Source organism: Ottowia oryzae (assembly GCF_003008535.1).
GTDB lineage: Bacteria > Pseudomonadota > Gammaproteobacteria > Burkholderiales > Burkholderiaceae_C > Ottowia > Ottowia oryzae.
This window is the reverse complement of the sequence record NZ_CP027666.1, coordinates 113,680-229,022: the sequence shown is the minus strand read 5'-3', so window position 1 is coordinate 229,022 and position 115,343 is coordinate 113,680. Positions and strand designations below refer to the sequence as shown.

The window sequence follows — 115,343 nt, the reverse complement described above, 5'->3', positions numbered from 1 at the left end:
GCGCACTTTCCGCCCGTTACCGATTTCGCGGCCCTGCTGCCCCGCGTGGGGCTGAGCCCCGCGCTGGCGCAGGCGGCGGTGGCGCGCTGCTCCACCGGCGAGCGCCAGCGCCTGGCGCTGCTGCGCGCGCTGCAGCCGGGCAACCGCGTGCTGCTGCTGGACGAGCCCACCTCGGGCCTGGACGACGCGGCCCGCGCGCTGGTCGAGCAGCTGCTGCAAAGCCGGCTGGCGGCGGGCGTGGCGGTGCTCATGGTCACGCACGACGCGGCGCAGGCGCAGCGGCTGGCGCACCGGCACTTCGAGCTGGTGGGTGGCCAGCTGCAACCAGCGCGCCACGGCGCAGCGCTGTCGCCCGGGGGCGCGCGATGAGCGCCGCCGTCGTCAGCACCGTGGATTTGGCCGTGGCGGCCGGCCTGCTGCTGTGCAGCGCGGGGCTCACGCTGGCGCTGGGCCTGGGGCAGGCGCGATCGCTGGTGGTGGCCGGCGTGCGGGCGGTGGTGCAGCTGCTGCTGGTCGGCATGGTGCTGAAGCTGGTGTTTGCCCTGCAGTCGCCCTGGCTGGTGGCGGCCGTGGCGTTGTTCATGCTGGGCGCGGCCGCGCGGGAGATTTTTGCGCGGCAGGACCGGCGCCTGTCCGGCTGGTGGGGCTGGGGCATGGGCGCGGCCACCAGCACGCTGGCCACCGTGGTGGTGGCGGGCGCCGGGCTGGCGCTGTTGGCGCACCACCCGTGGTGGTCGCCGCAGGCGGTGATACCGGTGGTGGGCATCGTGCTGGGCACGGTGATGAATGGCGTGAGCATCACGCTGAACGCCTTTACGCGCGGGGTGGAGCGCGAACGCCCCGCCATCGAGGCGCGCCTGGCCCTGGGCGCCACGCGGCGGCAGGCGCTGGGCGACTTGCAGCGCGCGGCCTTGCGGCAGGGGCTGATTCCGGTCATCAACCAGATGTCGGCCGCCGGCATCATCACCTTGCCCGGCATGATGACGGGCCAGATCCTGGCCGGCATGGCGCCGCTGGAGGCGGCCAAGTACCAGATCCTGCTGCTGATGCTGCTGGCCGTGGCCGCCACGCTGGGCGCCGTGGGCGTGAGCTTCTGGGCGCTGTCGCGCGTGAGCGATGCGCGCGACCGGCTGCGGCTGGACCGGCTGGCCCCGCCCAGCCGCTGAACCGCTGTGCCAGCCGCTGGCCGGCCGGTGCGCCGGTGCGGCGCCAGCCCCCGCGCATTTCAGCCGCTGGCTGACACCGCGGCAGCGCCCGGCGTGCGATGCTGCCGGCTGGCTTGTCCCGGGCTTGCTCGCGCCCAAATCAAGGCGCCACGCCCCCGCGCGTTGCAAACTTTGGGTTCGCCGCCACCTGCCCGTTTGATCACCTCGTATCGCCTGCATTGAATCCCGCATGAAGGAATCGCCCCCGCCGCCGCGCGCCATCCCCAGCCCCGAGAAAGTGGCGTTTCGCCGCCGCATGGCCGTGCTGGCCTGGCGCGCGCTGGCCCTGGTTTTTTTGGGGCTGGGCCTGATCGGCATTGCCTTGCCCGTCATGCCCACGGTGCCGTTTTTGATCGCGTCCGCCTGGGCCGCCAGCCGGGGCTGGCCCGCGTTTGAGGCCTGGCTCTTGGCGCACCGCATCTTTGGCCCGCCCATCGTGCAGTGGCGTCAGCACGGCGCCATTCCGCGGCGCATCAAATGGCTGAGCTGCAGCATGATGGCCTGCAGCGCGCTGGGCATGCAGTTCTTCCCGGCCATCCCGCTGTGGCTGCGCATCGCCGTGCCGGTGGTGATGCTGGCCGTGGGCATCTGGCTCTGGCGGAGGCCCGACGCTTGAATAACCGGCCGGCGCGTACCGTTGCGCTCCCACGCAGGCGCGCGGTGCCGGCGCTTGGTTTGGAGGTGTTTTAGGCCTCTGGCGCAGGTGGATTGAGCGCTGGCAGCTATCAATAAGATAGTTGATGGTGCTCGCCGACCAGGCGCCTCGCGCGCCCACGGGCGGGCGCGCCGAGCAGATCAGACGATCTTCAGGCCCTTGAGCGCCGGGTCGGGCGGCGGATAGCGCAGCTTGAGGCTTTGGAGCTTGTCGCGCACCAGCGTGGCGATCATCACGTTGCGGTGCGTCTTGCTGTCGGCGGGCACCACCACCCAGGGCGCGTACTCGGTGGACGTGGCGCACAGCAGGTCGTTGTAGGCGCGCTGATAGGCGTCCCACTGCTTGCGCACGGCGATGTCGCCTTCGCTGAACTTCCAGTTCTTGGTCGGGTCGTCGATGCGCGCCTGCAGGCGCTCGCGCTGCTCGTCAGAGCCGATATGCAGCATGAACTTCAGCACCACGGTGCCGGTCTCGCTCAGCATGCGCTCGAAATCGTTGATCTGGCGGTAGCGCTGCGCCGTGGTCTTGGCGCTGATGTATTCGTCCACCACGGGCACCAGCACGTCTTCGTAGTGGCTGCGGTTGTGGATCATCATCTCGCCCGAGGCGGGCAACTGCTGCTGGATGCGCCACAGGAAGTTGTGGCGCCGCTCCAGCTCGGTCGGCGCCTTCCAGGCGTGGGTGCGCACGCCCAGCGGGCTGGTTTCCTTGAATACGGCCCGGATGGTGCCGTCCTTGCCCGCCGTGTCCATGCCCTGCAGCAGCACCAGCAGCTTGAAGCGCTGGTCGGCCCAGAAGATGTCCTGCAGCGCGTCCACCTCTTTGGCCAGATCGGCCAGCAGGGCTTTGTCCTTGTCCTTGTCGCCGGTGGAAAACGGCTTGGCGTTGGTGGGCACGCGCGCCAGCGAAAAGCCCTTGCCGCCCACCGGCACGTTCCACGGCGCGGCGCCCGTGTCCGCCTTGCTGTCGTTCTTCTTTGCCATTCACTGCTTTCGTTCAGGTTGGATATCGGCTGCGGCGGGGCGCCGTGGCGCACGCACTCGCTGTGCGGCATTTTCCGGGCAAACGGGGGTTGGGGGCGTCAGCCGACGCCGCGCGGCGCGGTCCGCCGGGCGACAGCGACGCGCCGGGTGTGCGCCCAGCGGCCAGCCCCAGCCGCGAGGGGTGTGGCCGTGAAAATACGCATCTTTGATTACATTCCGGCTAACATTCGCCCTGTGATGAGTGCGGTGTGACACCTTAGTACTAAAGAAAAGAAGAATCATGAGCATGGTGAAGGACGAGGCAGGGAAGAAAGCACTGTGTGACCGCCTGGCGCGGGTGGAGGGGCAGTTGCGAGGCCTGCAGAAACTGATTCAGGCCGAGGCCGAATCCGAAAAAGTGGCGCAGCAGATGACCGCGGCGCGCAAGGCGCTGGACAAGGCTTTCTTCGCGCTGGTCGCCACGCTGATCGCCGAAGGCCAGGTCGATTCGGACGAAGTGGCGGCCCTGCTGCTGCGCTTTGCCTGATCAGGCTGCGGGGGCTTTGGGCCCCCAGCCGCCGCCGGGGCGCGGGGGCGCGACGCGCAGGCGGCACGTGCGGGCGCTTGCGCCTAAACTGCGCGCATGAACCAGACCCAGCTTTTCGACCCGGCTTCGCATTCGTACACCTACATCCTGTTCGATGAGGCCACGCGCGAAGCGCTGATCCTCGACCCGGTGGCCGAGCAGCTCCAGCGCGACCTGGACACCGTCGCGCGCCTGAACCTGAAGCTGAAATGGGCGGTGGAAACGCACGCCCACGCCGACCACATCACCAGCGCCGCCAAGCTGGCCGAGATGACCGGCGCGCGCCTGGCCGCCCCGGCCGGCTGCGGCGTGGCCACGGCCGCCGTGCAGCTGGGCGATGGCGACGTGCTCAGCTTCGGGCGCGAATCGCTGCGCGTGCTGCACACGCCCGGCCACACGGCGGGCAGCGTGTGCTTTTACTGGGAACGCAAGTCGGTCGAAGAGGAAGAAATCCCCACCGAGCTGACGGCGCTGCCGCTGGGCCACGAAATGCGGCCCGACCTGCGCCAGGACGAGCGCCATGTCTTCACCGGCGACACCCTGCTGATCGGCGGCTGCGGGCGCACCGACTTCCAAAGCGGCTCGGCCGAGCAGCTGTACGACAGCATCACGCAGGTGCTGTTCGCGCTGCCCAACGACACCATCGTCTGGCCCGGCCACGACTACAACGAGCGCACCCAGTCCACCATCGGGCTGGAAAAAGCCACCAACCCGCGCATAGCCGGCAAGTCGCGCGCCGAATTCGTGGCGCTGATGGCGCAGCTGGACTTGCCCAAGCCCCAGCGTATCGACGAAGCCGTGCCGGCCAACCAGCGCTCGGGCCTGGGCGCGCCCGCGCCCGCAGGCGCGCAGGATGACAGCCCCACGCCCGCCGACGGTTACGCCGGTGACATCAGCCCGCAGGCCGCCTACCGGTGGATGACCGGCGGCCAGGCCGTGCTGGTGGACGTGCGCACCGATGCCGAGCGCGAATGGGTGGGCTTTGTGCCCGGCGCCCGGGTGGCCGCCTGGAAGCAGTGGCCCGGCATGGCGCTGAACCCCGACTTCGACGCGCAGCTGCGTGAAGCCGCCGCCGAAGGCCAGCCCGTCATGCTGCTGTGCCGCAGCGGCGTGCGCTCGGTGCCCGCCGCCCAGCGCGCGACCGAGCTGGGCCTGACGGCCTACAACATCCTCGGCGGCTTTGAAGGCGCGCCCGACGCCAACGCCCAGCGCAACCACCAGAACGGCTGGCGCCACGCCGGCCTGCCCTGGCGGCAGAACTGACGCGCCTGGGGCGCCAGCGGCTTGGGCGGTGGCGCTGGACGATCAAAGTGCAACTGGGCGGCGGCGACTGCGAGTGCGAGTGCGGTGAGGCAGCGGTGCCGAGCAACCACCGGCGCCCAGGTTGATCTAAAGTAAAAAGCCGCTCCAGCGCAGGCGCCACCAGCGCTGGCAGCTATGAATTTGTGAGTATTTCGCAGCGCCGTGCCACGCGGCGCTTCAGCGTGCCGGTGGCGCGCGGCCCGCATCCGCATCCGGTGCAGCCGCTGCTACTCCGTTCGCCGAATCGCGCACCAGCGGCAGCCGCGCCAGCCAATCGCCAATCGCCCCTTCGTACGCCGCCGCCAGCGCCAGCACACCCGCGTCGTCCTGCGGGCGGCCGATCAGTTGCATGCCCATCGGCAGGCCGTCGGCATTGAAGCCCACCGGCACGCTGATGCAGGGCAGCCCGGCGAAGGTGGCATAGATCACCACTTCCATCCAGCGGTGGTAGGTGTCCATGGTGCGGCCGGCCACCTCGCGCGGCCAGCGCTCGGCGACGTCGAAGGGCCACACCTGCGCGGTGGGCAGCGCCAGAAAATCGTACCGCCCGAACAGCGCCAGCATGCTTTGGTAGAACTGCGTGCGCGCCACGCTGGCGGAGAGGAATTCCGCCGCGCTGCAGCCTTGCGCCTGGTCGTGCTCCCACAGCGCCTCGGGCTTGATAAGCGCGCGGTTGCTGGCCTTCAGCAAAAACGGGGCGATGCGCGATGCCACCAGCACGCGCCGCCACACCAGCCACGCTTGCCAGACGCGCTCGGGCGCCATGCCCAGCGCGGCGGGCGCCACGGCGCAGCCCAGCCCTTCAAGGCGGCCCAGCCCCTGTTCGCACGCGGCCAGAATGCCGGGCGCCATGGGCAGGTAGCCGTTCAAGTCGCCCAGCCAGCCGATGCGCGCTGTTGTAGGGTTGAAAGCGGTGCCAGCGCCCGCCCCATTTGCGCCAGCAGCTATGGATAACGGAGCATCCGGCGAGTAGCCCGCCTGCGTGTGCAGCAGCCGCGCCACGTCGCGCACGGTGCGGCCCATCGGCCCTTCGGTGCCCAGCTGGCTGACCCACACGTCGTGCGCGGGCACCATCGGCACGCGGCCCTGGCTGGGGCGCATGCCAAAAATATTGGCCCAGCCCGCCGGGTTGCGCAGGCTGCCCATGAAGTCCGACCCATCGGCCACCGGCAGCAGCCGCAGGGCCAGCGCCGCGCCCGCGCCGCCGCTGCTGCCGCCCGCCGATTTGGTGGCGTCGTATGCGTTGCCGGTGGCGCCAAACACCTCGTTGAAGGTGTGCGAGCCCAGGCCAAACTCGGGCGTGTTCGTCTTGCCGATCACGATGCAGCCCGCGCCCTTCATGCGCGCGGCCATCAGCCCGTCTTCGTGCGCCACGAAGTGCTTCATCAGCGGCGAGCCCAGCGTGGTCGGCAAGCCCGCCGCGTTGGAGAGATCCTTGATGGCCTGCGGCATGCCGTGCATCCACCCGCGCGAGGCGCCGCGCGCCAGCTCGGCATCGCACGCATCCGCCTCGGCCAGCAAGGCGTCATCCGGGCGCAGCGACACGAGCGCGTTGTACGTGGGGTTCACGCGGTGGATGCGCGCCAGGTAGGCGGCCATCACCTCGCGGCAGCTCAGGCGCCGGGCGTGGATGGCTTCGGACAGCGCCGTGGCGTCCAGCGCGGTGATCGGGTCGGGGGCGGCGAGGGCGTTGGCGTGGGTGGTGTCGGGCATGGCGGCACTCTACGCGGGGCAGCGCGGCGAATCGAGTGCGTGCGCGACAGGGGCGCTGGCGCCAAGGCGGGCCAACAAAAAAGCACCCCGAAGGGTGCTTTTCATCAGTGAAATTGGCCTTTGGCGCTGGTGTGGCCAGCGCCAGTAGCTATCAAAATCAGAGTGCCGGAATGCGCAGTTTCTGGCCCGGGTAGATTTTGTTCGGGTCGCTCAGCATCGGCTTGTTGGCTTCAAAGATGGCGTTGTACTTGTTGGCGTCGCCATAGTATTTCTTGGCGATGGCCGACAGGGTGTCGCCGCTGACCACGTCGTGGTACTGCGAAGCGGTGCCTGCGGGGTATTGCAGGTTGTTGTCCACGCCGCTCACGCTGGCCACGTTGCCGGCGGCCAGGCCAGCTTTTTCAGCGGCTTCCTCGCTGGGCGCGCTGCCTGCCAGGGTGACTTTGCCGGTGGCGCCGTCGAAGGTCACGGCCAGGTCGGACAGGCCCAGATTCTGCTTGTCGATGTAGGTCTTGATGGCGTCGCCGGCCTTGGCGTTCAGGTCGGCCAGGTTGGGCGCGCTGGAGGCGGCAGCCTGTTCGACTTCCTTGCCGCCGAAGAGCTTCTCACCGGCTTCCTTGATGAAACTGAACAATCCCATGTGCATTCTCCTGAGTGGATATAGAGCGGAAAGTCGCAATGTACCCCGCGCCTGTGCGCGTCCGCGTGTCAGGCCCTGACAGCCCCTGTAGGACAAACTCGCTAATAATGGCGCCCCATGACATTTTTGGCGATCGACGTTGGCAATACGCGACTGAAATGGACGCTGTACGACCGTGCCGAACCCGGCGCTGGCGTGCTGGCGCACGGCGCTGAGTTCCTGGAGCAAATCGACCGCCTGGGCGAACGTGCATGGGCGTCGCTGCCCGAGCCGCACGCCATGCTGGGCTGCATCGTGGCGGGGCAGGCGGTCAAGCACCGCGTGCAGGAGCAGATGGAAGGCTGGAGCATTGAGCCCAGCTGGGTCGTGGCCTCCGAAGCCGAAGCGGGCCTGACCAACGGCTACGACTACCCCTCGCGCCTGGGCGCCGACCGCTGGGTGGCGATGATCGGCGCGCGCCACCACATGCTGCGCCGCGGCCCCTCGCGGCCCATCCTGCTGGTGATGGTGGGCACGGCCGTGACGGTGGAGGCCATCGACCAGCACGGGCGCTACCTGGGCGGGCTGATCCTGCCCGGGCACGGCATCATGCTGCGCGCGCTGGAATCGGGCACCGCCGGCCTGCACGTGCCGACGGGCGACGTCTGCGAATTTCCCACCAACACCAGCGACGGCCTAACCAGCGGCGGCACCTTCGCCATCGCCGGCGCGTGCGAGCGCATGTTCCAGCACCTGTTCAAGCACTGCGCGGCCGAGCCGCTGTGCCTGATGACCGGCGGCGCGGGCTGGAAGATGCTGCCCGCGATGACCCGCCCGTTTGAGCTGATCGAGACGATGATTTTTGACGGCCTGCTGGTGGTGGCCAAAGAGCGTGGCGAGCGGGTTCGCCGGCTCTGATTGGATCGCAATCCGCCGTGCCGATGGCGCACGCGGGAGGGTCGGCCAGATAGCCGCTGTTCAGTGAAGTTTCACGCTATCGACAGGATTTCGTGATAGTCGAAGATCTAGTGCGAATGGCCTAGTGCATTCACGCCATGCAGCCTTTAGACTCATTGGTATCTCAATGGATTTAAAAGGACGGCGTGATGAGACAAGGAAGTTGGATCGGCTGGATAGGTGCGGCGGCCTTGGGCGCGTCGATGCTGGTGGGTGCGCAGACGGCCTCTGCGCAGACTTTTCAGGTTCAGAGCATCGATGCGCTGGGCTGCAACAGTGGCGATTTCCGCATGACGGTCGTGCGCGCGGGCCTGGACGGTGGCAGCTACGTGGTGCGCACCGTGGTGCAGGGTGGCGGGCTGGTCTATATGAACGAGAGCGCATCCATCACCACCGATAGCAGCGACAGCTGGGGTTTGTTCGACCTTTTCAACTATGGTTCCGTGCCCAATCCAGGCACTTGGCCCATTCCGCAGAACACGCCGCTGCAGATTGATTTCACCCTGGAACGCCCGGTTGGCACGGTGCTGGATGCCTGGACGCTGAATGTGTCTGGCTGCAACACCGGCGCCATCACCTACAACGGCCCCACCCCTGCCGTGGCCGCCGTACCCGCCACGTCATTGCCCGGGCTGATCGCGTTGTCGGGCGCGTTGGCCGGGCTGGGCGTGATGGCGCGCCGCCGGCGCCGGGGCTGAAGCGACCGGCATCAAGCCGTCCATCGATCATCGGCGCTGGCGCTCAACCCGTCCACCGCCTCAAACAGCGCCTGACGCGCCTGGCTGATGATCTGGCCCTTCCACGCGTCCGTGTCGGTGTAGAACGCCGCCAGCACCTGCGCCTTGATCTGCGCGGCCAGCTCGGGCGGCGCCTCGGGGTGCAGCGCCAGCCACTGGTCGGCGCGCAGGGCCTGCAGCACGTCCATCACCGGCTGCGTGCCGTATTCCATGGCGATGCCGGTGTATTCGGCCTGCGGGGCGGCGTCGTAGATGGCGGTCCACATCAGGCCCGTCAGCAGGGCGCTGGTGGACGTGCCGTCGTAGATGGAGGTGACCTGCTGGCCCCACCAGCGGCGCGCGCGTGCCACGGCCGCGTCGTCGCGCGCGCCAGCGTGGATGCGCTCGCCCACGCCGCTTGCGCCCGGGCTCGAGCCGACACCGCGTCTTGGCCACAGTCCTGCTGTTGCACCTCGCACCTGACTCCGCCGCGCTATTTCGGGGCAACACTGGGGTAATTACCTAGAATCGCAGGTTTGACTGCGCCTTTCCTGCACGTCGCGGTTCCTTGCGAACTGGCCACCCTCCAGCTTTGCCTGCGCCGATCCCCATATCCCGGGCGATCCCAGAACCCGTCGATTGCGCTCAAAACTGCGCCGCATTGCGCTGTCTTCATCCAGAGGACACATGACTTCGCAAACCCTTCCCCAAGGCGCCACCCCATCGGCGGCGCCCCGCGCATTGACGCGCGGTGACTACAAGACCCTCGGCCTTTCTGCCCTGGGCGGCACCCTCGAGTTCTACGACTTCGTGGTGTTCGTGTTTTTTGCCAACGTGATCGGCTCGTTGTTCTTCCCGGCCACGATGCCCGATTGGCTGCGCCAGCTGCAGACGCTGGGCATCTTTGCCGCGGGCTATCTTGCGCGCCCGCTGGGCGGCATTCTGATCGCGCACTATGGCGACATCCTGGGCCGCAAGAAGATGTTCACCTTGTCCATCTTTTTGATGGCGGTGCCCACACTGGTGATCGGCCTGCTGCCCACCTATGCCTCCATTGGTATCGCGGCACCCTTGTTGCTGCTGTTGATGCGCGTGCTGCAGGGCGCGGCCATTGGCGGTGAAATGCCAGGCGCCTGGGTGTTCGTTGCCGAGCATGCGCCCGCGCGTCACTACGGCTTTGCCATTGGCGCACTGACTTCGGGCATCACCGGCGGCATCTTCCTGGGCTCCATCATCGGCGTGTGGCTCAACAGCACCTACAGCACCGCCGAAATCCACGATTGGGCCTGGCGCATTCCCTTCATCCTGGGCGGCGCCTTTGGCCTAGTGTCGGTTTACCTGCGCCGCTTTTTACATGAGACGCCCGTGTTCAAGGAACTGCAGGCCCGCAAGCAGGCTGGGCGCGAGTTGCCGCTGAAGACCATTTTGCGTGAGCACCGCGCAGCGTGTGTGCTGGTGGCGCTGATGACCTGGGTGCTGTCCACGGCAGTGGTGGTGGTGGTTTTGTTTACGCCCACCTATCTGCAGAAGGTGTTCCACATTGCCCCAACTGCGGCGCTGCGGGCCAATGCGCTTGCCACCATCACGCTGACGATAGGTTGCGTATTCTGGGGCTGGCTATCGGACCGCATGGGCACTCGTTTTGCCATGGTGCTGGGCTGGCTGGGCATGAGTGTCACTTCGTATGTTTTCTACCTCAGCCTGCCGGGCACCGATGCCTCGCTGCTGTGGTCGTATGCGCTGGTGGGCTTCTTCGTGGGCAGCATCTCCCTGCTGCCGGTGGTGGGTGTGCGCGCCTTTCCCGCTGCGGTGCGCTTTACCGGCCTGTCTTTTGCCTACAACATGGCCTACGCGGTGTTTGGCGGGCTGACGCCAATGCTGGTGTCGGTCTGGCAGCAGACGGACATCATGGCGCCTGCCCACTATGTGGCCGCCATGGGTATCTTGGGCGCGGCATTGGGCTTTTGGCCGCTGGCCAGCAGGGGCTGGCAGCCTAGGGGCGCTCTGCACAATCCAATTTGAGTGCGCTACGGGAATCTTTGGGATGGAGCCCTTGCTCATGAAGTTTCTGCTGGTCAGTTGGATCCTTCACCATGGAAGCCATCGATACTTTTCTTTGGCGAAGCAGTGACAAGCTCCTCGGGCGCGGCCCTCAGCGAATCAGCTCACTCAAGATTCCCACTAGAAGCCCGCCGCAGCGCTGGCGCCACCGCGCGACAAGCTATCCATTTGATAGTTGATTCGCTGCAAAGCGCCGGGTACGAGGCCAGCGGGCCTGCGCTCTCTGCCAAGCCCGCTCTATATCAAAAACGATAGCTGCCAGCGCAAGCAGCACCTGCGCCAGATCAGTATCCGACCAGTAAACCAAGTCGCGAGGCAGGAGGGCGACGCACGACCCATCCCGCCGCCCGCGGCAGGCTCAAGCGGCGCCAGCCCGCCCGCTCAACCCATCCACCGCCTCAAACATCGCCTGACGCGCCTGGCTGATGATCTGGCCCTTCCACGCGTCCGTGTCGGTGTAGAACGCCGCCAGCACCTGCGCCTTGATCTGCGCGGCCAGCTCGGGTGGCGCCTCGGGGTGCAGCGCCAGCCACTGGTCGGCGCGCAGGGCCTGCAGCACGTCCATCACCGGCTGCGTGCCGTATTCCATGGCGATGCCGGTGTATTCGGCCTGCGGGGCAGCGTCGTAGATGGCGGTCCACATCAGGCCCGTCAGCAGGGCGCTGGTGGACGTGCCGTCGTAGATGGAGGTGACCTGCTGGCCCCACCAGCGGCGCGCGCGTGCCACGGCCGCGTCGTCCTGCGCGCCGGCGTAGATGCGCTCGCCCACGCCGTTCGGGCCCAGACCGGTGTGCAGGTCGATCCAGGCGACGTGGCTGGCGTGCCCGGCGTACTCGCGCAGGATGGCGCGCACGGTCTGGTTGCTCCAGGTGGGCGCGGTGCCGCCGTAGAACAGGCCGTCGGGGTACTCGTACTGCCCGCCCGTGATGGCCGCCTGCCAGGCGGCCAGGCCGTGGCGGGCGACGAAGTCCTGGATGGCCGCCTGGTTGGCCGCGTCCGGCGGCCAGGTGGGCGGAAACAGCAGCGGGTGCACGCGCCGGTAGCCTTCGTTGACGGGCATGGGCGCGCTGAAATCGTGAAAGTTGCGGTTCAGATCCACGTTTTCCTGCGTGACGCGGCGCACGTGGGAGAAGCCGTACGGGTTCAGCGCATGGATGTACAGCACGGCCACGCCGGCGTCGCGGGCCTTGGCGCGCCACTCGGCGTCGTGCAGCGCGAACACCTGCACGCCGCTGCCGCAAAAGCCTTCCACGCCGTGGCAGGCGCTGCTGACGATGAGCAGGCGCGGGCTGGCCGGGTCGCCTTCCAGTGCCACGTCGGTGGCCAGCTGTTCGCCGTCGCGCCCCGGCAGTGGGTGCTTGAACGACGCCAGCTGCAGGCCGGCGATGGCGCCCGCCTCCAGAAACTTCACGCGCGCCTTGGCGTAGCTGGTCGAAAACGCTTCGGGGATGGCGATCAAGGGGCGGGCTCCGGCGGGGTGGTGGAGGGTTGTGCGGTGGGCGGCAGCTCGGCAAAGAAGGTCAGCCGGTTGCCGCTGGGGTCGGTGATGGCCATTTCGCGCGTGCCCCAGGGCGTGTCCTGCAGCCCCGGCTTGGCGTGGCGGTAGTCGGCGGCCAGCAGGCGCTGCTGAAAGGCCTGCAGCGTGGCCACGTCGGCCACCGGAATGCGCACGGCGCCGCCGGGGCAGCAGTCGCCGTGATGGCCGGTCAGGTGCAGCACGCAGCGGCCCAGCGACACCTGCTGGTACAGCGGAAAGTTCTCGCCAAAGCGGTGCTGCCAGTCGACGGTGAAGCCTAAGAAATCGACGTAGAAGGCGCGCGCCTGTGCCTCGTCAAACTGCCGCAGCAGCGGCGTGGCCGGGCCGAAAGCCGCGGCCGGTAAGTTGGACACGGCGCCGGGCGGCACAGCGCGCGCTTACTTGCCCGCGCCTTGCGGCATGGGCCGGTCGGCGGGCGGCTGGTGGGCCAGCCACTGCTCGGCCAGGCGCACCCAGTAGGTGGCGCCCAGCGGGATCAGGTCGTCGTTGAAGTCGTAATGCGGGTTGTGCAGCGTGCACGGGCCCGCGTCGTGCCCGCCGCCTTCGTACTGGCCGCGGTGCGCGCCAAAGCCGTTGGCGATGAAGCAGTAGGCGCCCGGCTTTTCCTGCAGCATGAAGGAGAAGTCTTCGGCGCCCATGGTGGGTTCTTGCGCAATGGCGTTGTCGGGCCCCACGATGTCGGCCATCACGCGGCGGCAGAAATCGGCCTCGTACGGCGTGTTGATGGTGGGCGGGTAGTTGCGCTCGAACTCGAACGCGCAGGTGGCGCCAAACGCAGCGCTGACGCCCTCGGCGATTTCCCGCATGCGCCGCTCGATCAGATCCAGCGTTTCAAAGGTGAAGGTGCGCACCGTTCCCTGAATTTCGCAGCTGTCGGGGATGACGTTGGTGGCCTCGCCCGCGTGGATCATCGTCACCGAGATCACGCCCGCTTCCACCGGCTTTTTGTTGCGCGTCAGGATGGTCTGAAAGCCCTGCACGATCTGGCAGGCGACCGGCACCGGGTCGGTGCCCATGTGGGGCATGGCCGCGTGGCCGCCCTTACCGGTGATCACGATCTTGAATTCGTTGCTGGACGCCATCACCGGGCCCGCGCTGACGGCGAACTTGCCCACGTCCATGCCGGGCCAGTTGTGCATGCCGAACACGGCTTCCATGTCGAACTGCGTGAACAGCCCGTCCTTGATCATCTCGCGCGCGCCGCCGCCGCCCTCTTCGGCGGGCTGGAAGATCAGGTACACGGTGCCGTCGAAGTTGCGGTGCTGCGCCAGGTGCTGGGCGGCGGCCAGCAGCATGGCGGTGTGGCCGTCGTGGCCGCAGGCGTGCATCTTGCCGGGGTGCGTGCTGGCGTGGGCGAAGGTGTTGAACTCGGTCATCGGCAGCGCGTCGATGTCGGCGCGCAGGCCAATGGCGCGGCCGCTTTGCCCGCCGTCGCGCCCGTGCACGATGCCCACCACGCCGGTGGTGCCCAGCCCGCGGTGCACCGGAATGCCCCATTCGGTCAGCTTGGCCGCCACCAGATCGGCGGTGCGCACCTCTTCAAAGCACAGCTCGGGGTGCGCGTGGATGTCGCGCCGCACGGCGGCAATGCCGGCGGCCTGGGTGAGGATGGAGTCGATCAGCTTCATACAAATCAGTCTAGCGCGCGCCGGTGCAAAGCGTGCAGACCCGCCGACTGGGCCCGGCACGCATTCCGTTGGTGGCCGCTATCAAAAAAGAAGCTACCAGCGCATACCCCATGCGCGCCAGAGGCCCATTCGGCTTGTATTCAGACGCGCACGCGGCCGTCGCCCGTCAGCATCGACAGCTCGACAAAGCGCGAGGCGACGTGGTTGTTGGACGCGAAGCCCACGCGGTAGCCGCCGAAATCGTCGTTGATGGATTCCAGCGCCGTGACCAGGCTGTCGCGCGTGGGGCGCCCGCCCGCGCGGCGCAGGCCCTCGGCGAACACCTTGGCCGCCAGATAGCCTTCCATGCTGGAGTAATTGGGGTTCACCTTGCCGCTTTGCCGCGCGGCGGCGACGAATTCGCGCGTGATGGGCCGCACCGCGCTATACGGCGAGGGCATGACCTGCGACACCATCACGCCCGCGCCGTCTTTGCCCAGCTCGTCCGCCAGGGCCTGCGTGCCCACGAAGGACACGTTGTAGAAGGTACCGCCAAAACCCGCCTTGCGCGCCGCGCGGATGAACGCGGCGCAGGCCTTGTACGAGCCCACCTGCACGATGGCCTGCGCGCCCGAAGGCGCCAGCTTGGCCACGGCGGCGGCCACGTCCACGCTGTTGCGTTCGACCGTCGCCTCGGCCACCGGCTTGAGCTTGCGCGCGGCCAGCGCCTTGGTCACGCCCGCCAGGCCGGCCTTGCCGTAAGCATCGTTCTGAAAAAACACGCCTATGCGGTCCTGGTGCAGGTTGACCAGCTGTTTGACGATCAGCTCGGTCTCATCGTCGTAGGACGCGCGCAGGTGAAAGGCCTCGCGCTTGAAGGGCTCGCGCAGGGTCATGGCGCCGGTGAAGGGCGCAAAAAACGGCACGCGCGCCGCGCTGGCCAGGGGCAGCGCCGCCACGCTGGTGGGCGTACCCACGTAGCCGAAGAGGGCGAACACGTCGTCGCGGATCAGCTTTTCGGTGTTTTGCGCGCAGCGGTCGGGCTCATAGCCGTCGTCCAGCTGGCGAATCTCCACAGTGCGGCCGTTCACGCCGCCCTGTGCAGCCTGCTGCTGAAAAAAGAGCTGCGCGCCGGCATGGAACTGCGTGCCCAACTGCATGGAAGGCCCCGAAAACGCCGCCGACTGGCCGAGCACGATGCGCGAGTCCTGCGCGCGCACCAGCCCCGCGCCAGCGACCGCGCTGGCCCCCAGCATTCGAGCAAACTGACGCCGATTGAATGAGAATGACTGCTTCATGGCTGGCCCCGTTGCTCAAAGTCAGAAGTAGCCAAAAGTTTACACGGTCTCGCCAGAATCTTTCATACTGCTACAGGTATTTCATCTTGATTTTTCCATCTCGTTGTATTTGGCGGACTGATCACCATGGCTGAGGTGGTGGGCGCCTGTCCGCACGACTGCCCGGACACCTGCAGCCTGATCACCACGGTGCAGGACGGTCGCGCGGTGCGCGTGCGCGGCAACCCGGCGCACCCGCCCACCGACGGCGTGCTGTGCGCCAAGGTGTCGCGCTACGCCGAACGTACCCACCACCCGCAGCGCGTGCTGACGCCACTCAAGCGGGTCGGCGCCAAGGGCGAGGGGCGCTTTGAGCCCATCGGCTGGGACGCCGCGCTGGACGAAATCGCCCAGCGCCTAGGCGCCATCGCCGCGCGCGACCCGCAGGCCATCCTGCCCTACAGCTACGCGGGCACCATGGGGCTGGTGCAGGGCGAATCGATGGATCGGCGGTTTTTCCTCCGCCTGGGCGCCAGCCTGCTGGACCGCACCATCTGCTCCACCGCCGGCGGCGAGGCCCTGACGCACACGCTGGGCGGCAAGGTGGGCATGAAGGTCGAGTTCTTCGCCGAAAGCCGGCTGATTCTGATCTGGGGCAGCAACTCCATCACCAGCAACCTGCATTTCTGGCGCCTGGCGCAACAGGCGCGGCGCGCGGGCGCGCGGCTGGTCTGCATCGACCCGCGCCGCACCGAAACGGCCGACAAGTGCGACGAGCACATCGCCCTGCTGCCCGGCACCGACGGCGCGCTGGCGCTGGGCCTGATGCACCAGCTGATCGTGAACGACTGGCTGGACCACGACTACATCGAGCGCCATACGCTCGGCTGGCCCGCGCTGAAAGAGCGCGCCCTGCTATGGAATCCGCAGCGCGTGGCGCAGGTGTGTGGTGTGCCAGAGGCGCAAATCATCGAGCTGGCACGTGCCTATGGCACCACAAAACCGGCGGCGATCCGCGTCAACTACGGCCTGCAGCGCTGCGCGGGCGGCGGCAACGCCATGCGCGCCGTCGCCTGCCTGCCCGCGCTGACGGGTGCGTGGCGGCACCGCGCGGGCGGGCTGCTGCTGTCTACCTCGGGCCACTACCCGGTCGACCGCGCCGCGCTGCAGCGGCCCGATCTGCTGGCCGGGCGCACGCCGCGCACCATCAACATGTCGACCATCGGCGCCGATCTGCTGCGCCCCGCGTCGCCCGAATTCGGCCCGGCGGTGCAGGCGCTGGTGGTCTACAACAGCAACCCGGTGGCCGTGGCGCCCGAATCGCGCCAGGTGGCGGCGGGCTTCGCGCGCGAAGACCTCTTCACCGTGGTGCTGGAGCAGTTCTTGACCGACACGGCCGACCACGCCGACATCGTGCTGCCCGCCACCACGCAGCTGGAGCACTGGGACGTGCACCTGTCCTACGGCCACACCGACGTGCTGCTCAACCGTCCGGCCATCGCGCCGCTGGGGCAGGCGCGCTCCAACGCGCAGATCTTCCGCGACCTGGCCGCCCGCATGGGTTTTGACGAGCCGTGCTTTGCCGACAGCGACGAAGCGCTGTGCCGCCAGGCGTACGGCGACAAGGTCGATTTCGACGTGCTGCTGCAAGGCGGCTTCGCCCGCCTGGCCGTACCCGACGCGCCCTTTGCCGACGGCGGCTTTCCCACGCCCTCGGGCCGCTGCGAATTCTTCAGCGCCGCACTGGCGCAAAGCGGCGAAGCCGGTGCGGTGGGCGACGGCCTGCCCAACCACGTGCCCAACCGCGAAGTGGCCGGCGCCCACCCGGCGTACCCGCTGGCCATGATCTCGCCGCCCGCGCGCAACTTTCTCAACAGCAGCTTCGTCAACGTGCAAACCCTGCGCGACATGGAAGGCGAGCCGCTGCTCGAAATCCACCCCGACGACGCCGCCGCGCGCGGCATCGCCAGCGAGCAGCTGGTGCGCGTGTTCAACGACCGGGGCGAATACCGCGTGAAGGCGCACATCAGCACGCGCGCGCGCCCCGGCGTCGTCAACGGCCTGGGCATCTGGTGGCGCAAGCTGGGCGTGGCGGGCACCAACGTCAACGAAGTCACCAGCCAGCAGCTGACCGACATCGGCCGCGGGCCGACGTTTTACGACTGCGCCGTGCAGGTGGCGGCGCTCGCCCATGTCTGAAGCCGGCCGCGATCCGGCGGCTTTCTACGACGACCTGGCGGCGCGCTACCACCTGCTGTACGCGGATTGGGCGCAGGCGGTGGCCGACCAGGGCGGTGCGCTGCAAAGCCTGCTGGCGTCGCACGGCGTGCTGCCGGGCGCGGCGGTGCTGGACGCCGCCTGCGGCATCGGCACGCAGACCCTGGGCTTGGTGCAAGGCGGCTACGCCGTGACAGCGTGCGATGTGTCGCCGCAGGCGGTGCAGCGCTTGCGTGACGAGCTGGCGGCACGCGGTCTGTCTGCCCAGGTGCGCGTGGACGACCTGCGCACCCTGAGCGCGCCCGACGCCGCTTACGCCGCCGTGCTGGCCTGCGACAACGCGCTGCCGCACCTGCTGACCGACGCCGAGCTGCTGCAGGCGCTGCGCCAGTGCCACCGCTGCCTGGCGCCGGGCGGCGTGGCGGTCTTCTCGGTGCGCGACTACGCGGCCACGCCGCGCATCAGCCCCGATGTGCGCCCCTATGGTTTTCGCCGGCTGCCCGATGCCAACTTCCTGGCCGTGCAGGTCTGGGAGTGGGACGGCGATCACTATGACCTGCGCATGTACCTCACCACCGAGCACGACGACGGCCGCTGCGACACGCGCGTCACCGTCACCCGCTATTACGCGGTGACGGTGGCGCACCTGATGGCGCTGATGGCGCAGGCCGGTTTTGTGGCCGTGACGCGGCGCGACGGCGTGCTGTTTCAGCCCGTGTTGCTGGGACGGAAGGCGGCGTGAGAACCGCCGGCGCCTTCATCGCCTGCGCGGCATTGGCCGCGGGCATGCTCAGCGGCTGCACCACCGCCAGCTACTACGCCCAATCCATCGAAGGCCATTTGGCGCTGATGGGCGCGGCCAAGCCGGTCGAGCAATTGCTGGCCGACCCGGCCACGCCGCCGGACTTGAAGGCGCGGCTGGCGCTGGCGCAGCGCATCCGCGCCTTTGCCGTGACCGATCTGGCGCTGCCCGACAACGCCAGCTACCACCGCTACGCCGATCTGAAGCGCCGCGCCGCCGTGTGGAACGTGGCCGCTGCGCCGGCGGATTCGCTCACGCTCAAGCGCTGGTGCTTTCCGTTCGTGGGCTGCGTGGGCTACCGCGGCTACTACGACGAGGCGGCCGCCAAGGCGCTGGCCGATCGGCTGCAGCGTGAAGAGGGGCTGGAGGTGCGCGTGTACGGCATCCCAGCCTATTCCACGCTGGGCTGGCTGAATTGGATGGGCGGCGATCCGCTGCTGTCCACCTTCATCCGCTACCCCGAGGGCGAGCTGGCGCGCATGGTCTTTCACGAGCTGGCGCACCAGGTGGTCTACGTAGACGACGACACCATGTTCAACGAGTCGTACGCCACCGCCGTGGAACGCCTGGGCGGCCAGCAGTGGCTGGCCACGCACGCCAGCCAGGCCGCGCGCCAGGAATACGCCGCCTACGACCAACGCCGCCGGGACTTCCGCGATTTGAGCCGCGCCACGCGCGATGACCTGAGCGCCGTCTACAAGCAAAAAGAGGCGCTGGCGCACGACCCACAAGCGCTGCCAGCTATGAAATCAGAAGCAATGGCGCGCTTTCGCCAACGCTACGCCGAGCTGAAAGCCCGCTGGGCCGCCGCCGGAACGCCGTACGACGGCTACGACCGCTGGGTGGCCGACGCCAACAACGCCTTCTTTGGCGTGCAGGCCGCGTACGACGAACTGGTGCCCGCGTTTGAAGCCTTGTTCGCCCGCGAAGGCGGCAACTGGCCACGCTTTCACGCCGCCGTGGCGCAATTGGCCAAGCTGCCCAAGCCAGAGCGGTTGGCGAAGCTGCGGGCGCTGGAAGAACAAGCTGAGCAAACCGCGCAGAGCGATTCGGTTGAGCCGAAGGCCCGATGAGCGGCCCTTGCGAATGGAGTGGATCGCGCCTGAGTACGGTGCCGGTCTGAAGTGGCGAGCGAGCCGTTCGCTATAGAAAATCTAGCTGCTTGCGCAAGCGGGCAGGGCGCTGGCGGCCAATTTGTTCAAGCGGGCAGGGCGGTGCGCCACGCCGTGGTGGCTCTTTCATTGCAGCGGCCCGCACGCACCGCAACGCGATGGGCCGCCGATCCAGCCAACGCCGTTCCATCAACCCGCGACGGGAACCGGCGTCGTCTTGCGCAAGGCTGCCAAGGCGCAGCGCCCGGCGGGCTTAGCCCTTCAGCTCGTCAATCAAGTCGATGTACTGCTGCATCGCCTCATCGGCGCTGGTGTCTTCCAGCTTTTTCCAGGCATCCCACTTGGCGCGCGCCACGATGTCGGTCATGCCCGGCTTGGCCTCTTCGTTGTTGCCCTCGGTGGCCTGCTTGTACAGCGAATAGATCTTCAGCAGCGTCGGGTTGTCGGGCCGCTCGCTCAGGGCCTTGGAATCGGCAACGGCGGCTTCAAAGCGCGCTTTGAGATCGGACATGGGGAAGTCTCCTGGGTTCAGTGGCAAAAAATGTGGCCGCGGCGCAGGCTTTCTTGGGCGATGCGATTGGCGCGGTGAAGCCTTGAAGCGACCGTGCCGGTGCGGCCTGTGGGCTCGGGCATGTTAGCGCCGTGCTGGCACGGAGGCCGTGGCGAAGGCTGTAGCGAAGGCCGTGGCCGCGCCGCGAATGCCAACTACAGCGTCAGGCTGGTGCGTGCTAGCTCTACCCACAGGCGCTCCACCGCGTCGCGGGGCGTGGCGTGGGCGGCCGCTTCCTGCAGGCGGTTGGCTTCTTCTAGGCGGGCGCTGCCGTCCATCAGCAGCAGGGCGCCCGCGCATTCGTGCAGCACGGCGGGCGAATCGGGGGCCAGGCGCTGCGCCTGCTGCAGGTGGTTCAGCGCGGATTCGGCCGTCACGCCGTAGGTGATGGCGCCCACCAGCGGGCCCAGCTTGTCGATGACCGCCGCTTCAAACGCGCCCAACGCCACGTGCGCGTACGCGTGGTTCGCGTCCAGCGCCAAGGTGGTGCGCAAGGCCAGCCCCACCTGCGCGCCCAGGCCCTGCGCCAACGCGCGCGCCACGTGAATGCCTTGCGCATAGCGCGCCAGCGCGTAGCCCTGCCAGTACCACGCGTTGGCCAGCTGCGGGCGTTGCAGCGTCAGCGCGCTGGCCTGTAGGTGCACGCGCTTGAACAGGTCGAGTCGGACGTTTTCATTCGGCTCTACCAGCCCGGCCTGGGCCGCTGTGGCGCGGTTGGACAGCGACCAGCCGTCCACGCCCAGCGCCAGGCCGGTTTCGGCCGCCTCGTGAAAGCGGCCGGAGTGGAACAGCGCCCAGCCTTGCATCAGGGCGTCGCTGCCCGGCAGCGGCTCGGCATCGACGGCGTGCAGCTGGGGCCACATCGCGTGCACGCGTTCGGCGTCGAAGGGGTAGTCGGCCACGTACGGGCAGGGGGTCCAGGCGCTCATCGGGCAGGCGGGCAGGGTTTTCAGGTCAGGGCAGGCTCGTAGGCCTGGGTCAGCGCCTGCAGGTGGGCACGCCTTGGCGTATCCAGGTGCGGCGCCAGCAGGCTGAGGACATGGTACGCGCCCCGCAGCAGCGCGTCCTGGGCGTTTTCGGGCTCCATGGCGGTGCGCGGCTGAAGCACGTATTCGTAGCTCAGCCAATAGGTCAGCAGCACGACCATGCTGGCGGCGATGGCGTCGCGCGAGGCGGTTTCCTCGGGCGTGCGGGGCTCGCCGCCCATCAGGTGATCCAGCACGGTGCGCAGCGCGACTTTCTTGCGCATCAGGATGGCGGGGAAGTGCGTTTCCAGCCGGCGGTTGCGCGACAGCAGGTGGTTCAGGTCGCGGTAGAGGAAGCGGTAGGCCCAGATCAGCTCGAACAGCGTGTGCAGGAAGAACCAGGCGTCTTCCACGTCGCGCACGTCGTCGCTGGCCGCCAGCAGCACGACCATGCGCGCCTCGTACTGGTCGAACAAGGTGTTGACCAGCTCATCCTTTGACGGAAAGTGGTAGTACAGGTTGCCGGGGCTGATGTTCAGCTCGGCCGAGATGACGGTGGTGGAGACGTTGGGCTCGCCAAAGCGGTTGAACAGCTCCAGCGTGGCGGCCAGAATGCGCTCGGCGGTGCGGCGGGGCGCTTTCTTGGCCATGGCGTCGGGTGCCTCGGGCGGGCGTCACCGCGCCGCGGGCGCGTCGGGGGCTGAAGCGCCCGGCGCGGGGCCGTGGCTGCGCGCGGCCTGGTCCAGCTGGTCCAGCGCGACGCGCGCCGTGTTGGTAAAGGAGGTCAAGGCGCCCGGCGGCGTGACGCTGATCTGAACCGGGCGGTACGCCAGCTGGGGCACCAGCCAGACTTCGACCTTGTCGTCGCGGTCGCTTTCGGGGTAGTGCAGCAGCCGCAGCGTGGTGACGTCCAGGCCGCTCAGCGAGCGGATCAGCTCTTCGCCCACGATGACGAAGCGCCAGACCTTCGGCTTGCCGTCCAGATCGATCGTGACGCTGACGGCGTTGCCCGGCACGAACAGCGCCGGGTCGGCGCCGATGTCGCGGCTGAGGCGATCCAGCATCTGAAAGCGCTCGGGCGTGGTGGGCAGCATCCGCAGCGGGTCTTGCCCCTCGGGCAGCGGCGATGCAGCGGCTGCGTCGGAGGCGGCGGGAGTGGCTGCCGTGGCCACGGCGGCGCTCTGGTCGTCGTTGCGCGCGGGGCGTGGCGTGGGCTGGGTGCGGTCGGTAGGGTCTTTGGGGCGCGTAGGCGCTTCGGCCTTGGGGGTAGAGCGTTGGTCGGCCGTCGGGTCCTGGCGTGCAAGCCCGGGGCTGGGCACAGTGGGTGCGTCGATCCAGCGCGTGACCACCGGGGCGGTTTGGTCGATGCCCAGCTTTATGCGCGAAGGCATTGCCAGCGCCGCCAGCACGATGGCGTGCAGCACCAGCGCGGCAGAAACGGCGGTGATCAAGCGCTTGCGTTGGACGCGCAAGGCGCCTTCATCCAGCGTGCCTTGCGGAAACGTCGAAGCCATGGAACCCAATTTCACTTACCTGCGGTGCGGGCTTTTGCACGCGCGACGGGGGCGGGTGCCGCGCCGCTGCGGTTTTCCAGTTCGGCCAGGCGCGCTTCCAGTGATTGGATGCGCTCGGCCATCGCGGCCAGCAATTCGGGCGAAGGCACGCCCAGGCGCTGCAGCGCTTGCTGCACGCGGCCTTCAAAGATGCCGCCCAGGCGATCCCAGGGGTTGGCGCCGCCCATGGTCATGGCGCCCAGGCGCTCGGCGGCCTTGGTCATCTCGGCTTCGGCGGCTTCGCGCGCTTTGGCTTGCTGCGCCAGCCCTTCGCGCACCAGCGCGTCAAACGCCTTGGTGCCTTGTGCCTGGGCCTGAGCCAGCGCGCCCAGGCCAGCCAGCCAGACGTTGTCGCCCGCGCCAGCGCCGCCGCTGCCGCCGGCATCGGAGGATTGGGCCGCTGGGGCGTCGTCGGCTGCAGCGCGTTTGCGGGTGGTGGCCATGGTGGGGAGCGGAGGGCTGTTCGGACGCGCCCATTGTGCAACAAGGGCCTTACGCGGGCAGGGCGTGGGCCCGCGCCATGACGAAGATGAAATAATCCCCCGCCAAGGCGCCCGCAACCCCTCTGGCGCGGCTAGGAAAGACAGCAAAAACCATGATCCTCGTAACCGGCGGCGCCGGCTTCATCGGCAGCAACTTCGTGCTGGACTGGCTGGCGCAGGGCGACGAGCCCGTCGTCAACCTGGACAAACTGACCTACGCGGGCAACCTGGCGAACCTGGCGTCCGTTCAGGGCGACACACGCCACACCTTCGTGCAGGGCGACATTGGCGACACCGCGCTGGTCGAGCGCCTGTTGGCCGAGCACCGCCCGCGCGCCATCGTCAACTTTGCGGCCGAAAGCCACGTGGACCGGTCCATCCAAGGCGCCGAGGATTTCATCGTCACCAACATCGTGGGCACCTTCCGCCTGCTGGAGGCCGCGCGGGCGTACTGGGCGGGCCTGCCCGAGGCGGAGCGCGGCGCGTTCCGCTTCCTGCACGTTTCCACCGACGAGGTGTACGGCAGCCTGGCGCCCGACGCGCCAGCGTTCACCGAATCGCACGTGTACGAGCCCAACAGCCCCTACAGCGCCAGCAAGGCCGCCAGCGACCACCTGGTGCGCGCGTGGCACCACACGCACGGCCTGCCCGTGCTGACGACCAATTGCTCCAACAACTACGGGCCGTTTCACTTCCCTGAGAAGCTCATCCCGCTGATGATCGTCAACGCCCTGGCGGGCAAGCCGCTGCCGGTGTACGGCGACGGCCAGCAGGTGCGCGACTGGCTGTACGTGAAAGACCACTGCTCGGCCATTCGCCGCGTGCTGGAGGCCGGCACGCTGGGCGAAACGTACAACGTCGGCGGCTGGAACGAGAAAGCCAACCTGAACATCGTGCACACCGTGTGCGACCTGCTGGACGAGATGGCCCCGCGCGCGCAAGGCGGCAGCTACCGCGAGCAGATCACCCACGTGAAGGACCGCCCCGGCCACGACCGCCGCTACGCCATCGACGCCCGCAAGATCGAGCGCGATTTGGGCTGGAAGCCGGCCGAAACCTTCGATACCGGCATCCGCAAGACCATCGCCTGGTACCTGGCCAACGAAGCCTGGGTGCGCGATGTGCAGTCGGGCGGCTACCGCGACTGGGTGGCCGCGCAATATGGCGCGCAGGGCGGCAACGCCACCACGGCGCAACCGGCGGCTTGAACGCATGGCGGCCGGCGTCACGCTGTTGCTGGGCAAGAACGGCCAGGTCGGCTGGGAGCTGCAGCGCGCGCTGGCGCCGCTGGGCCCGCTGGTGGCGCTGGACCGTCACGGCCAAGATGGGCTGGGCGGCGATCTGAACGACCCCGCCGCGCTGGCCGCCACCGTGCGCGCGCTGCGCCCGGCCGTGATCGTCAACGCCGCGGCGCACACGGCGGTGGACAAAGCCGAGAGCGAGCCTGAACTGGCCCAGCGCCTGAACGCCGAGGCGCCCGCCGCGCTGGCGCAGGCGGCCGCCGAGGTGGGCGCCTGGCTGGTGCACTACAGCACCGACTACGTGTTTGACGGCACCGGCGAGCGCCCCTGGCGCGAAGACGACGCCACCGGCCCGCTGGGCGTGTACGGCGCCACCAAGCTGGCGGGCGAGCAGGCGATTCGCGCCAGCGGCTGCCGGCACCTGATCTTGCGCACCAGCTGGGTGTACGCGGCGCGCGGCGGCAACTTCGCGCGGACCATGCTGCGCCTGGGCGCCGAGCGCGAACGCCTGTCGGTCGTCAACGACCAATGGGGCGCGCCGACGGGGGCCGAGCTGATTGCCGACGTCACCGCGCACGCGCTGCGCCAGTGCCTTGCGCGGCCGCAGGATGGCGGCACGTACCACCTGGCGGCGGGCGGCTTTACCACCTGGTTTGCATACGCCAATCACGTGTTTGCGCAGTACCGGCTTGCGCAAGCAGCTCCTGAATTGATAGTAAAAGATGTGCAGCCCGTGGCCAGCGATGCGTTTCCCACGCCCGCGCGGCGGCCGCACAATTCGCGCCTGGACACCACCCGCTTGCAGCAGGTGTTCGGCCTGACGCTGCCGCCCTGGCAACAGGGGGTGGACCGCATGTTGAAGGAAATCGTTTGAGCGCCGCATCACCCTCCGCACCCCGCGCCCGCAAGGGCATCATCCTGGCTGGCGGCTCTGGCACCCGGCTGCACCCGGCCACGCTGGCGGTCAGCAAGCAGCTTTTGCCGGTGTACGACAAGCCGATGGTGTACTACCCGCTCAGCACGCTGATGCTGGCCGGTATCCGCGACATCCTCGTCATCAGCACGCCGCAGGACACGCCGCGCTTTCAGCAGCTGCTGGGCGACGGCAGCCAGTGGGGCGTGAACCTGCAGTACGCGGTGCAGCCCAGCCCGGACGGCCTGGCGCAGGCGTTCGTGATCGGTGAGTCTTTTCTGGACGGCGCCCCCAGCGCGCTGGTGCTGGGCGACAACATCTACTACGGGCACGACTTCCATGAGCTGCTGGAAAGCGCCGATGGGCGCGACAGCGGTGCTTCGGTCTTCGCCTACCACGTGCACGACCCCGAGCGCTACGGCGTGGCCGAGTTCGACGCCTCGGGCAAGGTGCTGTCGCTGGAAGAAAAGCCAGCCAAGCCCAAGAGCAACTACGCCGTCACCGGCCTGTATTTCTACGACACGCAGGTGGTGGACATGGCCAAGGGCCTGAAGCCGTCGCCGCGCGGCGAGCTCGAAATCACCGACCTGAACCGCCTGTATCTTGAACAGGGCCAGCTCAAAGTCGAGATCATGGGCCGCGGCTACGCCTGGCTGGACACGGGCACGCACCAGAGCCTGCTGGAGGCCAGCCAGTTCATCGCCACGCTGGAAAACCGCCAGGGCCTGAAAATCGCCTGCCCCGAGGAAGTTGCCTGGCGCCACCGCTGGATCGACGATGCGCAGCTGGACCGCCTGGCGCAGCCGCTGGTCAAGAGCGGCTACGGCCAGTACCTGCTGGGGCTGCTCAACAAACGCGTCTATTGACCATGCAAGTCACCCCGCTCGCCATTGCCGATGTGCTGCTGATCGAACCCAAGGTGTTCGGCGACGCGCGTGGCTTCTTCTTTGAAAGCTTCAACCAGGAAGCCTTCACCCGCGCCACCGGGGTCAGCCTGCCCTTCGTGCAGGACAATCACAGCCGCAGCCGGCGCGGCGTGCTGCGCGGGCTGCACTACCAGCTGGCGCCCAAGGCCCAGGGCAAGCTGGTGCGCGTGACCAGCGGGGCGGTTTTCGACGTGGCGGTGGACATCCGGCGCGATTCGCCCACCTTCGGGCGCTGGGCGGGCAGCGTGTTGAGTGCAGACAACCACCATCAGCTGTGGATACCGCCCGGGCTGGCGCACGGTTTTGTGGTGCTGACCGACACGGCCGACTTCCTCTACAAAACCACCGACTACTACAGCCCGGCGCACGAGCGCGCCATCCGCTGGGACGACCCCGCCATCGGCATCGAATGGCCGCTGGCCGCCCACGGTATTGCCCAGCCGGTGCTGTCGGACAAGGATCAGACCGGCGCCCGCCTGCTGGCCGAGGCCGATATTTGAGCGCGCCCCGCGCCACCGGAGGGGGCGCACCATCATCTGCCGCTGAAGGGGGCGCACCACCCGCCGCAACGCCCATGCGCATCGCCATCCTGGGCACGCGCGGCATTCCGGCGCGGTACGGCGGCTTCGAGACCTTTGCCGAACGCCTGGCCGTGGGCCTGGTGCAGCGCGGCCACCAGGTCACGGTGTACGCCGAATCCGAGGGCGCGCCCGGCGCCGACCAATGGCACGAAGGCGTGCGCGTGCGCCCGCGCCGCCGCCCCGCCTGGGGCCCCGCGTCCACGCTGGCGTACGACAGCGCCTGCCTGTGGGACGCGCGCCGTGGCTACGACCTGGTCTACATGCTGGGCTACGGCGCGGCCTGGGCCTGCTGGTGGCCGCGCGTGGGCGGCACGCCGGTGTGGATCAACGTCGACGGGCTGGAATGGGCGCGCAGCAAATGGGGGCGCGGCGCGCGCACCTACCTGCGCGCCATGGAAGCCGTAGCGCCCCGCACCGCCACCCGCCTGATCGCCGACGCCGAGGCCATCGCCCAGCGCTTTCGTCAACACTACCCCGGTGGCGCCCCGTGCGACTTCATTGCCTACGGGGCCGAGCCGGTATCGCCCGAAGATGCTGATGTGCAGCAGCTGGCGCGCTGGGGCCTTGAGCCTGGGCATTACCACGTGGTGGTGGCGCGGCCCGAGCCCGAAAACCACCTGCTGGAAATCATCGAAGGCCACCGCCTGTACCTGCAGCAGCAGGGCGGCGGCTGGCCGCTGGTGATCGTGGGCGACGTGACCGGCGCCACGCCCTACCAGCAGCGCCTGCTGGCGCAGGCCAGCGATCAGGTGCGTTTTACCGGCGGCGTGTACGTGCCCGCGCAGCTGAACGCACTGCGTGTCTTCGCCGGCACGTACCTGCACGGCCATTCGGTGGGCGGCACCAACCCGTCGCTGCTGGAGGCGCTGGCCTGCGGCAACTGGGTGATCGCGCACGACAACCCCTACAACCGCGAGGTGGCGCGCGACGCCGCCGACTATTTCGCCAACCCGGCCGAGCTGGCCGATCGGCTGAGCCAGCGCGCCGCCCAGCCGCCCGGCGCCGTGGCCGCCCGCAGCCAGCGCGCGCGCCAGATCGTGGCCGACCACTACACCTGGCCCGCCATCGTCGATGCGTACGAGGCCCTGATGCGCGCCGAGCTGGCGGCCAAGGCGCGGCGATGACCCAGCCGGCACCGGTCGACATCCTGCTGGCCACCTACAACGGGGCGCGCTACCTGGCGCCGCAGCTCGATTCGCTGCTGGCGCAGACGCACAGCCACTTTCGCCTGCTGGTCAGCGACGACGGTTCCAGCGACGGCACGCTGTCCATCCTGCGCCGCTACGAAGCCGCCTTCGGCGGGCGCATGCTGCTGCTGCCCACCGACGTGCGCAGCGGCGGCGTGGCCCGCAATTTCGAGCGCCTGATGCGCGCCAGCGCCGAACATGGCCAGGCCCGCTGGATGGCCTTTTGCGACCAGGACGACGTGTGGCTGCCCGAAAAAACCGCGCGCCTGCTGGCCGCCGTGCAGGCGCTGGAAGCCGCCCACGGCGCCCGCACGCCTTGCCTGGCCCACAGTGACCTCACGGTGGTCGACCAGGACCTGCAGGTGCTCAGCCCCTCGTTCGCCGCCTACCAGCGCATCGCGCCGGCCGACATCAACCCGCGCACGCTGCTCAGCGTCAACCAGGTCACCGGCTGCGCCATGCTGATCAACCGCGCGTTGCTGGAGCTGGCCCTGCCCATGCCCGCGGATGTGGTCATGCACGACTGGTGGCTGGCGCAGCTCAGCGGCAGCGGCGCCCGCCAGTACCTGCCCGAGCCGCTCATCCTGTACCGCCAGCACGGGCGCAACCAGCTGGGCGCGCGCGACCGCGGCCTGGCCAGCCGGCTCAAACGATTGGCCAGCGACGGCGGTGGGGTGGTGCGGCGGGTGCGGCAGCTGGGGCGCGGCACGCGGGCCCAGGCCGAGGCTTTACAGCAGCGCTTGCAGCAGCGCGGGCTGAGCGCGGGGTACGTGGCCGAGTACCTGGCCTGGCGCCAGCGCAGCCTGCCGCAGCGTGCGCTGACCTATAAAACGTATTATGTCGGGCCTGCGCTGGACTGCCTGAGCCGCCTTCTGCTGTGGCATTGAGTGCAATTAGCTATTATTTAGATAGCTGATGGCGCTTATCCAGTGGGCGCTGAAACCAGATTTCATATAAATTTACGCAGACTGTCCCGCCGCGCGCCAGCGATGTGAGGACAATCCTGCCCATGGCCATCGCAATGGACACTGTCGCCGAACCCGCCGTCATCCCCGATCTGCCGCAGCTTGAAGCCCGCCTCGGCGAGCGCCTGCTGGCCGACCGCAAGCTGTCGCCGCCTGATCTGGATCGCGCCCAGGGCGTCCAGCAGACCATGGGCGGGCGCCTGAGCCAGCTGCTGGTGGACCTGGGCCTGGTGTCTGAGGTGGACGTGGCGCAGGCGCTGGCCCAGTTGGCCGGCGTGCCGCTGGTGCGCAAGCCCGACTTCCCGGCCGAAAAGCCCGACACCGTGCGGCTGAACACCAGCTTCCTGCTGGCCAACCGGCTGCTGCCGCTGGGCAATGCCGATGGCGATACCCCGCCCGACTTTGCCGCCACCGACCCCGGCAGCCAGCGCTTGCGCGACGCGCTGCGCCTGGTCTATGGACAAGAGCCGCGCATCGTGCTGGGCCTGGGCAGCGAAATCGCCGAGCAGCTGGACGACTGGTTCGTGCGCGACAGCGAGGGCGAGGCGGGCACGGACGGCGGCTACGAGGCCACCGAGTTCATCGAGCACCTGCGCGACATGGCGTCCGAGGCGCCGATCATCCAGCGCGTGAACCAGATCATGTCGCAGGCCGTCAGCGCGCAGGCGTCAGACATCCACATCGAGAGCTACGAGGACAAATCCATCGTCCGCATCCGGGTGGACGGGCAGATTTTCCCCATCGACGAGATCGACAACAAAGACGCGCCGGCGGTTGTCTCGCGCATCAAGATCCTGTCGCAGCTCGACATTGCCGAGCGCCGCCTGCCGCAAGACGGCCGCACCCGCCTGCGCGTGCACGGCAAAGAGCTGGACGTGCGCGTTTCCACCGTGCCGACCATGTTCGGCGAATCGGTGGTGATGCGCCTGCTGGAGAAAAACCTCGATCTGCTGTCGCTCGACCGGCTGCACTTCACCCCGCCCACGCTGGCCGCCATGCGCGAGCTGCTGAACGTGCCGCACGGCGTGCTGCTGGTCACCGGGCCCACGGGCTCGGGTAAATCGACCACGCTGTACGCGTCGCTGCTGTCGCTGGAAGGCAAGGCGCTGAAGATCCTGACGGTGGAAGACCCGGTGGAATACCGCCTGCAGTGGCTCAACCAGGTGCAGGTGCAACCTCAGATCGGCCTGACGTTTGCGCACGTGCTGCGCTCTTTCCTGCGCCAGGACCCGGACGTCATCATGATCGGCGAGATGCGCGATGGCGAAACCGCCAATATCGCCGTGCAGGCCGCGCTGACAGGGCACCTCGTGCTATCAACTTTGCACACCAACAGCGCCCTGGGCGCCATCGTGCGTCTGATCAACATGGGGGTGGAGCCGTACCTGATCACCGCCGCCGTCGTCGGTGTGCTGGCCCAGCGCCTGGTGCGCAAGCTGTGCGACGACTGCAAGGCGCCCATGGCGCCCGAGCAGGCCCGGCTGGCGGCGCAGTCGCTGGGGCTGCAGCTGGACGAGGGCCGCACGCTGTACCACGCCGTGGGCTGCCCCGCCTGCCGCAACACCGGCTACCGCGGCCGCCTGGCCATTCACGAGCTGCTGCTGCTGACGGACGACGTCAAGCGCATGGTGCTCGAACGCGGCTCGGCCCTTTCGCGCGAACAGGCCCGCTACGTGGGCGGGAACTTGCTGCAAGACGGCGCCACCAAGGTGCTTGAAGGACTGACGACGGCCGAAGAGGTGCTGCGCGTCGCACGCCAGGATGATTGACTACCAGTACGCCGGCACCGCCACCGACGGCAAGCCTTGCCAGGGCAGCATTCGTGCGCCCAGCGTCGAGGCGGCCCGCCTGCGCCTGATCGGCCAGGGCATCACGCCGATCAGCCTGCGCGGCGGCGACGGTGAGGCGGCCGCGCAACTGGCCGCCGCCAACGAAGAAGTGCGCCTGAAGCGCGCCGACGTGCTGATGTTCACGCGCGAGCTGTCGCACCTGAAAAGCGCCAACATGCCGCTGGACCGCGCCTTGGTCATGCTGCAGGAAATCGCCAACAACGACCGGCTGAAGGCCTTCGTGATCCGCGTGACCGAAGGCGTGCGCAGTGGCAAGTCGCTCTACATCTCGCTGCAGCCGTTCGAGCGCGACCTGGGCCGCCGCTACCTGGTGATGATCCGCGCGGGCGAGGCCTCGGGCGGGCTCACGCAGGTGCTCAAAGAGCTGACGGGCCAGCTCGAGGCCGACGACAAGCTGCGCAACTACATCATCTCGTCGATGACGTACCCCATCATCCTGGCCGGGGTGGCGGTGCTATCGGTGGTCATCCTGCTGGCCTTCGTGGTGCCGCAGTTCCGGCAGATTTTTGATTCGATGGGCGATGCGCTGCCGTTTTTGACGCGCGTGGTGCTAAACGTCAGCGATTTCGTGCGCCACAACTGGATGCTGCTGGCGCTGGTGGCGGTGATGGTCGGGTTTGCGCTGTCGCGCTGGGTGGCGTCGCCTGCCGGTCGGATGAAGGTCGATTCAGGCATCCTGCGCATGCCCCTCATGGGCAACGTGCTACGAAATTTGCAGTTGGCCATCTACTTCCGCACGCTGGGCGGCCTGCTGCAGCGCGGCGTGCCGCTGGTCGATGCGCTGCGCATTGCCAGCGACGCGGTGACCAACACCGCTTTGCGCAAAGACCTGGAGCCGCTGGTCGGCATCGTCAAGTCCGGCAAGCGGCTGTCCGTGGGGTTTGACACCCCGCACTTCAGCCAGTCCAGCACCGCGCAGCTGATGCGGGTGGCGGAAGAAACGGGCGATCTGGACGGCACCTCGCTGGCGCTGGCCGACCGCTACGAAGAAGAAGGCCGGCGTACCATGACGCGCCTTCTGGCGGCCATGGAGCCGCTCATCATCATCGTGCTGGGCATGATCGTGGCGGTGATCATCGTCGCCATCCTCGGCGGGGTGCTGGCCATCAATGACACGGTGGGCAAGTAAGCCTTCGCTCACCGCCATTTTCTCGATTCAAGGATTGATCCGAATGCAACTCACTCTGAACCCCGCGCGCGCGCTGCCGCGCCTTGGCCGCCAAAGCGGCATGACCCTGATCGAACTGCTGGTGGTGCTGGTCATCCTGACGCTGGTGGCGGGGCTGATCGGCCCGCAGGTGCTTAACCAACTGGGCGGCGCCAAGACCAAGACGGCGGCCGTGCAGATCAAGGAACTGGAGCAGTCCCTGGACCTGTTCAAGCTGGACGTGGGCCGCTACCCCAGCGACGCCGAGGGCCTGCGCAGCCTGGTCGAGCGCCCCGGCACCGCCAGCGGCTGGAACGGCCCGTACCTGAAGAAAGAGCTGCCCAACGACCCGTGGGGCGCGCCGTACCAGTACAAATTTCCTGGTCGCAAGGGCGGCCCGGACGTCTTCAGCTTCGGCGCCGACGGCAAGGCGGGCGGCGAGGGCGAAAACGCCGATATCTACAACTGACGCCGGCGGCCGGCCGTCTCGCCCACGTTCAGCATGAACCGCCCGATTGCCAGGCCCGCCCGCGCGGCCGGTTTCACGCTGCTTGAGCTGATCGTGGTGCTGGCGGTGGCGGCCATCGCCGTGTCGGTGGTGGGCGGCGGCGCGCAGGCCTACCTGGAGCGCGCGCGCTACCAGAAGGCGGTGCGCGACGTGACCAGCCAGCTCAAGCACGCCCGCGCGGTCAGCATCGACCAGGGGCAGCCGGTGGTGGTGACCTACCAGCCCCAATTGCACCGATTGAGTGCAGGCGACCTGACCCTGGTTGACCTGCCTCCCGCGCTGGAAGTGCGCTGGACGCGCGTGGCCGGCGCACCGGGCGCGGGCACCAGCGGCGTTGAGCCGATCTTTGTCTTCAGCCCCGACGGCTACGCGCGCGGCGGCGACCTGGCGGTGCTGCGCGCCGGGCGCGGCGTGCAGTTTGGTGTGAACTGGCTGCTGGGTACCGTTGAATCCGCCACTGTGACTGGGGGCGCGTGATCCGTCGCGGCGTTTTAGCGCGCGCGCCTCGGCGTGGCCAGCGCGGCTTCAACCTGCTGGAAGCGCTGGTGGCGATGGCCATCGCGGCCATTGCGTTCACGGCGCTGTACCGCACGGTGGGGCAAAGCTCCAAGGTGGTGGTGGATGTGCAGGCGCGGGTAGAGGCAGCGATGCTGGCGCGCTCCGTACTGGCTCGCGCCACGTTCGCCGAAGACCTGGCGCCACTTCAAACCGGGCAGGAGGGGCCTTGGCAATGGCGCCTGCAGGCGGCGCAGCAGACGGTCACCCTGACGGACACCACCGGTCAGGCGCTGGAATCGCCCACCGTGCCGGTCGCCCGCGTCGATATTGAGGTGGCGCGCGAAGGCGCGGGGCGCGTTTTTGAAATGACGGCATGGAAGCCGTACCGAAACGCGCCATGACGGCCCGCACGCACCGCCGCGCGGGCGGGTTCACTTTGCTTGAGCTGCTGATCGCGCTCATGGTCACGGGCCTGGTAGTGGCGCTGGTTTTTTCTGCCTTCGGACTGATCGGGCGCACGGAAGACCGCAACCAGGCCACGATGGAGCGTGCCGAAAAGATGTTGATCGCCTCGCAGTGGCTGGCGCGCAAGTTTGATGGCTTGCGACCCTTGTCGCGCGTGCAGGGGACGGCCGTTTCGCCGTTCTTTACTGGCAATCAGGCCGGCGCGATGTGGGTGGCGCCGCTGCCCGAGCGCGGCGAAGCGGGGGGCTTGCACGTGTTCCGCGCAGGGCCTTTGAGGCACTCCGGTGGGCAAGTCGACCTGCTGATCGAGGCGCTGCCCTACGATGGTGCGCTGATGGCGCTGGATTGGTCGCAGGCGCTGCGCCAGACGCTGGTGACGGACGTGCGCAGCCTGCAGTGGTACTACCAGGACGGCGCCACGGGCGAATGGAGCCAGGATTGGTCTGGCAGGCCGGGCTATCCCGCTCGGGTGCGCTTGGTCATCGGCGACGCCAAGGGCGATTGGCCGGCCATGGTCTTTGCTTTGCCGAGGGCGAGATGAGGCAACCTGCCCGCCAGCGCGGCGCCGCGCTCATTCTGGTGCTCTGGATGGTGGTGGGCCTGTCGCTGGTCGTGCTGGCGGGGGCGCAGAGCGCCCGCATGTACACGCAGCGCGTGGGCCTTGAGCTGGAGCAGATCCGTTCAGATGCTGCGCTGGAGGCGGCCACCGAACTGGTGCTGAGCCGGCTCATGACGGACAAAAACCTGGCCAAGCGCTACAGCCGGCTGCAGGTGGACTTGGGCGGGGTGCAGACCTGGGTGGAAGTGGTGCCCTCCGAAGGCCTGGTCGACGTCAACGTCGCGCCCCCGGCGATGCTGGAAGCGCTTTTTTCTCGCGTGGGCGGGTTGACGCCGGGCGAAGCCACCGTGCTGGCCTCGCGGGTGCACGACTTCATCGACCCGGACGATGTGCCCAGCGGCGTCGGCGGGGCGGAAGCGGCGCAATATCAGGCCGCGGGCTCGCCGGTCAAGCCGCGCAACGGTGGGGTCGACGACCTGACGGAGCTGCGCGGCGTCCTGGGGATGACGCCAGAGCTCTATGCAATAATTTCCCCTTTTCTGGGCATCAACGGGCAGCAGCGCATCGCGCTCGATGCGGCGCCTCCAGCCTTGATCGACGCCATTTCTGGCCAGCCGGGTCTCGGCGCGAGCCTCCATGCAACCCCTCCGGAAATGCGCGCCGGCGCACTTCAACCGGGTTTAATGACGGACATGTTCACGGCGGCTTCCAGCGGTTCAGGTCAGACCATTCGTTTGCGCGCGTTCATCCAGGCTCAGCCGGGGCGGTGGTGGGCGCGCGAGGTGTGGGCCGACCTCAATGGCCGCCCCGACAACTCGACGCCATGGACCACGCGCTCCATTGAGCCGGCCCGCAGGGTCGGTAACCCGCTGGAGGCAGGCAATCCATGAGCGCGGCAACATCAGACATGATGGGTCGCCTGCGCGCCACGTGGGGCCGCTTGGCCTGGGGTTGGGGTGATTTGCGGCGCGTGCTCGGTGCCAAGGGCCTGTGGCCGCAGTACACCACGCTTGCTTCTACCACCCGCGGCGCGCGGTGGAAGATCGTCGGGCAAAGCCGGATTTCCGTGGCGGACGGCGCGCCGCAAGCCTTGTTGATCGACGAACGGGATGTGCTGTGGGGCGAGCTGAGGCTGCCATCGGTGCCCAGCGGCGCATTGGGCGCGGCCGTGACCGAGGCGCTGTGGCGCGTGTCACCGTTGCCACCAGATCAGGTGCTTCCCGCCTGGCGGGCAACGCCTGACGCCGCAGATGGCTGGCTCGTCGATTGGGGTGTGTGCCCACTGCGCTTGGTCGAGCAGGGCCGGGCAGAGCTCAACTTGCCCGCCGATGCTCCGGTGTATCTGGCGCGGGGTGCCGCCGAGGCCTTGCCAGCGCAAGGCGCGGCGGTCCAGGGCGCACGCCAACAGCAGCGTCGTCTGGATGCGATGGCCGTCGGTGGACTGTGCATCGCCGCCGCTGCGCTGATGGCTCCTGCGGTGATGCCGCTCGTCTTGAAGCGAAACGCCGTTGTGCGAGGCATGTCCCACTTGACCACCGTCGACCCGATGGCCGCGCCCTTGCGCCAGAAGCTGGACGAACTGCATCAGTTGGGCACGCTGTCGTCGGCGCTGGACGCCGAGCGCCAGCACAGCTTGCCCCTGGCGTCCGCTGTGGAGCGCCTGGCGCAGGTGTTGCCCACCGACGCCTGGCTTGATCGGCTTGAGGCGAGTGATCGTCAAGTGCGCATGATGGGCTTGACCCCCGACGCCACCGAGTTGATGGCGCGCCTGTCGCGTGTCGCTGAATTTGGCGATCTGCGCACCACCGCGCCCACCGTACGTGACGAAGGGCAGAATCGCGAGCGCTTTGCTCTGGAGTTCACTTGGCGCGACGCTGCGACGGGAGCGGCGCAGAAATGAAGTCATTAAAGCTCAAGCGAAGCCGCGATGTGAGTGCAAGCCCACTTTCACCCTGGGCCCAACGGGCCGCCATGGTCACTGGCGTTTTTGCGCTGGTGCTGCTGGTGGTGGTGGCGTGGGTGTATTGGCTCAACTGGGCGCGCTATGCGCGCGCGCAGGATCAGATCGATTCTCGTATCGCGCGCATCGACGGCATCCTGGCCTCCAGCGCCGACATCGACGCTCGGCTGGCGCAGGCCAAGAAGGCGGTCGGCCCATGGTTGCACAAAGGCGGTGCCGATGCGCAGAACGAAGTCACACAGCGACTGCGTGAGCTGGTGGTGTCGAGTGGCGCGACGCTGGTGTCCTCGCAGGCCGCGGCGCTGCCGGCCGAGTCCGAGCAGCAGCTGGCGCGCATCAACGTGAGCGCTACCGTGACCGGCGAGTGGGCTCAGCTGGTCCAATTGGCCCAGGCGCTGCAGAGCCAGAGGCCGCCTTTTTTGGCTCGCTCGCTGAATATTCAGCGTGAAGGCCAAGTCAGCGGGAAAACCTCCCAGAAAGCCAGGCTGACGGTGCAGCTTGAGGCGCCGCTGGCGGTTCAGCAGGGGGCCAAGCCATGAAGCGCGCTTGGACAGCATTGCTGGCGGTAGCTGTGCTTGCCGTCGCGGCGGGCGTGGCATGGTGGTGGCTTGGCCGTTCGGCGTGGCACCCGCCGGCACCTATCAAGCCTGCTCTGCCGGACATCGCCTTGCCTCAGGATGGCGTGCCGCCGCAGGTGAAGAACGCGCTTGAAAAACCGCTGCTGTGGTCTTCGCGTGCCCCCGTCGAGGCGGCGGAAGCGGAATCGTCGAAAGCGCCCGAGTCCGAGCTGTCTCAGCTGCGTTTGATGGCGGTACTGGAATCGGCCGGCCAGCGAGTCGCGTTGCTCCAACGCCCAGACCGCACGGTTCTCAAGCTGAACTCGTCGGACCCGGAAAGCGGCTGGCGCCTGGAGTCTTTTGACGGTGCGGTAGCGCAGTTCGTGTCGCGCTCCGGACAACGCATTGAGCGTCCACTGGAGCGGGTTGGTGCGGCGGCGCCGGGCGCTGGCGCGGCGCCCAGAGGCTCTTCCGCTGTCACAGCGCCGTCCCCAATGCGGGCAGGGCAGCAAGGTGCTGCCAATCGCGCGGGCGCGTCAGATCACACTCGTCCAACCATGCCGAATGGCATGTCTGCGACCAGGCAGGCTGGCTCAGGCCCGACCGGCGTGGGTGCGCTGTCACCCGGTGCGTCGCCGACTTCCGCTACGAACGACGCCGGTACGCCGGCAGGCCGTTGAAACTTACAACTGAATGCTCGTCATGTCGCTTTTTCGGCCTTCATTGATCATGCTCGCGGTGCTCACAACCGGGTGCGCCACTGCGGATCGCTCTACCACGCCCGGCCAAGAGTTGCCGCAAGCGTCTGCGGCTTCACCTACGCAAGCGGTGGCCAACCAACTGCCATTGCGCGAGGGGGCGTCGGCTGTGCCGGCCCAGGCGCAAAGCGCCGACGCCGCCTCCGCGGCGGGCGCGCGTGTCTTTCCCGGCAACGATCAGTTGGTTCGGCCGGGGCTTGCGCCCAAGTCTGATCCTGTGCTTTCGCAAGGTGAGCGTGTCTCGTTGAATTTTGAGAACGTCACGGTCTCCAGTCTGGCTTCCGCCTTGCTGGGCGACCTGCTCAAGGTCAGCTACACGATCGACGCGGGCGGTGACACCATGGTCAGCCTGCGCACCAGCAAGCCGCTGCCGCGCAAGCAGGTGCTGGATGTGCTGGATACCGTGCTGCTGCCGCACGATTTGGCGATCGTCCGCGACTCTGCTGGCGTCTACCACGTCACCAAGCGGTCCGTGACGGCCGGCAGCCGCCCACTGACGTCTGCTTCCAAGATCAAGGATCTGGCCGGTGCGGGCACGGTGATCGTCCCCCTGAACCACATTGGTGCGGGCGAGATGGCGAAGATCCTCGGCCCGTTGGCGCCGCGTGAGTCCATCGTCTACGTGGATACGCTGCGCAACCTGCTGGTGTTGCAGGGCAGCAAGATTCAGCTGGAAGGGTGGCTGGAGATGGTTGACGCCTTTGACGTCGACTACCTCTCGGGCATGTCATTGGGCGTTTTTCCGCTGGAATACACCAACGTGAACGTGGTGTACGACACCCTGCAAGCCATGATCGCGCCGGACCAAGCTAGTGGCGCCTTCGGTGGCGGTTCCGGAGGTGGCGGTGCCCCGGGCGGCGTGGGGGCGCGCCCCGGCAGCGCGCCCGGAGGCGCGGGCGGCGCAGCAGCCCTGGCGCAGTCTGGCGGAGGCCCCCTGAATGGCCTGGTGCGCCTTTTCCCGGTAGAGCGCTTGAATGCCCTGGTGGTGGTTACACCACGCAGCCAGATTCTTGGCCAGGTCGAGTCGTGGATCAAGCGACTGGATCAGCCTACCGATTCACTGGAGGCAGGCCTGTTCGTTTACCCCGTGCAGAACGGCTCGGCGGTTCGCATGGCTGAGTTGCTGAACGGATTGTTTGGCGGGTCGGGCGGTGGCGGCCGTGCTGGCGTGGCTGGCGGCTCAGCGCCGAGCCAGTTTGGCCAGGCAGGTGGATTTGGCGGATTTGGTGCGAACAACGGATCCAGCCGTGGCGGTGTGTCGTCGACGGGTGCATTCGGTTCGACCAATTCCGGTACCGGCGCATTCGGGTCAGGCAGTTCTGGTACGGGTGCGTCGGGATTGGGCGCCAGTGCTGGAGGTGCTTTCGGGTCAGGCGGCGTGTTCGGCGCGACAAGCGGCGGTGGCCAGACTGGAGCCAATGCGGCAACAACCACCGTGAGCGACTTGGAGGGCAACGTCCGGGTGGTGGCAGACGAGTCGCGAAACGCGCTGCTGATCCGCGCTCCAAGAACCGAGTTTCGACGCATTGAACGCGCGCTGCGCGAGTTGGACAAAGCGCCTACGCAGGTGCTGATTGAAGCCACCATCGTCGAAATCACTTTGACCGGCAGCCTGGAATACGGCGTGGAATGGGCTTTCAACAACGGCTTGGGCGGGGGCAGAACGGGCAGCGGCCTGATCAGCGCCAGCGGATCCAGCGATCTGAGCGGCGTTTCAAAGGGCTTCAGCTACTCCATCGTCAACAACGCCGGGGCGGTTCGGGCAACACTGAATGCGTTGGCCAACAAGTCTCAGCTGCGTGTGCTGTCCAACCCTTCCGTGCTGGTGCTGGACAACCACAGCGCCACGTTCCAGGTGGGCGACCAGGTGCCGGTGCGCACGGGCAATTCCACCATTTCCAACGGCGTGGTGATCTCCGACTCGTTCACCTACAAGGACACCGGGGTCATGCTGTCGGTCAGTCCCTCTGTCAACTCCGGCGGGCTGATCACCCTTGGCGTTTCACAGGCGGTCATCGACATCGGCGCCACACTGGACGCGGCGACCAATCAAAGCAAGTTCCTGACGCGGCAGATACAGACTCGCGTGGCGGTGCGCTCGGGCGAGACCGTCGTGCTGGGCGGCATGATCCGCGAGAACGAAACGCGCGCCCGCGGCGGCGTACCAGCGCTGAGCGACATTCCCCTGTTCGGCGCGCTGTTCTCCACCACGTCTGAAAAGCGCGAGCGCACCGAGCTGATGGTGCTGTTGACGCCGCGTGCCCTCGAAGACGATGACCAGGTCCGCGCGGCCAGCGTCGAGATGCGTCAGCGCATCCGTTCGTTGAGTCTGCAAGATCCCACTGGGCTGGGCAGCGGCTCCAAACTGGGCTCAACGTTGCTCAATCCGCCCAAGTAACAGCGCATGAAGCGCGACCTTCCTCCCATTTCAGTAAAAGGAGTCTGTGAATGCACTCAACTCAACCGTCGTTGCCTCGCCGCGCGTTGACCGGGGCCTTTCTGTCTTTGGCTGCGGCAGCCCTGGTCGGGTGCGCCAGCGCGCCGTCCGCGACTTCGGCGCCAGCCGGGCCCAAGGCGGACAGTTCGCAAGAGGCCCTTGTCAAGCGTGCCCAAGCCTATTGGGACTTGGTTCGTGCTAACGACAACGTCGGCGCTTGGGCCTATGAGGCCATCTCGAAAAACCCCAGCGCCTCGTTGGAGGGCTACCTGAAGAAGGGCGGGATCACTTACAGTGCTGCCAAGGTGCTGGCGGTGAAGTCTGTCGAGGGAGACGTTGGTACCGTCGAGGTTGAGATGACCTATTCGCTGCCACTCCTCCGGGTACGTGACCAGAACCTCAGCACTGAAGATCAATGGAAGTTGATTGATGGGATCTGGTACCATGCGCCGGCCAAAAGCGCCCTGTTTCCAAGCAAGTGACTGTGTCGCTCTAGCAACAGCGGGATTCTGGTCGGCGGAGAGAATCGACTTTCGCTTGCCTAACCCAAAGGCCCCAACTATGATGGCCACAACCCAAACGGAGTGACGGATGGGCTGTGGTACCCACTTAGTGGGGCGCTTCTTTAAATTTTCTGAGGACCATAGAGATGAAAAAATTTGCAATGTCCGCCATTGCAGTTGCGGCAGTGCTCGGCGCTGGCGCGGCTAATGCTTACACGATGGGTACTTTCTCCAACGGTTTCGTTGTGCCCAACGTGATCCATGACGCTACTGGCGCTACCACCGCTGTCGGTATCATCAACCAGTCCGCCATCACGGTTCCCGTGTTCTGGACGTTCTTCGATCAAGAATCGAACCACGTGGTTGACGGCTGCTTCACCATGACTGCCAAAGACTACGAGCCCTTCGTGTGGTCGCAGAAGTCTGGTACCGGTCTGGCTGGTCAGCGTGGCTACCTGGTGTTCGCCGTGGGTAACAGCACTGCCGGCACTTGCGCCATCGGCCAAACTCTGGCTGCCTCCGGCTCCGGTGCTCTGATTGCTGGTAACGCGTTCTTCGTGGATCCCGTTCGTAAAGACGTCGCTTATACGCCCGTGATTGATGGTCCTCTGACGATCGGCGGCTCGGCCACGGATCTGTCGACGCTGGACGCTGGTAGCCTGACGCAAGTCGCCGGCGCTGCGCAAGTGGGAGCCAGCCCTCGCTTCAGCCTGCGTTACTTCATCGACGGCGTGGCCAACAGCGGCACCAACACGAACATCGTCGTGTGGTCCACCGGCGACCAGACCGGCACCTACACCGTGAACATGTACGACGCCGCGCAGAACCGTCAGTCGGTCAACTTCAAACTGGACCACGCTGAGCTGGACTGGTTCGATCCTGAGCTGATCGCCGGCCGTCCTGCTTCTTTCGTTGACGGCTTCATCGATTGGAAGCTGAATGTTGGTGCGCTGCCGACCGGTGCGCCTTCTACTGGCGCCTTGCTCGGTGCTACTACGGGTTCGGTGTTCACGTACAGCGTGATCGACGCTCCCGCCTTCGGTGCTGTTCAGACCGTCCTGGGCGCGCACTCTGCTAACTAAACTTAAGGCTTGAGATTCAGGCTTGGCTGTCAAGGCTGAGCTTGGTTTCGGCTAACGCTCCTGCAGACGTTAAAATTTAGCGATTGCAGGGGCGCTTAAAAGCGCCATTTGGCGCTTTTTTATTGCTCGTCGTTTTTTGTATGCAGAGTTTCATATGCTAGCTCGCATTGCCGCGTACGCGCGTTTGGCTGGGTTGTTGCTCGGTGTGGCCGTACTGTCTGCCTGCCAACATGCGGGCTCCGCCGCGCAGCTTGAATCGCCCGCCGTATCCGTGGCTGCTCCTGTGTCCGATCACATCACCTTTTCGGCGCCATTGGCCTGGGGTGGAGAGGCTCGCTGTACAGATCTAGGCTGCAAGATTGCTCTCGTTGAACACGAAGCTGGCCAATTGGTGTTGCATCAGGTCAAAGGTCGCCGTGTTGTCGAACTCGATCGAAAGCCGCTGGCGTATCACCCTGACTCCGCGAAGTGGATCACCAATGATTGGGTTGTGGCGGCGGTCGAACGCGGCCAGTCGTTGGACTTTTTTGCCGTGAACGAAGGCCGTCTGACCGCTCATACACAAATTGGCGTTCCGTTCGCGCCGCGCGATGTGGTTGTCCTCGGCACCGAAAATGGTGTTTCCTCACTCATGGCGGCGCCCTACAGCGGGAAGAATATTGCTATCGTTAGTTGGAAGCATGGTGCCAAAGACGCGAAGGTCACCCCGGTTCATTGGTGCGAGGCGCCTTGGCACCCAGCGTTGGTTACGCGTGCGCCGCGTGGCGGCGGCAGAGGTGTTGTAGCGGCATGTCTCGACGACAAACGCGTTATGTATGTGAGCGGCAAAGATTGGGCCGCCGAACCGACACAGCTTGCGCAGTTCGATCGGGTGGCCAGGCAAGCGGCGCCGTCTCCTTCGGGTAAGTGGGTCTATGTTGCCCTTGAGATTGGCCCCAAGAACGCCCGAATCAATATGGACTCAGGTGAGATTCAACAACTTGAAGCCGCTCCAAACGGCGCTGTGTCGGTCGCCACTTTGGATGACGACACGGTGGTCTGGGGCGGTCCCAATTCCATCTATCTCCAAAAATTTGACGCATCGGGTAAGGTTTTGGCCACTCGATGGTTAAAGCCAAGCGGATACCCGACGGGACTGCAGTTAGTCGACCTCGATGGTGATGGAGAGCAGGATCTGCTCGTTCTTAACTCGGCGGGCGACGTGGCGGATGTGTTTTATGGGCCGCTCTGGGCCCGTGCGTTGGAGAGTCAGTGAGTATGTCGAGATTAGCTAGTCGTTGCCGCGTTCTGTCGCGCCTTTTTCTGGTCTTGCCGCTGCTATTGGGCGGTTCGCTGGCCGCCACGGCCTCTGAACCGCGGCTCGCAACTTTGGATGATAGCGAAGTGGTCACTCAAGCTGACCTCGAAGCTTACCTGGCGCGGCGCGTGGATTTGAAGCCACTGGCGAGAAACTTTTGGGGTGCAGAAAATGCGCTCAAAGAGATGTTGATGACGCGAACCTTGGTTTTGGAGGGATTGCGTCTAAAAGAGCCGAATCGGAACAGCGAGCAGCCCGAGCGATTCGATGATATTTACGGGGCCGCAGTCTATAAAAAGCTTGTCACGACGTGCCCGTCTTCTGTCGACGATAAAAGTGCTCGCAGTTTTTATGACAAACATCCCGAGGTGTTCACGACGCCTGCTACCGCTCGCTTGGCAAGGGTCATGCTGCCCGTGTCAGATAAAGTGGACGGAATGCCTTCCATGGCATGGCTGATGGAGCAAGCTGAGATCGTCGCCAAGGGCGCGAGCGACTTCAATGCGCTTGCCAGCAAAACGGCTGGTCTCTACAAACTTGAGCCGCAGGGCGATCTGGGCTGGGTGAACCTGACTGGTGACGTGGCGATCATGCGCGCGCTGATGGCGGCCAAGTCCGGCGAAATGGTTGGCCCAGTTCGAGATGGCGATTTTGGGTACTTGTTTTTGCTAGGCGAAAAGCGCGAACCACGCTTATTGAAGTGGGACGAGGTCAAAACCACCGCTGCGGCGCGGCAAGTGCGTTACTGCCGAGAGCAAGCCAATAACGAACTGCGGGAAAAACTCTTCAAGAAATACCACGTATCTATTGATGAGAATGCGGTAAAGGCGCTTTTCAAAATTTCATCACCCAGCAAGTCTGCCGAGCCAAAGAAGTAATGTGAGTTTTCGCTGTTACGATTGGGTTTGCCGTTGGGCCGTAGCGGTCCGGTCTAGCCGCCTTGGCCACTAGATAGCTGCTTCCTGGAAGACATTTGATTTGGCGTTTATAAATACATCCTCGCCCACCAGCCCGGTGAGGGCTTCTGTACTCATCCCGGTAAAAAATGGTGGGGCGTTGTTGGGTGAGGTGCTGGATGCTGTGCTGGCGCAGGAGACCGATTGGCCTTTCGAGGTTTTGATCATTGATTCTGGCTCATCCGACGATTCAGTTCAAATCGCTAGGTCGCGAGGCGTTAAGGTCACCACCATTCCGCCTAAGGATTTCAGCCACGGAGGCACACGAAATCTGTTGGGGCAACAATCACGCGGCGATTTTCTCGTCTATTTAACGCAAGACGCAAAACCTGCGACCCGGCACTGGCTTGCCAAGCTGGTTGATGGGTGTGCGTCCGATCCATCGGTGGCTGGTGCCTTTGGTCCTCACCTCGCGTATCCCAGTGCTCGCCACGTCACGCATCGAGAGCTGGTAGAACACTTTTCTGGTTTTGGCGCGACGCTAACACTGTCGCGAATTGATGATCAAGATCGGTTTGATTCGGATCCAGGATATCGGCAGTATTTGCATTTCTTTTCCAGCAATAATTCTTGCCTCAGAAGATCGGTCTGGGAGCATATCCCGCTGCCGGACGTCGCTTTTGCAGAGGATCAGACTTGGGCGTTAGAGGTTGTCAAGGCTGGATACGCCAAAGCATTTGTGCCCGAGGCGGCAGTTTTCCATTCCCATGATTTTGGAGTTTGGGAAACATTTCAGCGCAACTTCGATGAGGCTCGGTCGTTTGAGCGATACTTCGGGTACAAGCTGCAAACTGGCGTAGTGGGTGCGATGCGATCGTCTGCAATGCTCGCTCGGCGCGATTATTCGTGGCTTCGCGCGGCGGGCTTGAGTGGTTGGCGCTTGGTGAAAAATTCCGCGTACATGGTCGGTATTGAGTTCGCGCGGACTGCTGGCCAACTGTTGGGTACTCGACATCAGACGCTGCCGGCATGGCTACAACGTCGAGTCTCTCGCGATCAGCAAATGCAAAGTAAAGGTTCGACTTAAGAATGCTCGGAAATCTACCTCATCGCGCAAGGCAAGTGCGCGACTTGCTGCGCCGTGATGGCTTAGTCCAGACGTGTCGGATGATTTGGGTGCGGTTGAGGCATGGGCCGGGTCAGTGGTCGAAGACCGATGTCATCGGATATTACGAATTTCTTGTGGAGAAGAAGCCATTGAGCACCCAAGGCGTTGCTGGGGCGAAGACAATGCTTTGGGTCATTCCTGACTTCAATATAGGATCGGGCGGTCATTTAAATATTTTCCGCACTATATATAACTTGGAGCCTAAGGGATACGTGTCCACAATTCTCATTGTGGGCGGGACGACCCATGTTGACGCCAAGGCGGCCAAGAAAGATATTGTTGAGCACTTTTTCCCTGTGCGGGCCGAAGTGATTATGGATGGTGATGTTTTGCCGTCAACGGAGTACGTGGTAGCCACGGGATGGCAGACGGCCTACCATGTTAATCGTCTTCCCGCTCCGTCAAAGAAGGTGTATTTCGCGCAGGATTTTGAGCCCTTGTTCTACCCGGCCGGAAGCGAGTATGTTTTTTCGGAAAACACCTATCATTTCGGATTCTATGGGATTGCTGCTGGTCAATGGTTGGCCGATAAGCTTTCGTCTGAATATGCCATGCAGGCCAAGTCGGTTGGTTTCGGTGTAGACGAGCGTTACAAGGCGCATCGTCGTAGAGAGCCGGAGATCAAGCGTGTATTTTTCTATGCTAGGCCGCCAACTGCGCGGCGAGCGTTTGAGTTGGGCTTAGTGGTTCTTGATCTTGTTCACAAGCGGCTTCCGCATGTCCAGTTTGTGCTGGCAGGGTGGGATACTGAGAACTATCGCATCCCGTTTCCGCACCTGAGTTGCGGGACGGTCGGCTTGGACGATTTGCCTGATCTTTACTCGCAGTGCGATGTCGCGCTTGTTCTATCCTTGACCAACTTGTCGCTCTTGCCGCTTGAGCTTATGGCGTGCCGCTGTGCGGTCGTATCAAACCGGGGTGCGAACGTGGAGTGGCTGCTCAATGATGATATTGCGATTTTGGCCGATTTGACTCCAGACTCACTGGCGGATGCTGTCTGTCGCGCGTTAACGGATGATGCGTATCGTGTGGAAATGATGGATCGTGCCGAGCAGTTTGCGTCGACCCAGAACTGGGACGACGTGGCTGTTGCGTTTGAGGCTGGGTTGGTGGCGGCGCGGGAGGCCGTGTAGTGCTGTGCGTCATTCTCGGTGGTCGCGGATTCCTTGGCCGCCATGTTGGCAAAGCCATGGCCGCCGCCGGATACGAAGTTTGGTCGGTGGACAGCGCGCCGGGCGCACCTGACGATGGTTTGCCCTGGGCGGCAGGTGAGGTGGCTTGCGCCTATGAGGACGTAGCGTCCTGGCTGCTCCTGTGTGGCGTGCCGGACGTTATCGTTCATCTGGCGTCGTTCACTGTGCCGGCGGTCGCCAGCGCCAATCCGGTCGAAGACTCGGAAGTCAATCTGATCGGGACGCTGAAGCTCTTGATGGGACTTCGGCAACTTTCTAAACAGCCCCGGGTCATCTTTGCGTCTTCCGGCGGTGCAGTCTATGGACGGCCTTTGGTCGTGCCGTTGACGGAGGCACATCCGACGATGCCGTTGGGCGCGTACGGTGTGACCAAGCTCGCAATTGAGCATCACTTGCGCGCCGAGTCACAGCTTACGGGGTTACCCTACCGTGTGTTGCGCATCAGCAATCCCTATGGCGAGTGGCAGCGTCCGCACGGCGTGCAAGGCGTGATCGCCGTCTTCGCTCACCGCGCTTTGCAGAGGCAGCCGGTTGAGGTCTGGGGGGATGGTTCCGTCGTCAGGGATTTCCTGTATGCCGGCGACGTGGGTACAGCCTTCGTTGCTGCGGCAGCGCATCGCGGGGACGCTACCACGTTCAACATTGGCGGTGGCGTGGGAATCAGTGTCAATGAAATTTTGCGTACTCTGGAGTCGCTTCTAGGGCATCGCGTTGACCGCAGAATGCAGCCCGCGCGGCCGTTTGACCCTCAAGTGAACGTTTTGGACATTTCGCTCGCCAGAAGTCAGTTGGGCTGGGCCCCAGAGATTGCTTTCGAAGAGGGCGTCGGTCGGTCTCTTCAATGGTTGAGAGGCGTTGAATGACGGGTAACCGTGTCTACAATAGCGCGCCGTTGACGTTCCGGAGTCGCTCAAGGCAGCTTTGGGTGCTTTGGCGCTACTGGATTGCGCGTGAATTCAAGACGCGCTACGCGGGGTCGGCGCTAGGCGTTGCATGGGCTTTTGTTCAGCCGCTGGCGACGCTAGCCATCTTTTACGTGCTTTTCGGTCTGATCCTGGCAGTGCGCGTGCCAGGCATTGACGCTGACCAGGGTTATCTGCTGCACCTTTTGGCAGGTTTGGCCGTGTGGCTACCGTTTGTAGACGCAATTGGTCGTGGCGTGGGTAGTTTGGTCGCCTATGAGGACTTTCTCAGAAAACAGCCGATTCCAGCAGAGATACTCCCGGCGGTTGCCGTTGGCGGCACGTTGTTGACGATGCTGATCGGGTATGCGCTGCTTTTGATCCTGTGCGTAATCCAGGGTGTAGGGCCTCTCGCATCCTGGGGTTGGATACCCGTGTTGGTTGCCGCGCAACTCTTGATGACGCTCGGCATGACTTTGATGCTGTCGATGGCGCACTTTTTGTGGCGAGACGTTGGCTCCATCGTGGCATTCGGATTGCAGCTATGGTTTTATCTAACGCCAGTGATTTACCCGCTTGCACAGGTGCCAGAGCGATTTCATGTGTGGTATCTGTTGAATCCGGTAGCTTGCTTGGCGTTGGCGGTGCAAGCGGCCGTCCTCGGAATTGCCATACCTGCCGGGACCATTCCAGCGCTGTGTGTGTGGACGGTGGTTTTCGGCGTGGGTGGCTGGTGGTTCTTCCGGTCGATGAAATCGGCACTTGGCGAGGCGCTTTGACCGATGAGCATAAGGTTTGACCAAGTTGAGAAATCCTATGCGGTCTATGAGCGCCCACAGGATCGCCTTTGGGAGTTACTTTTAAGGCAGCGCAGGCACAGGACCCATGTGGCACTGAGCGGCGTCGATTTTGCGGTTCAGCCGGGGGAGACGTTTGGCCTGGTGGGCGAGAACGGTGCTGGCAAGAGCACTCTGCTCAAGATCGGGGCTGGCACCATCCGTCCCACGCGTGGCCATGTAACGCGCAACGGCCGGGTAGCCGCGCTGCTGGAGCTCGGCGCGGGCTTTCATCCCGAAGAGTCAGGGTACGACAACATGAGGTTCATGGCCGCGCTTCATGGACTGGAGGGCGAGGCGATGGCCCGCTTTGTAGACAGCGCGATCGAGTTTTCGGAGTTGTCACAGGAGTCGCTCAGGCGCCCAGTCAAGACCTACTCGTCCGGGATGTTCATGCGCTTGGCGTTCGCTGGCGCAACCGCCATAGAGCCGCAGATCTTGATCGTGGATGAGGCGCTGTCGGTCGGCGACATGCACTTCCAGAAGAAGAGCCTGGACAGAATTCTGGGTTTGCGCGACCAGGGCGCCACGATCCTTTTTTGTTCGCACAACCTGTACCAAGTGCGCAGCCTCTGCCAGCGAGCAGCGTGGATCCACGATGGCCGCATTCAAGAGCTCGGCCCGACAGAAGCGGTGGTGACCGCATACGAAGCCCATGAACGTGGACGCTATCTGCATTTGCGTTCAGAAGCACCAACGACTGCCTTACCAGACTCCGCAGCGCTGCCTGCTGAAGCCGCGCCGGCTGTGCCCGGCGGCGTGCCGCTCGTCAAGTTTCTTCAGCTCAGGACTGAGACGGCGGACGGTATCAACATGGCTCAACTGGAGTCTTTCGAAGATCTTTCGGTAGAAATCGAGTTGGAAGCGTACACGGCGGACCCTTTCCATGTCGCCTTTTCCATCGTGCGCCCTGACAAGGACAATGTGTTTGGTACCGCGACCCATCTTCGCTCGGACGCCAAGGCGCTGACGGGTATCGGGCGCCACGTGATTCGGGTACGCTTCCCTGGCATACCCTTGCTGTCCGGTGAGTACCTGTGGAGCGTCTATGTGCTTGACGACTCGGGTTTCCAAGTCATAGACATGGCTGAGTTGATTCAGCCGTTCAAGGTTCTTAACAAGACCAAGAAGGAGTTTGGGCTGGTCTGGCTTGACCATGAGTGGTCCTCAGCTGAAGTGAGCGAAGCTGCTAGCAAGGAAGACGAGCCAACAACTGCGTGACCGACGCGAGGTACAACTTGACTGATCGCAATCGCTACAACTACTCATTCGATCCAGAGGGCGATGACTGGGCGGCCCGCCTGCTGAGGCGGGTGCCCGAAGGCGCCGATGTGCTCGAGCTCGGCCCTGGCCCTGGGGCTATGACGCGCGTTCTGGTGGCGCGCGGCCATTCGGTGACGGCGGTCGAGAATGATCCCTCCGCCGTTGCTGAGCTCACGGCAATGGGCGTGGAAGTATTGGCGTGCGATCTCAACGGCACGGATTGGGTCAATCGGCTGGAAGGTCGTCGATTCGGCGCGATCCTGGCTTGCGACGTGCTCGAACACCTGAACCAGCCAGAGGTGGTGCTGGTTCATTTGCGGAACCTGGCGGCGCCAGCGGCGCCAGTAATCGTTTCCGTGCCCAATGTTGCATACGCAGGCCTGATCGCGGGCTTGCAGCTCGGGCAGTTTGAGTACGCGGACACGGGCCTGCTTGATCGCACGCATGTTCGTTTCTTCACGCGCGCCAATTTGACGCAAACGCTCGTCGCCACGGGATGGGCGCCCGAGCACTGGGAAAGCTATCGCCTTCCGGTTGAAAAAAGCGAGTTTGTTTGGGTCTGGCAGCAACTGGGCCACGCACAGCGCCAGGCGCTCATTGCGGGGTCTGCCGATTTCGATACCTATGAGTGGATGATGGTGGCCACGCCGATGGCCGACGCAGCGACTGCGCGCGCTGTCTCCACAGAACGAGAATTGAGCCGGCTGAAAACGCAGTACCACGCATTGGTGCAAGTTCACGACGATGAGCACGCTTCGCTGCTGGAGCATCAGAAAGCTTTCTCCGAAGCCAGAACAACGATTGCCGCGAAGGACGAGGAAATTCGCCAACTGGCCGTGACGGCGTCCGAGCTGCGTGACCACCAAGGCGTTTTGTCGGCCGAGCTCGCTGAGCGAGATGGTTTGCTGCAGGCGCGGGCGCTGGAGGTCAACGCACTGCACGAAAGCATCGCAGAGCTGCGGGAGCAAGGCTGGTCGGGCAAGCTTCGGCGATTGGTCGACGCTTTGAGGAGGTAAGCTGCATGTCGGCGCTCATCGGCGTGCCGGGTTTTTCACCCTCACATCCCGGTATTGATCAAATAGGCCAGGAGTGCCGCGTTGATCCGTCCGTGTCCGTCATGCGTTGGGGTGAGCGCAGTGATGCGCTGGTGCTGGGCGACAGGGTCAGCCTGTATGCGTATGTGCGCCTCGTCCTGGGTGACGTAATGGCCGATCCTTGCGTTGAAATGACCATTGGCTCCGGCACCATCGTCAACGTGGGGGCTTACCTTTCAGGCGAAGGCGGCTTGTCGATTGGCTCAGAAGTGCTCATCGGCGCCCATGCCAAGGTGCTCTCAGCAGGGCACGAGATCGATGGCGGCGATGAAATCATTGCGCGCAACCGCATCACACGGTCGCGCATCGTGATCGGCGATGGCGCCTGGATTGGCGCTGGGGCCACTGTGCTTGAAGGCGTTCATATCGGCCGAGGTGCGGTGGTGGCTGCCGGCGCTGTTGTGCGCACCGATGTGCCCGACGGCATGATCGCCGCCGGCGTGCCTGCTCGCCTTGTTCGCCGCAGGCGGTCGGCTGATGACGGCATAGCAGCCGCAGCGGCCGTAGAGGCGCGAACACCGGCCGGATTTTTGCGGAGGTTGCTGGGTGGCGGCTGAGCAGAGACGTGGCTTCCGTTATGGCTTTTTCACTTCGGGCGCATCCTGGCGATGCTTTGGCTTGGCGTTCGCCAAGTGTCTGCTCGCCCTGGGTTGGATGGCAGGTGCATTGCCTTTAGCGCAGGCGGCAGAGACGTGGCAGTTCGTGGATGGCGAGGGCGTGCTTCACATGGGCAATGCGGCGGAGCGCACCGTCGATCCGGATGACAAGGCCTCGCCAGGGACAGTTCCGTCAAGTGCCGGCACCGAGCCAGGTGCACGCGCCTTGCGTGTGATTCATCGGACGTGGGCACTGCGCTACCCCGCCTGGCAACCGCCTTCAACCCTGCCGCCGGCGCTCCCGTCGCTGGCTGGCAATCTGGCCCCCGCGCAGCTGCCGCGCGGCTTCAGCGACGTCAAACCCTATCTGGATGCGGCCGCTCAATCGCATTCGGTCGATCCGGCTTTGGTGTATTCGGTGGCCGCTGCAGAGTCCGCATTCAATGCCGAAGCGGTCTCGCACAAGGGCGCGTTGGGCCTGATGCAGATCATGCCCGGCACCGCAGCGCGCTATGGGGTCACCGGCTATTCGCTGGATACCGGTCGCCACAACGTGCTGGAGCCCAAAGTGAACGCGCAAGTGGGGAGCCGCTATCTGGCCGACTTGCTTCGGATGTTTGGTGGTGACGCTACGTTGGCTGTGGCTGCCTACAATGCCGGCGAAGGCGCGGTGTCCAAGTACGGCAACCGCGTTCCGCCCTACCCAGAGACGCAGAAATACGTCGAACGCGTCATGGGTTATTACCGATCATTCAAACAATAGCTTGGGCCAAGCCAGCGGCATGAGGCGTCGAGGCCATTGGGGGCTCGGAGCTCAGTGACAGGCTCCTGGGCATCTCACGCCCCACGGCCGACGATCTTGATCTGCCGCTACGATTCACCCATGCACAGCACGATGACGCGGCTCCAAAAAACCCAAGCTATCAAGGCGGCCTTGTGATAGCACTGAGCGTCGTGGCGTTTCTGGTTGCGCTCATCGCAGGCGCAATGATCATTCGTTGGGCGCGCAAGCATGCCGCCGCGTACGACGCCAACTTGCCGCAGCGGTTTCATTTGGGCAACGTACCGCGCATTGGCGGCGTGGCGCTCCTGTGCGGTACGGTCGCCGCATGGGGTTTGGGGTACCTGCAAACCACGTTCCGTGGCGACGGCGCCTCATTGAGCATGGGCGGCTGGATATGGGGCTGGCTGCTGGTCATGCTGCCTGCGGTGCTGGGTGGTGTGATTGAAGACATGACACAGCGCCTTTCGGTGCGCTACCGCCTCACGCTGACGGCGGCCTCCGGCCTGCTCGCGGTGCTGTGGCTCGGGCTGACGGTGTCCTACACCGCCATACCTGGGCTGGACACCCTCATCACGATGGCGCCGTGGATTGGCGGGGCGATTGCGCTGCTCGCCATCGCGGGCTTGCCGCACGCCTTCAACATCATCGACGGCTACAACGGCCTGGCGGGCATGGTGGCGGTGATTGTGTGTTTGGCCCTGGCGCACGTCGCTTTGCAGGTGGAAGATCGGGCGCTAGCGGCCGTGCTGGTGTCCACCGCGGCGGCCACCTGCGGCTTTCTCGTCTGGAATTACCCGCGCGGCATGATTTTCTCGGGTGACGGCGGGGCGTATGTATGGGGCCTGGTCATCGGCCTGGCCAGCTTGACCTTGGTTCAGCGCCACCCCGTTGTATCGCCCTGGTTTCCCATGCTTTTGCTGATCTACCCAGTGTGGGAGACGATGTTCAGCATCTACCGCAAGCTGGGCCGTGGCGTTTCGCCCGGTGTGGCGGACGCGCTGCATTTTCACCAGCTGATCTACCGCCGCATCGTGCGCGAAGTGTTCGACGACGACGAATCGCGCCGCATGCTGATGCGCAACAACCGCACCTCGCCCTACCTGTGGGCCTTCACGCTGCTGACCGTGGTGCCTGCCATTCTGTTTTGGAACAACACGCCGGTGCTGATGGGGTTTTGCCTGCTCTTCGTGGTGTCTTATGTGGTGGCTTACATGGCCATCATCCGCTTCAAGGTACCCCGCGTGTTTCGCAATTCGCGCTGGTAGGCGCTGCCCTATCATCCGCCGATTGCCTGGCCACTTCCTCCTAAAACGCAGAATATGTCCACCGAATCCAAGACCATCTCGCCCCGCGACAACGCCGACATCCTTGCCCAGGCGCTGCCGTATATCCGCAAGTACCACGGCAAGACCATGGTGATCAAGTACGGCGGCAACGCCATGACCGACCCGGCGCTGCAGGCGGCTTTCGCCGAAGACGTGGTGCTGCTGAAATTGGTCGGCATCAACCCGGTGGTGGTGCACGGTGGCGGCCCGCAGATCGAGACCGCGCTCAAGCGCCTGGGCAAGCAGGGCCACTTCATTCAGGGCATGCGCGTGACGGATGCCGAAACGATGGAGGTCGTCGAATGGGTGCTGGCCGGTGAAGTGCAGCAGGACATTGTGGGCCTGATCAACCAGGCTGGTGGCAAGGCGGTTGGCCTCACGGGGCGCGACGGCGGCCTGATTCGTGCGCGCAAGCTGAAGCTGCTGGACCAGAAAGACCCGAGCGTCGAACACGACGTGGGCCAGGTGGGCGACATCGACCAGATCGACCCGTCGGTCGTCAAGGCCCTGCAAGACGACCAGTTCATCCCGGTCGTCAGCCCGATTGGCTTTGGCGACCAAAACGAAAGTTACAACATCAACGCCGACGTGGTGGCCGCCAAACTGGCGACGGTGCTGCAGGCCGAGAAGCTGTTGATGCTGACCAACATCCCGGGCGTGCTGGACAAATCGGGCGAGCTGCTGCCTGAGCTGACGCCCCGCCGCATCGACGAACTGGTGCAGGACGGCACCATTTCCGGCGGCATGCTGCCCAAGATCGCTGGCGCACTGGACGCGGCCAAGAGCGGCGTGAGCGCCGTGCACATCATCGATGGGCGCGTGCCCCATTCGATGCTGCTCGAGGTGCTGACCGACCAGCCCTTCGGCACCATGATCCGGTCGCACTGACGCCGCCGCCAAGTGGCGGCTCCACGGTGACGGGCCGGCGGCGAGCCCGCACCGTGCTTTCCATACCACGCAGCGAGGTGGGCGCGCGTGGCGGATGTGAACCAAATGCCTCGGCATGTGCGAGAATCATTTCGACACATTTTGGTGCCCCATGCCGCCATCCGACGCCCCCACCGACGCGCCCGCCCACGGCAATCCGCCCGAGGCAGCGCCAGTTCGCAAGCGACCCAAGCAGGGTGAGCGGCGCGCCCAGATTCTTCAGGCATTGGCCACCATGCTGGAGCAACCCGGCGCGGAGCGGATCACCACCGCCGCACTGGCCGCGCGCCTGTCGGTGAGTGAGGCGGCTCTGTACCGCCACTTCGCCAGCAAGGCGCAAATGTTTGAGGCGCTGATCGATTTCATCGAAACCACGCTCTTCGGCCTGATCAACCAAATCACCGAACGCGACCCCGCTGGCAACGCGCAGGCGGCCCACATCGTGGCCATGGTGCTGCAGTTTGGCGAGAAGAACCCGGGCATGACGCGTGTGATGGTGGGCGATGCGTTGGTCTTCGAAAACGAGCGCCTGCAGCAGCGCATGAACCTGCTGTTCGACAAGCTGGAGGCTGCCCTGCGCCAGAGCCTGCGCGGCCTGCCGCAGGATGCCGACCGGGCCGAGTCGGCCACGCCCACGGCCGATGCGCAAGTGGCCGCTTCCGTGCTGACCGCCTTCATGGTGGGGCGCCTGCAGCGCTTCGCGCGTTCGGGCTTTCGCCGCGTGCCCACCGAGGTGCTTGAGCCCGCGCTGGCCAGGATGCTCTGATATTGAGAGCGCGTGACGCTCATGGGTAGGGCGCTAGCGGCCGATTGGTTATACAAACACAGTCGTTCGTCTGACTGCGGCGTGGCGGGTGCACCATGCCTGCGCTCCCTGCGCTCCCTGCGCTCCCTGCGCGCGCCCAAAGCAGCATTGCCTGGCCCACGCGAGCGACCCCAGCGCAGGAACCGGTCCTGATCCACAGGGCCAGACCGCGTGGCGCGGCACGACAAGCCCTGCTGGCGCTTGGCCGAAGCGACGTTCTTGCGTGCGGTGGAGTGCTCCAGGATGCTGCCCACATCCCGTAGCGACTCGCCGGCCCCCGGGCAACCTCCATTGACGCCCCCGATCAACCGCCACACGATGCCAGGGCAGCAGTGCTGTCGCCGGCGGCTTGTCTGCTCGAAATCAGGGTAAACACCTATCCCTGACTTTGCGCAGGCGCTTGGCGGCTTGGCGCTTCCCCTTCAAAATAGCACGACCGTTCGTTTTATTGAATGACCCATTCAGCCCATGCCCCGTCCCGCCGCTCGCGCATTGCTCTGGCCGAGCGATCCGCGCGCGCCTTGGCCAAAGGTCAGCAGACCAAGTCGGCCATCGTCGATGCCGCCTTGCGCATCGCGGCGCAGGTGGGGCTGGAAGGCCTGTCCATCGGGGCGCTGGCCGAAGCCATGCAAATGAGCAAGTCCGGCGTGTTCGCGCATTTCGGCTCGCGCGACGAACTGCAGATTTCCGTCGTGCGCGAGTACTACACGCGCTTCGAGGCCGAGGTGTTTCACGCCGCCATGGAAGAAAAGCGCGGCCTGCCCCGCGTGCGTGCGCTGTTCGAGAACTGGATGCGCTACACCAGCGCCGAGCTGGATTCCGGTTGCATCTTCATCAGCGGCGCCGTGGAGTTCGACGACCGCCCCGGCCCCGTGCGCGACGCCCTCATCGAAGCCGTCACCGCCTGGCAAGAGGCCATGGAACGCGCCATAGCCCAGGCGCGCGACGAAGGCCATCTGGTGGCCGATGCGGACGAGCAGCAGATCAGCTTTGAAATCCACGCGCTGATCCTGGCGCTGCACTACGACGCGCGCTTTCTGCACCGCCCCGGCTCCATGGAGCGCGCGCTGCGCGGCTTCGACAACATCCTGGCGCGCTACAGCGCCTGACCGCTTCTTCATTTCCCGTTTTCAGAATTCACCACAGGAGTCCCATCGGAATGCCCAGCTACACCCCCCCTCTGCGCGACATGCAATTTGTGCTGCACGAGGTGCTGAACGTCATCGAAGACCTCAACGCCATTCCCCAGCACGCCGACCTGGATGCGGACACCCTCAACGCCGTGCTGGAAGAAGGGGGCAAGTTCGCCTCTGAAGTGACGCAGCCGCTGAACCTGAGCGGCGACAGCGAAGGCTGCACGCTGGACAAGACCACGCACGAAGTCACCACGCCCAAAGGCTTCAAGGAAGCGTACGCCCAGTACGTCGAAGGCGGCTGGGCCGCCCTGTCGTGCGACCCCGAATACGGCGGCCAGGGCCTGCCCTTTGTGGCCAACCAGTGCTTCTACGAAATGCTCAACGGCGCCAACCAGGCCTGGACGATGTACCCCGGCCTGTCGCACGGCGCCTACGAAGCCCTGCACGCGCACGGCACGGACGAACAGAAGAAAACCTTCCTGCCCAAGCTGACCAGCGGCGAATGGACGGGCACCATGTGCCTGACCGAGCCCCACTGCGGCACCGACCTGGGCCTGCTGCGCACCAAGGCAGAGCCCGTGGCCGGCGCTCCGGAAGGCACCTACAAGATCACCGGCAACAAGATCTTCATCAGCGCGGGCGAGCACGACATGGCCCCCAACATCGTGCACCTGGTGCTGGCCCGCCTGCCGGATGCGCCCAAGGGCAGCAAGGGCATCAGCCTATTCCTGGTGCCCAAGTTCCTCGTCAACGCCGATGGCAGCCTGGGCGCGCGCAACCCCGTCTTCTGCACGGGGCTGGAGCACAAGATGGGCATTCACGGCAACGCCACGGCGCAGATCGCGCTGGACGGCGCCGTCGGCACCCTGGTGGGCGAGCCCAACAAGGGCCTGCAGGCCATGTTCGTGATGATGAACGCCGCCCGCCTGGGCGTGGGCAACCAGTCCCTGGGCCTGACCGAAGTGGCCTACCAGAACGCCCTGGCCTACGCCAAGGAGCGCCTGCAGATGCGCAGCCTGTCCGGCCCCAAGGCCAAGGACCAGCCCGCCGACCCGATCATCGTGCACCCCGACGTGCGCAAGATGCTGCTGACGGCCAAGGCCTACGCCGAAGGCGGCCGCGCGATGAGCATTTACTGCGCCGTCATGCTCGACAAGGCGCTGCACCACCCTGACGAGAAGGTGCGCAAGGACAGCGAGGACGTGGTGGCGCTGCTCACCCCCATCGTCAAGGCCTTCATCACCGACAACGGCTTTGCCGCCACCAACCACGCCATGCAGGTGTTCGGTGGCCACGGCTACATCCACGAAACCGGGGTCGAGCAGTACGTGCGCGACGCGCGCATCAACATGATCTACGAAGGCACCAACACCGTGCAGTCGCTCGACTTGCTGGGCCGTAAGGTGCTGGCCAACCAGGGCGCCACGCTGCGCAAGTTCGGCAAGCAGATCGAGGCGCTGATCGCCGAGGAAGGCGTGAACGAGAAGATGGCCGAATTCATCAACCCGCTGGCCGTGCTGGCGGACCAGATGACCAAGTTCACCACCGAGATCGGCTTCAAGGCCTTCGCCAACCCCGACGAAGTGGGCGGCGCCAGCGTGGACTACCTTCGCGTGGCCGGGCACCTGGTGTTCGCATACTTCTTTGCGCGCATGGCCAGCGTGGCGCTCAAGAAAATCGCCAGTGGCGACACCGACCCGTTCTACCTCGCCAAGGTGCAAACGGCGCGTTTCTACTTCGCCCGCCTGTTCCCCGAAACCGCCAGCTTGATGCGCACCGCCCGTTCCGGCGTGGCCAACCTGCTGGATACCGACGCCGCACTGGCCTGACCGGCCAGCCCGCGTGCCCACCACTTCAACCTGAGTGAATACGATGTCAAAACGGCCTTTGGCGCTGATTGCACCTGCGCGAGCAGCTATGTTGTTTGTAGCGTTTGCCGGTGCCCACGCATCGGCCCAGATGACGCCCGTGGGCACCTGGCGCAGCATTGACGACGACACCAAGCAGCCCAAGGCGCAGATCGTGGTGACCGAACAGGCCGGTGTGCTCACCGGCCGGATCGAGCAACTGCTGCGCCCCGGCGCCGACCCCAAGGCGCTGTGCGACCAGTGCAGCGGCGACCGCAAGGACAAGCCCATGCTGGGCCTGGAAATCATCCGCGGCGCCAAGAAGGCCGAGGGCAAGGATGTGTGGGAAGGCGGCCGCATTCTCGATCCCGAAAAGGGCAAGGACTACAGCCTGCGCCTGACGCCGGTGGACGGCGGCCAGAAGCTGGAAGTGCGCGGCTCCATCGGGCCGTTCTGGCGCACCCAGGTCTGGCAGCGGGTGAAGTGACGCAGCGGCGCGCCCCGCAGCGTGGCGCGCCCGACCAATCAAGGAATGGATGACATGTCCCAGTTCAACGTGAGAAAAGTCGCCGTGCTCGGCGCCGGGGTGATGGGCGCGCAGATCGCGGCCCACCTCGTGAATGTGAAAGTGCCCGTCGTGCTCTTTGATCTCCCCGCGAAAGAGGGCGACAAGAACGGCATCGTGCGCAAGGCGATCGACAACCTGAAGAAGCTCAAGCCCGCGCCGCTGGCCGTGGCCAGCGATGCCGAGCTGATCGAGGTGGCCAACTACGACGATGACATGAAACTGCTCAAGGGCTGCGACCTGATCATCGAGGCCATCGCCGAGCGCATGGACTGGAAGAGCGACCTGTACCACAAGATCGCGCCGTTCGTGAACAAGAACGCGATCCTGGCCAGCAACACCTCGGGCCTGTCGATCACCGAGCTGAGCGAAGCGCTGCCCGAAGCGCTGCGCCCGCGCTTTTGCGGCATCCACTTCTTCAACCCGCCGCGCTACATGTGCCTGGTGGAGCTGATTCCCACGCCCACCACGCAGCCCGACGTGCTGGACAAGCTGGAAAGCTTCGTCACCACCGCGCTGGGCAAGGGCGTGGTGCGCGCCAAGGACACGCCCAACTTCGTGGCCAACCGCATCGGCACTGTGGGCCTGCTGGCCACGATGAAAGAGGCGGAAAAGTTCGGCCTGAACTTCGACGTGGTGGACGACCTGACCGGCAAGCGCCTGGGTCGCGCCAGCAGCGGCACCTTCCGCACCGGCGACGTGGTGGGCCTGGACACGATGGCCCACGTCATCAAGACGCTGCAGGACAAGCTGACGCCTGCAGCAGATTCGTTCTACGACAGCTTTGCCACGCCCCCGGTGCTGGCCAAGCTGCTGGAGCTGAAAAACCTGGGCCAGAAAACCGGCGCGGGCTTTTACAAGAAGGTGGGCCGCGACATCCTGCGCTTTGACCTGGCCAGCGGCGACTACGTGCCCGCTGGCGCCAAGGGCGACGAGGTGTATGGGCGCATGCTCAAGCGCAAGGCGGGCGAGCGCCTGAAGCTGCTGCGCGATGCCGAAGGGCCGCAGGGACAGTTTCTGTGGGCCATCCTGCGCGACGGTTTTCACTACGCCGCCGTGCACCTGGCCGACATTGCCGAGACCGCGCGCGACGTCGATCAGGCCATGCGCTGGGGCTTCGGCATGAAGCAAGGCCCGTTCGAGCTGTGGCAGCAAGCCGGCTGGCTCGACGTGGCGAAGATGGTTCAAGAAGACATCGACGCGGGCAAGGCGCTGTCCAAGCAGCCGCTGCCGGACTGGGTCTTCAAAGGCCCGGTGGCCGACGCGGGCGGCGTGCACACCGAGCAAGGTTCGTGGAACCCCACGTCGGGCCAGTTCGAGCCGCGCCGCCAGCTGCCGGTGTACCAGCGTCAGCTGTTCCCTGAGCTGCTGCTGGGCGAAGGCGGCCCGCGCTTTGAGACCGCCGGCAAAACGCTGGCCGAGACCGACGCCATCCGCATCTGGACGCTGGACGACGAGGTGGTCATCGCCACGCTCAAGACCAAGATGCACATCATCAGCCCCGCTGCGGGCGAGGGGCTGATGCAGGCGCTGGACATCGCCGAATCGGGCTACCAGGGCTTGGTGGTCTGGCCGGGCGAAGATCCGTTCAGCGTGGGCGCCGACCTAGAGACGATGCTCAAAGGCTTTGTCGCCGGAGGCAGCGACTTCGTCGACTCGCTCGAGAAAGAGCTGCAGGACGGCATCCAGCGCATGCGCTACGCGCAGGTGCCGGTGGTGGCCGCCATTCGCGGCATGGCGCTGGGCGGCGGCTGCGAGCTGGCCGTGCACTGCGCGCGCCGCGTGGCCATCATGGAAAGCTACATCGGCCTGGTGGAAGTCGGCGTGGGCCTGGTGCCCGGCGCGGGCGGGCTGACCTACATCGCCCGCCGCGCGGCGGAAAACGCCGCCAACAGCACCGACAAGGACTTGCTGCACTTCCTGACCGAAGGCTTCACCGCCGCGGCCATGGCCAAGGTGGGCACCAGCGCGCTGGAATCGCGCCAGCTGGGCTACCTGCAGTGGAGCGACGTGATCGTGCCCAACAAGGACGAGCTGCTGTACGTCGCCATCTCACAGGCCAAGGCGCTGGCGCAAAGCGGCTACCGCCCGCCGATGAAGCGCCTGTTCCCCGTGGCCGGGCGCGACGGCAAGGCCACCATCCAGGGCCAGCTGGTCAACATGCGCGACGGCGGCTTCATCAGCCAGCACGACTTCCACATCGCCAGCCTGATCGCGGGCGTGGTGACCGGTGGCGACGTGAACCCCGGCACGCTGGTCAGCGAGGACTACCTGCTCACGCTGGAGCGGCGCGCCTTCACCTCGCTGCTGGCCCACCCGAAGACGCAGGAGCGCATGCTGGGTATGTTGAGTACGGGTAAGCCGGTGAGGAACTAGATCGTGGGGCATCCCCCTGAGGCGCTGACGCGCCTTCCCCCTTCTGTCTGCGCGCTGCGCGCTTCGGGAAGGGGGACAACGCGAGTGGCCGCCGCAGGTGCGGCCACCGCGTTCGCTGGAAGTCGCGGCGATGCGACCGGGGATATGAGTGTTATTGGCTGCCAGCGCAGGAAAGACCTGCGCTGGCAGCTATCAAAAGGATACTGAAGATGAAACAGATTCAAGACGCCTACATCGTTGCCGCCACGCGCACACCGATCGGCAAGTCGCACAAGGGTTACTTCAAGAACACGCGGCCAGACGACTTGCTGGCCACCGTGCTGCGCGCCGCGCTGGCGCAGGCGCCGGGGCTGGACCCGGTGGCCATCGAGGACATCATCTGTGGCTGCGCCATCCCCGAAGCGCAGCAGGGCCTGAACGTGGCGCGCATCGGCGCGGTGCTGGCCGGCCTGCCCAAAAGCGTGGGCGGCATCACGGTAAACCGCTTTTGTGCATCCGGCCTGTCGGCCGTGGCCATGGCGGCCGACCGTATTCGCGTGGGCGAGTCCGACGTGATGATCGCCGCCGGCGTCGAAAGCATGAGCATGGTGCCCATGATGGGCAACAACCCCAGCCTGTCGCCCAGCATCTTCGCCAACACCGACAACGTGGACGACTACGGCATCGCGTACGGCATGGGGCTGACGGCCGAGAAGGTGGCGCAACAGTGGAAGGTCAGCCGCGCGGCGCAGGATGCGTTTGCGCTGGAATCCAACCAGCGCGCGGCCAAGGCGATCGCGTCGGGTGAGTTCAAGGACGAGATCACGCCCGTTACGGTGGTGGAGCGCAGCGTCAACCTCAAGACCGCGAACGTCACCCAGACCGAGCGCGTGGTGGACGTCGACGAAGGCCCCCGTCCCGATACGACGCTGGAAGGCCTGGCCAAGCTGCGCACCGTGTTCGCCGCGCGCGGCACGGTGACGGCTGGCAACAGCAGCCAGACCAGCGACGGCGCGGGCGCGTTGATTTTGGCCAGCGAGTCGGCGGTCAAGCGTTTTGGCCTCACGCCGCTGGCGCGCTTTGTCAGCTACGCCAGCCGCGGCGTGCCGCCGCACCTGATGGGCATCGGCCCGATCGAGGCGATACCCGCCGCGCTGAAGGCCGGCGGCCTGACGCAAGATCAGATCGACTGGATCGAGCTGAACGAAGCCTTTGCCGCGCAATCTCTGGCGGTGATGAACACGCTGAAACTCGACCCCGCCAAGGTCAACCCCATGGGCGGCGCCATCGCGCTGGGCCACCCGCTGGGCGCGACGGGCGCCATCCGCTCGGCCACCGTGGTGCACGCGCTGCGCCGCCATCAGCTGAAGTACGGCATGGTGACCATGTGCGTGGGCATGGGGCAGGGCGCCGCCGGGATCTTTGAGCGCGTCTGACGGCCAATCCAGCGCGCAGCCCCGCCGTGGATCAGTTCGTCCTGCCCACGCCCGGCGGCGCACGCGTCGCGGTGCGCGAGTTTGCGCCCGCCACCGCTGCGCGCGGCAGCGTGGTGTTGGGCGGCGCTATGGGCGTGCCGCAAACGTATTACGCGCCGTTTGCGCAATGGCTGGCCGCGCAGGGCTGGCGGGTGACCACCTTCGACTACCGGGGCCACGGCGACTCGCTGGCGCTGGGGCCGCCGCTGCGCACCTTGAAGGCGGACTTGAACGACTGGGCGCGCGACTATGAAGCCGTTGTCGCGTATGCGCGGGCGGCGGCCATCGACGGGCCGCTGTACCTGATTGGCCACAGCCTGGGGGCGCAACTGCCCGGCATGTTTGCGCAGCCTGAGCGCGTCGACGGCCTGCTGGCGGTGGCCACGGGCGTGGGCTACTGGCGGCACAACGCGGCCGCTACGCGCCGCAGGGCTCCGCTGCTTTGGTGGTTGCTGGTGCCGGTGGTGACGCCGCTGGCGGGCTACTTTCCGGGGCGGCGCCTGGGCGTCGTGGGCGACTTGCCCGCGGGCGTCATCCAGCAGTGGCGCCGCTGGTGCTTGCACCCCGAATACAGCGTGGGCGTTGAAGGGCCTGCAGTGCGCGCCAGCTACGCCAGCGTGGCATTCCCCATCCGCGCCTTTGCCGTGGCCGACGATGAGATGCTGACGGCCGAATCCATGCAGGGCCTGCTGCGCCTGTACACCGGCGCGCCGCACCTGGTGCAGCGCATCGAGCCCCAGGCCGTGGGCCTGAAGCGCATCGGCCACCTGGGGTGGTTTCGCGCCGCGTCGCAAGCTGCGCTGTGGCCGCTGCTAGCCCAGGCGCTGAACGACTTGCCGCGCCCCGCGACGCGCGCGCACGCGTGACAAGGCAGGCGCCCCCTGCGTGGTAATTTCACGCGTCGCTTTTGACCCGCATCAAGACCCGATCCTCCACTGCACCATGAACACCCCGGCCTCTTCCACCCCCACCCATCCCCTGGACGAAGCACTGGCCCTGGCGCCGCAAGCGGGCGATGGGGCCAGCGCTGCGCGGGTCTTCGCCGGCGCGCCGCACGCGGCGTACGACAACATGGTCGGCCCGTTTGGCGGTGCGTCCGCCGCGCAGATGCTGCAGGCCGTGCTGCTGCACCCCGATCGCCTGGGCGACCCTGTCGCGCTCACCATCAACTTCGCCGCGGCGGTGTCCAACGCGCCTTTTCAGATCGTGGCCGAGCCCGCGCGCACCAACCGCTCTACCCAGCACTGGGTCATGCGCATGACCCAGGCCGACGCGCAGGGCGCCGAGCACACCGTGCTGACCGCCACGGCCGTCACCGCCGTGCGCCGCAGCACCTGGAGCGCCACCGACGCCCCGGCGCCCGAGGCCCCCGCGCCCGAGCAGATCCCGCGCGCGCCCCACAGCGGCATGGTGCGCTGGATTGAGCGCTACGACATGCGCCCCCTGGCGGGCGCCTTTCCCGCCCAATGGGACGGGCAAGAGGCCGACAGCCTGAGCCGCATGTGGGTGCGCGACGAGCCGCCGCGCCCGTTGGATTTCGCCAGCCTGACGGCGCTGTCCGACGCCTTCTTCCCGCGCATCTGGCGCCGCCGCGCCACGCCCACGCCCATCGGCACCGTGTCGATGACGGTGTACTTCCATGTGGACGCCGCCGGCCTGGCCGCCGTGGGCACCGGCCACCTGCAGGCCCAGGCCAGCGCGCAGGTGTTCTATAACGGCTTCTTTGACCAGAGCGGCCTGCTGTGGGGCCCGGCAGGCCAGCTGCTGGCCACCACGCACCAGATCGTCTATTACAAAGAATAAGCAAAGAATTGGCTGCCAGCGCCCGCTAAACCAGCGCTGGCAGCTATCAAAAACGAAGTCATTGTCTGATCAAGCAGCATACGGAGAACACCACGGCCATGTCCGAAATCCTGATCCACCAAGAAGCGGGCGTGCTCACGCTCACCTTCAACCGCGTCGAGCGCAAGAACTCCATCAACGTCGCGATGTACGACACCCTGGCCACCGAGATCGAGCGCGCCGCCACAGACGGCGACGTGCGCACCGTGCTCATCCAGGGGCATGAAACCGTGTTTTCCGCTGGCAACGACCTGGACGACTTTTTGCGCAACAAACCCGCAGGCATGGATTCGCCGGTTTTTCGCTTCCTGCGCGGCATCGCCACCTTGCCCAAGCCGCTGCTGGCGGCCGTTTGCGGCCCGGCCGTGGGCGTGGGCACCACCCTGCTGCTGCACTGCGACCTGGTCTACGCGGGCGACAACGCCGCGTTTTCCATGCCTTTCGTCAACCTGGGCCTGTGCCCCGAAGCCGCGTCCAGCCTGCTGGTCCCACAGATGTTCGGCTACCACCGCGCGGCCGAAGCGCTGCTGCTGGGCGAGCCCTTCATGGCCGAGGCCGCGCAGGAAGTCGGCCTGGTCAACCGCGTGCTGGCGCCCAGCGAATGCAACCGCTACGCGCGCGAACAGGCGCTGAAACTGGCGGCCAAGCCCCTCACCAGCCTGATCACCACCAAGCAGCTGATGAAAGGCGCGGGCCAACAAGCCGTGCTGGAACGCATGGCCGAGGAAGGCGCGCACTTCGGCCGCATGCTGGGCGAACCCGCCGCCCGCGAAGCCATGACCGCGTTCATGGAAAAGCGCAAACCCGACTTCAGCAAAGTCTGAAGTCGCCGTCGCGCCAGCGGTGGCCGCGTGAGCGGGGTGGGCGCTTTCGCCAAAAGCGCAAGCCCGACTTCAGCAAAGTCTGAAGTCGCCACCGCGCCAGCGGTGGCCGCGTGAGCGGAGGTGGTGCTTTCGCCAAAAGCGCAAACCCGACTTCAGCAAAGTCTGAAGTCGCCGTCGCGCCAGCGGTGGCCGCGTGAGCGGGGTGGGCGCTTTCGCCAAAGAAGAAAGCCAGACTTCAGCAAAGTCTGAGCGGCTCGCGCTGCGTGCGCCGTGCGGGGCGCAATGCCCGCTGGCTTTAAGCGCTGCGCGCCACTGCCTGCGCCAGCGCCAGGTATTCAGCCACCGGCACTTCCTCGGCGCGGCGCTGTACGTCAAAATTGCCGCTGAAGGCGCGCGCCTCCAGCCATTTCCCCAGCGTGTGGCGCAGCAGCTTGCGGCGCTGGCTGAAGGCCACCTGCACCAGCTCAGACAAAGCGTTCACGTCCAGCGGCGCGAAATCGGCGCGCGGCACCATGCGCACCACGGCCGAATCCACCTTGGGCGGCGGGTCAAACGCCTCGGGCGGCACGAAAAGCACGTTTTCCATCGCGTAGCGCCACTGCAGCATGACCGACAGGCGCCCATAGTCGCTGGTGGACGGCGCGGCCACCATGCGGTCGATCACTTCCTTTTGCAGCATGAAGTGCTGGTCTTCCACCGCGCCCGCGAAGGGCAGCAGGTGAAACAGGATGGGGGTGGAGATGTTGTAGGGCAGGTTGCCCACCACTCTTAATTTAGTAGCTGGCGGCGCAGGCTGGATCTGCGCAAAGTCCACTTTCAATACATCAGATTCGATCACCGTGAGCTGCGGGTGCGCCCGCAGGCGCGCGGCCAAGTCACGGTCCAGCTCGATCACCGTCAGCTGGCCCACGCGCTCCACCAGCGGCTGCGTCAACGCCGCCAGGCCCGGGCCAATTTCCACCACGGCCTGCCCAGGGCGCGGGTCGATCGCCCGCACGATGCCGTCGATGATGGCCGGGTCAGACAAAAAGTGCTGCCCAAAGCGCTTGCGGGGGATGTGTTTCATGGCGTTGGCGAGGGTGTCTGAGCGGTCGGCGGGCAGGCTGGCAGTATCAAAATAGGAGCGGCTAGTGCTTGCACAGCGGGCGCTCGCGCCCGATTTGACCCAAAGTAGCGATGGGACCCGCCCATCGACCATAGCCCGCAGCCACCGTGGCGCAACCCACCAGCGAACGCCGTTCCCGGACCTGTGCCGGGAACTGGCGTTGTCCCCCCTCCCGAAGCGCGTCAGCGCGAAGAGAGAGGGGGGAAGGCGCCTACGGCGCCTCAGGGGGGAGCCGCCTTACTTCGGCGGATCGCGGTATTCCACGTAGGCCCGGCCGCGAATCTCGCGCGCCCAGGTATCGAACGATTCCTGCGCTTTCTTTTCGCGCAGCATGTTGCGCGCCAGCTGGCGCTGCTCGTCGGACGACAGCGTGCGCTCGGTGCGCTCATCCACGCGAATCAGGTGCACGCCAAAGCGCGTGACGATGGGCGGGCTGATCTGGCCCGGGTCCAGGTTGTTCATGGCCTGCTCGAATTCGGGCACGAACTGACCGGGGCTCGTCCAGCCCAGGTCGCCGCCTTGGGCAGCGCTTTCGTCCTGCGAGTTCTGGCGCGCCAGGGTCTCGAAATCGGCCTGCTTGGCCAGGATGCGTCGGCGCATGTCGGCGGCGCGATCCACGGCCACACGCTCGCTCTGGTTCGGCCCCACCTTCAGCAGGATGTGGTGCGCGTGCGTTTGCGGAATGCGCACTTCGGGCAGGTCGGTGTTGCGCTTGCGCTCCAGCACCTTCAGCACGTGAAAGCCCGCATCGGATTGCAGCGGGCCCACCACGTCGCCCACCTTGGCGCGCTGCGTGGCGCGCACGAACAGCTCGGGGTATTTGTCCGACGGGCGCATGCCCAGCACGCCGCCGTCGCGGCCGCGGTGGTTGGCGTCAGAAAACTCGGTGGCCAGCTTGGCAAAGTCTTCACCGGCCTTGGCGCGGCGGGCCACCTCATCGGCGCGCGCTTGCAAGCGGGCGCGCTCGTCGGCGCTGGCGCCTTCGGGCACGGCCACCAGAATCATCGCCAGGTTCAGGTCTTGACCGGGGGCCTTGGCGCCCGTTTGTTCGCGGATGAAGGCGTCCACCTCGGAATCGGTGACGCGCAGCTTGGGCTCGATCTCGCGCTCACGCAGGCGCGCCAGCGTGACCTGGTTGCGGATGTCGTCCTTGAAATCCTTGAGCGCAATGCCGCTTTGCTCGACCCGGCGGTGCAGCTCGTCCACGCTGCGCAGATTGTTCTGGCGGGCGATGGACAGCTCGGCCTGTTCCAGTGCGGCGTCGTCCACCTTGATGCCGGTTTCGCGGGCGTACTGCAGCTGGGCGCGCTCGGAAATCAGGCGCTCCAGCACTTCCTTGCGCAGCACGTCGGGTGCCGGCGGGGTCACGCCGCGCTCGGTCAGCTGCTCGACCGCACGGGCGCTGCGCGCGCGCACCTCGTTGTTGGTCACCGGCTCGCTGTTGACCACGGCGACGATGTAGTCGGCCTCCTGCGGGCCCCCTGCGGTGGGTGCATTCGCGGTGGCCGACGGTGCGCTGGCGCCGGCGGCGGGCTTGGCGGCCGGCTTCGTGGCCGCCTTGGGCGCGGGCTTGGCGGCCGTTTTGGCGTTCGACTTGCTGTTGGCGCGCGATGGGCTGTTGCCCGACTGGGCGTGCGCGGGCAGCGCCAGCGCCGCGCACAGCAGCGGCAAGGCCGCCCAGGCGGCGCGCGTCAGACGGGTGGGACGAAGGGTTTTAGTCATAGGCGGTGAACCGGCTGGGTGGAGTGGTTTCCTGGCGCAGGTACTCATAGCCGGGGATGTTGTTGCGCAGCGCGCGCAAGGGGTTGGTGCCCAGTTTGGACAGGCCGATGAATTCCAGCTGAAACATCACGCGCTTGGTCGATGAGGTGACCGAGCTGGTCAGTTTTTCGAACACGACGCGGCCGATCCAGCAGCCGGCGTCGTATTCCACGCCCACCACGGCATCCACCAGTTTCTTGTCGCGCAGGCTGTAGTTCAGCCGGCCCACGCCGTACCAGCGGCCGGTGCAGCTGCCACCGCCGCCGCGCGTGGTGGTGCCCAGCTCGCCGCGGCGGCCGACCAGGTCGCCCAGGGGCCATTGCCAGCCCACATCCACGGATTCGCTGAGCAGGTCGCGCTGGTTGCGGTAGGCCACGCTGAGGGTGTGGAACTTCTCGGGCGAATAGCGCGCGTGGATGGTGGTGCGGGTGCTGCGGCGCGTCTCGGGGTTGTACTGCACGACGGTGTCGAAGGACCACTTGGGCGTCCAGTTGATCGAGGCGCCCAGCATCAAGTCGGACAGGCCGCGGTCGTTGGGCGTGCCGCCGGGCAGCACCACTTTTTGGGGCGAGAAACGGTAGCGCTGGGCCACGCCCAGGCGAACGGCTTCGGCGCCGGTTTCGGGGTCGAGCAGGCGCGTGGTCAGCCCGGCGGTGACCAGGTTGTTGTCGACCACGCGGTCGTGACCGGCGAACGCGTTCTCGGCCCAGATGGTGGCGAAGTTGAAGTCGTACGCGCCCGTGTCGTAATTGGGGATCAGGCTCTGGTCGCGGTACGGCGTGTAGACGTACATCAGGCGCGGCTCCAGCGTCTGGCGGAAGGCGCGGCCGAAATAGCTGGCGTTGCGCTCGAACACCAGGCCGCCATCGAGGCTGACGGTGGGCACCGTGCGGCTGGCGTTGTTGGAGCCGTCCACTTGCCCGCCGTTGAAGGCGTAGTGGGCGGAATGCACCTGCACCTTGGGCGTGAAGAAGCCCCAAGAGCGCACGAACGGGCGCGAAGCCTGTGCCCACACGTAGCTGCGATCGGCGTTGGGTTGCAGCGTCAGCAGACGGTCGGCGCGAAAGCGGGTGTAGTCCGCCTCCACCGAATAGTCAAAGCCGCGGTCGTTCACGCGCGCCCAGCGGCCAGTGATCTGCGGCAGGCGGTCGTAGGGCGGCACGATGGGCGCGGTCACGTCCTGCAGCGTCTGCCATTTCAGGGCGCGGCCCATCAGCGTGAAATCGCCCTTGGACCAGTTCAGCGTGCCGTCGTTGGCCAGCAGGCGCGTGGTCAGCGACAGGCCCTTGCGGGTGAAGTCGCGCCAGTGGTCGTTGTCGCTCACGCGGTTCAGGTTCAGGCCGAACCCCACGCCGCCAATGGCGTCGACGCCGGTGCTGTACAGGCCGTTGTGCCGGATGAAATAGCCCCACCGGTCGCGCCCGCGCAGCCGGTCGTTGGGCATGTAGTGGGCGTTAACGCGGCCGTCGTAGTTGCTCTCCATGTACCGGAACTCGCCAGCCATATCGACGCCGCGGCGCAGCATGAATTCGGGCGTCAGCGTGGCATCGCGGTTGGGGGCGATGTTCCAGTAGTACGGCACCGCCAGGTTCAGGCCGCTCTTGTTGTCCAGGCCCACGGTGGGCGGCAGCCAGCCGGACTTGCGCTCGTTGTTGAGCGGGAAGGTCATCGACGGCAGCGGCAGGATGGGCACGCCCTGGAATTCGAGCTTGGCGCCCTCGGCGCGGCCGATCTGCTCTTCCTGATCCAGCTCCAGCCGCGTGGCGCGCAAGATCCAGTCGGGCATCCAATCGGGGCCGCCGCGCTGGCAGGTGGTGTAGTCGCCCGACAGGACGGTGGCGCGGTCGCGGTCCTGGAAGTCCAGGCGCTCGCCTTGGCCGTGCGCGCCGTTCACCAGCAGCTCGTACGTGGGTTGCAGCACAAACCCCTCGAAGGCATCCACCTGGATCTGGCCCTCGACGCCGCTGAAGCGATTGCCGCGGGCGTTGATGCGCACGTCGCCCTCGGCCGTGGCCACGTCGGTGGTCTGGTCGTAAGTCAGGCGGTTGCTGCGCAGCACGAAACCGGGGCGGCGCAGCTCGGCATCGCCCTCGATCACCGTTTCCAGGTTGGGGCGGCCGGTGATGTGCTCGCCATAGACGATGGCCGGCTGGCTGCCGCTGTCGGGCACGGCCTCCGTCAGCATCGGCGTGGCGTGCAGCGTGAGCGGCGTGTCGTTGAGGATCGATTCCGGCGCTGCGGCGGGCGCGGCTGGCGACTGGGCTTGCGCCGCGCCGGCCAGCAGCATCAGCACGCCGACAGCCACCGGCCGCAAGGCGGCAGATCGGAAGGCCCAGCGTGCGCGGACAGGGGAAAGGGGGGGCGGGGGTACCTGCACTGCGGAATGTGGCAAAGGGCGCGCGGCGTTCAGCCCGCGCGCGGTTTGTAGAATCGATTATCCATGAGCGCCGCGCCCCACGCCTTACCCCCATCCCCCGATGCCCCCGCCCCCCTGGGCGCCCCCGCCGCCCCGTTGTGGCCCGACGCCGACCGCCAGGCCGCCTTCGCGCGCTGGATGGCCGGCATCGCGGACGAGCAAGGCCTGCGCCCGGCCAGCGTGCGCATCGCTTCGGCCGACGCCAGCTTCAGGCGCTACCTGCGGGTAGACACGCAGGGCGGCGGCAGCCGCATCGTGATGGACGCGCCGCCGGCGCACGAAAACTGCCAGCCCTTCGTGCACGTTGCCGCGCTGATGCACGGCGCCGGGCTGAACGCGCCCGAGGTGCTGGCCTGGGACCAGCCCCACGGCTTCATGCTGCTCAGCGACCTGGGCAGCCGCACCATGATCGAGGCCGTCCAGCCTGACAACTCCCTCGCCAGCCGCCCGTTGTACGAAGCCGCGTTGGACGCGCTGCTGCCCTGGCAACAGGCCAGCCGCCCCGGCGAGCTGCCGCCTTACGACGAGGCGCTGCTTCGGCGCGAGCTGGCGCTGTTCCCCGACTGGTACCTTGAAAAGCACCGCGGCGTGCCCGTACAGGGCAAGCTGCGCGACACGCTGGACAAAACCTTCGACCTGATCGTGGCCCGCAACCTGCCCGCGCCCAGCGTTTACGTGCACCGCGACTTCATGCCGCGAAACCTGATGCTGCCGACACAGCAGGGTGGCCCGCTGGGCGTGCTCGACTTTCAGGACGCGGTGTACGGCCCGCTGACCTACGACATCGCCAGCCTGATGCGCGACGCCTTCCTCAGCTGGGACGAAGAGTTCGTGCTGGACATCACCGTGCGCTACTGGGAGCGCGCCCGCAAGGCGGGCCTGATGGATTACGAAGACTGGCACAACGACTTCGGCAGCTTCTGGCGCGCCGTGGAATGGATGGGCCTGCAGCGGCACCTGAAGGTGGCCGGCATCTTTGCGCGCCTGACCCTGCGCGACGGCAAGCCCAAGTACCTGGCCGATACGCCGCGCTTCATCGGCTACATCCGCCACACCGCAGGCCGCTACCGCGAACTGACGCCGCTGCTGCGCCTGATCGACGAAGTGGAAGGCACGCAGGCCGCCGCGGGCTGGGCCTTCGGGCGCGTCGGCTGACACCGGCGGGCCAAAAGCCCGCGGTTTTGGTTTTCTAAACAAATTGGCTTCTGGCGCTGGTGGGATAAGCGCTGGCAGCTATCAATTTTGCAGTTGGTTGATCTGTGGTGCGGTCGGTCGCTGCGCCGTCACGCGCCGCGCGGCGTGGCCAGCCAGCGCTCGGCCAGGCGCACCAGGTAGCTGGCGCCCACGGGCAGCAGCGCGTCGTTGAAGTCGTAGCTGGTGTTGTGCACCAGGCACGGGCCGTGGCCGTGGCCAGCGGCGCGGTGGTCGCCGTCGCCGTTGCCGATGAAGCTGTAGCTGCCCGGCACCTGCTGCAGCATGAAGGCGAAGTCTTCCGCCGCCATGATGGGCGTCTGCGCGATCAGGCGATCCGGCCCCACCAGATCGGCCAGCACTTCGCGGGCGAAGGCGGTCTCGGCGGCGTGGTTGACGGTGGCGGGGTAGATGCGGGTGAACTCGAAATCGCACTCGGCGCCGAAGGTGGCGGCCGTGCCGTGGGCAATCTCGCCCATGCGCCGCTCGATCAGGTCCAGCGTCTCGCTGGTGTAGGTGCGCACGGTGCCGCGCATCTCGCACGTGTCGGGGATCACATTGGGCGCGTCGCCGCCGTGGATCATGGTGACCGAGATCACCGCCGTGTCGGATGGCTTCTTGTTGCGGCTGACGATGGTTTGAAAGGCTTGCAGGATCTGCGCGGCGATCGGCAGCGGATCCACGGCCAGGTGCGGCATGGCGCCGTGCCCGCCCTTGCCGCGCACGCGCACCAGAAACTCGTTGCTGGACGCCAGCACCGGCCCGGGCGACGCCGCGAAGTGCCCGGCAGGAATGCCCGGCATGTTGTGCATGCCGAAGACGGCCTCCATCGGAAAGCGCTCGAACAGGCCGTCTTTCATCATCTCGCGCGCGCCGCCGCCGTGCTCTTCGGCAGGCTGGAAGATCAGGTACACGGTGCCTTCAAAGCGGCGGGTGCGCGCCAGCTCTTGCGCGGCGCCCAGCAGCATGGTGGTGTGGCCGTCGTGGCCGCAGGCGTGCATCACGCCGGGGTGGCGGCTGGCGTGCGCGAACTCGTTGGCCTCGGTCATCGGCAGCGCGTCCATGTCGGCGCGCAGGCCCACGCTGCGCGGCGAATCGCCGTTTTTAAGAATGCCGACCACGCCGGTCTTGCCCAGGCCGCGGTGCACCGGAATGCCCCACTGCGTCAGCAGGTCGGCCACCAAATCGGCGGTGCGGGTTTCCTTGAAAGACAGCTCGGGGTGGGCGTGGATGTCGCGGCGGATGTCGCTGAGCGCGGGCGCGTTGGCGACGATGTCTTCAATCAGGTTCATGGTGGGTTCTTGCAAGCTGGCTTGTGGCTTGATCTGTGTTTTAAATAAGAAATAGGCCGCCAGCGCTGGTGGGGTGTGCGCTGGCAGCTATCGAAATAGTAGTGATGGCTATCAGTTAGGCTGAATCCCCAGTCGGCGGATGGCCGGGCCCCAGGTGGCGCGCTCGGCCGCGATGCGCTGCGCAAACGCCGCAGGGCTGGCGTGGTAGGGCAGCGCGCCGTGCGCCAGCATCGCCTGACGCATGGCCGGGTCTTTCAGCGCCTTGCCCACCTCATCGTTCAGGCGCTGCACCACCGCCGGCGGCGTGCCCGCGGTGGCCACCAGGCCCAGCCAAACGGCGCTTTCATAGCCGTCAAAACCTTGCGACTGCAGCGTGGGCGCGCTGGCGAAGGTGGGCGCCGTGACCTTGGGGCTGACGGCCAGCACGCGCAGGCGGCCTTCCTTGGCCATCGGCTCGACCAGCGACGTGCCGGCCAGGTAGATCTGCGTGTCGCCCGCCACGACGGAGGTGAGCGCGTCGGTGCCGGTCTTGAAAGGTACGTGCACGATGTCCGCCCCGGCTTGCTCGCGCAGCATTTCAAACAGCACGTGCGGCGGGCTGCCATTGCCGGACGACGCGTAGTTGAGCGTGCCCGGCGCCTTCTTTGCCAGCGCGAACAGCTCGGCGGTGGTCTGCGCGGGCACCTTGGGGTTGACCACCAGCGCCATCGGTATGACGGAGATGGGGCTGACGGCCATCAGATCGGTGGCCGGGTCGTAGGTCAGCTTGGGGAAGACGTAGGGGTTCCAGACCATGTGCGCATTGGTCACCACCGCCAGCGTGTGGCCGTCCTTGGCCGCGTTCTTGACCTGCTGCATGGCCACCATGCCGCCGGCGCCAGGGCGGTTGTCGATCACCACGGGCTGTCCCAGCGCGGCCGATAGCCGGTCGCCCAGCGGGCGGGCAAAGATGTCTGGCAGGCTGCCGGCACCGCCGTTGACGACGATGGTGATCGGCTTGCTGGGCCAGGCGCCCGCGGCGTGCGCAGGGCCGAGGGCGATGGCGGCTGCGGCCGCAGCCAGCCCTGCGGCAAAGCAACGGCGGTGAATGAGGGGCATGGCGGGGTCCTTCGGCGTGCGGGGGCGGTAAAAGCTCAGTCCAGCTTGAGGTGGGCGGCCTGCACCACCTTGGCCCACTGGGCGGTTTCGCGGCGGATCAGTGCGTCAAACTGCGGCGGGCTGAGGTTGGGCGCTTCGTAGCCCAGGGTTTTGTAGGCCGCCACCACTTCGGGCGCGGCCAGGGCCTGCGACACATCGGCTGAAATCATCCGCCGCAGCTCGCCCGAGATGGCGGCTGGCGCAAACAGGCCCGCCCAGGCGCTGACCTCAAAGCCGCGCGTGGCGGGCGTTTCAGCGGTGGCGGGCACGTCGGGGTAGAGCGGGTCGCGCTGCGGCGCGGCCAACGCGATGAAGCGCAGGCGCCCGGCCTTTTCCAGCGGGGCGGCCGTGGCCACGCTGCCCATGGCCCAATCCACGTCGCCATTGGCCACCGCGGTGTAGAGCTGCCCGAAATCGCGGAACGGCACGTGCAGCATGCTCACGTCGAACCTGGACTGCATCAGCAGCCCGGCCAGATGCCCTGGGCTGCCGTTGAACCACGACCCGTACGTAACGCGCCCTGGCTGCGCGCGCGCGGTGCGCAGCAGGTCTTCCAGCGTGCGGTGCGGGCTGCGCGCGCCAACGGTCACAAAAAACGGCGTGCGCAGCAGCATGCGCAAGGACGCGAAATCGCGCTGCACGTCGTAGGGCAGGTTGGCGAAGGTGCTGGGGTGGCTGGTGATGTGGGTGCTGTCGAGCTGCAGCAGGTCGTGCCCGTCGCTGGCGCCTTTCTTGAAGGCGGCCACCGCGATGAAGCCATTGCCCCCCGGCCGGTTGTCGACCAGCACCGGCTGGCCCCAGTGCCGCGAGAGCTGGTCGGCCACCATGCGCAGCGAGGCATCCGGCCCGCTGCCGGCGGGAAATGGGGTGAACACCCGCACCGCGCGCGTCGGGAAGGCGGGGGCCGGCGCACCGCGGGCCGGGGAGATCAGGTCGCTGGCGAAGCTCGCGCAGGCGCCCAGACCCAGGCCTGCACTGCGTGCGATGAAGCGTCGTCGAGAGGTGGTCATACAGGGGCGTTGGCAAACAAGGGTTGTGGGCCGCCGCGCTCAGGCCTGTGCCATGGCGGGCGATGGGGGTTCTCGATCAGCGCCATGCGCGCTGCCAGGGCCGGCGCAATGCGCTGCGTGGCTGCCGCGCTGGTCATCTGCGCGTGCATGAGGGGCACTTCCAGCGTGTCGATCTCGTCGGCGTAGGGCGCCCAGCGCTGTGCCTGCAGCTGCGGCTGGGCAGCGTGGTCCAGCGCGGCGCGGATGTGCGTCAGCGTGCCGGCCATGCGTTGGTGATGGTGTTGGCGGATCAGGCGGTTGGTGTCGGTCACGACGCGCACCACGCCCTGCAGCGCCTCACCCGGCAGGTTGCCCAGCGCGCTGTCGCCCTGGCGCAGGAACTCGATCAGCTTGGCGGGCGTATCCAGCTCGGGGAAGCCCTCAGGGTCGTACCCGGCGATGGCCAACAGCGCGCGCAGCGCTTGCTGCGGGGTGGGCTCAGGCTCGTCCCGCCAGCAATCGGCGGGGTACGCATCCAGCAGCGCCACCAGGCCGACGCGGCGGCCGCGCTGCTGCAGCGCCACGGCGATGGCCTGCGCGATGATGCCGCCGACCGACCAGCCAGCCAGGTGAATCGGCCCGGTGGTGTGCAGGCTTTCGATTCGGTCGGCGTACGCCTCGCCCAGCGCGGCGATGCTGTGGGGCAGCGGCAGCGCCGGGTTCAACGCGGGCGATTGAAGGCCCCACACGCTGCGCGACGGGCTGGCATTGGCCAGCGCGCGCGCCAAGGCGCGGTAACCCCAGGCAATGCCGCCGGCAGGGTGGATCAGGAACAGCGGCGGTTGTGCCGGGTCGCCCGCGGCCAGTTGGATGACGGGCTTCAGGCCGCTGTCAAAGCGCACGGTCTCGCTGTCGATGGCCGAGGCCAGTGCGGCGATGGTGGGCGCCTCGAACAGGGCGCCCAGCCCCGGGTTGCGGCGCCAGCGCTCTTCGATCAGCAGCAGCAACTGCACGGCAGACAGCGAGTCGCCCCCCAGGCTGAAGAAGTCGGCATCGGCGCCCAGCGGCGGCGTGGCGGGCAAGTGCAGCAGCTCGGCGAAGAGGCCGGCCAGCGCGGTCTCGGTCGGCGTGCGCAGTGCCCGCCCCGACACGTTGGCCGAGAACACCGGTGCGGGCAGCGCCTGGCGGTCCAGCTTGCCATTGGCGGTGACAGGCCATGATTGCAGCGGCACGCAAGCGGCGGGCACCATGTAGTCGGGCAGGCGGGCCGACAGTTGCTGGTGCAGCGCGGCTTCATCCCACGGCGCGCCTGGCACGGCCTGCACGTACGCGACCAGCCGCGCGTCACCGCCGTCCTCTCGCAGCAGCACTTCGGCGCGCGTCACCCGCCGCGTGGCCAGCAGCGCGGCTTCGATCTCGCCAAGCTCGATGCGCAGGCCGCGCAGCTTGACCTGGTGGTCGCTGCGGCCCAGGAAGACGATGGCGCCGTCGCCTTGGCGCCAGCGCGCCACGTCGCCGGTCTTGTAGATGCGCTCGCCCGGGCGGTGCGGGTCGGGCAGGAAACGCTCGGCGGTCAGGTCTTCTCGGCCCAGGTAGCCGCGCGCCAGTTGCACGCCGCCCAGGTACAGATCGCCCGGCACGTCCGGCGGCACAGGGCGCATGTGCGCGTCCAGCACGTAGAGCCGGGTGTTCCAGACCGGAAAGCCAATCGGCACCGGGCGCGAGTGGTCGGCCGCGCTGGCGGGCCAACAGCTGACGTCTACCGCGGCTTCGGTGGGGCCATAGAGGTTGTGCAGCTCGCTCGACAGCGTGGCGTGCAGCCGGTCGCGCAGCGCAGCCGGTAGCTCTTCGCCGCTGCAGAAGATGCGCCGCAGGCGCAGGCCGCGCGAGGCCGGATGCGCCAGAAACGCGGCCAGCATGGACGGGACGAAGTGGCAGGTGCCAATCTGCTGCGTGCGGATGATGTCGGCCAGCCACGCCGGATCGCGGTGCGCCTGCGGCGGCGCGATCACCAGGGTGCAGCCGGTGATCAGCGGCAGGAAGAACTCCCACACCGACACGTCGAAGGTGGCTGGCGTCTTTTGCAGGATGCGGTCATCCGCGTCAAAGCCGTAGTGCTGCCGCATCCATTCCAGCCGGTTGACGATGGCGCGGTGCTCGATCACCACGCCCTTGGGCTCTCCGGTGGAGCCGGAGGTGTAGATCACGTAGGCGGCGTCCGCCGGCGTGATGTCAGAGTGCAGCGCCGCCGCGGCGCAGGCATCCGGCCAATCGCTGGGGGCCCAAACCGGCACGTCGCTTGGCAGCAGCGCTTGCGCGTCCGCCTCGGCCAAGACGCAAAGCGGCTGTGCCAGCTGCGCGATGCGAGCCAGTCTTTCCGTGGGGTGCGAAAGATCCAGGGGCAGGTAGGCCGCGCCGGCGCGCAGCACGGCGACCAGCGCGACCAGCAGATCCAGCGAGCGCGGCAAGGCCACGGCCACCAACGTGCCGCGGCCCGCGCCCTGCTGGCGCAAGGCGGCGGCCAGGCAGCGGCTGCGCTGCTCCAGCTCGGCGTAGGTCAGGCGGTCGCCTTCGAATTCGAGCGCGGTCGAATCTGGCCGCTGGGCCATCTGCGCTTCGATCAGCGCCGTCAATGTGGTGTTGGCCACAGGGTGGTCCGAAGCGTTGTGCTCGAACAGGTGCGCACGGGTTTCTGCGGGGCTGGCCAGTGGCACATCGTCCACGGCGCCGCCGCTGGCCAGCACGTCCAGCGCCGCAGCCAGGAAGCACGGCAGTCTGGCCAGATGCGCCTGGACGGTTGAGAGCGCATACAGGTCGGGATTGGCCTCCAGCTCGAGGTCAAGCTGGTCGCCAAATCCCCTGAAGCCGATGGTCAAGTCGTCGATCGGGCCAGTGCCCAATATTTCCAGGCGCGCCCGCAGCCCCGGCAGCGCCAGCGGCTGGTAGTAGGGCTGCACGTTGATCAGCGCCGCGAACAGGCGCCGCTGGCCGCCCAGCAGGCCCAGATCGCGCCGCAATTGTTCGCTGCGGTAGCGGCCGTGACGGCGCGCCTGCAGTTGGGCGCGGGCGCTTTGTTCAACGTAGTCGGCCAGGGCTTGGCCCGGTTGGCCGTCCACGCGCAGCGGCAGGACGTTCATCGCGATGCAACTGGCACGCGCCGCGGCTGTTCCCAGCCGGCCCATGAAGGGAATGCCCAGCACGGTGGAATCGGCCGCAGCCATGCGCTGGCAATACAGCGCTGTGAGCGCCGTGAGCAGGTCGGGCCAGCCGATGTCCAGGCGCGTGGCTTGCGCTTTCAGGGCGGCCGCCACCATCAGCGGCAGCGCCGTGCTGATGCGGTGGCAGCGGTGCGCCGCCACGGCACGGCCGGGCGCCAGGCCGGCCACTTCGGGCGGCTGGGCAAAACGCTCGCGCCAGTAGCCCGCGTCCGCCGCGCGTTGGGCGCTGGCACGGTAGGCGGCGTCGTCCGCAGCCACGCCAGCGAAGGCGGACAGCGGCTTGCGCTCGGGCGACACGCCCAGGCGTGCGGCGTACAGGTCGGCGACGCGGTGGCTCCACAGTGCCATGGCAAAGCCATCGGTCGCCAGGTGGTGGGCCCGCTGGTACCAGCAGAACGCGGTATCGCCCAGCTTGAACAGCACTTGCTTGGCCAGCGCGTCCTGCAGCGGATCGATCGGCGTCTGCATGTCGGCCTGCATGGCGTTGCGCGCGCGTTGCTGCGCGTCGGCGTCCTCCGTGAGGTCAACGACTTCCAGCGCGGGCGTGCGAGTGGGGTCGATCCATTGCGTTACGCCCTGCGCCGTTTCGCGCAGGGCCAAGGACAAGGACTGGCATTCGCGCGCCCCTTGTTCGGCGGCGGCGCGAAAGGCGGCCACATCTAGTGGGCCGTCGATCCATAGGGCGTGACCGCAATGGAAACTGGGGTTGGCCGGATCCAGCCGCTGGGCGTACCACAGGCCTTCCTGCGCTTCGGTCAGCGGCCAGGGGCCGTTGGGGGTGATCTCAGAAGACACGTCAATCAACGCTGCGCAGGCTCATGCGCCCTGCTGCTGGATCACGCGCCACCAGCCGTTCAGCGAAGTCTCGGCGCCGATCTCCATCACGTCGATGTTCAGGCCGGCGGCGTTCCAGCTCATCACCAGATCCAGCAGCCGCATCGAGTCCAGGCCCCAGTCCATCAGGTTGTCGTCCAGGCCAATGTTTTCGGGGTCTTCGCGCAGCATGCGCGCCACGTCCGCGCGCATGCGCTCGAGGGTAAAGGCAGTCATGGGGTCAGTCTTTCTTCTGGCTGGCGATGAAATCGGCGCGCAGGCGTGCCCGCAGTTCCTTGCGGCTGGTCTTGCCCACGGCCGTGACTTCAAATGCGTTGACCAGTACAAACTGGTCAGGCAGCTTGAACGCGGCCACACCGCGCCCGCGCATCCACGCCTTGATCTCTGGCGGGCGCGGCTTCTCGCCCTGTCGGGGAATCACGAACGCGCAGATGCGCTCGCCCAGGTACTCGTCGGGGATGGAAACCACGGCCACGTCAAACACCTGCGGGTGCGCCAGCAAGAGGTCTTCAACCTCTTCGGCCGAGATCTTTTCGCCAGCGCGGTTGATGTGGTCGTGCGCGCGGCCTTGCACGATGAGATGGCCGGATGCACGTTGCACCACGATGTCGCCGGTGCGGTAGAAGCCGTCTTCGGTGAACGAGCGCGCGTTGGCCGGCTCGTCGTTGTGGTAGCGGCGGATCGTGTAGGGCCCGCGCGTCAGCAGGTAGCCGGGCTGGCCTTGCGCTACAGGCTGGCCGTGGTCGTCCACCACCAGCACCTCATCGTCCGGGCTGATCGGGCGGCCTTGCGTGCCCAGCACCGTGTCCTCGTCGTCGTCCAGCCGCGTGTAGTTGACCAGGCCTTCGGCCATGCCAAACACCTGTTGCAGCCTCACTGGCAGCGCGGCGACAACCCGGCGTGCGGCTTCGAGCGTGAGCTTGGCGCCGCCCACCTGCAAGACCCGCAAGCTGGACAAGTCGTGCGGCGTGCGCTCGGCCGCCTGTGCCCACAGCAGCGCCAGTGGGGGCACCAGACCGAGGTCGGTCACGCGTTCGCGCGCGATGAGCGGGAAGGCCACGTCGGGTGAAGGTGACGGCGACAACACCACCGTGCCCCCGGCATAGAACACGCCCAGGGCGCCAGGCGAACTCATGGGGAAGTTGTGCGCGGCCGGTAGCGCCACCAGGTAGACCGAATCCGCACCAATGCCGCAAATCTCGTTGCTGGCACGAAAGCTGTAGATGTAGTCGTCGTGCGTGCGCGGGATCAGCTTGGACAGGCCGGTGGAGCCGCCCGAGATTTGCAAAAAGGCGACGGACTGCGGGTCGGGGTCGCTGGTGGGCAGCAAGCCCGGCGCGCCGGGCAACGCATCCAGCGACTGAAACTCGGCCGCGTCGCCCGCGATCACCACGTGCTGCACGCCGATGTCCGGCTGCGCCAGCAGCTCGCGCGCCAGTGTGCGGTAGTCGAAACCTTCGTAGCGCTCCACCGCCACGTAGGCGCTGGCCTGCGACTTGCGCGCAAAGTGTGCAACTTCAGTGAGGCGGTGCGCCGCCAGCGCAAATACCGGGATCAGACCGGCCCTGAACAGCCCCCACACCACGGCGTAATAGGCGGCCGTGTTGCCAAGTTGGATGACGACGCGGTCACCGGGCGCCAGGCCCAGCCCCAGCAAGCCTGCGGCGATCTTCTCGGCGCGGGCGTTCAGCTCGGCGTAGGTCCAGCGGTCTTCGCCAGCGACCACGGCGGTGCGCTCGGCAAAGCGCACGGCGCGGTCGCGCAAGATGCCCGGAAAGGTCTCCCCGCGCCAGTAGCCTGCCGCGCGGTAACGCTCGGCCAAGTCGGCGGGCCACGGTTGTACCAATGGAATCAATGCATCGCTCATGCGTTCACGCTCCTGCGCAGCTTGACGAAAGCCAGCGCCGCCAGAGCCCACAGGCCCGTGCCCACCACCGCGTACGGCAGCGCGGGTGCGACGCGGTACAGCATGGTGCCGATGAGCGGCGCCAGCACCATGCCCAGGCCCTGCGCTGCGGACAGCGTGCCGGCTGCGGCGCCTTGTTCATGCGGTAGCACCGCGTTGGCCGCCAGCGCTTGAAAGTTGGGAAAGATCATGCCCATGCCGAACGACATCACGGCGTAGCTCAGCAACATCTGCCACTGGGTGGTGACCAGCGTCACGCCGAAGAACCCGAGGCCGGCGATGAGTGCGCCGACGCCGATCCAGCGGCCCATCGGAACGTGCTTGAGCCGCATGACCAGCTGCTGCGCCACCATGAGCGAGCAGCCCACGGCCGCCAGTGACAACCCGGCCACGCGGGCGCCTTCGACCACCGAGAGGTTCAGGCGGTCGATGGCAAAAAAGCCCACCAGCACTTGCGCAATCGCCACCGAGCCCATCGCGGCAAACGCGGTCAATGCCGCCACGCGCAAGCGCCGATCAAGCAGCTTCATCGGGGGCGCGCCGGGCGGCCGTGCCGCCGCCGGTGCGCCTGATGGAAGGCCCAGGGCGACCACCACCAGCGCCAGCAAGGGCAGCAGCGCGGCGAAATACAGCGCCAGCGCCAGATCGCGCCCGGCCAGCCAGCCTGCCGCAGCCGGCCCCAGCACCAACCCAAGGGCGTTAGCAGAGCCGAGCTTGGCCATCGCCGCCGGCCGCGCCGCAGGCCGGGTTGTGTCGGCGATCAGTGCCGCGGCCGTGGGCGGCACGGCCGCGTAGAACGCCCCCACCAGCCCACGTGCCACGACCAGCAGAACGAGCGCCGCCGCCGCCGTGATGTCGCGCCGCAACGCCAGGTCGATCCCGTAGGCCAACGCCAGGTACACCAGCGCGAACGCGGCAAAGCCAACCACCAGTACCGGCTTGCGACCATGCCTGTCCCCCATGCCGCCCCACCAGCGCGCCAGCAACATCCATAGCAGGCCCCCTGTCGTGACCGACAGGCCGGCCACCCATTCGGGCAGCTCCAGTCGGCGCACGAGCGGGCCGACAATGGCCACGAAAGCCATCATCGCCATGGTGCCGGTCAGGGCCGCCAGCATGAGTGCGCCCATGGGCGCACTCGTCTCAACACCCTCGGCGGTGGTTGCGTCCTGGGTCATGCCTGTCCATCCTTTGGTGCCATGCAGGTGCCTTGCGAGATCGGCCTCATCAGCGGCCGGCGTCGCCAGACATCGCTACCGGCGAAGCGCAAGATGGCCCACCGCGGGCAGCAGTGCACCTGCCGAGAAGGCCCATCGGATCGCAGAAACCGGTGATCATTTAACAATGAGAATGATTTGTATTTGTGTCGGATTCTAAAGAGGAAACCGTTGCAGCTAATTTGGCTTGGTGGTTCGCAACACCGCGCCTAAGGGCTTGCCTCGTACGGTGACGCCGGTTTTCCCTTCGGAAAGCCGTGTCGAGATGGGCGGTGCATGCCCGGTGCCGGCGGCTATGGCAACATCGCGGGGTTGTGTCGCAAATAGGAATCGTTCGTGAATAGCTGCTTTCGTCGCTTCGCCCGTGCTGGAGGGCTGCTGCTGACACTCATGGCCCTGTGGGCTGCCGGTACGGCCCAAGCTGCGCAGGTCGTTGACTTGCGCGGGCGCACCGTCACGGTGCCGGATCAGGTGCACAAGATCACGATCGACGACGGCCGCTTCCTCGTGGCCCTGTCCTTGATCCTTGCCGACCCCGTAAAGCCGCTGGCAGGGTGGCCGCGTGACATTCACCGCATTGGCGACGCCACCTACCAGCAGTACGTCAAGCGCTTTCCGGCCATCACCAAAGTGCCGCAGGTGGCCAGCTCGGCAGGCAGTTTCAACCTCGAGGCCGTGCTGGCCGCCGCGCCCGACGTGGCCGTGGTGTCGGTGGGTGCGGGCCCATCCGACGCGCAGATCGCGCAGCTGCAGGCGGCGGGCATTCCGGTGGTCTTCATCGATTTTTTTGACAACCCGTTCAAGAACCAGGAACCCAGCCTGCGCATCCTGGGCCAGTTGACGGGCAGCGCCGCCAAGGCCAACGCCTACATCGACTACAGCCGCCAGCACCGCGACCGTATCGCCCAGCGCGTGGCCAAGCTGGCGCCCAAAGATAGGCCCACCGTGTTCCTCGAGGCGCACGCAGGCATCAGCAAGGACTGCTGCAATTCCCCTGGCAAAGGCAACATGGGCGAGTACGTCGACTTTGTCGGCGGCCACAACATCGGCGCCGACGTGCTGAAGGCGCCCGTGGGCAAGCTGAACATCGAGTACGTCATCTCGCGCGACCCCAAGATCTACATCGCCACCGGCGGCGCCCATCTGGAGAAAACGGGCGGCCTGGTGCTGGGCGCCGGCTACGACGCGGCCCGCGCCCGCGCTTCGCTGGCCGCCGTGGCTCAGCGCCAGGGCATCGCGCAGCTGACGGCCGTGAAGACGGGGCGCACCTATGGCCTGGCGCACCAGCTGATCAATTCGCCCATCGACATCGTCGCCATCGAGGCCTTTGCGACCTGGATTCACCCAGAACTTTTCAAGGACGTGGATCCGCAAAAAACCTTGAACGAGATCAACCAGCGCTTTCTGGCCGTGCCCTACGAAGGCACGGGCTGGGTCAGCTTGAAATGACCGCCGCAGAGTTGGCGGTGAACGCCGACGCGGTGCTGCAGGCCTACCGCAGGCTGGTCGCCCGTCGCGTGCTGATCCTTGCGGGCCTGCTGGTGCTGTGCGTGGCCGCCTTCCTGCTGGACCTGGTCACCGGGCCTTCGTCGCTGACGCCCATGCAGGTGCTGGCTGGCGTTTTCTCGCCGGATGCCCTGTCCGCGCCGCAGCAGGCCATCATCTGGCAGGTGCGCCTGCCCTATGCGCTGATGGCGGTGCTGGTGGGCGCGGCGTTGTCGCTGGCGGGGGCGGAGATGCAGACCATCCTCAACAACCCGCTGGCCAGTCCGTTCACGCTGGGCGTGTCGTCGGCGGCCTCGTTTGGCGCTGCGCTGGCCATCGTGCTGGGCGTCAGCCTGCCTTTCGTGCCTGCGGAATGGATGGTGCCCATCAACGCCTTTGTGTTCGCCTTTGGCTCGGTGCTGCTGCTGCAGGCGATGGCAAGGCGCCGCAGCGCGGGGGTGGAAACCGTGGTGCTCCTGGGCATCGCGCTGGTGTTTGCCTTCAATGCGCTGGTGGCGCTGGTGCAGTTCCTGTCGTCGCAAGAAGCCTTGCAGCAGCTGGTGTTCTGGAGCATGGGCTCGCTCTCGCGCGCCACCTGGAACCACGTTGGCGTGCTCGCCGCCGTGCTGGCGCTGGTGCTGCCTTTTTCGTGGATGGCCGCAGGCCGCCTGACCTCGCTGCGCCTGGGCGAAGACCGCGCGCGCAGCTTCGGGGTGGACGTGGGCCGCCTGCGCTTTCTGACGCTGCTGCGCGTCAGCCTGCTGGCCGCCACGTCGGTCGCGTTCGCGGGCACGATCGGCTTCATCGGCCTGGTCGGGCCGCACATGGGGCGCCTGCTGCTGGGTGAAGACCACCGCTTTCTGCTGCCGGCCAGCGTGCTGTGCGGCGCGCTGGTGATGTCGCTGGCCTCGGTGGCCAGCAAGACGCTGGTGCCGGGCGCCATCATGCCGGTGGGCATCGTCACCGCCATCGTCGGCGTGCCGGTGTTCCTGTTCCTGATCTTCCGCAACCCGGGCCGCTCATGAGTCAGGCGCCAGCTTTCTACGCCGACACGCTGCAGGTCAGCCACCTGTCCACCGGCTACCGCGACCGGCAGGTCATCCAGAACCTGAGCCTGCCCCCCGTCCGCCCGGGTGAGGTGCATTCGCTGCTGGGGCCCAACGCGGCGGGCAAGAGCACGCTGCTGCGCGCCCTGGCCGGGCTGCAGGCGGCCACCGGGTCGATCCAGCTGGGCCCCCAGGAGCTGGTCGGCCTGCCGCTGGCCGAGCACGCGCGCCGCGTGACCTACATGCCGCAGACGCTGCCACAAGGTGTGGCGCTGTCGGTGCTGGAAAGCGTGCTGGGCGCGCTGCAGGCATCGGCCACCGACCGCCCGGGCGAACACCAGGGCAGGGCAGGGCATGAAGCCGACCAGCGCCGCGCCGTGGCGGTGCTGGAGCGCGTGGGCATCCTGCACCTGGCGATGGAAGGGTTGGACCACCTGTCTGGCGGGCAGCGGCAACTGGTGTCGCTGGCGCAGTCGCTGGTGCGCGAGCCGCGCGTGCTGCTGCTGGACGAGCCGATCAGCGCGCTCGACCTGCAGCACCAGCTGCGCGTGATGCGCCTGGTGCACGAGCTGGCGCGTGAGCGCGGCATGATCGCCATCATGGTGCTGCACGACCTGCAGATTGCCGCGCGCTGGTCCGACGGCATCGTCATGCTGGCGCAGGGCGCGGTGGTGGCCACCGGTGCGCCGGCCCAGGCCATCACGCCCGACACCCTGGCGCGCGTGTACGGCGTGCGCGCGCGGGTTGAGCACTGCTCGCGCGGCAGCCTGCAAATCATGGTGGACGACGTACTGTGACCGCCTGGCCGCCCGTCGAACTGCCTGCAAGCCAGCTGCGGCGCGTGCGCGCAGCGGCCAACGGGGCCGACTACCGCGTCAGCCTCTGGCTGCCGGATGGCCCTCCGCCGGCCAACGGCTTTCCGGCCATCTACGTGCTGGACGCCGGCGCTCTCTTCGCCACTTTTGTCGAGGCGATTAGGCGTGGCAACCGCCGGGTGGACGCCACCGGCGTGGCGCCCATGGCCGTGATCGGCATCGGGCATGACGCCGACGAGCTGTTTGCCAACCGGCTGCGCCGGCGCGACTACACCTGGGGCCCGGCCGCCCAGGAGGCGCCGCCCGATGACGGGCCGGTGGGCGGTGGCCCGGCCTTCCTGCACTTTCTCGTTGATGAGCTGGCGCCCGCGCTGCGCCAAGAGCTGCCGCTGGACGGCACCCGCCAAACCTTGTTTGGCCATTCGCTGGCCGGGCAGTTTGTGTTGCAGGCGCTGGCTGCGCGGCCTGAGGCGTTTCGCACCTGGGCGGCCATCAGCCCATCCATCTGGTGGGACGCGGCGGGCCTGAAGGCGCGGCTGGCCACCACCTTGCCGTCCACCAGAACGCCCAACGTCTTCATGGCCGTGGGCGAATGGGAGGGCGCCGTGCCGCCCTGGCAGCGCGCCCACCCCGGTCACGATCTGCTGGTGGCGCGCCGGGCGCAGCGCGACATGGTCGGCCACGCCCAGGCGCTGGCGCAGGACATGGCGGCCTGGCTGGGGCCGGATCGCGCGGCCTTCCGCATCTTTGAGGACGAAGACCACGCCTCGGTCGTGATGGTGGGCTGCCAGCGCACGCTGCGTTTTGCCACCGCACGCAACCAGGCCATGTGAGGCGGGCGGCGCTGTTCGGGGGGCAGCGACTGGCCACGCGGACTGCGCGGCAGGTGGCGCAGCCGGTGCCGCCAAAACATTGGCATCGCCGGCTGCTGCGGCCCCAACGGTTGCGGCGCAGCCGATGCACCATGTCAAGGCATTGATCGGGTTTTAGGCCGCTGGCGCAGGCTCATCCAGCGCTGGCAGCTATCAATAGTGAAGCATGCGACGCGCCGGCGCACAGTTCAGGTGCGCGCATTTCCGCAATCTCCGCGCTGAAAATCCTGCGCAACACCCTACCATTGGCGGCTGGATCGGCAACAACGGCAAGAGGGGTTGAGGATGAGTTGGTTTCAATGGACAGAGCGCCCCACGTCGGCGCTGGCAAACGGTGGCGTGATTGGCCCGGACGAGCGCCTGCCCTGGCCGCAGACCATGACGATGGGCGTGCAGCACGTCATCGCCATGTTCGGCGCCACGGTGCTGGCGCCCATCCTGATGGGGTTCGACCCCAACCTGGCCATCTTCATGAGCGGCATCGGCACGCTCATCTTCTACTTCATCACCGGCGGCAAGGTGCCTAGCTACCTGGGCTCGTCCTTCGCCTTCATCGGCGTGGTGACCGCCGCCACGGCGTACGCGGGCAAGGGGGCCAACGCCAACATCGCGGTGGCGCTGGGCGCCATCATCGTGTGCGGGCTGATCTACGCGCTGATCGGCCTGGTGGTACAGGCCGTGGGCACCGCCTGGATCGAAAAGCTGATGCCGCCGGTGGTCACCGGCGCGGTGGTGGCGGTGATCGGGCTGAACCTGGCCGGCATTCCCATCAAGAACATGGCGGCCAGCAACTTCGACAGCTGGATGCAGCTGGTCACCTTCGTCTGCGTGGCGCTGGTGGCGGTGTTCACCAAGGGCATGGTGCAAAGGCTGCTGATCCTGGTGGGGCTCGCGCTGGCCACCGTCATCTACCTGGTGCTGGCCAACGGCATGGGCCTGGGCAAGCCGATGGATTTCTCCGGCATCATCGCCGCGCCGTGGGTCGGCATGCCCAACTTCACCAAGCCGGTGTTCGACGCTGGCGCCATGCTGCTGATCGCCCCGGTGGCGCTGATCCTGGTGGCTGAGAACCTGGGCCACATCAAGGCCGTGTCGGCCATGACCGGTCGCAACCTTGACCCGTACATTGGCCGTGCCTTCATCGGCGATGGCGTGGCCACCATGGTCAGCGGCGCGGCCGGCGGCACGGGGCAGACCACCTACGCCGAAAACATCGGCGTGATGGCCGCCACGCGCATCTATTCCACGGCGGTGTTCGTGGTGTCGGCGGTGATGGCGCTGGTGCTGGGCTTTTCGCCCAAGTTCGGCGCGCTGATCCAGGCCATTCCGCTGCCGGTGATGGGCGGCGTGTCCATCGTGGTGTTCGGGCTGATCACCATTTCGGGCGCCAAGATCTGGGTGGACAACAAGGTCAACTTTGGCGACCCGGCCAACCTGCTGGTGGCCGCCGTCACCCTGATCCTGGGCACGGGCGACTTCACGCTGAAATTCGGCAGCTTCGCGCTGGGCGGCATCGGCACCGCCACCTTTGGCGCCGTTCTCCTACACGCCCTGCTGCGCCGCCGCGCCTAGCATGGGTGGCGCTGCGCCCTGCGCCGCCGCTGTGAGTGCGCCAGCGGCGCAGCTGTTTACCGGCTTGGCGCCGGTGCGGCCGCCCAGGTATGCGGCAGGCCGTGAACCCGATTTTTCAAGGAGTCCATCGAATGAATACCACCACCACCCTGCGCCGCGTTGGCGGCCTGACGCTGATTGCCACCGCTGCGGCGCTGGCGGCCTGCGCGGCCAAGCCCATCGGCGATGGCGGGGCCAACCCCCGCACCGTGGCATCGGTTCAGCTGAGCGCCGCCGCCGGTGGCGTGCCGCAGCCCAACCCGCAGTCGCCCGTGCAGGGCTCGCTGCAGTTTTCCGAAGTGCGCGGCATCACCAGCGTGACGGGCACCGTCACCGGCCTGGCGCCCAATTCGCACGCCGCATTCCACGTGCACGAGTTTGGCGATTGCTCCAAGCCCGACTTCAGCAGCGCCGGCAGCCACTTCAACCCCACCCACCAGCCGCACGGCGCGTGGGACGGCCCGCACCACCACGTGGGCGACATGCCGCAGCTGGTGGCCGACGCCAACGGCACGGCCACGGTGTCGTTCAACAGCGAATCGCTGCAGCTGCGCGGGCCCAACAGCATCATCAACAAGGCGGTGATCGTTCACCGCGACCCGGACGATGTGAACGCCCAGCCCGTGGGCAACGCCGGCCCCCGCCTGGCGTGCGGGGTCATCAAGGCGGGCAGCTGAGCGCGCGGCGCGCCTCGCGCGGCTGCAGTCCCCTCACTCGCCTGGCGATGAGGCCAGACCGTCCGCGGGGCGATCGAGCGGGCCGATTGCTATATTTAGCATAGCTGCTGGCGCAGGTGGGTGCTGCGCCAGCGGCCGAATATACCGTTAGCGCGGGCGCGTCAGGTCTTGTCAGGCAAGCGCTGGGTTGGCTGGGTAGACTAGGGTTAACCCTAGATTCCTGGGCGCTTTTTGGGGTGCCCAGGCCCATCCGCTTCAACGGTGTCCGCGCCTTGACCTTCATCGACAGCTCCTCCAACGCCAGCTCCGCCGAGCGAATCCAGCACCCTGGTCTGCGCGCCAAGCGCATGTCGGCCGAACAGGCCGCCGCCATGATCCAGCCGGGCTGGAACGTGGGCATGAGTGGCTTTACCGGCGCCGGCTACCCCAAGGCCGTGCCGCGCGCCCTTGCTGCGCACATCGAAGCGGCCCACGCGGCCGGCCGCCCTTTTCGCATCGGGCTGTGGACGGGCGCATCCACCGCGCCCGAGCTGGACGGCGCACTCGCCAAGGTCGACGGCATCGACATGCGCCTGCCCTATCAGAGCGACCCAACGGTGCGCGCGCAGATCAACAGCGGCCACATGCAGTACGTCGATATCCACCTGTCGCACGTCGCGCAGTTCGTGTGGTTCGGCTTTCTGGGCCACCTGAACGTGGCGGTGATCGAGGTGGCGGGCGTGCTGCCCGACGGCCGGCTGATCCCCAGCACTTCGGTGGGCAACAACAAGACCTGGATCGAGCAGGCCGATTACGTGATCCTGGAAGTCAACCACCGCCAGAGCGCGGCGCTGGAAGGCTTTCACGACGTGTATTACGGCGCCGCCCTGCCGCCGCACCGCAAGCCGATACCGCTGGAGACGGCGGATCAGCGCATCGGCGAGCCCTACCTGCGGTGCGACCCGGCCAAGGTGATCGCCGTGGTCGACACCGACGCGCCCGACCGCAACAGCGTGTTTACGCCGCCGGATGCGCAGTCGGCCGCCATCGCCCAGCACATCATCGACTTCCTGCAGCATGAAGTGGCCCAGGGCCGCCTGCCCAAGAGCCTGCTGCCGCTGCAGTCGGGCGTGGGCAACATCGCCAACGCGGTGCTGGCGGGGCTGGACCGCGGGCCGTTCGCCGGCCTGACCGCCTACACCGAGGTGCTGCAGGACGGCATGCTGGACATGCTGCGCAGCGGCACGCTGCAAAGCGCCTCGTGCACCGCGCTGTCGCTCAGCCCTGACGCGGCGGACTACTTCAACGCGCACATCGACGATTTTCGCGGCCGCATCCTGATTCGCCCGCAAGAGATCAGCAACCACCCCGAGCTGATCCGCCGCATGGGCGTGCTGGCCATGAACGCGATGATCGAAGCCGATATCTACGGCAACGTGAACAGCACGCACCTGATGGGCAGCGCCATCATGAACGGCATCGGCGGCTCGGGCGACTTTGCGCGCAACGCCTATATCTCCATGTTCATGACGCCGTCCATCGCCAAGGACGGCAGCATCAGCTGCATCGTGCCCATGGCTTCGCACGTCGACCACACCGAGCACGACGTGCAGGTGATCGTCACCGAACAAGGCTTGGCCGACCTGCGCGGCCTGGCCCCGCAGCAGCGCGCGCGGCGCATCATCGACACGTGCGCGCACCCCACCTACCGCGACGCGCTGCACGACTACCTGGCGCGCGCGCGGCTGCAGGCCAACGGCCAGCACACGCCGCACGTGCTGACCGACGCGCTGAGCTGGCACGAGCGCTACCTGCGCACCGGCACGATGCTGCCTTGACGGCGGCGGCCGAGCGGGTCGGCCGATTCGCGCCGTCGTCAGGCATAGGCGGCGCGGCGGATTCAGCGACCGGGCAACGAGCGGCTTTGACCGCTACAAGTGCATTCCCAGCGCGCTGATCGGCCACGCCGCGCCGCTGATCAGTCGGCCATTTATTCAAAAATGATAGCTGCTAGCGCAGGTGCGTAGGGCGCCAGCGGCTATTTTCATTCGGATGCGTCCACGGGCGCATCAGGCCGCCGGTGCGCCGCCAACAGGCATTCGTGAAACAGCTGCGCCGCGCGCGACGGCTGGGGCGATCGCCGCAGCAGGCTGACGAACTGGCAGCGGTAGTTCAGCAGCGCGGGCTGCACGGCGCGCATCTGGCCGCGCTGCACGAAGGCGTCGGCGTAGTGGTCGGGCAGAAAGCCCACGAACTGGCCCGACAGGATCAGCGTGGCGATCGCCTCTTGCTCAAACCCCGTGGCGCGGCGCGGCAAGCGCTCGGCATGCGCCAGCTCCATGTTGGGCGAGTGGTAGCCCAGCCCGGCGAAATCGCCCCGCCGGCGCAGCGCAGCCCAGTCCAGCGCGTGGTCGCCCGCGCCGAACAGCGCGTGCCCCTCGCCGCAGTACAGGTACATGGTTTCGCCAAACAGCGCGTCGTAGCGCAGCGTGGCCGACGCGCGGTGTTCGGGAATCACGCCCACGGCAAAGCTGCCGTCCATCACCCCGCGCTCGATCTGCGGGATGCTGCCCACGTGCAGGTTCAGCCGCACGTCCGGCGCGGCCTGCGCAAACTGCGCAATCGCGCGGTGCAGGCGCGCCTGCGGGTTGCTGGCGGTCTTGTCGAACACCGCCACCGCCAGCTGGCCGCCCATGCGCTGGTGCAACTCGTGCACGCCGGTGCGAAAACCTTCCACGGCGGCCAGCAGGCGCAAGGTTTCGTCGTACACGCGCTGGCCTTCGGCCGTCAGGGCGAAGCCTGCGCGCCCACGGCGGCACAGCGTCAGGCCCAGGCGCGTTTCCAGGTCTTTCAGGTGGCGGCTGACGGTGCTGGTGCCGATGTTCAGCTCCAGCTCGGCCGCGGCCAGGCCGCCGCATTCCACCACCGCCTTGAAGACCTGCAGCAGGCGCAAGTCCATGTCGCTCACCTGCCCGATCAGGGCGCGCGGGCGCCCTGGGGCGCTGCCTGCTGGCGCGGCGGTGTTTTTTACTTGCATAGATCGGCAACTGAACTTGGATATTTGCGTATTTAACCGGCTAAACGCGGGCAGGACAATGGCCTTTTTTGGGCGGCCCGCGCCTGGCCGCTTTCACCCGCACCCTTGCAGGAGATCCTCATGAGCGTGAGCACCGCCAACCCCTCCACCGCTGCCCAAGGCGGCACGCGCACCGACGCCGCCTGGCTGGAAGCGCACTGGATGCCCTTCACCGCCAACCGCCAGTTCAAGCGCGACCCGCGCATGATCGTGGGCGCGCAGGGCGCGTACCTCACCGACAGAGACGGCCGCCAGGTGTTCGACGGCTTGTCCGGCCTGTGGTGCACGGGCCTGGGCCATGGCCGCCGAGAAATCGCCGAAGCCGTGGGCAAGCAGGCCGCGCAGCTCGACTATTCGCCCGCCTTCCAGTTTGGCCACCCGTTGTCGTTCGAGCTGGCCAACGCCATCAAGGCGCGCACCCCGGCGGGGCTCGACCACGTGTTCTTCTGCGCCAGCGGCTCTGAGGCGGCCGACACGGCGCTGAAAATGGCGCGCGCCTACTGGCGCCTGAAAGGCCAGGGCGGCAAGCAGCTGCTGGTGGGCCGCGAGAAGGGCTACCACGGCGTGAACTACGGCGGCATCTCGGTCGGCGGCCTGTCGGCCAACCGCAAGCTGTACGGCCAGGGCGTGCCCGCCGCGCACCTGCCGCACACCCAGCCGCCCATGGGCAGCTTCGTCAAGGGCCAGCCGCTGGAAGGCGGCGTGGCGCTGGCCGACCGCCTGCTGGACATCATCGCGCTGAATGACGCCAGCAACGTCGCCGCCGTCATCGTGGAGCCGTTCAGCGGCTCGGCCGGCGTGGTGATTCCGCCCGTGGGCTACCTGCAGCGCCTGCGCGAAATCTGCACGCAGCACGACATCCTGCTGATCTTCGACGAAGTCATCACCGCCTTTGGCCGCTGCGGCGCCATGACCGGCAGCGACGCCTTTGGCGTGGTGCCCGACATCATGACCTTTGCCAAGCAGGTCACCAACGGCGTACAGCCGCTGGGCGGCGTGGTGGCGGGCAAGGACATCTACGACACCTTCATGGCCGCCGGCGGGCCCGACTACATGCTCGAATTCGCCCACGGCTACACCTACAGCGCGCACCCCGTCGCCTGCGCCGCTGGCGTGGCCGCGCTGGAGCTGCTCGACCAAGAAGACGGCCCCGCCCGCGCGAAGGCCCTCGCGCCGCACTTCGAGGCCGCCGTGCACAGCCTGAAGGGCGCCAAGCACGTGGCGGACATCCGCAACTACGGCCTGGCCGCTGGCATCACCATCGCGCCGCTGCCCGGCGAGCCCGCACGCCGCCCGTACGAGATCGCCATGGCGTGCTGGAAGAAAGGCTTTTACGTGCGCTACGGCGGTGACACCATCCAGCTGGCGCCGCCCTTCATCAGTGAAAAGGCCGAGATCGACCGGCTGGTCGGCGCGCTGGGCGATGCGCTGAACGAAACCGCCTGAGTGGCCCGCGCCGGCAGATTACTCATGTTTTGATAGCTGCCGGCGATGGTTGCACCTGCGCTATCGGCCGATTTCATTCAAAACCCATGCACATCGCCATCCTCACCTTCGACGCCTTCAACGACCTCGATTCGCTGGTGGCGTACGCCATGCTCAACCGCATCGCGCTGTTGGGCGACGCGGATTGGCAGGTGCGCATCGCCAGCCCCACGCCGCGCGTCACGTCGATGAACGGCCTGACCATCGACGCGCACGAAGACCTCTCGCGCGTGGGCGATGCCGATGCGGTGCTGATCGGCAGCGGCATGAAAACGCGCGAAGTGGCGGCCAACCCGGCCATCATGGGCCAGCTGCGGCTGAACCCGTCGCGCCAGCTGCTGGCGGCGCAGTGCTCGGGCACCTTCCTGCTCGGCCAACTGGGCGTGCTGCAAGGGGTGCCCGCGTGCACCGACCTGACCAGCAAGCCCTGGGTGGTGGCGTCGGGTGTCGACGTGGTCAACCAGCCCTTTGCGGCGCAAGGCAACGTCGCCACCGCCGGCGGCTGCATGGCGGCGCCCTACCTGGTGACGTGGCTGATCGCGCGGCTGAAGGGCATCGACGCGGCGCGCGAGGTGATGCACTACTTCGCGCCCGTGGGCGAAAAGGCCGCGGACGTAGAGCGTGCGCTGGCGCACGTCACCCCCACGCTGGCGCCGCAAGCCGCCCTGGCGGCTTGAGCTGATAACTCTTTTTTTGATAGCTGCTGGCGCAGGATGGACGGGCGCTGGTGGCACATTTGACTGATAGAACCATGCAACACGACAAGAACGTTACCCGCACCATCGGCCACCTGATCGACGGCCAGATCGTCAACGACACGGCGCGCACGCAGCCGGTGTTCAACCCCGCCACGGGCCAGGTCAGCGCGCACGTGGCGCTGGCCAGCGTGGCCACCGTAGAGGCGGCCATCGCCAGCGCCGAGAAAGCCTACCCGGCCTGGCGCGACACGCCGCCGCTCAAGCGCGCGCGGGTCATGAGCAAGCTCAAGGTGCTGCTGGAGCAGCGCGCCGACGAGATCGTGCAGCTGATCACCGCCGAGCACGGCAAGGTGCTGGGCGACGCCATGGGCGAGCTGCAGCGCGGCATCGAGAACGTGGAATACGCCAGCTACGCGCCCGAGCTGCTCAAGGGCGAGCACAGCCGCAACGCCGGCCCCGGCATCGACAGCTGGAGCGAATTCCAGCCGCTGGGCGTTACCGCGGGCATCACGCCCTTCAACTTTCCGGCCATGGTGCCGCTGTGGATGTGGCCGATGGCCGTGGTCTGCGGCAACAGCTTTGTGCTGAAACCCAGTGAGCGCGACCCCAGCAGCGCACTGCTGATCGCCCAACTGGCGCAAGAGGCGGGCCTGCCGCCCGGCGTGCTGAACGTGGTCAACGGCGACAAGGAAGCGGTGGACACGCTGCTGCACGACCCGCGCGTGAAGGCGGTGAGCTTCGTGGGCTCTACGCCGATCGCCGAATACATCTACAGCGAAGGCGCCAAGCACGGCCAGCGCGTGCAGGCCCTGGGCGGCGCCAAGAACCACGCCGTGGTCATGCCCGACGCCGACATTGCCAACGCCGTCAGCGCCATGATGGGCGCCGCCTACGGCAGCTGCGGTGAGCGCTGCATGGCCGTGCCGCTGATCGTGGCCGTGGGCGATGAGGTGGCCGACAAGATGATCGACGGCCTGAAAACCGAGATCGCCAAAATGAAGGTGGGCCCCGGCACGCAGACCGACAACGGCGGCAACGACATGGGCCCGCTGGTCACCAAGCCGCATTTCGAGAAGGTAAAGGCCTATGTCGACGCGGGCGTGGCCGAAGGCGCCACGCTGCTGGTGGACGGGCGCGGCCTGAAGGTCAAGGGGCACGAAGACGGCTACTTCCTTGGGCCCTGCCTGTTCGACCACGTCAAGCCGGGCATGAGCATCTACCAGGAAGAAATCTTCGGCCCGGTGCTGGGCATCGTGCGCGTGAAGACGCTGGAAGAGGCCATGAAGCTGATCAACGACCACGAATACGGCAACGGCACCTGCATCTTCACCCGCGATGGCGAGGCGGCGCGTTACTTCAGCGACCACATCCTCGTGGGCATGGTCGGCATCAACGTGCCGCTGCCCGTGCCGGTGGCCTACCACTCGTTCGGCGGCTGGAAGCGCAGCCTGTTCGGCGACCTGCACGCCTACGGCCCTGACGCGGTGCGCTTCTACACCAAGCGCAAGACGATCACGCAGCGCTGGCCCTCAGCCGGTGTGCGCGAGGGGGCGATGTTCAGCTTCCCGAGCAGCCGCTGAGTTTTTTTGCGGCAGCGCAGCCGCCAGAACACAAGCCCCAGCACCTTGCGGCGTTGGGGCTTTTTGCTGCTTGGTTGGGGTGGCGTTTTACTTGGGATCGAGCGGTGAGCGGTGCCGCCAGATGAGGTCCGTATTTGCCCGTAAAGTTGGCGCACCATGCGAGATCTTCCTGCCTCAGACCTGAAGACGGTTCTGCACTCCAAACGTGCCAACCTGTATTACTTGGAGCATTGCCGCGTTCTGGTCAACGGTGGGCGCGTGGAGTATGTGACCGATGCCGGCAAGCGCAGCCTGTACTGGAACATTCCCATCGCCAACACCACCAGCATCCTGCTTGGGACGGGTACTTCGATCACCCAGGCAGCTATGCGCGAGCTGGCCAAAGCGGGGGTGCTTGTGGGCTTTTGCGGTGGCGGCGGCACCCCGCTGTTCAGCGCCAACGAGGTCGATGTGGAGGTGGCCTGGCTCACGCCCCAAAGCGAATATAGGCCCACCGAATATCTGCAAGCGTGGGTGAAATTCTGGTTTGACGACGAGCTGCGCTTGATGGCTGCCAAAGCCTTGCAGACGACACGCATGCAACGCCTGCGCGCAGAGTGGGCGCAACGGGCTTGGGTCGAAGCCGGCTTTCAGGTCGATCTATCTCGTTTGGATGACTTGATCGCGCGCTCACAAGCGGAAGTGAATCGGGCGGAAGACACCACGGCCTTGCTCACCGAAGAAGCGCGCCTGACCAAGGCGCTGTTCAAGTTGGCGGTGGACGCCACCGGCTATGGCGATTTCACCCGTGCCAAGCGCGGCACCGGCACCGACCCGGCGAACCGCTTTCTCGACCATGGCAACTACCTGGCTTACGGCTTGGGTGCAACCGCCACATGGGTGCTGGGCTTGCCGCATGGCTTGGCGGTGCTGCACGGCAAAACGCGGCGCGGCGGCTTGGTGTTTGACGTGGCGGATTTGATCAAGGATGCAGCCATCCTGCCGCAGGCATTCCTTTCCGCCATGCGCGGAGATGAAGACCAGCAGTTCGCCGCAACTGCATTGAGGCGCTGACCCGCAGCGAATCGCTGGATTTCATGATCGACAGCATCAAAGACATCGCCGTGAAAACGGCGCAGTTGGCAGATGCCGCACCAGCAAAGCTTGTGGAGGCGCCAGCAGCCAATCAGAGTGGCCGAAAAGAAGGTCAAGCATGAACGTGCTGCTGATCTCCCAATGCAGCCAACGTGCGCTGACCGAAACCCGCCGCATCCTCGACCAGTTTGCCGAACGACGTGGCGACCGCACCTGGCAAACCGCCATCACCCAAGCTGGTTTGGACACCTTGCGAAAACTGCTGCGGCAGACGGCGCGCAAGAACACGGCTGTGGCCTGCCACCGCATCGGTGGCAAAAACCACAGCGAATTGCTGTGGGTGGTGGGCAATGCGCGGCAGTTCAATGAAGAAGGGGCGGTGCCCACCAACACGACACAAACCAATGTGCTGCGCGCAGAGGATGAGGCCAACTGGCACACCCTGTGCATGATCCAGCAACTAACCGCGCTGGCGGCACTGATGCACGACCTGGGTAAGGGCAGCGATGCGTTTCAGGCCCGTTTACGCGGCGACTTGACAACCAAAAACCTGTACCGCCACGAGTGGACCTCGGTCCGCCTGTTTCAAGCCTTTGTGCACAGCTGCGACAGCGTGGATGGCGACGCGCCGTGGCTCGATCAACTGGTGACCAGTGCCGACATGGGTGATGGCGAAATGGCCAATTGGCACACGCGATGGGATGGGCCGCACCTGATCACGGATGGGCTGAACCGCGCGCAAGCGGGGGACGAGGCGCATGCGATTTTCAATAGCCTGCCACCCTTGGCTCAGGCGGTGGCGTGGCTGATCCTCACCCATCACCGGCTGCCTGCTCTTCCCGTGGACGGCGATGACTCGGCGCATGCGTTTCATGGGCAGATACGCACAGGCATGACGCTGGGCGAAGTGGCCCACGTGCTGAGCAAAATCAACGCTGATTGGAACGAACCTTACAGCAGCGCCGCGCGTGCAGCACAGGCTGCAAAGGATGTGGCGGCGTACTGGCGCTTTGGTGGTGGTTTGCCCATCGCAGACAAGCCATGGCGCCAGCGCGCCGCCCGAATGGCCAAGGCGTTGCGGGAGCAACCACATTCCATTCAGCCGCTGCACAACACCTATGTGATGCACGTAGCGCGCATGGCATTGATGCTGGGTGATCACCACTACTCCAGCCTGGGCGTGGCGCCCAGCGGCCGGCCAGTGCCCGAGCGTCTGGCTTTTATCGCCAGTGAAGCCCAGGCGCCGTACGCCAACACGCTTAAAGGTGGCGTGCCCAACCAAACGCTGGGGGAACACCTGCGGGGCGTGGAGCACCACGCCAGCGCGTTGGTGCGTGCACTGCCCAGCCTGACACGGCAATTGCCACACCTCAAGGGTCACAAAACCCTGAAAAGCCGCAGTGCCGATGCGCGCTTTCGCTGGCAAGACAGTGCCGCCGATCTCGCCACCAATGTGCGCAACCACGCCGCGGAGCACGGCGCCTTCATCGTCAACATGGCTTCAACCGGTTGCGGTAAAACGCTGGGCAACGCCCGCATCATGAATGCGCTGGCCAACCCCGCCACCGGCATGCGTTGCGCCTTCGCCATCGGATTGCGCTCACTCACGCTGCAAACCGGGCGCAGCTTTCAAAACGAGTTGAAGCTGGGCGACGACGAACTGGCCATTCTCGTGGGGGGCACCGCCAGCCGCGAATTGTTCGCGTACTACCAAGATTTGGCCGAGCAAAGTGGCTCTGCCTCTCAGCAAGACCTGCTCGACGAGACCACGCACGTGCTGTACGAGGGCAACGACCAGCACCCGGTGCTTCAGCAGCTCGGTCAAGAAGCCGGCGCACGCAAACTGCTGGCTGCGCCCGTGCTGGCGTGCACGGTGGACCACCTCACACCCGCGACCGAAAGCCTACGCGGTGGCAGACAAATTGCCCCCATGTTGCGGCTGATGAGCAGTGATCTGGTGTTGGACGAACCGGACGATTTCGATCTGGCCGATCTGCCTGCGCTTGCTCGTCTCGTGCATTGGGCGGGGCTGTTGGGCTCGCGCGTATTGCTGTCGTCTGCCACCTTGCCACCAGCCCTGGTTGAAGGTTTGTTTCTCGCCTATTGGGAAGGACGGAAAGCCTACCAACACAACCGCGGTCAACGACCCGACGAAGTCCCGCGCCCCATGGGCCTGTGGGTCGACGAATTCGCGCGTACTGCAGCCGAATGCACCGATGCCATCGCGTTTCGCGCTGCGCATCTGGCCTTCGCGCTCAAGCGCGTGTCCAAGCTCACCGAGCAGGCCAAGGCACCGCGCCGCATCGCGCAGATCGTACCCATGCCGATAGGTTTTGCTCAGTTGGGAAAAGTCGAGCGGCGTGCCGCATTTGGCGCGCACCTGCTGCAAGCAGCGATGCAGCTGCACCGTGCGCACCACGCCTTTGTCAAGCAAAGCGGCGCAGAGCCCAAACGCGTGAGCTTTGGGCTCATCCGCATGGCCAACATAGCACCGCTGTTCGACGTGGCTTTGGCCCTGTTTCAACAAGCAGTGCCTTCGAACACGCGCATTCACCTGTGCGTTTACCACTCACAATTTCCGCTGTTTGTGCGCTCGGCCATCGAACACCGGTTGGACACGGCGCTCAACCGCCGAGGCAGCGCCAACGCCGTGTTTGCGCACGCCGACATTCGCGCCGCACTGGATGCACACAGCGAGCCCGAGCACGTGTTCATCGTGCTCGGATCACCCGTTACCGAGGTTGGACGCGACCACGACTACGACTGGGCCGTGGTCGAGCCCTCATCCATGCGCTCGCTCATTCAGTTAGCTGGCCGAGTGCTGCGCCACCGACCTGATCAGCAGCCCACCAGCTCCAACATACTGGTGTGCGAAGCCAACCTGCGCCACTTCGAGCAGCCAGGCCAAGCTGCCTATTGCCAGCCCGGCTTTGAAAGTCGGTCTTTCCCGCTCAAACCGCACCAACTTCAGCAATTGCTGGGCCCATGGCTGGACGCACAACTGTGCATGACCATTGACGCGCGACCGCGAGTGCTGCCGCGAGAACCGCAAACCGGCGCGCTGGATGCGCAGGGCAATCTGGTTGATCTGGAGCACGTGCGTATGCAAGCGCAGATGCTGCCTTTGGCTCCGCCCAGCGCAGCTGCCAGTGCGACGCCGGTCACCACGTCAGCACGAGCCAGCACACGCGGCGGCGTCGCGCGGCGGCAGGCCCCTGCGTCATCCACAAGCCATGCGGTTGGCGATTTCAACGCCAGCACCTTCTGGCTGCGCGCCGATGTGCGGCTGACCGCAGCCATGCAGCAGGCTCAACCATTTCGCCAGCAAACACAACAGCAGATGGATGTGGTGCTGTTGCCCACGGATGACGAGGACGACTACCGGCTGCATCGCGTTCAGGATGGCGAAAAAAAGTGGCAGAAGCTGTACGTGGAATGGGAAGGCCGCAACGACCGCGTTGCGCCGGATCGGCTCGCGCACCCGCAGATCAGCTGTTGGGGCGAGGTGGATTTCATGGCAGCCATGCAGGCTCAGGCCGATGCCATGGCGTTGCCTCTGCGCCGCTTCGCAGAAAAGTTTGCGACGGCCAGCTTGCCCGTGAGCAAGGACAACAACCAAGGGTGGCATTGGCACCCTTGGTTGGGATTCACGCGGAGAAATTGATGTGATGTTTACTAAGTAAGGAGCGAGGCAGCTTATGAGTAACTTTTGGTTGAATACCCCCAGAGCGCAACGAATACGGCAAGCGATGGAGGCACATGTGCAACAACGATTCGCCCACGCAACGTCACGCTGGATCAATAGGGCCGATTCAGTCGCGAGGAAGGCGATAGCCGATGCGCGCGAAAAATACATGCTTGATTCGATCTTGGGGAAAGGAATCAATGCGGCTCCCGGAGTAGCTGTCGCTACACACCTTGCGAAAGGGACGCATCCCGACCCCAGGGTCAAAGATGTGGTGAATCCGTGCGTTAGTTTTGATGCACTTTCGCAGCATGCGGAGGTTGGGTCGCACAATCTGGCGGGCCAAGCCTCTCGCGAGGATGTGACCGGCAATGGTGCGGTGAATTCTGCGGGCTATGAACTGTATTTACTACTGGAGTGCGTGTTTGATGGCAAAAAACTATCTGATTGGATATCAGACAAAGACGAAGATGCGTACTTGGCGTTTGGAGGCGAAGATCAGGCTTACTCATGCCTTGAGTTGTTAAGTAACAAATCTCGGACAGTTGCTACGAACGAGAAGCTCAAGCAGCTTTATTGGTTCGTGGGCGATGAACAAAGCGCAAGCGATGCCACTGTCGATGCGCAATATCACCTGCTCGCACCCTTGTACGCCACCTCGCTGGCGCACGCGGTCTACGGCGTGCTGCAAGAAGACCGCTTTGGCGAAGCCAACAAGGCGGCACGGCAGGCGCGACGTGATGGCAAGTTGCACGACGGGCCGTTGCGCGACTATCCGCAACTGGCGGTGCAGAAGATGGGCGGCACCAAGCCGCAGAACATCAGCCAGCTCAACAGCGAGCGTGGCGGCAACAACTACCTGCTGGCCTCGCTACCGCCGCAATGGAAGTCACGCGACATTCGCCAGCCGTGGGGCGTGCAGTCGGTGTTTGACCGCATGTTGATCAGGCGCGAAGGCGTGCGCGCCACCTTGGCGGACTTTCTGGCCTTCCTCAAGACCGATCCTCCGGCCAACGTGGAGACCCGCAACCGCGTCGATGCCTATGTGAGCGACTTGATCGACGCTTTGGTGACCTTGGGTGGCGAGTTGCAGCGCGCCTGGCCCGCGCACTGGACGCAAGACCCGCGCTGCGAGTTGGTGCGCGAGGAGCAGTTGTGGCTGGATGCGCGCCGGGCTGAAGTGGATGAAGACTTTGGCGCGGAATGGCAGCGCATGGATTGGCCCGCACAGATCGGCAAACGCTTTGGCAATTGGCTCAACACCCAGCTGGAAAAGCAGTTTGCCGTGGGCGATGCCGAGCAGCGCGAATGGGCCAACGAGCTGCTGGTGGACGAAAGCGAAGACGGCTGGGCGCAAAACCTGCACAAGCAACGCACGGCACTGAATGCGCCCCACTACATTCCCACGCGGCTGGGCGATCAGGGGGCTGTGGCATGAATGCACCCCTGCACAGCCTGAACGGCAAAGGCGTTTTGGTGCTCCCGCACCTGCGTATTCAGAACGCCAACGCCATCTCCAGCCCGCTCACCCATGGCTTCCCAGCGATGACCGCGTTTCTTGGCCTCATGTGGGCGTTGGAGCGCAAGCTCGCTGCCGCCGAGGTGCCGCTGTGGTTGGAGAAGGTCGGCGTGGTTTGCCATTGGTGGGAAGAACAGGTGCACGACGGCTACGTCAAAACCTTTCGCCTCACGCGCAACCCGGTCGGCAAGGATGGCAGCACCGCCGCCATCGTGGAAGAAGGTCGCATCCACCTCGACATTACGCTCGTGTTTCAGGTGGATGGTGGGGAGCCCGAAGCTGAAGGCAACGTGTTGTTTGCCAGCGCCGAGCGTCGCCGCGACGTGGCTTGGCAAGTGCGCGAGTTGTTGGGCATCATGCGGGTAGCCGGTGGCTCTGTACTGCCACCCAAGCCTCAGCCTGGGCAGTTCATCACGCCACAGCTAGAAGCCCTGGATGGGTCGGCTGAAGATCGGGCTAAGCAGCTTAGGCGCTTGCGCCGGCGCTGGCTGCCCGGCTTCACGCTGGTCGGGCGCGACGAGTTGCTGCAGCGGCGCCTCAAGCAGTTGCAAGCGCACGATGAGGGCGCCACGGCGCTGGATGCGTGGCTTGACTTGTCGCGCTTCAACCTGCACAGCGCGCAAGACCAGAACGGCAAAGTTTCTTGGCAAAACGACCGACCTGCCGATGCAGGCTGGCTGGTGCCCATGCCAGTGGGCTACGCCGCGTTGTCCGACTTGTACGCTGGCGGGCAAGTGGCCAACGCGCGCGACGAAGCCACGGCCTTTCGCTTTGTCGAAAGCGTGTATTCACTAGGCGAGTGGATCGGGCCGCATCGCATTAACCGCTTGGATGATTTGCTGTGGTGGGGCGAGCATGACGCGCAAACAGGCCTGTACCGCTGCCGCAGTGGTTACACCGCAGCCGAGACGGAACATGTGGGCGACGCACCCGAAGCCCGGCCAAGCGCAGACAGCGCTCACACGGCTGTCACGTCTTAGGCAATCCCGTTGGTAGGTATTGAACTGATTCATCAAATCACATTTTTAGGAATTCACCATGTCTTTGAAAACCGCTTCCGTCCTCGCGTTCGAACGCAAGCTCGACCCTTCTGACGCCTTGTTCCACGCTGGTCATTGGGATGCCATCGGCCAATCAGCGCAGTGGCAGCCCGTTGCGTTGCGTGAGAAATCGGTGCGCGGCACCATCTCCAACCGCCTTAAAACCAAAGACCAAGACCCGGCCAAGTTGGATGCGGCGATCGAAAGCCCGAACCTACAAACCGTGGATGTGGCTGCGCTGCCATCGGATGCCGATACGTTGAAGGTCAGCTTCACTCTGCGTGTGTTGGCGGGTACCGGGACGCCATCGGCTTGCAACAACGCCGATTACCAAACCAAACTGCTGCAAACCGTAGCGGGCTACGCACAAGCCAACGGTTTTCATGAGCTGGCCAAACGCTACGCACACAACCTGGTCAATGGTCGCTTCCTGTGGCGCAACCGCCAAGGTGCCGAACAAGTGCGGGTTGACATCGCCAAGATCGAACAAGGTAAAGCGGCACGAAGCTGGAGTTTTGATGCCCTGGCATTGGGCTTGCGCAGCTTCGACGCGGGCAGCGCAGCCGCTGATCGCGATGCCTTGGCCGCGCTCATCGCCAAAGGCCTGGCAGGCGACGAACACGTGCTGCTGCAAATCACTGCGTATGTGCGCATGGGCAATGGGCAGGAGGTATTCCCGTCGCAAGAGCTGATCTTGGAACGCGGCCGTGGCGACAAGAGCAAAACGCTGTACCACGTTGATAAGGTAGCCGCCATTCACTCGCAAAAACTGGGCAACGCTATCCGCACCGTGGACGATTGGTACGAAGGCGCGGGCGAGCTGGGACCGATTGCGGTGGAACCCTACGGCTCTGTCACCACACAAGGTAAAGCCTACCGGCAACCCAAACAGAAGCTCGACTTCTACAACCTGCTGGACGATTGGATTCTGAAAGACAAAGTGCCGCCATTGGAGCAGCAACACTTTGTGATCGCCGTGCTGGTTCGCGGTGGCGTGTTTGGCGATGCAGGCAATTGATGCCATGAGAGTGGAGCCTTCACCATGACCACGCATTACATCGACATTCACCTACTGCCCGACCCGGAATTCAGCCATGCCCACCTGCTGGGTGCGCTCGTGGCCAAACTGCACCGCGCGCTCGTGCACCTGCGGATGGATGCCGTTGGGGTGAGCTATCCACAGCATGTGGTGACCCCGACCCAGCAGCGCAGCCTAGGCAGCGTTGTGCGCTTGCATGGCCCATCTGAGGTGCTGGAGCAGCTTATGGCGCTGGGCTGGCTTCAGGGCATGCGCGACCACACCAAGGCCTCGGCACTGGCGTCGGCCCCTGCGGGCGCACCTCACCGGCAGGTGGCGCGGCGGCAATTCAAAACCAACGCTGAACGCCTGCGCCGCCGCCGCATGCAACGCAAAGGCGAAACCGCAGCACAGGCCGCAGCCCACATTCCCGACAGCGTGGAGCGTCGCCCGAACCTGCCCTATGTGCAACTGCGAAGCAGCAGCACGGCGCAGCCCTTTTGCCTTTTCATTGACCATGGTCCCTTGCAGGCGCAGGCCGTTTCAGGCTCTTTCAACACCTACGGCTTGAGCAACAGCGCCACCATTCCTTGGTTTTGACCCTTTTTCGTTGCCCACCCCAGGGGCCAGGAAAATCAAGTACTTAGCGCTGCTCGGCGTAAGAGGGGGAAAAGCCATGGAAATGGCTTTGTTCTTTAAAAATCAAGGAGATAACGAAAATCCGTAGAAGTTCGCTGCCGCGTAGGCAGCTCAGAAAAATGTGGTCTTGATGGCGGCGGCAGTCTCGCGGTTCGCTGCCGCGTAGGCAGCTCAGAAATTCGCCTTCGCCTTCGCCAGCGCCAACGCCAGGTTCGCTGCCGCGTAGGCAGCTCAGAAATACGACTTAGGGGCCAACGCGGCCCAGATCGCGTTCGCTGCCGCGTAGGCAGCTCAGAAATTGACCTTTTCGATCATGGGCGCCAGGTAGTCGTTCGCTGCCGCGTAGGCAGCTCAGAAAGTCAGTTTTTTGTGCGGGCCACTCCCAGCTGCGTTCGCTGCCGCGTAGGCAGCTCAGAAAAGCGCAGCAACGCCGCCACCGAAGCCCAGGCCGTTCGCTGCCGCGTAGGCAGCTCAGAAATGCCAGGCGTTGCCCGCTGCGGTGGTGACGCCGTTCGCTGCCGCGTAGGCAGCTCAGAAAACTAGGGCGTTGAGGGCGGTTTCTTTGGCATCGTTCGCTGCCGCGTAGGCAGCTCAGAAATAAAGGCGCGCTAGCGCCTCACCGCAACTCGAGTTCGCTGCCGCGTAGGCAGCTCAGAAATGCAGGCGCTGCACGAGCACGCCCGTGACTTCGTTCGCTGCCGCGTAGGCAGCTCAGAAATTTGCCAAGCAGCTGGCCAAGAACCTGCTGCAGTTCGCTGCCGCGTAGGCAGCTCAGAAAGCCAGCGCTGCCACCGCCGCCCACGGCCATGGGTTCGCTGCCGCGTAGGCAGCTCAGAAATTTCGGCGCGGCCTTGGCCGCGCTGCCGTAGAGTTCGCTGCCGCGTAGGCAGCTCAGAAAAGCGGCATCGGGTCGGAGGTGAACGAGCTGACGTTCGCTGCCGCGTAGGCAGCTCAGAAAAGCAGCAGGCGCGCAACGCGGCGGCGCTGGCCGTTCGCTGCCGCGTAGGCAGCTCAGAAAGTAGGGAGCACACTCGTGTGCGATGCACATCAGTTCGCTGCCGCGTAGGCAGCTCAGAAAGGCTGCCGGCGGCGGCGCGGCAGGCGCCAGCGGTTCGCTGCCGCGTAGGCAGCTCAGAAAATGTCTGCGCCGCGCTTTTGCGCGAGGCTGGCGTTCGCTGCCGCGTAGGCAGCTCAGAAAACGGCAGCGGCGCGGCCCAGCGCGTGGTCGGGGTTCGCTGCCGCGTAGGCAGCTCAGAAAAAATCCGGGCACAGATCAAGCCACGGCCCGGCGTTCGCTGCCGCGTAGGCAGCTCAGAAAAAATGCAAAAATTCCAGGATAAAACTATTTTTGTTCGCTGCCGCGTAGGCAGCTCAGAAAGTAGTGCGCACCGTCACCGTCAGCGGCAACGCGTTCGCTGCCGCGTAGGCAGCTCAGAAATGCGCGTGTCCGTGGGCTACGCCCAGCGCGGCGTTCGCTGCCGCGTAGGCAGCTCAGAAATCAACAGCACGATCAGCAAATTGCGCTGGGGCAGTTCGCTGCCGCGTAGGCAGCTCAGAAATTGCCCGGCGCCATGGAGCGTGGTTTGACGAGGTTCGCTGCCGCGTAGGCAGCTCAGAAAGCGTGCATGCGGCTTGGGCAGGTCATCGTGACGTTCGCTGCCGCGTAGGCAGCTCAGAAAAGCGCCGTGACCCCGGACATCGTGGACGAGATGTTCGCTGCCGCGTAGGCAGCTCAGAAAAGCAGAACGGCCGGTGGCGTGAAGGTGCCGCTGTTCGCTGCCGCGTAGGCAGCTCAGAAACATGAGAACGATCATCCTCGTCCTGGCCGCACGTTCGCTGCCGCGTAGGCAGCTCAGAAAAGCCCATGGCCTGCGGATCAGCCGCACCCGCGGTTCGCTGCCGCGTAGGCAGCTCAGAAAAAATCAAGCGCCGCACCAGTTCCGTGCGGCCCGTTCGCTGCCGCGTAGGCAGCTCAGAAATGATCAACGACGAATCCGACTTCGGTCTGGCGGTTCGCTGCCGCGTAGGCAGCTCAGAAATTCACCAGGTTTTGCGGTAGGGCCCAGGCTTCGTTCGCTGCCGCGTAGGCAGCTCAGAAATGCGTCATGGCGCCCAACGTGGCGCGCACCTGGTTCGCTGCCGCGTAGGCAGCTCAGAAATGGACAACCTTGCTTGGTACGCCGCGCTTCGGGTTCGCTGCCGCGTAGGCAGCTCAGAAAGCGATGACGCCCGGCCCAGCGATCCCATTGCAGTTCGCTGCCGCGTAGGCAGCTCAGAAACTCGGCGAAATTCAAGCGATCAACCAGCGTGCGGTTCGCTGCCGCGTAGGCAGCTCAGAAAATGCGGGCGCGGCGCCGGAATAGATGTCGATAGTTCGCTGCCGCGTAGGCAGCTCAGAAATTGATGCGGAACGATGAGAACGTATCGAGGCCGTTCGCTGCCGCGTAGGCAGCTCAGAAAAGACGTAGGTCACGCGATCCACCGCGACGGGCGTTCGCTGCCGCGTAGGCAGCTCAGAAAGGATCTCGTTCGCGAAGAAAACCTCCGCCGCAGTTCGCTGCCGCGTAGGCAGCTCAGAAAGTATCGGCGCGCGCAGGGGGCCGCTCGTGTCTGTTCGCTGCCGCGTAGGCAGCTCAGAAATTCGCCCAGTGGGAACGCATGCAGGTTGATCCGTTCGCTGCCGCGTAGGCAGCTCAGAAATTGATGCGCTCGCGCACGTATTGCTTCCACCCGTTCGCTGCCGCGTAGGCAGCTCAGAAAAGACGTAGGTCACGCGATCCACCGCGACGGGCGTTCGCTGCCGCGTAGGCAGCTCAGAAATTCGCGGCCAGCTCGGTGGCCAGGTACAGGTGGTTCGCTGCCGCGTAGGCAGCTCAGAAATCGCGCGGCTGGAGGGTGTTCGCCGGGCCTGCGTTCGCTGCCGCGTAGGCAGCTCAGAAATTCGTGGATGCGCGCGCCAGAGGGAACCGCTCGTTCGCTGCCGCGTAGGCAGCTCAGAAAGAGCTGGCCCTGGCCTGACCAACCACCCATTCGTTCGCTGCCGCGTAGGCAGCTCAGAAATGACTGGCAGAAAAGCAAGGGCGCCATCATCGAGTTCGCTGCCGCGTAGGCAGCTCAGAAAAGCGCTTGACTGATAGGCGCTAGCGGGTGATTGTTCGCTGCCGCGTAGGCAGCTCAGAAAAGAACCGGCCCTGCGCGCCAGCGTGGCGTGGTGTTCGCTGCCGCGTAGGCAGCTCAGAAATCGCGCCAGGTCAACGCGGCCGCGCTGGGGAGGTTCGCTGCCGCGTAGGCAGCTCAGAAACATTACGCCAGTTACTACAAGCTGCGCTATGGGTTCGCTGCCGCGTAGGCAGCTCAGAAATGCCGTCATTCGCTTGACGTTGACGCGGTTTTGTTCGCTGCCGCGTAGGCAGCTCAGAAAGCGCTCGGCGTTGACGGCGGCGGTGGCGTCGGGTTCGCTGCCGCGTAGGCAGCTCAGAAAGAATCCGGCGAGAAGCCGGTGCCGCTGGCCTACGTTCGCTGCCGCGTAGGCAGCTCAGAAAAGTCGTGAACGGTGCGAACGGAAACGTCAAGCGTTCGCTGCCGCGTAGGCAGCTCAGAAATGCACGTAGCCGCGCGCGCCCCACGCCAGCAGGTTCGCTGCCGCGTAGGCAGCTCAGAAATGAATCAGAACCACGTCACGCTCGGCAAACGGGTTCGCTGCCGCGTAGGCAGCTCAGAAAACGCCGGCGCGGGTGTAGCCGTCGCGCTCCATGTTCGCTGCCGCGTAGGCAGCTCAGAAACTGACGCAAATGCGTGGGCTGGGCGATGCCATGTTCGCTGCCGCGTAGGCAGCTCAGAAAACAAGCCATTCAGACAAGGGGAGACCTCCATAGTTCGCTGCCGCGTAGGCAGCTCAGAAAGCGCAGCTGGACCGCGCGCCGCTGTCGGACTAGTTCGCTGCCGCGTAGGCAGCTCAGAAATAAAGGCGTGGCGCGCAAGCAAGCCGCGTCCGGTTCGCTGCCGCGTAGGCAGCTCAGAAAGTGGGCTTCACCGCAACGCCTGCGCGCATGGAGTTCGCTGCCGCGTAGGCAGCTCAGAAACGCTGACGCGAGCAACTTTCATCGACTTCGCGGTTCGCTGCCGCGTAGGCAGCTCAGAAATGCTCAGCGACGCCGACATTGCGCGGCTCAGTGTTCGCTGCCGCGTAGGCAGCTCAGAAAAATCAAGAGAAAGGGAGAGTGAGTAGGCAATCGTTCGCTGCCGCGTAGGCAGCTCAGAAAGAGAAGCAGCGCAACGATTTCGCGGGCGCCGAGTTCGCTGCCGCGTAGGCAGCTCAGAAAACACCGTCACGCTGGGCTGGCCAATGGCCTGAGTTCGCTGCCGCGTAGGCAGCTCAGAAAGTATCCGCCCCGATGCCGGTTGGCATCATGGAGTTCGCTGCCGCGTAGGCAGCTCAGAAATCGATCTGGTCGGGCGTTACGCGGCGCAGCTCGTTCGCTGCCGCGTAGGCAGCTCAGAAATTGTTCCAGGCGTTGCTGCCGCCTGGCCAGCTGTTCGCTGCCGCGTAGGCAGCTCAGAAAAATGATGGGGCTTTCTACGACGCCCCGGCGCCGTTCGCTGCCGCGTAGGCAGCTCAGAAATGCAGCCACGTCCTGATGCTGCCTGACTGGCAGTTCGCTGCCGCGTAGGCAGCTCAGAAACAGCGCAATAAGGCCAGTCTGCAACCCCTGCAGTTCGCTGCCGCGTAGGCAGCTCAGAAATCGCGCAGCAGCGCATTGAGGTAGATAGCGCAGTTCGCTGCCGCGTAGGCAGCTCAGAAATGCTGATGCTGGCGCGCACCGCCGGGGTATCTGGTTCGCTGCCGCGTAGGCAGCTCAGAAAGCCAAACCGGCTGCCACCGGATCGACTTGTTGGTTCGCTGCCGCGTAGGCAGCTCAGAAATTGCCAACACCGGCCAGCTGCAGGCTGCATGCGTTCGCTGCCGCGTAGGCAGCTCAGAAATTGGTGCGTTTTCGGCGGCTGATGGTCAGCACGTTCGCTGCCGCGTAGGCAGCTCAGAAATTGACCTCAAGGACCCTCACGCCGTGGTGGTAGTTCGCTGCCGCGTAGGCAGCTCAGAAAAGGTCAGCGTGGGCATGTGCAGCAGCTGGGAAGTTCGCTGCCGCGTAGGCAGCTCAGAAAACGCACAGTAAATCGGCCGGGCGATTGCAGCTGTTCGCTGCCGCGTAGGCAGCTCAGAAAGGTAGCACTCAGCGGGCGAGTAATACCGGCCAGTTCGCTGCCGCGTAGGCAGCTCAGAAATACTGCCGCAGCGACCGCTGCAAGTTGGGGACGTTCGCTGCCGCGTAGGCAGCTCAGAAAGAGGTGGGCGGCTACTACGTGGTCTCCGAAGAGTTCGCTGCCGCGTAGGCAGCTCAGAAAGGTTTCAACCAGCGCCTGATAGGTCTTGATGCGTTCGCTGCCGCGTAGGCAGCTCAGAAACAACCTCGTCCAGAACAGTGCGCCCGCTGGGCGTTCGCTGCCGCGTAGGCAGCTCAGAAAACGATGCGCGCGGCCGCACGGCGCAGCACGCGGTTCGCTGCCGCGTAGGCAGCTCAGAAAACACGAAGCGCGCGGCGCCGTGGGCCGAGAAAGTTCGCTGCCGCGTAGGCAGCTCAGAAACGCATTCGTGCGCCCCTTGCATTCACGCTTCAGTTCGCTGCCGCGTAGGCAGCTCAGAAAAACCGCCTGCCCCTCATCCTCACCAACGGCGCGTTCGCTGCCGCGTAGGCAGCTCAGAAATGGTCGCCACCGGCCTGGGCCAGCGCTGCATGGTTCGCTGCCGCGTAGGCAGCTCAGAAATGGGCCGCCCCGACGTGCGCAGCCTGCCCACCGGTTCGCTGCCGCGTAGGCAGCTCAGAAAAGGTCAAGTACGTCATCAAACCCGGCTTCGTCGTTCGCTGCCGCGTAGGCAGCTCAGAAAATCACGCGGGCGAAGGTGTCGGCCCAATCGTCGTTCGCTGCCGCGTAGGCAGCTCAGAAACTCGCCATCGGTGGCGGTGACGGTGAGGGAATGTTCGCTGCCGCGTAGGCAGCTCAGAAATCCGCCGCAGCCGGTGTTGGTGTTGGTGCTGAGTTCGCTGCCGCGTAGGCAGCTCAGAAAAGATGGAGCGCAGAGGCCCCTCGCGTCCCATCGTTCGCTGCCGCGTAGGCAGCTCAGAAATAGTCCGCGTCGGTGAAGGACTGCGGCTTGCCGTTCGCTGCCGCGTAGGCAGCTCAGAAATTCATGATCTGAATCGCGATCTCACGCTGCCTGTTCGCTGCCGCGTAGGCAGCTCAGAAAAGTGCGGCAGCGGTGATGCGCACATGCGCATCGTTCGCTGCCGCGTAGGCAGCTCAGAAATCGGCCTGGGTCAATTCGGGGACAAACGCCAGGTTCGCTGCCGCGTAGGCAGCTCAGAAACAACAGTGGCATGCCCCTCTCGGGCACGCTCAGGTTCGCTGCCGCGTAGGCAGCTCAGAAATATCAGCGACGCAGTGACCTCGGCCAATGCAGGTTCGCTGCCGCGTAGGCAGCTCAGAAAATACCGCAAGATGCTGCCCGACGACAACCTGTGTTCGCTGCCGCGTAGGCAGCTCAGAAAACGTCGGCAAGCTCGGGACGTTCAGATGCGGGGTTCGCTGCCGCGTAGGCAGCTCAGAAATGGACGCATCCATGTATTCTGGTGCGGACGAGGTTCGCTGCCGCGTAGGCAGCTCAGAAACCATTGGGATAGTCCGCCGTCGGCGGGATGATGTTCGCTGCCGCGTAGGCAGCTCAGAAATACGAGGAAATCTGATGGCGAACGATCTCCTCGTTCGCTGCCGCGTAGGCAGCTCAGAAAAGCCAGCAGTGCCCTTGGCCAGCCCAGTCATGGTTCGCTGCCGCGTAGGCAGCTCAGAAAATGTCCTCAAATTTCTTGCCGCCAGACATATCGTTCGCTGCCGCGTAGGCAGCTCAGAAAAGCCCCATCTGCTTGCGCTGGCACTGCTTGTAGTTCGCTGCCGCGTAGGCAGCTCAGAAAAATTCGCCTTCTTTTGCGGGCTGGATATTCGGCGTTCGCTGCCGCGTAGGCAGCTCAGAAAACAAACCCCGCAGCACCAGCCAGCGCACCAACGTTCGCTGCCGCGTAGGCAGCTCAGAAAGGGCGCAAGTTGATGTCCGTGGCCACGAACACGTTCGCTGCCGCGTAGGCAGCTCAGAAATCTCTGTACGTTCCTGTGCTGGTCTTGGGCGCGTTCGCTGCCGCGTAGGCAGCTCAGAAAATAGAGAACGGCCATGTGGTGGGCACGCCATTGTTCGCTGCCGCGTAGGCAGCTCAGAAAGTATGCACCGGCAGGTGCGGGTCGTAGGGAACGTTCGCTGCCGCGTAGGCAGCTCAGAAACGCTGATGGTGCCGCGCCCGCCAGCCAGGTTGCGTTCGCTGCCGCGTAGGCAGCTCAGAAAAGCACGCACTGGCGGGGGAAGCTCTCCACGATGTTCGCTGCCGCGTAGGCAGCTCAGAAAAACGAGTGGCAGACATTCGGGCAGTGTTTTGCGTTCGCTGCCGCGTAGGCAGCTCAGAAAACCGCCCAAAAAGCCGTTGACGACGGCGCTGAGTTCGCTGCCGCGTAGGCAGCTCAGAAAACATCGAAATTCAGCTGGCTATCCACGGTGGGGTTCGCTGCCGCGTAGGCAGCTCAGAAAACCATCTCGGCCTACGGCATTACCGACGCATTGTCCTCTGCCGCGTAGGCTTATGAACACTCATCCGCGCGCCCGCGTTGCCCAACCCATTCAGCGCCGGGCATCGCGGAAGGTGGCGGGACGACCGCGCGGCGGCGCGTATCAGGCGTGAACTGGCAGCTGGCGCCCGCCCATGCTGCGCTGGCCGCTATTCTTACCATAGCGATCGGCGCTCAGCCCGTCGGTGCTGATGTCGGGCTGGCGGCCCAGCGTCAAGTCGGCCAGCAGCTTGCCGCTGCCGCAGGCCATGGTCCAGCCCAGGGTGCCGTGGCCGGTGTTGACCAGCAGGTTGTCCCAGCCAGGGGCGCGGCCCAGGATGGGCGTGCCGTCGGGGGTCATGGGGCGCAGGCCGGTCCAGAACGATGCGGCGGGCACGTCGCCCGCGCCTGCAAACAAGCCTTGCGTGACCAGTTCCAGCGTCTCGCGGCGGCGCGGGTTCAGGCGCAGGTCGTGCCCCGCCAGCTCGGCCATGCCGCCCACGCGAATGCGGTTGCCCAGGCGGGTGACGGCGACTTTGTACGTCTCGTCCATCACGGTGGACCGTGGCGCGCGGGCTTCATCGACGATGGGCACCGTCAGCGAATAGCCTTTGACGGGGTACACAGGCACGTCCAGCCCCAGCGTGCCCAGCAGCTCGTGCGATGCGCAGCCCAGCGCCACCACCACCCGGTCGGCGCTCAGCAGCTCGCTTTCGCCGGTGTGGCTGGCGTCGCGCGCGCCGTTGTGGCGGGCGATGTGCACTCCGGTCACGGTGCGGCCCTGCGTTTGCAGGCGCTGCACGTCCACCCCGTAGCGGAACTGCACGCCCAGCCCGCGCGCCAATTCGGCCAGGCGCTGGGTGAACTGGTGGCAGTCGCCGGTTTCGTCGCCGGGCAGGTGCAGGCCGCCCACCAGGCCCGGCGCGTGGGCCAAGGCGGGCTCGATCTCGGGCAGCTCATCGGCGCGCAGTTCGCGGAATGGCACCTCGCATTCGCGCAGCACGGCGATGTCGCTTTGCACGGCCTGCAGCTGCTTGGGCGTGCGAAACACCTGCAGCGTGCCCAGCGTCCGCTGGTCGTACTGGATGCCCGTGTCGGCGCGCAGTTGGCGCAGGCAGTCGCGGCTGTACTCGGCCACGCGCGTCATGCGCTCTTTGTTGACGGCGTAACGCGCGCTGGTGCAGTTCTTGAGCATCTGCGCCATCCAGCGCAGCTGAAACAGGCTGCCATCGGCGCGAATGGCCAGCGGCGCGTGGCGCTGCAGCATCCATTTCAGCGCTTTGACCGGGATGCCTGGCGCCGCCCACGGCGTGCTGTAGCCGGGCGATACCTGCCCAGCGTTGGCAAAGCTGGTTTCCAGCGCGGCGCCGTCCTGTCGCTCGACCACGGTGACTTGCGCGCCGCCGCGCGCCAGGTAGTAAGCGGTGGTGACGCCGACCACGCCGCCGCCCAGAACGATGACCTTCATAACGCTGCCCCTGTGCCAGAACCTGCGGCGCCCGAATGGCTTGCAGTGAAGTGCAAACTGTAGGAGCATCTATGCAGCAAACACCACTGAAGTAATCCGGTTTCACAGCGATATTCACTGCCAAACCGGCCCACGCACCGAGCTGACCGACACAACCCGCCGCCGCACCATGACCGTGCCTGAACTTGACCGCATCGACCGCAAGATCCTGGACGCGCTGCAACGCCAGGGCCGCCTGCCGCTGACCGAGCTGGCGCACGAGGTGGGCTTGTCCACCTCACCCGTTACCGAGCGGGTGCGCCGGCTGGAGCGCGCGGGCGTCATCACCGGCTACCACGCGCGGGTGGACCCGGTGGCGATGGGGCGCCCGCTGCTGGTGTTTGTGGAATTGACGCTGTCGTCCAAATCCGGCGAGCTGTTCGAGAAGCTGCGCGCCGAGCTGGTGCACGAGCCGCGCGTGCTCGAATGCCACCTGGTGTCCGGCCGTTTTGACTACCTGATCAAGGCGCGGCTATCGGCCATGAGTGAGTACCGCGAACTGCTGGCGCAGATCCTGCAAAAAATCCCCGTGCCCGCGCAAAGCAACAGCTACGTGGTGATGGAGGAGATCAAGGAAAGCTTGATGCTGCCGGTGGATGTACCGCGGGGTTGATTCGCGCCTATTGAGAGGGAAAAAGGCCACTGGCGCACGGTGCAACTGCGCTGGTAGCTATCAAAAACGTAGTTGCACCTGGCCCCGCAGCCGCTCGGCCAGGGGCCGCGCGCCGGCTCGCCGCGCCAATCAGGCCGCTGGCTGCAGCGCCAGGCCCGCGTGCTCGCGCAGCGGGTGGAAGTGGATCTTGGGAAAGCGCTCTTGCGCCAGCCGCACGTCGTACGGGCTGGTGCACAGAAAGGCCAGCGCGTCCGCCGCGTCGTGTGCCAGGCGCAGGGGGTAGGCGTGCTCGAACTCGCGCAGCTCGGCCGGGGTGTCGGCGGTGATCCAGCGCGCGCCGGTGTACTGGCAGCCTTCCAGGCGCACGTCGCAGTCGTACTCGGCTTTCAGGCGGTGCTGCACCACTTCGAACTGCAGCTGGCCCACCGCGCCCAGCAGCATGTTGCCGCCCGCGTCGGGCTTGAACACCTGGATGGCGCCCTCTTCGCCCAGCTGCATCAGGCCCTGCTGCAACTGCTTGGTGCGCAGGGGGTTCTTCAGCACCACGGTCATGAACATCTCGGGCGCGAAAAAGGGCAGGCCGGTGAACTGCAGGCTGGGCCCGTCGGTGATGCTGTCGCCCAGCTGCACGCCGCCGTGGATGGTGAAACCGATGATGTCGCCGGCGTAGGCTTCATCTACGGCTTCACGGCGTTGCGACATGAAGGTCACCACGCTGGTGGGGCGCAGCTCTTTGGCGGTGCGCTGCACCTTCATCTTCATGCCCGGCGTGTACTTGCCGCTGGCCACGCGCACGAAGGCGATGCGGTCGCGGTGGTTGGCGTCCATGTTGGCCTGCACCTTGAAGACCACGCCTGAAAAACTGTCGTCTTCGGGCCGCACGGTTCTTTCTTCGCGCTGGCGGTTGACCTCGGTGTACGCCACGCGCGGGCCGGGCGGGGGCGACATGTCCACCACCGCGTCCAGCACCTCCATCACGCCGAAGTTGTTGACGCCGGAGCCGAAGAACACCGGCGTGAGCTTGCCGGCCAGAAAGGCTTCGTGGTCCCACGCAGCCGAGGCGCCCACGGCCAGCTCCATGCTTTCCAGCGCATCGTCGAAGGCCTGGCCGAAGCGCGCGCGCAGCTTGTCGGCCTCGGCCAGTGGAATCACTTCAAAGTCTTGCGGGCGCTTTTCGCTGCCGGGCGCGAACACCGTCATGCTTTGCGTGCGCAGGTTGATGATGCCGCCAAAGCTCTTGCCCTGGCCCACCGGCCAGGTGATGGGGCAGCAGGGCATGCCCAGCTCGCGCTCCACCTCGTCCATGATGTCCAGCGGGTCGCGCACCTCGCGGTCCATCTTGTTGACGAAGGTGATGATGGGCGTGTCGCGCTGGCGGCACACCTCGATGAGCCGCCGCGTCTGGCTTTCCACGCCGTTGGCCGCGTCGATCACCATCAGGGCCGAATCCACGGCGGTGAGCACGCGGTAGGTGTCTTCGGAGAAGTCCTTGTGGCCGGGCGTGTCGAGCAGGTTGATGACGTGGTCGCGGTAGACCATCTGCATCACGCTGGAGGCCACCGAAATGCCGCGCTGCTTCTCGATCTCCATCCAGTCGCTGGTGGCATGGCGGCTGGCCTTGCGGCCCTTCACGGCGCCGGCGATCTGGATCGCGCCCGAAAACAGCAGCAGCTTCTCCGTCAGCGTGGTCTTGCCCGCGTCAGGGTGGGAGATGATGGCGAAGGTGCGGCGACGCCGGGTTTCGGAAGCGTTCGACAAGGTAGGTGATGCCAGGCAGGGTAACCCGCCATTTTAAGCGGCGGGGGCATTTCTGCAGGCAGCATCTCAACGAAGCGTGAGCGGGGCCGCGGGCAGCATCGCGCTGGGCCCGGCGCGCCTGAATGACGCCGTGGCCGCGCCGGCGCAGGCCTTGCTAGTCGGTGCGTGCGCGCTGCCCGCCGGTCTGGCCCGGCGCCAGCGCGTCCAGCGCCGATTCGATCTGCGCGATCTCGGGGTGCGCCGCGTCCATC

95 protein-coding genes, 2 pseudogenes and 1 CRISPR repeat array (2 of these 98 only partly in view) are annotated in these 115,343 nt (G+C 66.0%); of the genes and pseudogenes, 70 read left to right on the top strand and 27 right to left on the bottom strand.

The window, feature by feature from the left end; all coding sequences use genetic code 11:
* The 3 genes from C6570_RS00990 to C6570_RS00980 form a co-directional block, all read left to right on the top strand.
* Positions 1–369, top strand: partial view of an ABC transporter ATP-binding protein gene (locus tag C6570_RS00990; RefSeq protein ID WP_245896259.1) — the 3' portion only. The gene continues 327 nt to the left of window position 1, outside the view; 369 of the gene's 696 nt are visible here — the last part of the coding sequence; the start codon falls outside the window, past its left edge; it ends in the stop codon at positions 367–369.
* Complete coding sequence (locus C6570_RS00985) at positions 366–1,166, top strand: ABC transporter permease (protein WP_106701238.1); 801 nt, start codon at positions 366–368, stop codon at positions 1,164–1,166. The genes C6570_RS00990 and C6570_RS00985 overlap by 4 nt, the downstream gene beginning before the upstream one ends.
* A 229-nt stretch (positions 1,167–1,395) precedes the next feature.
* Positions 1,396–1,821: a YbaN family protein gene (locus C6570_RS00980; protein ID WP_245896258.1), complete on the top strand. Its 426-nt coding sequence runs from the start codon at positions 1,396–1,398 to the stop codon at positions 1,819–1,821.
* 179 nt (positions 1,822–2,000) lie between these two features.
* On the opposite strand, the gene C6570_RS00975 is transcribed toward C6570_RS00980, so the two are convergent.
* A complete protein-coding gene (locus C6570_RS00975; RefSeq protein ID WP_106701236.1) occupies positions 2,001–2,843 on the bottom strand; it encodes a PPK2 family polyphosphate kinase in 843 nt (280 codons plus the stop codon).
* Between the two features lie 280 nt (positions 2,844–3,123).
* Between C6570_RS00975 and C6570_RS00970 the strand changes: the two genes are divergently transcribed.
* The 3 genes and pseudogenes from C6570_RS00970 to C6570_RS18320 all read left to right on the top strand — a co-directional run bounded on the left by C6570_RS00970 (position 3,124) and on the right by C6570_RS18320 (position 4,671).
* Positions 3,124–3,369, top strand: coding sequence for a metal-sensitive transcriptional regulator (locus C6570_RS00970; RefSeq protein WP_106701234.1), 246 nt, complete (start codon positions 3,124–3,126; stop codon positions 3,367–3,369).
* Positions 3,370–3,465: 96 nt separating this feature from the next.
* Positions 3,466–4,008, top strand: a pseudogene (locus tag C6570_RS18530) (MBL fold metallo-hydrolase); the annotation flags it as partial.
* Positions 4,009–4,326: 318 nt separating this feature from the next.
* A complete protein-coding gene (locus C6570_RS18320; RefSeq protein ID WP_245896381.1) occupies positions 4,327–4,671 on the top strand; it encodes a rhodanese-like domain-containing protein in 345 nt (114 codons plus the stop codon).
* 216 nt (positions 4,672–4,887) lie between these two features.
* On the opposite strand, the gene C6570_RS00960 is transcribed toward C6570_RS18320, so the two are convergent.
* Both C6570_RS00960 and lysM read right to left on the bottom strand, forming a co-directional pair.
* Positions 4,888–6,423, bottom strand: a complete 1,536-nt coding sequence (locus tag C6570_RS00960; RefSeq protein ID WP_106701230.1) for an amidase — start codon at positions 6,421–6,423, stop codon at positions 4,888–4,890.
* Positions 6,424–6,580: 157 nt separating this feature from the next.
* Positions 6,581–7,063, bottom strand: coding sequence for a peptidoglycan-binding protein LysM (gene lysM, locus C6570_RS00955; RefSeq protein WP_106704442.1), 483 nt, complete (start codon positions 7,061–7,063; stop codon positions 6,581–6,583).
* A gap of 117 nt (positions 7,064–7,180) precedes the next feature.
* Here lysM and C6570_RS00950 point away from each other — a divergent pair, with 117 nt between their 5' ends.
* Together C6570_RS00950 and C6570_RS00945 are read left to right on the top strand one after the other, a co-directional pair.
* On the top strand, positions 7,181–7,960 hold the full coding sequence (locus C6570_RS00950; RefSeq protein ID WP_106701228.1) for a type III pantothenate kinase: 780 nt from the start codon (positions 7,181–7,183) through the stop codon (positions 7,958–7,960).
* 188 nt (positions 7,961–8,148) lie between these two features.
* Entirely contained in the window at positions 8,149–8,697 is a 549-nt protein-coding gene (locus C6570_RS00945; protein ID WP_123812169.1) for an IPTL-CTERM sorting domain-containing protein, read from the top strand.
* An 11-nt stretch (positions 8,698–8,708) separates the two neighbouring features.
* Here the strand turns inward: C6570_RS00945 and C6570_RS00940 are convergent.
* Positions 8,709–9,140 (bottom strand): annotated as a pseudogene (locus C6570_RS00940) (DUF2817 domain-containing protein); the annotation flags it as partial.
* Between the two features lie 262 nt (positions 9,141–9,402).
* Between C6570_RS00940 and C6570_RS00935 the strand changes: the two are divergent.
* On the top strand, positions 9,403–10,737 hold the full coding sequence (locus tag C6570_RS00935; protein WP_106701223.1) for an MFS transporter: 1,335 nt from the start codon (positions 9,403–9,405) through the stop codon (positions 10,735–10,737).
* 397 nt (positions 10,738–11,134) lie between these two features.
* Here the strand turns inward: C6570_RS00935 and C6570_RS00930 are convergent, their stop codons facing one another.
* The 4 genes from C6570_RS00930 to C6570_RS00915 all read right to left on the bottom strand — a co-directional run bounded on the left by C6570_RS00930 (position 11,135) and on the right by C6570_RS00915 (position 15,218).
* On the bottom strand, positions 11,135–12,235 hold the full coding sequence (locus C6570_RS00930; protein WP_106701221.1) for a M14 family metallopeptidase: 1,101 nt from the start codon (positions 12,233–12,235) through the stop codon (positions 11,135–11,137).
* Entirely contained in the window at positions 12,232–12,666 is a 435-nt protein-coding gene (locus tag C6570_RS00925; RefSeq protein WP_106704441.1) for a glyoxalase superfamily protein, read from the bottom strand. Before C6570_RS00925 ends, C6570_RS00930 begins: the two co-directional genes overlap by 4 nt.
* Before the next feature lie 24 nt (positions 12,667–12,690).
* Entirely contained in the window at positions 12,691–13,941 is a 1,251-nt protein-coding gene (locus C6570_RS00920; RefSeq protein WP_106701219.1) for a M20 aminoacylase family protein, read from the bottom strand.
* 140 nt (positions 13,942–14,081) lie between these two features.
* A complete protein-coding gene (locus tag C6570_RS00915) occupies positions 14,082–15,218 on the bottom strand; it encodes an ABC transporter substrate-binding protein (RefSeq protein ID WP_106701217.1) in 1,137 nt (378 codons plus the stop codon).
* Between the two features lie 126 nt (positions 15,219–15,344).
* Here C6570_RS00915 and C6570_RS00910 point away from each other — a divergent pair, with 126 nt between their 5' ends.
* From C6570_RS00910 to C6570_RS00900, 3 genes are read left to right on the top strand one after another with little or no spacing between them, the layout of a single operon-like run.
* Positions 15,345–17,396, top strand: a complete 2,052-nt coding sequence (locus tag C6570_RS00910) for a molybdopterin-containing oxidoreductase family protein (RefSeq protein WP_106701215.1) — start codon at positions 15,345–15,347, stop codon at positions 17,394–17,396.
* Entirely contained in the window at positions 17,389–18,156 is a 768-nt protein-coding gene (locus tag C6570_RS00905) for a class I SAM-dependent DNA methyltransferase (protein WP_106701213.1), read from the top strand. The genes C6570_RS00910 and C6570_RS00905 overlap by 8 nt, the downstream gene beginning before the upstream one ends.
* A gap of 44 nt (positions 18,157–18,200) precedes the next feature.
* Positions 18,201–19,289 (top strand): aminopeptidase, encoded by a 1,089-nt coding sequence (locus C6570_RS00900; protein WP_106704440.1) that lies wholly within the window; start codon positions 18,201–18,203, stop codon positions 19,287–19,289.
* 292 nt (positions 19,290–19,581) lie between these two features.
* On the opposite strand, the gene C6570_RS00895 is transcribed toward C6570_RS00900, so the two are convergent.
* From C6570_RS00895 to C6570_RS00875, 5 genes are all read right to left on the bottom strand, one after another.
* Positions 19,582–19,839 carry an acyl-CoA-binding protein gene (locus tag C6570_RS00895; protein ID WP_106701211.1) on the bottom strand — a complete coding sequence of 86 codons (258 nt, stop codon included), beginning with the start codon at positions 19,837–19,839 and terminating at the stop codon, positions 19,582–19,584.
* Between the two features lie 194 nt (positions 19,840–20,033).
* Positions 20,034–20,807 carry a tetratricopeptide repeat protein gene (locus C6570_RS00890; protein ID WP_106701209.1) on the bottom strand — a complete coding sequence of 258 codons (774 nt, stop codon included), beginning with the start codon at positions 20,805–20,807 and terminating at the stop codon, positions 20,034–20,036.
* A 20-nt stretch (positions 20,808–20,827) separates the two neighbouring features.
* Positions 20,828–21,493, bottom strand: coding sequence for a TetR/AcrR family transcriptional regulator (locus tag C6570_RS00885; RefSeq protein ID WP_106701207.1), 666 nt, complete (start codon positions 21,491–21,493; stop codon positions 20,828–20,830).
* Positions 21,494–21,517: 24 nt separating this feature from the next.
* Positions 21,518–22,357, bottom strand: a complete 840-nt coding sequence (locus tag C6570_RS00880; RefSeq protein ID WP_106701205.1) for a hypothetical protein — start codon at positions 22,355–22,357, stop codon at positions 21,518–21,520.
* Positions 22,358–22,368: 11 nt separating this feature from the next.
* Positions 22,369–22,839: a phasin family protein gene (locus C6570_RS00875; RefSeq protein ID WP_106701203.1), complete on the bottom strand. Its 471-nt coding sequence runs from the start codon at positions 22,837–22,839 to the stop codon at positions 22,369–22,371.
* Positions 22,840–22,991: 152 nt separating this feature from the next.
* Between C6570_RS00875 and rfbB the strand changes: the two genes are divergently transcribed.
* The 40 genes from rfbB to C6570_RS00670 all read left to right on the top strand — a co-directional run bounded on the left by rfbB (position 22,992) and on the right by C6570_RS00670 (position 64,145).
* Positions 22,992–24,086, top strand: coding sequence for a dTDP-glucose 4,6-dehydratase (rfbB, locus tag C6570_RS00870; protein ID WP_106701201.1), 1,095 nt, complete (start codon positions 22,992–22,994; stop codon positions 24,084–24,086).
* 4 nt (positions 24,087–24,090) lie between these two features.
* Positions 24,091–24,993 carry a dTDP-4-dehydrorhamnose reductase gene (rfbD, locus tag C6570_RS00865; RefSeq protein ID WP_106701199.1) on the top strand — a complete coding sequence of 301 codons (903 nt, stop codon included), beginning with the start codon at positions 24,091–24,093 and terminating at the stop codon, positions 24,991–24,993.
* The gene (gene rfbA / locus C6570_RS00860) at positions 24,990–25,898 is read left to right on the top strand and encodes a glucose-1-phosphate thymidylyltransferase RfbA (RefSeq protein WP_106701197.1); all 909 of its coding nucleotides are present in this window, start codon (positions 24,990–24,992) and stop codon (positions 25,896–25,898) included. The genes rfbD and rfbA overlap by 4 nt, the downstream gene beginning before the upstream one ends.
* A gap of 2 nt (positions 25,899–25,900) precedes the next feature.
* Positions 25,901–26,458 carry a dTDP-4-dehydrorhamnose 3,5-epimerase gene (gene rfbC / locus C6570_RS00855; RefSeq protein ID WP_106701195.1) on the top strand — a complete coding sequence of 186 codons (558 nt, stop codon included), beginning with the start codon at positions 25,901–25,903 and terminating at the stop codon, positions 26,456–26,458.
* Between the two features lie 74 nt (positions 26,459–26,532).
* The gene (locus C6570_RS00850) at positions 26,533–27,663 is read left to right on the top strand and encodes a DUF1972 domain-containing protein (RefSeq protein WP_106701193.1); all 1,131 of its coding nucleotides are present in this window, start codon (positions 26,533–26,535) and stop codon (positions 27,661–27,663) included.
* Complete coding sequence (locus C6570_RS00845; RefSeq protein ID WP_106701191.1) at positions 27,660–28,613, top strand: glycosyltransferase family 2 protein; 954 nt, start codon at positions 27,660–27,662, stop codon at positions 28,611–28,613. Before C6570_RS00850 ends, C6570_RS00845 begins: the two co-directional genes overlap by 4 nt.
* Before the next feature lie 134 nt (positions 28,614–28,747).
* Positions 28,748–30,460 (top strand): GspE/PulE family protein, encoded by a 1,713-nt coding sequence (locus C6570_RS00840; protein ID WP_106704439.1) that lies wholly within the window; start codon positions 28,748–28,750, stop codon positions 30,458–30,460.
* Positions 30,453–31,670, top strand: coding sequence for a type II secretion system F family protein (locus tag C6570_RS00835; RefSeq protein ID WP_106701189.1), 1,218 nt, complete (start codon positions 30,453–30,455; stop codon positions 31,668–31,670). Before C6570_RS00840 ends, C6570_RS00835 begins: the two co-directional genes overlap by 8 nt.
* 43 nt (positions 31,671–31,713) lie before the next feature.
* Complete coding sequence (gene gspG, locus C6570_RS00830) at positions 31,714–32,157, top strand: type II secretion system major pseudopilin GspG (RefSeq protein ID WP_106701187.1); 444 nt, start codon at positions 31,714–31,716, stop codon at positions 32,155–32,157.
* 33 nt (positions 32,158–32,190) lie between these two features.
* Entirely contained in the window at positions 32,191–32,673 is a 483-nt protein-coding gene (locus C6570_RS00825) for a prepilin-type N-terminal cleavage/methylation domain-containing protein (RefSeq protein ID WP_106701185.1), read from the top strand.
* Entirely contained in the window at positions 32,670–33,095 is a 426-nt protein-coding gene (locus C6570_RS00820) for a type IV pilus modification PilV family protein (RefSeq protein ID WP_245896257.1), read from the top strand. Before C6570_RS00825 ends, C6570_RS00820 begins: the two co-directional genes overlap by 4 nt.
* Positions 33,068–33,700, top strand: a complete 633-nt coding sequence (locus tag C6570_RS00815; RefSeq protein WP_245896256.1) for a prepilin-type N-terminal cleavage/methylation domain-containing protein — start codon at positions 33,068–33,070, stop codon at positions 33,698–33,700. Before C6570_RS00820 ends, C6570_RS00815 begins: the two co-directional genes overlap by 28 nt.
* Positions 33,697–34,608 (top strand): type II secretion system minor pseudopilin, encoded by a 912-nt coding sequence (locus C6570_RS00810; RefSeq protein WP_106701181.1) that lies wholly within the window; start codon positions 33,697–33,699, stop codon positions 34,606–34,608. The genes C6570_RS00815 and C6570_RS00810 overlap by 4 nt, the downstream gene beginning before the upstream one ends.
* A 176-nt stretch (positions 34,609–34,784) precedes the next feature.
* Complete coding sequence (locus C6570_RS00805; protein WP_245896255.1) at positions 34,785–35,618, top strand: PilN domain-containing protein; 834 nt, start codon at positions 34,785–34,787, stop codon at positions 35,616–35,618.
* Positions 35,582–36,217, top strand: a complete 636-nt coding sequence (gene gspM / locus C6570_RS00800) for a type II secretion system protein GspM (protein WP_123812168.1) — start codon at positions 35,582–35,584, stop codon at positions 36,215–36,217. The genes C6570_RS00805 and gspM overlap by 37 nt, the downstream gene beginning before the upstream one ends.
* The gene (locus C6570_RS18225; protein ID WP_211297626.1) at positions 36,214–36,915 is read left to right on the top strand and encodes a hypothetical protein; all 702 of its coding nucleotides are present in this window, start codon (positions 36,214–36,216) and stop codon (positions 36,913–36,915) included. Before gspM ends, C6570_RS18225 begins: the two co-directional genes overlap by 4 nt.
* 322 nt (positions 36,916–37,237) lie before the next feature.
* Entirely contained in the window at positions 37,238–39,391 is a 2,154-nt protein-coding gene (gspD, locus tag C6570_RS00790) for a type II secretion system secretin GspD (protein WP_245896254.1), read from the top strand.
* Between the two features lie 50 nt (positions 39,392–39,441).
* Complete coding sequence (locus C6570_RS00785; protein ID WP_106701172.1) at positions 39,442–39,912, top strand: hypothetical protein; 471 nt, start codon at positions 39,442–39,444, stop codon at positions 39,910–39,912.
* Positions 39,913–40,079: 167 nt separating this feature from the next.
* Complete coding sequence (locus tag C6570_RS00780) at positions 40,080–41,015, top strand: hypothetical protein (RefSeq protein ID WP_106701170.1); 936 nt, start codon at positions 40,080–40,082, stop codon at positions 41,013–41,015.
* 283 nt (positions 41,016–41,298) lie between these two features.
* Positions 41,299–42,270: a VCBS repeat-containing protein gene (locus tag C6570_RS17855; RefSeq protein ID WP_123812167.1), complete on the top strand. Its 972-nt coding sequence runs from the start codon at positions 41,299–41,301 to the stop codon at positions 42,268–42,270.
* Between the two features lie 2 nt (positions 42,271–42,272).
* Positions 42,273–43,190, top strand: a complete 918-nt coding sequence (locus tag C6570_RS00765) for a peptidylprolyl isomerase (protein ID WP_106701164.1) — start codon at positions 42,273–42,275, stop codon at positions 43,188–43,190.
* A gap of 100 nt (positions 43,191–43,290) precedes the next feature.
* Positions 43,291–44,295: a glycosyltransferase family A protein gene (locus C6570_RS00760; protein ID WP_245896253.1), complete on the top strand. Its 1,005-nt coding sequence runs from the start codon at positions 43,291–43,293 to the stop codon at positions 44,293–44,295.
* A gap of 170 nt (positions 44,296–44,465) precedes the next feature.
* A complete protein-coding gene (locus tag C6570_RS00755; RefSeq protein ID WP_245896252.1) occupies positions 44,466–45,509 on the top strand; it encodes a glycosyltransferase family 4 protein in 1,044 nt (347 codons plus the stop codon).
* 56 nt (positions 45,510–45,565) lie between these two features.
* Positions 45,566–46,432: an NAD-dependent epimerase/dehydratase family protein gene (locus C6570_RS00750; protein WP_245896251.1), complete on the top strand. Its 867-nt coding sequence runs from the start codon at positions 45,566–45,568 to the stop codon at positions 46,430–46,432.
* A gap of 62 nt (positions 46,433–46,494) precedes the next feature.
* Positions 46,495–47,250: an ABC transporter permease gene (locus C6570_RS00745; protein ID WP_245896250.1), complete on the top strand. Its 756-nt coding sequence runs from the start codon at positions 46,495–46,497 to the stop codon at positions 47,248–47,250.
* Between the two features lie 108 nt (positions 47,251–47,358).
* The gene (locus C6570_RS00740) at positions 47,359–48,528 is read left to right on the top strand and encodes an ABC transporter ATP-binding protein (protein WP_245896249.1); all 1,170 of its coding nucleotides are present in this window, start codon (positions 47,359–47,361) and stop codon (positions 48,526–48,528) included.
* Positions 48,529–48,545: 17 nt separating this feature from the next.
* On the top strand, positions 48,546–49,586 hold the full coding sequence (locus C6570_RS00735; RefSeq protein ID WP_164675462.1) for a class I SAM-dependent methyltransferase: 1,041 nt from the start codon (positions 48,546–48,548) through the stop codon (positions 49,584–49,586).
* Positions 49,587–49,591: 5 nt separating this feature from the next.
* Positions 49,592–50,221: an acyltransferase gene (locus C6570_RS00730; RefSeq protein WP_106701150.1), complete on the top strand. Its 630-nt coding sequence runs from the start codon at positions 49,592–49,594 to the stop codon at positions 50,219–50,221.
* Positions 50,222–50,282: 61 nt separating this feature from the next.
* Positions 50,283–51,023, top strand: coding sequence for a lytic transglycosylase domain-containing protein (locus tag C6570_RS00725; RefSeq protein ID WP_245896248.1), 741 nt, complete (start codon positions 50,283–50,285; stop codon positions 51,021–51,023).
* 173 nt (positions 51,024–51,196) lie between these two features.
* Entirely contained in the window at positions 51,197–52,309 is a 1,113-nt protein-coding gene (locus C6570_RS00720; protein WP_106701148.1) for a glycosyltransferase family 4 protein, read from the top strand.
* 54 nt (positions 52,310–52,363) lie between these two features.
* Entirely contained in the window at positions 52,364–53,257 is an 894-nt protein-coding gene (gene argB / locus C6570_RS00715; RefSeq protein ID WP_106701146.1) for an acetylglutamate kinase, read from the top strand.
* 151 nt (positions 53,258–53,408) lie between these two features.
* On the top strand, positions 53,409–54,062 hold the full coding sequence (gene slmA, locus C6570_RS00710; RefSeq protein WP_106701144.1) for a nucleoid occlusion factor SlmA: 654 nt from the start codon (positions 53,409–53,411) through the stop codon (positions 54,060–54,062).
* A 491-nt stretch (positions 54,063–54,553) separates the two neighbouring features.
* On the top strand, positions 54,554–55,210 hold the full coding sequence (locus C6570_RS00705) for a TetR/AcrR family transcriptional regulator (RefSeq protein ID WP_106701142.1): 657 nt from the start codon (positions 54,554–54,556) through the stop codon (positions 55,208–55,210).
* 50 nt (positions 55,211–55,260) lie between these two features.
* Positions 55,261–57,066, top strand: coding sequence for an acyl-CoA dehydrogenase C-terminal domain-containing protein (locus C6570_RS00700; protein ID WP_106701140.1), 1,806 nt, complete (start codon positions 55,261–55,263; stop codon positions 57,064–57,066).
* Between the two features lie 88 nt (positions 57,067–57,154).
* Positions 57,155–57,571, top strand: a complete 417-nt coding sequence (locus C6570_RS00695) for a DUF2147 domain-containing protein (RefSeq protein ID WP_106701138.1) — start codon at positions 57,155–57,157, stop codon at positions 57,569–57,571.
* Positions 57,572–57,625: 54 nt separating this feature from the next.
* A complete protein-coding gene (locus C6570_RS00690) occupies positions 57,626–60,025 on the top strand; it encodes a 3-hydroxyacyl-CoA dehydrogenase/enoyl-CoA hydratase family protein (RefSeq protein WP_106704436.1) in 2,400 nt (799 codons plus the stop codon).
* Positions 60,026–60,234: 209 nt separating this feature from the next.
* Positions 60,235–61,440 carry an acetyl-CoA C-acyltransferase gene (locus tag C6570_RS00685; RefSeq protein ID WP_106701136.1) on the top strand — a complete coding sequence of 402 codons (1,206 nt, stop codon included), beginning with the start codon at positions 60,235–60,237 and terminating at the stop codon, positions 61,438–61,440.
* Between the two features lie 26 nt (positions 61,441–61,466).
* Positions 61,467–62,345 (top strand): alpha/beta hydrolase family protein, encoded by an 879-nt coding sequence (locus C6570_RS00680; protein WP_245896247.1) that lies wholly within the window; start codon positions 61,467–61,469, stop codon positions 62,343–62,345.
* A gap of 76 nt (positions 62,346–62,421) precedes the next feature.
* Entirely contained in the window at positions 62,422–63,282 is an 861-nt protein-coding gene (locus tag C6570_RS00675; protein WP_106701134.1) for an acyl-CoA thioesterase, read from the top strand.
* Between the two features lie 98 nt (positions 63,283–63,380).
* A complete protein-coding gene (locus C6570_RS00670) occupies positions 63,381–64,145 on the top strand; it encodes an enoyl-CoA hydratase (RefSeq protein ID WP_106701132.1) in 765 nt (254 codons plus the stop codon).
* A 295-nt stretch (positions 64,146–64,440) separates the two neighbouring features.
* Here the strand turns inward: C6570_RS00670 and rsmA are convergent, their stop codons facing one another.
* The 3 genes from rsmA to C6570_RS00655 all read right to left on the bottom strand — a co-directional run bounded on the left by rsmA (position 64,441) and on the right by C6570_RS00655 (position 69,298).
* Positions 64,441–65,211, bottom strand: coding sequence for a 16S rRNA (adenine(1518)-N(6)/adenine(1519)-N(6))-dimethyltransferase RsmA (gene rsmA, locus C6570_RS00665; RefSeq protein ID WP_106701129.1), 771 nt, complete (start codon positions 65,209–65,211; stop codon positions 64,441–64,443).
* A gap of 276 nt (positions 65,212–65,487) precedes the next feature.
* On the bottom strand, positions 65,488–66,972 hold the full coding sequence (locus C6570_RS00660) for a peptidylprolyl isomerase (protein ID WP_106701127.1): 1,485 nt from the start codon (positions 66,970–66,972) through the stop codon (positions 65,488–65,490).
* Positions 66,965–69,298 carry an LPS-assembly protein LptD gene (locus tag C6570_RS00655; protein WP_106704434.1) on the bottom strand — a complete coding sequence of 778 codons (2,334 nt, stop codon included), beginning with the start codon at positions 69,296–69,298 and terminating at the stop codon, positions 66,965–66,967. Before C6570_RS00655 ends, C6570_RS00660 begins: the two co-directional genes overlap by 8 nt.
* A gap of 153 nt (positions 69,299–69,451) precedes the next feature.
* Here C6570_RS00655 and C6570_RS00650 point away from each other — a divergent pair, with 153 nt between their 5' ends.
* Positions 69,452–70,582, top strand: a complete 1,131-nt coding sequence (locus C6570_RS00650) for an aminoglycoside phosphotransferase family protein (RefSeq protein WP_106701124.1) — start codon at positions 69,452–69,454, stop codon at positions 70,580–70,582.
* A 128-nt stretch (positions 70,583–70,710) separates the two neighbouring features.
* On the opposite strand, the gene C6570_RS00645 is transcribed toward C6570_RS00650, so the two are convergent.
* From C6570_RS00645 to C6570_RS00615, 7 genes are all read right to left on the bottom strand, one after another.
* Positions 70,711–71,910 (bottom strand): M20 aminoacylase family protein, encoded by a 1,200-nt coding sequence (locus tag C6570_RS00645; protein ID WP_106704433.1) that lies wholly within the window; start codon positions 71,908–71,910, stop codon positions 70,711–70,713.
* Between the two features lie 111 nt (positions 71,911–72,021).
* Positions 72,022–73,008 (bottom strand): Bug family tripartite tricarboxylate transporter substrate binding protein, encoded by a 987-nt coding sequence (locus C6570_RS00640; RefSeq protein WP_245896246.1) that lies wholly within the window; start codon positions 73,006–73,008, stop codon positions 72,022–72,024.
* Between the two features lie 35 nt (positions 73,009–73,043).
* Positions 73,044–74,057, bottom strand: a complete 1,014-nt coding sequence (locus tag C6570_RS00635) for a Bug family tripartite tricarboxylate transporter substrate binding protein (RefSeq protein WP_106701122.1) — start codon at positions 74,055–74,057, stop codon at positions 73,044–73,046.
* Positions 74,054–78,049 (bottom strand): non-ribosomal peptide synthetase, encoded by a 3,996-nt coding sequence (locus C6570_RS00630; RefSeq protein WP_211297625.1) that lies wholly within the window; start codon positions 78,047–78,049, stop codon positions 74,054–74,056. Before C6570_RS00630 ends, C6570_RS00635 begins: the two co-directional genes overlap by 4 nt.
* 21 nt (positions 78,050–78,070) lie before the next feature.
* Complete coding sequence (locus tag C6570_RS00625; RefSeq protein ID WP_106701120.1) at positions 78,071–78,304, bottom strand: phosphopantetheine-binding protein; 234 nt, start codon at positions 78,302–78,304, stop codon at positions 78,071–78,073.
* A 4-nt stretch (positions 78,305–78,308) separates the two neighbouring features.
* Positions 78,309–79,955: a (2,3-dihydroxybenzoyl)adenylate synthase gene (locus C6570_RS00620; protein ID WP_106701118.1), complete on the bottom strand. Its 1,647-nt coding sequence runs from the start codon at positions 79,953–79,955 to the stop codon at positions 78,309–78,311.
* On the bottom strand, positions 79,952–81,172 hold the full coding sequence (locus C6570_RS00615; protein WP_211297624.1) for an MFS transporter: 1,221 nt from the start codon (positions 81,170–81,172) through the stop codon (positions 79,952–79,954). Before C6570_RS00615 ends, C6570_RS00620 begins: the two co-directional genes overlap by 4 nt.
* A 429-nt stretch (positions 81,173–81,601) precedes the next feature.
* On the opposite strand from C6570_RS00615, the gene C6570_RS00610 reads away from it, so the two are divergent.
* From C6570_RS00610 to scpC, 7 genes are all read left to right on the top strand, one after another.
* Positions 81,602–82,660, top strand: coding sequence for an ABC transporter substrate-binding protein (locus C6570_RS00610; protein ID WP_106701116.1), 1,059 nt, complete (start codon positions 81,602–81,604; stop codon positions 82,658–82,660).
* Positions 82,657–83,721, top strand: coding sequence for a FecCD family ABC transporter permease (locus C6570_RS00605; RefSeq protein ID WP_106701113.1), 1,065 nt, complete (start codon positions 82,657–82,659; stop codon positions 83,719–83,721). The genes C6570_RS00610 and C6570_RS00605 overlap by 4 nt, the downstream gene beginning before the upstream one ends.
* On the top strand, positions 83,718–84,539 hold the full coding sequence (locus C6570_RS00600) for an ABC transporter ATP-binding protein (RefSeq protein ID WP_106701111.1): 822 nt from the start codon (positions 83,718–83,720) through the stop codon (positions 84,537–84,539). Before C6570_RS00605 ends, C6570_RS00600 begins: the two co-directional genes overlap by 4 nt.
* Complete coding sequence (locus C6570_RS00595) at positions 84,536–85,390, top strand: alpha/beta hydrolase (protein ID WP_164675461.1); 855 nt, start codon at positions 84,536–84,538, stop codon at positions 85,388–85,390. The genes C6570_RS00600 and C6570_RS00595 overlap by 4 nt, the downstream gene beginning before the upstream one ends.
* A 324-nt stretch (positions 85,391–85,714) precedes the next feature.
* Positions 85,715–87,001, top strand: a complete 1,287-nt coding sequence (locus C6570_RS00590; RefSeq protein ID WP_106701107.1) for a solute carrier family 23 protein — start codon at positions 85,715–85,717, stop codon at positions 86,999–87,001.
* A gap of 131 nt (positions 87,002–87,132) precedes the next feature.
* A complete protein-coding gene (locus tag C6570_RS00585; protein WP_106701105.1) occupies positions 87,133–87,717 on the top strand; it encodes a superoxide dismutase family protein in 585 nt (194 codons plus the stop codon).
* A gap of 272 nt (positions 87,718–87,989) precedes the next feature.
* Positions 87,990–89,534 (top strand): succinyl-CoA:acetate CoA-transferase ScpC, encoded by a 1,545-nt coding sequence (gene scpC / locus C6570_RS00580; protein ID WP_483870160.1) that lies wholly within the window; start codon positions 87,990–87,992, stop codon positions 89,532–89,534.
* A 206-nt stretch (positions 89,535–89,740) separates the two neighbouring features.
* Here the strand turns inward: scpC and C6570_RS00575 are convergent, their stop codons facing one another.
* Positions 89,741–90,733, bottom strand: a complete 993-nt coding sequence (locus C6570_RS00575) for a LysR family transcriptional regulator (protein WP_106701103.1) — start codon at positions 90,731–90,733, stop codon at positions 89,741–89,743.
* Positions 90,734–90,853: 120 nt separating this feature from the next.
* Between C6570_RS00575 and aptA the strand changes: the two genes are divergently transcribed.
* The 9 genes from aptA (at position 90,854) to cas6f (ending at position 103,471) form a co-directional block, all read left to right on the top strand.
* Positions 90,854–92,218: an omega-aminotransferase AptA gene (aptA, locus tag C6570_RS00570; protein WP_106701101.1), complete on the top strand. Its 1,365-nt coding sequence runs from the start codon at positions 90,854–90,856 to the stop codon at positions 92,216–92,218.
* Between the two features lie 86 nt (positions 92,219–92,304).
* Positions 92,305–92,934 carry a DJ-1/PfpI family protein gene (locus C6570_RS00565; RefSeq protein ID WP_106701099.1) on the top strand — a complete coding sequence of 210 codons (630 nt, stop codon included), beginning with the start codon at positions 92,305–92,307 and terminating at the stop codon, positions 92,932–92,934.
* Positions 92,935–93,008: 74 nt separating this feature from the next.
* A complete protein-coding gene (locus tag C6570_RS00560; protein ID WP_106701097.1) occupies positions 93,009–94,535 on the top strand; it encodes a CoA-acylating methylmalonate-semialdehyde dehydrogenase in 1,527 nt (508 codons plus the stop codon).
* A gap of 156 nt (positions 94,536–94,691) precedes the next feature.
* A complete protein-coding gene (gene cas1f, locus C6570_RS00555; RefSeq protein WP_342747941.1) occupies positions 94,692–95,588 on the top strand; it encodes a type I-F CRISPR-associated endonuclease Cas1f in 897 nt (298 codons plus the stop codon).
* Positions 95,589–95,727: 139 nt separating this feature from the next.
* Positions 95,728–99,273 (top strand): type I-F CRISPR-associated helicase Cas3f, encoded by a 3,546-nt coding sequence (gene cas3f, locus C6570_RS00550; protein ID WP_106701094.1) that lies wholly within the window; start codon positions 95,728–95,730, stop codon positions 99,271–99,273.
* A gap of 97 nt (positions 99,274–99,370) precedes the next feature.
* A complete protein-coding gene (gene csy1, locus C6570_RS00545) occupies positions 99,371–100,732 on the top strand; it encodes a type I-F CRISPR-associated protein Csy1 (protein ID WP_245896245.1) in 1,362 nt (453 codons plus the stop codon).
* Entirely contained in the window at positions 100,729–101,793 is a 1,065-nt protein-coding gene (gene csy2 / locus C6570_RS00540) for a type I-F CRISPR-associated protein Csy2 (protein WP_106701090.1), read from the top strand. The genes csy1 and csy2 overlap by 4 nt, the downstream gene beginning before the upstream one ends.
* Positions 101,794–101,851: 58 nt before the next feature.
* Positions 101,852–102,871, top strand: coding sequence for a type I-F CRISPR-associated protein Csy3 (gene csy3, locus C6570_RS00535; protein ID WP_106701088.1), 1,020 nt, complete (start codon positions 101,852–101,854; stop codon positions 102,869–102,871).
* Positions 102,872–102,895: 24 nt separating this feature from the next.
* Positions 102,896–103,471 carry a type I-F CRISPR-associated endoribonuclease Cas6/Csy4 gene (gene cas6f, locus C6570_RS00530; RefSeq protein WP_106701086.1) on the top strand — a complete coding sequence of 192 codons (576 nt, stop codon included), beginning with the start codon at positions 102,896–102,898 and terminating at the stop codon, positions 103,469–103,471.
* A gap of 129 nt (positions 103,472–103,600) precedes the next feature.
* Positions 103,601–111,197: direct repeats of the CRISPR family, unit length 28 nt; unit sequence GTTCGCTGCCGCGTAGGCAGCTCAGAAA.
* A 141-nt stretch (positions 111,198–111,338) separates the two neighbouring features.
* On the opposite strand, the gene C6570_RS00525 is transcribed toward cas6f, so the two are convergent.
* The gene (locus tag C6570_RS00525) at positions 111,339–112,682 is read right to left on the bottom strand and encodes a D-amino acid dehydrogenase (RefSeq protein WP_106701084.1); all 1,344 of its coding nucleotides are present in this window, start codon (positions 112,680–112,682) and stop codon (positions 111,339–111,341) included.
* 169 nt (positions 112,683–112,851) lie between these two features.
* Between C6570_RS00525 and C6570_RS00520 the strand changes: the two genes are divergently transcribed.
* Entirely contained in the window at positions 112,852–113,334 is a 483-nt protein-coding gene (locus C6570_RS00520; RefSeq protein ID WP_211297623.1) for a winged helix-turn-helix transcriptional regulator, read from the top strand.
* 129 nt (positions 113,335–113,463) lie between these two features.
* Here C6570_RS00520 and C6570_RS00515 read toward each other — a convergent pair whose 3' ends face one another.
* Together C6570_RS00515 and C6570_RS00510 are read right to left on the bottom strand one after the other, a co-directional pair.
* Positions 113,464–115,092 carry a peptide chain release factor 3 gene (locus C6570_RS00515; protein ID WP_106701082.1) on the bottom strand — a complete coding sequence of 543 codons (1,629 nt, stop codon included), beginning with the start codon at positions 115,090–115,092 and terminating at the stop codon, positions 113,464–113,466.
* A 154-nt stretch (positions 115,093–115,246) separates the two neighbouring features.
* A protein-coding gene (locus C6570_RS00510; RefSeq protein WP_106701080.1) for a DNA repair ATPase crosses the window boundary here: on the bottom strand, positions 115,247–115,343 show its 3' portion. 5,540 nt of this gene lie beyond the right edge of the window; 97 of the gene's 5,637 nt are visible here — the last part of the coding sequence; its start codon lies beyond the right edge, outside the window; its stop codon occupies positions 115,247–115,249.

Coding starts and splice junctions, on each gene's coding strand:
- C6570_RS00960 (WP_106701230.1), bottom strand. CDS start 6,423: ATGCCCGACACCACCCACGCCAACGCCCTCGCCGCCCCCGACCCGATC.
- C6570_RS00610 (WP_106701116.1), top strand. CDS start 81,602: ATGGCCCTGTGGGCTGCCGGTACGGCCCAAGCTGCGCAGGTCGTTGAC.
- C6570_RS00835 (WP_106701189.1), top strand. CDS start 30,453: ATGATTGACTACCAGTACGCCGGCACCGCCACCGACGGCAAGCCTTGC.
- C6570_RS00605 (WP_106701113.1), top strand. CDS start 82,657: ATGACCGCCGCAGAGTTGGCGGTGAACGCCGACGCGGTGCTGCAGGCC.
- C6570_RS00525 (WP_106701084.1), bottom strand. CDS start 112,682: ATGAAGGTCATCGTTCTGGGCGGCGGCGTGGTCGGCGTCACCACCGCT.
- C6570_RS00645 (WP_106704433.1), bottom strand. CDS start 71,910: ATGAACCTGATTGAAGACATCGTCGCCAACGCGCCCGCGCTCAGCGAC.
- C6570_RS00560 (WP_106701097.1), top strand. CDS start 93,009: ATGCAACACGACAAGAACGTTACCCGCACCATCGGCCACCTGATCGAC.
- csy3 (WP_106701088.1), top strand. CDS start 101,852: ATGTCTTTGAAAACCGCTTCCGTCCTCGCGTTCGAACGCAAGCTCGAC.
- C6570_RS00585 (WP_106701105.1), top strand. CDS start 87,133: ATGAATACCACCACCACCCTGCGCCGCGTTGGCGGCCTGACGCTGATT.
- C6570_RS00815 (WP_245896256.1), top strand. CDS start 33,068: ATGGAAGCCGTACCGAAACGCGCCATGACGGCCCGCACGCACCGCCGC.
- C6570_RS00700 (WP_106701140.1), top strand. CDS start 55,261: ATGCCCAGCTACACCCCCCCTCTGCGCGACATGCAATTTGTGCTGCAC.
- C6570_RS00670 (WP_106701132.1), top strand. CDS start 63,381: ATGTCCGAAATCCTGATCCACCAAGAAGCGGGCGTGCTCACGCTCACC.
- C6570_RS00655 (WP_106704434.1), bottom strand. CDS start 69,298: ATGCTGCTGGCCGGCGCGGCGCAAGCCCAGTCGCCAGCCGCGCCCGCC.
- C6570_RS00885 (WP_106701207.1), bottom strand. CDS start 21,493: ATGGCCAAGAAAGCGCCCCGCCGCACCGCCGAGCGCATTCTGGCCGCC.
- C6570_RS00875 (WP_106701203.1), bottom strand. CDS start 22,839: ATGGCCACCACCCGCAAACGCGCTGCAGCCGACGACGCCCCAGCGGCC.
- rfbB (WP_106701201.1), top strand. CDS start 22,992: ATGATCCTCGTAACCGGCGGCGCCGGCTTCATCGGCAGCAACTTCGTG.
- C6570_RS00910 (WP_106701215.1), top strand. CDS start 15,345: ATGGCTGAGGTGGTGGGCGCCTGTCCGCACGACTGCCCGGACACCTGC.
- C6570_RS00970 (WP_106701234.1), top strand. CDS start 3,124: ATGAGCATGGTGAAGGACGAGGCAGGGAAGAAAGCACTGTGTGACCGC.
- cas6f (WP_106701086.1), top strand. CDS start 102,896: ATGACCACGCATTACATCGACATTCACCTACTGCCCGACCCGGAATTC.
- C6570_RS00935 (WP_106701223.1), top strand. CDS start 9,403: ATGACTTCGCAAACCCTTCCCCAAGGCGCCACCCCATCGGCGGCGCCC.
- C6570_RS00895 (WP_106701211.1), bottom strand. CDS start 19,839: ATGTCCGATCTCAAAGCGCGCTTTGAAGCCGCCGTTGCCGATTCCAAG.
- C6570_RS18320 (WP_245896381.1), top strand. CDS start 4,327: ATGACCGGCGGCCAGGCCGTGCTGGTGGACGTGCGCACCGATGCCGAG.
- C6570_RS00825 (WP_106701185.1), top strand. CDS start 32,191: ATGAACCGCCCGATTGCCAGGCCCGCCCGCGCGGCCGGTTTCACGCTG.
- C6570_RS00915 (WP_106701217.1), bottom strand. CDS start 15,218: ATGAAGCAGTCATTCTCATTCAATCGGCGTCAGTTTGCTCGAATGCTG.
- C6570_RS00590 (WP_106701107.1), top strand. CDS start 85,715: ATGAGTTGGTTTCAATGGACAGAGCGCCCCACGTCGGCGCTGGCAAAC.
- C6570_RS00900 (WP_106704440.1), top strand. CDS start 18,201: ATGCTCAGCGGCTGCACCACCGCCAGCTACTACGCCCAATCCATCGAA.
- argB (WP_106701146.1), top strand. CDS start 52,364: ATGTCCACCGAATCCAAGACCATCTCGCCCCGCGACAACGCCGACATC.
- C6570_RS00640 (WP_245896246.1), bottom strand. CDS start 73,008: ATGCCCCTCATTCACCGCCGTTGCTTTGCCGCAGGGCTGGCTGCGGCC.
- C6570_RS00520 (WP_211297623.1), top strand. CDS start 112,852: ATGACCGTGCCTGAACTTGACCGCATCGACCGCAAGATCCTGGACGCG.
- C6570_RS00765 (WP_106701164.1), top strand. CDS start 42,273: ATGTCGAGATTAGCTAGTCGTTGCCGCGTTCTGTCGCGCCTTTTTCTG.
- C6570_RS00845 (WP_106701191.1), top strand. CDS start 27,660: ATGACCCAGCCGGCACCGGTCGACATCCTGCTGGCCACCTACAACGGG.
- C6570_RS00695 (WP_106701138.1), top strand. CDS start 57,155: ATGTTGTTTGTAGCGTTTGCCGGTGCCCACGCATCGGCCCAGATGACG.
- C6570_RS00880 (WP_106701205.1), bottom strand. CDS start 22,357: ATGGCTTCGACGTTTCCGCAAGGCACGCTGGATGAAGGCGCCTTGCGC.
- aptA (WP_106701101.1), top strand. CDS start 90,854: ATGAGCGTGAGCACCGCCAACCCCTCCACCGCTGCCCAAGGCGGCACG.
- C6570_RS00890 (WP_106701209.1), bottom strand. CDS start 20,807: ATGAGCGCCTGGACCCCCTGCCCGTACGTGGCCGACTACCCCTTCGAC.
- C6570_RS00565 (WP_106701099.1), top strand. CDS start 92,305: ATGCACATCGCCATCCTCACCTTCGACGCCTTCAACGACCTCGATTCG.
- csy2 (WP_106701090.1), top strand. CDS start 100,729: ATGAATGCACCCCTGCACAGCCTGAACGGCAAAGGCGTTTTGGTGCTC.
- C6570_RS00950 (WP_106701228.1), top strand. CDS start 7,181: ATGACATTTTTGGCGATCGACGTTGGCAATACGCGACTGAAATGGACG.
- C6570_RS00575 (WP_106701103.1), bottom strand. CDS start 90,733: ATGCAAGTAAAAAACACCGCCGCGCCAGCAGGCAGCGCCCCAGGGCGC.
- C6570_RS00620 (WP_106701118.1), bottom strand. CDS start 79,955: ATGAGCGATGCATTGATTCCATTGGTACAACCGTGGCCCGCCGACTTG.
- C6570_RS00810 (WP_106701181.1), top strand. CDS start 33,697: ATGAGGCAACCTGCCCGCCAGCGCGGCGCCGCGCTCATTCTGGTGCTC.
- rfbC (WP_106701195.1), top strand. CDS start 25,901: ATGCAAGTCACCCCGCTCGCCATTGCCGATGTGCTGCTGATCGAACCC.
- C6570_RS00905 (WP_106701213.1), top strand. CDS start 17,389: ATGTCTGAAGCCGGCCGCGATCCGGCGGCTTTCTACGACGACCTGGCG.
- C6570_RS00690 (WP_106704436.1), top strand. CDS start 57,626: ATGTCCCAGTTCAACGTGAGAAAAGTCGCCGTGCTCGGCGCCGGGGTG.
- slmA (WP_106701144.1), top strand. CDS start 53,409: ATGCCGCCATCCGACGCCCCCACCGACGCGCCCGCCCACGGCAATCCG.
- rfbD (WP_106701199.1), top strand. CDS start 24,091: ATGGCGGCCGGCGTCACGCTGTTGCTGGGCAAGAACGGCCAGGTCGGC.
- C6570_RS00635 (WP_106701122.1), bottom strand. CDS start 74,057: ATGACCACCTCTCGACGACGCTTCATCGCACGCAGTGCAGGCCTGGGT.
- cas3f (WP_106701094.1), top strand. CDS start 95,728: ATGAACGTGCTGCTGATCTCCCAATGCAGCCAACGTGCGCTGACCGAA.
- C6570_RS00675 (WP_106701134.1), top strand. CDS start 62,422: ATGAACACCCCGGCCTCTTCCACCCCCACCCATCCCCTGGACGAAGCA.
- gspG (WP_106701187.1), top strand. CDS start 31,714: ATGCAACTCACTCTGAACCCCGCGCGCGCGCTGCCGCGCCTTGGCCGC.
- C6570_RS00785 (WP_106701172.1), top strand. CDS start 39,442: ATGCACTCAACTCAACCGTCGTTGCCTCGCCGCGCGTTGACCGGGGCC.
- C6570_RS18225 (WP_211297626.1), top strand. CDS start 36,214: ATGAAGCGCGCTTGGACAGCATTGCTGGCGGTAGCTGTGCTTGCCGTC.
- C6570_RS00985 (WP_106701238.1), top strand. CDS start 366: ATGAGCGCCGCCGTCGTCAGCACCGTGGATTTGGCCGTGGCGGCCGGC.
- lysM (WP_106704442.1), bottom strand. CDS start 7,063: ATGGGATTGTTCAGTTTCATCAAGGAAGCCGGTGAGAAGCTCTTCGGC.
- C6570_RS00750 (WP_245896251.1), top strand. CDS start 45,566: ATGGCCGCCGCCGGATACGAAGTTTGGTCGGTGGACAGCGCGCCGGGC.
- C6570_RS00945 (WP_123812169.1), top strand. CDS start 8,149: ATGAGACAAGGAAGTTGGATCGGCTGGATAGGTGCGGCGGCCTTGGGC.
- C6570_RS00615 (WP_211297624.1), bottom strand. CDS start 81,172: ATGACCCAGGACGCAACCACCGCCGAGGGTGTTGAGACGAGTGCGCCC.
- C6570_RS00980 (WP_245896258.1), top strand. CDS start 1,396: ATGAAGGAATCGCCCCCGCCGCCGCGCGCCATCCCCAGCCCCGAGAAA.
- C6570_RS00600 (WP_106701111.1), top strand. CDS start 83,718: ATGAGTCAGGCGCCAGCTTTCTACGCCGACACGCTGCAGGTCAGCCAC.
- C6570_RS00920 (WP_106701219.1), bottom strand. CDS start 13,941: ATGAAGCTGATCGACTCCATCCTCACCCAGGCCGCCGGCATTGCCGCC.
- C6570_RS00660 (WP_106701127.1), bottom strand. CDS start 66,972: ATGACTAAAACCCTTCGTCCCACCCGTCTGACGCGCGCCGCCTGGGCG.
- rsmA (WP_106701129.1), bottom strand. CDS start 65,211: ATGAAACACATCCCCCGCAAGCGCTTTGGGCAGCACTTTTTGTCTGAC.
- cas1f (WP_342747941.1), top strand. CDS start 94,692: ATGCGAGATCTTCCTGCCTCAGACCTGAAGACGGTTCTGCACTCCAAA.
- C6570_RS00685 (WP_106701136.1), top strand. CDS start 60,235: ATGAAACAGATTCAAGACGCCTACATCGTTGCCGCCACGCGCACACCG.
- C6570_RS00705 (WP_106701142.1), top strand. CDS start 54,554: ATGACCCATTCAGCCCATGCCCCGTCCCGCCGCTCGCGCATTGCTCTG.
- C6570_RS00625 (WP_106701120.1), bottom strand. CDS start 78,304: ATGACTGCCTTTACCCTCGAGCGCATGCGCGCGGACGTGGCGCGCATG.
- C6570_RS00840 (WP_106704439.1), top strand. CDS start 28,748: ATGGACACTGTCGCCGAACCCGCCGTCATCCCCGATCTGCCGCAGCTT.
- C6570_RS00780 (WP_106701170.1), top strand. CDS start 40,080: ATGAAAAAATTTGCAATGTCCGCCATTGCAGTTGCGGCAGTGCTCGGC.
- C6570_RS00850 (WP_106701193.1), top strand. CDS start 26,533: ATGCGCATCGCCATCCTGGGCACGCGCGGCATTCCGGCGCGGTACGGC.
- C6570_RS00975 (WP_106701236.1), bottom strand. CDS start 2,843: ATGGCAAAGAAGAACGACAGCAAGGCGGACACGGGCGCCGCGCCGTGG.
- C6570_RS00650 (WP_106701124.1), top strand. CDS start 69,452: ATGAGCGCCGCGCCCCACGCCTTACCCCCATCCCCCGATGCCCCCGCC.
- C6570_RS00730 (WP_106701150.1), top strand. CDS start 49,592: ATGTCGGCGCTCATCGGCGTGCCGGGTTTTTCACCCTCACATCCCGGT.